This window comes from Streptomyces sp. NPDC040545 (assembly GCF_055595065.1).
Window position 1 is genome coordinate 224,196 of the sequence record NZ_JBVIWA010000002.1, and the last position, 115,343, is coordinate 339,538.

Here is a 115,343-nt window from a genome sequence, read left to right on the forward strand (position 1 = left end):
GAGCGAACCGGCACCGTCCAGCAGAAAGGTCACCTGGACGGTGAGCGCGCCGGGGAAGCCCTGGTCGCCGTCCGGGCTGTGCAGCGTGAAGCGGACACCGACGCGGCTCGGCTCGCGCACCTCTGTGGCGTCCCAGACGCGCGCGTCGAAGCCTTCGGGGCCGCCGTGCAGCGTGTGGCCGTTTCCCTGGGTCCGCAGCCGGTGGACGGCGCCCTCGACGGGCAGTTCGCCGCCTGCGATCCGGTTCGCGTAGCGGCCGACCGTTGCCCCGAAGTACTTCGCCTCGCCGAGCATGTCCGCCACGCTCGCGCCGCCCAGCACGATGTTGGCGCGGTGCCCGTCCCGGTCCGGTGCGTACAGCGCCTGGAGCCGGGCTCCGAGGCTGAGCACCTCCGCCATGACGGCGCCCTCGGAGCCGAAGGCCCAGCGGTCGACGACCCGCCCGTCCGGGAGGGTCGCGTACGGCTCGCGGCGGATCGTCAGGGAACCGTCGTCGAGGCGGGTGGGCGCGTCGGGCATGGCTGTTCGTCACTCCGGTTCGGGGGACGGGGGCGGGTTCGGGAGGACCGAGAGGGCGGCGGCGGCCCGGGAGGACCCCCGCCCGCCGTCTGCGTCAGAAGCCCTGGGCCAGGCGGTGGTAGGCCTGGTTCCAGCGGATCTCCTGGGTGAACCGGCGGATCGTGGTGTCCGCGTCGATGACCAGCAGCTCGGTGGCGAGGATGTCGGCGAGGTCGCCCAGCTCCTCGGTCCCGATCGCGCTGGACAGCACGGTGTGGTGGGGCGCACCGGCGGTCAGCCACGCCTCGGTCGAGGTGCGCAGGTTCGGGCGCGGCTGCCAGACGGCGCGCGCGACGGGAAGGTTCGGCAGCGGTTCGAGGGGCTCGACCACGTCGATCTCGTTGGCGACCAGGCGGAACCGGTCGCCCATGTCGGCCAGCCCGACCACGACGGCGGGACCGGTCCGGGCGTCGAAGACGAGGCGGACCGGGTCCTCGCGGCCCCCGATGCCCAGGGGGTGGATCTCGCAGGACGGCACGTCCGATGCGATGGTCGGGCAGACCTCCAGCATGTGCGCGCCGAGGATCAACTCCCTTCCCGGCTGCAGGTGGTAGGTGTAGTCCTCCATGAAGGAGGTGCCGCCCTGCAGCCCGGTGGACATCACCTTGAGCGTGCGCAGCAGGACGGAGGTCTTCCAGTCGCCCTCGCCGCCGAATCCGTAGCCGTCGGCCATCAGCCGCTGCACCGCCAGGCCGGGTAGCTGGCGCAGGCCGCCGAGGTCTTCGAAGTTGGTGGTGAAGGCGTGGAAGCCGCCGTCCGTCAGGAATCCGCGCAGGCCGAGTTCGATGCGGGCGGCGTAGCGCAGTGAGTCGTGCCGGTCCCCGTCCGCGCGGAGTTCGGGCGCGAGGCGGTAGGTGTCCTCGTACTCCTCGACCAGTTCGGTCACGCCGGCGTCGGTGGCCGCGTCGACGGCTGCGACCAGGTCGTTGACGCCGTAGGTGTTGACCGAGACGCCGAAGCGGAGTTGGGCTTCGACCTTGTCGCCCTCGGTCACGGCGACGTCGCGCATGTTGTCGCCGAATCGCGCCAGCTTGAGGCTCTGCAGCTCGGAGCGGCCTGCCGCGGCCCGGGCCCACGAGGCGATCCGGGCAGCGACCGAGGGGTCGCTGGCGTGTCCGGCGACGGTCTTGCGTGCGACGCCGAGCCGGGACTGGATGTAGCCGAACTCGCGGTCGCCGTGGGCCGCTTGGTTCAGGTTCATGAAGTCCATGTCGATCGACGCCCAGGGCAGTGCGGCATCGGCCTGGGTGTGCAGGTGGAGCAACGGCTTGCGCAGGGCGTCCAGGCCCGCGATCCACATCTTCGCCGGGGAGAAGGTGTGCATCCAGGCGATGAGGCCGATGCAGGTGTCGTCCGCGTTGGCGTCCAGGCAGACCCGCCGGATCGCGCCGGCATCGGTGAGTACGGGCTTCCAGACGATGTCCACCGGGATGCCGTGGTCGCCGAGTACGTCGGCGATCCGGCGGGACTGCGCGGCGACCTGACGCAAGGTGTCGTCGCCGTAAAGCCCTTGGCTGCCGGTCAGGAACCAGACTTCGCGGCCCTGGATTGCCTTCTGTGCCTTCATGGGGGCGCTGGTCTCCTTAGCGGGCAGCGGGCTGCTGGCCGTACACGTTCTGGTAGCGGTGGTTGAGACGGTCGATGTCGTCCTGCGCTATCGGCAGGGGTTCGCCGAGCTGGCGGGAGATGTGGACGGTGCGGGCGACGTCCTCGCACATCACGGCGGCCTTGACGGCGGCCTTGGCGTCCTTGCCGATGGTGAAGACGCCGTGGCTCTTCATCAGGACGGCCGGTGAGCGGTGGCCCCGGAGGGTCTCGACGATGCCCCGGCCGATGGAGTCGTCGCCGATGAGCGCGAAGGGGCCGACGGGGATCTCGGCGCCGAACTCGTCGGCCATGGCGGTCAGTACGCAGGGCACGGCCTCTCCGCGCGCGGCCCAGGCGCTCGCGTACGTCGAGTGGGTGTGCACCACTGCGCCGACCTCGGGCATGTGGCGGTAGACGTAGGCGTGCGCGGCGGTGTCCGAGGACGGGGACTGGTCGCCCTCGACGACCTTGCCGTCCAGGTCGCAGAGGATCATCTTCCGGGGCGTCAGCTCGTCGTACGAGACGCCGCTCGGCTTGATGACCATCAGGTCCTCGCCGGGGACGCGGGCGGAGACGTTGCCGGCCGTCCAGACGACGAGGTCGTAGCGGACCAGCTCCTGGTGGAGGTCGCTGACCTGGCGGCGCAGCAGATCGATCGGGGAAGTCATGGTCGGACCTCGCTCTTCTGGGCGGCCGGGGTGGCCTCGGGGTCGGTTCGCGGGGCGGTGAGCGCCGCGTTGCGGATGGCGCGGAGGCGGTGGAGGAGCTTGTCGGGGCCGGTGCCGAAGTGGTCGTGCAGGGTGCGGTACTCGGCGTAGAGGCGGTCGTAGGCGTCGGCGCGCGCGGTGTCCGGCTGGTGGACTCCGCGGCGTACGCGGCCCATGGCGGCGGCCGCGGTGCGTACGTCCGGGTGCGCGCCGGCGGCGACGGCGGCGTGGATGGCGGAGCCGAGGGCGGGGCCCTGGGCGGACTCGGCGAGGGAGACGGGCCGGCGCAGCACATCGGCGTAGATCCGCATGAGCAGGGGGTTCTTCTTCAGCCCGCCGGTCACGATGAACTCCGTGACGGGGACGCCGCCCTGCTCCAGGGCGTCGATGATGGTGCGGGTGCCGAAGGCGGTGGCCTCCAGCAGGGCGCGGTAGATCTCCTCGGGGCGGGTGGCCAGGGTGAGGCCGACGATGACTCCGGAGAGGTGGTGGTCGACGAGGGTGGAGCGGTTTCCGTTCATCCAGTCGAGGGCGACCAGGCCGTGGCCGCCGACGGGCTGGTCGGCGATCTTGCGGGACAGCAGTTGGTGCAGGTCCTCGCCGGTGGCTTCGGCCTCTGCGCGGTAGTGGGTCGGCACGCCTTGGCGCAGCCACCAGGCGAAGATGTCGCCGACCGCGCTCTGCCCGGCCTCGTAGCCGTAGGCGCCCTCCACGATGCCGCCGTCGACGACTCCGCAGATTCCGGGGACGTCGGCGAGGGCGGGGCCGTTGACGACGTGGCAGGTGGAGGTGCCCATGATGGCGAGCAGCCGGCCGTTCTCGACGGCCTGGGCGGCAGGGGCCGCGACATGGGCGTCGACGTTGCCGGTGGCGACGGCGATGCCCTCGGGCAGCCCGGTCCAGGAGGCCGCCTCGGCGGTGAGGAAGCCGGCCCGGGATCCCAGCGGCGACAGCGGATGCTCCAGCCGGGTGCGCGCGAAGTCGGCGAAATCGGGGTGCAGGGCGGCGAGGTAGTCCTCGCTGGGGTAGTGGCCGTCCTGGTGGATGCCCTTGTATCCCGCCGTGCAGGTGTTGCGGGTTTCGACGCCTGCGAGCTGCCAGACGATCCAGTCCGCGGCCTCGATCCAGCGCTCGGTGGCGGCGTAGGTGTCCGGGTCCTCCTCGAGTACCTGGAGCGCCTTGGCGTACTGCCATTCGGCGGAGATCTTGCCGCCGTAGCGGGAGATCCACTTCTCGGCGCGCAGGTGGGCGAGGTGGTTGATGCGGTCGGCCTGGCTCTGGGCCGCGTGGTGCTTCCAGAGCTTGGGCCAGGCGTGCGGGCGAACGCCCAGCTCGGTCTCGGCGAGGGGGGTGCCGTCGGCCCGTACGGGGAGGACGGTGCAGGCGGTGAAGTCGGTGGCGATGCCGATGACGGCGGCCGGGTCGATGCCACTCGCGGCCACTGCGGCGGGGACGGCGGTGCGCAGCACCTCGCGCCAGTCCTCGGGGTGCTGGAGGGCCCAGTCGGGCGGCAGGGGCTGACCGGTGGTGGGGAGTTCACGCTCGATGACGCCGTGCGGGTACACGTGGACGGCGGAGCCGACCTCCTCGCCGTCGCGGACGCGGACCACCACGGCCCGGCCGGAGAGAGTGCCGAAGTCGACACCCACGACATGGCTCTCCGCGGTCTGGGGGGGAGGGGGCACGGTCACTTCACATCCTTCGTAAGGAGCCCCCGAGAGGGCGCAGCGATGCCGGGGGGCATCGTCCGGGGAGAGTTAGCGCTAACAATCAGCCTGTCAAGGCCGGGCTCGCCTTGAGCCGGTCAGACCTTGCGACGGCCGGCGATCAGGCGCTGGAGCAGGATGAAGACGAACAGCAGGCCGCCGATCACGATCCTGGTCCACCAGGAGCTGAGCGTGCCCTGGAAGGTGATGACGGTCTGGATCAGGCCCAGCACGAGCACCCCCAGCGCGGTCCCGAGCAGGTATCCGGACCCTCCGGTCAGGAGCGTCCCGCCGATGACCACGGCGGCAATCGCGTCCAGCTCCAGGCCCACCGCGTGCAGCCCGTAGCCGGAGAGCGTGTAGAAGGTCAGCAGTACGCCCCCGAGCGCCGAGCAGAAGCCGCTGACGGCGTACACGGCCGTCTTCGTCCGCCCGGCCGGGAGCCCCATCAGCCGGGCCGACTGCTCGCTGCCGCCCAGCGCGTACACGTTCCGGCCCAGCCGTGTGTGGTGCAGGACCGCGAATGCGATCACCAGCACACCTACCGCGATCAGAACACTCGGCGAGACGAACAGGTCGCCGGGCAGGGGGATCCGGGTCTGGGCGAAGGCCGTATAGGCCGGGTCGGTGAGGGAGATCGAGTCGATGCTGATCGTGTAGCACAGGCCACGGGCCAGGAACATGCCAGCGAGCGTCACGATGAACGGTTGGATCTCGAAGGAGTGGATCACCCATCCCATCGCGAGCCCGGCGCCCGTCCCCACCGCCAGGACCAGCGGGATCACCAGCAACGGCGGCCAGCCGTGCTGTTCCACCAGCCAGGCGGAGATCATCGTCGACAGTGCGACCATCGCGCCGACCGACAGGTCGATCCCTCCGGCCAGCACCACGAAGGTCATCCCGATGGCGACCACCAGCAGGAAGGCGTTGTCGACGAGCAGGTTGAGCAGCACCTGCCCGGAGAAGAATCCGTCGTACTGGACGGATCCGGCACCGAACATCGATATCAGCAGGGCCGATGTGACCAGCAGCGGGATGTACGCGCGGCTCCGCGCTGCCGTGCTCGCGCTCATGCCCCCACCTCCGTGTTCTCTGTCGTCAGCGGACGCGGCGTCGGGCCGCGCCCGGTCCGGGCCCGTCGGCGCGCGGCCTTGGCCCGGAAGGCGGGTGACTGGATCAGGCAGACCGCGATCACCACGAAGGCTTTGAAGACCAGGGTGGTCTCCGGCGGGATGCCGATGGTGTAGACGGTGGTGGACAGGGTCTGGATGATCAGCGCACCGATCACCGTGCCGCCGAGCGAGAACCGCCCGCCGGTCAGCGCGGTGCCGCCGACCACCACGGCGAGGATGGCGTCCAGCTCGATCCAGAGCCCGGCGTTGTTGCCGTCCGCACTGGAGACGTTCGAGCTGATCATGAGCCCGGCGACCGCGGCGCACAGCGCGCTGAAGACGTACACCAGGCATAGCAGGCCCATCGCCCGGATGCCGACCAGGCGGCTGGCGACCGGGTTGCCGCCGACCGACTCCAGCAGCAGCCCGAGCGCCGTACGCCGGGTCAGCAGCGACGTCAGCAGCACCACCACGACCGCGAGCAGGATCGCGAACGGCATGGTGAGCCAGTAACCGCCGCCGATCAGCTTGTAGGGCTCGCTGGTGACGGTGACGATCTGGCCGTCCGTCACCAGCTGGGCGACACCGCGTCCGGCCACCATCAGGATGAGGGTGGCGATGATCGGCTGGACGCCGACCCCCGCCACCAGTACGCCGTTGATCAGCCCCAGGACGAGGGCCACCGCCAGGGCGATGGCGACGGCGCCGAACACCGTGCCCGGGCTTGCCGGATCGGCCGCGCCGCTGATGTGCAGGCAGGCCAGCGCGCCCGCGATGGCGACGGTGGAGCCGACCGAGAGGTCGATGCCGCTGGTCGCGATGACCAGCGTCATGCCCAGCGCCACCAGGATCAGCGGGGCGCCGAAGTGGAGGATGTCGATCAGGCTCCCGTACAGGTGCCCGTCCTTGACCCGGATCGCGAAGAAGTCCGGAGTGAACAGGACGTTGGCCAGCAGCAGGGCCGCGAGCACGGTGGCGGGCCAGAAGAGGCGGTGCTTGGTCATGACCGGGCTCCGCTCGCGATCGTCGCCATGATCCGCTCGGGAGTGAGCGATCCGTCGTTCGGCAGCTCGGCGACCAGCCGGCGGTCCCGCAGCACGCCCACCCGGTGGCTGAGCCGCAGAACTTCCTCCAGCTCGGCCGAGATGAACAGCACCGACATGCCGTCCCGGGCCAGCGCGGCCACCAACTTCTGGATTTCGGCCTTGGCGCCGATGTCGATGCCCCGGGTCGGCTCGTCGAGGATCAACAGCTTGGGGTCGGTGATCAGCCAGCGGGCCAGCAGCACCTTCTGCTGGTTGCCGCCGCTGAGATGGCGCACCAGCGCCTCGGGGTTGCCCGGGCGGATGTCCAGTGACCGGATCCAGCGCACCGCGATCTCGTCCTGCTTGGAGCGGGAGAGCGGACGCGTCCAGCCGCGGGCCGCCTGCAAGGCCAGGATGATGTTCTCGCGTACCGTCAACTCCGCCACCAGGCCCTCGTTCTTGCGGTCCTCCGAGCAGAAGGCGATCCCGTACGAGATCGCGGCGCGCGGCGTGCGAAGCGCGACGGGGGCGTCCTCGATCCGCACCGAGCCCTGGGAACTGCGGTCGGCACCGAACAGCAGGCGGGCCGCCTCCGTACGCCCCGACCCCAACAGCCCTGCCAGTCCAACGACTTCACCGGGCCGGATGGTGAGGTCGTACGGCTCGACCGCGCCGGTGCGACCCAGGCCGTCGGCGCTCAGGAACGGCGTGGTTCCGGCTTCGGCGGCGGGCTCGTGACGAGTGGTGTCCGACAGCTCCTCCAGGCTCCTCAGTTCGCCGCCGATCATGCGGGCGACCAGTTCGACCTGGCTCAACTCACCGATCGGGTACTCGCCCTCCAGCTTGCCGTTGCGCAGGACGGTCATCCGGTCGCAGATCTCGTAGATCTGGTCCAGGAAGTGCGAGACGAACAGGATCGCCACGCCCTGGTCGCGCAACCGGCTTATCACCGCGAACAGTTGCCGCACCTCGTCGCGGTCCAGGCTGGAGGTCGGCTCGTCCAGGATCAGCACCTTGGCCGAGACGTCCACCGCCCGGACGATCGCGACCAGTTGCTGGACCGCGATCGAGTAGCTGCCCAGTGGGGCGGTGACGTCGATGTCCAGGTCGAGGTCGGCGACCAGCTCCGCGGCGCGGCGACGGAGGGCCGACCAGTGGATGAGTCCGAGGCGGCGCGGTTCACGGCCGATGAAGATGTTCTCCGCGACCGACAGGTTCAGGCAGAGGTTGACCTCCTGGTACACCGTGCTGATCCCGGCCTGCTGCGCCTGCAGCGGGCCGGGGATGTGCACGGGCCGGCCGCTCAGCACGACCTCGCCGCCGTCCGACGCGTAGACGCCGGTGAGCACCTTGATCAGCGTGGACTTGCCGGCGCCGTTCTCACCCATCAGGGCGTGCACCTCGCCGGGAAAGAGCCGGAAGTCGACCCCGTCCAGCGCCACCACGCCCGGGAACTCCTTGCGGATCCCCCGTACTTCCAGGACCGGGTGCTGTGCACGGTGCGCAGGCATCCGCCCCCTCCTCTCGTGGTCGCGACCGGGGCCGGCCGGGTCGGATCCGGGCAGCCCCTGGTCGCCGGGCCGGTCAGTACTGGCGGGTCGGCAGGGCGGCCGCGGCCTGGTCCTGGGTGAAGACACCCTCTTCGGTCTTGATCCGGCGCGGCACCTGTTCGCCGGCCTTGACCTTCTTGATCAGGTCCATCAGCTGGTCGCCCAGGAGGGGGTTGCACTCGACGAGGACGTTGATCTTGCCCTGGCTCATCGCGGTGAAGGCGTCCTTGACACCGTCGACCGAGATGATCTTGATGTCGGTGCCGGGCTTCTTGCCGGCTTCCTCGATGGCCTGGATGGCGCCGAGTGCCATGTCGTCGTTGTGTGCGTAGAGCACGTCGATCTTCGGCTGGGACTTCAGGAAGGCCTGCATGACCTCCTTGCCCTTGGCGCGTGTGAAGTCACCGGTCTGGGAGGCCGTGATCTTGAGTTTGGGGTCCGTCTTGATGACGTCGGCGAAGCCCGATCTGCGGTCGTTGGCAGGGGCGGAGCCGGTGGTGCCCTGCAGCTCCACGATGTTCACCGGGTCGCTCTTGCCCTGGTACTCCTTCACCAGCCAGTCGCCGGCCTTCTTGCCCTCCTCGACGAAGTCCGAACCGAGGAAGGTGGCATAGAGCGACTCATCCTTGGAGTCCACCGCGCGGTCCGTCAGAACGACCGGGATGTGGGCGGCCTTGGCCTCCTTGAGCACGGTGTCCCAGCCCGATTCGACCACCGGCGAGAAGGCGATGACGTCCACCTTCTGCTGGATGAACGAGCGGATGGCCTTGATCTGGTTCTCCTGCTTCTGCTGGGCGTCGGAGAACTTCAGCGTGATCCCCGCCTTCTTGGCCGCATCCTGGACGGACTTGGTGTTGGCCGTGCGCCACCCGCTCTCCGCGCCGACCTGGGAGAAGCCCACGGTGAGCGCCCCTCCGGAATCCTTGCCGCCGGCCGAGCCTCTGCCGCCGGAACCGCAAGCGGACAGAACGGCGACCATCGTGCCGGCGACCAGGGCCGCCGCAGCTCTCTTGGACATCTTGGGATTCCTCTCGAGTGGGGAGGCCGCTCTCGGCGCGGACGGATCGACCGCGGGCCGATGGACCAGGCAAGGCCGACCGGCGCGGGAGGCGGTGGAAACACCGTCGGGGGCGAGGCGCCCGGTGCGGCGTTGGTGCAGGCGGCGGTGCGGTCCGCGCCGTCCATGTGAACGGGATGTAGCGGTGCCGTTTCGCTTGAGTGAGATTGTTAACGCTCACAATTCCATGGACAAGGGGGCCGCCGGGCCGTTACCCAATCTTGACCAGTCCTCCGCGGGCTACCGGCTATCGACGCGCCACCGGGCCGGCACTGCGCCGCAGCACCATCTCCGGCGAGATCAGCACGTGGCTGCGGGCGTGGCCGACGCCGGTCAGCTCCTCCACCAGCAGCTCAAGAGCGCGGCGTCCCAGCTCCCCGAAGTCCTGACGCATCGTGGTCAGCGGTGGGGCGAAGTAAGCGGCTTCGGGAATGTCATCGAACCCGACCACGCTGATGTCCCCCGGAATCGCCCGTCCCGCCTCATGGAACGCGCGGAGCAGGCCGAGGGCCATGTGGTCGTTGGCGCAGAAGACCGCCGTGACCCGAGGGTCCTCGGCGATCCGTAGTCCGGCCTCGTACCCGGACCTCGCGCTCCAGTCGCCGCTCTGTACCGGTGGCACCTCGGCGCCGGCGGCCTCGAGGGCCTTGCGCCAGCCGTCCTGTCGGGTCTTGGTCTCCAGCCAGCCGGACGGGCCGGCGACGTGGTGGACCGTGGCATGCCCGAGGTCGAGCAGGTGTCGGGTGGCTGCCAGCGCGCCCGACTCGTTGTCGACGGCGACCATCGGCACTCGGGACTGGCTGCCCGACCCGACCGCGACCACCGGCACCGCGCTGGACAGCTTCGCCACCGCGCTCACCGCCGAGATCTGCGGCGCGATGACGACGATGCCCTCCACGCCCTGGTCGCGGAGCCGGTCCACCGCCTCCTGGACAGAGCGGCTGTCCAACGAACGCAGGCTGGCGACGCTGACGAAGTACCCGGCACTGCGCGCGGCCTGCTCGATCCCGTCCAGCATCGAGGCGGGCCCGTAGAGTGCGCTGCCGAAACTGACCACTCCGAGGGTCTGGGAGCGGCGGGTGACCAGCGCGCGGGCTGCCGAGTTGGGACGGTAGTCCAGCTCCCGGATGGCGGCGAGTACCCGGTCCCGGGTGTCGGGCCGGACGTGCGGTGCACCGTTCAGTACCCGGGACACGGTCTGGTGGGACACGCCGGCGACCCGCGCCACATCCGCCATCACGGGCTGGCGGGACTCCGGCTCGGTGCTTGCAGTTCCCACTCAAGGCCCCCTCATCGGTCGTACCAGTGCGGATCGCAGCCGCTCAGTGCCTACGAGTGACGGCGCTCGGCGGTTGGACCGCTGTCGGGATCCGGCCGATGGCGCAGGGCTTCGCAGACCTTACGACTGTCTCATGAGTGCTCACGAGAGTGTATTTGTTCGCGATCACATGGCCTGTCGCAGCCTGCGACGTCCGCCCCCGGGGCGGTCCCGGAACGTGCGCCGGTGGTCACCCCGCCGATCAGCGGAAGCGCCCCCGCCGACAGGCGGAAATTCAGCGCGCGGGTGTGGCTCAGACAACGGCCAATCCAGCCTCCCAGGGTAGTCATGCGATGGCTTTGAGTGATTGCCGTCGTTCTTCAGGGAACCTCCTGGGGGCGGAGTGTGACGGGGCGGCCGAAAGTGCCTGGGCGGGGGTCTCAGTCGAGCCATGCGGGGGCCTGCAGTTCGCCCAAGAAGATGGAGCAACGGAGAGTGCCTGCCCAGCAACAGCCCGGCACGGCCGCGCGGGTCCTCTCGCCGAAGAGGTCGATCCAGGTGCGAGTGCGGCGAGGGCCGTCAAGCCCGCGTCGACGGCCGCGGGCGGAAGGACCGCCACAGCGGCGTGCCCATGCTCACGCGGTCGCCCCACACACATCCCCCGCACCCGAAGCCTGCCTCTCCGGGCGCCAAGCGCACCAAGATCCGGCCGTTTCCGGTCCGGCCATCGTGTTCACCGCGGCCTGGTCCCGATTCCTTCGGGGCGGGCCGCTGGAGCACCCCGATCTGACGCTGGAACGACGCGGTCTCAGTGGCCCGGTACCGGACTTCGGCGGGCGGCAACCTTTTCCGGAGCGGCGGCAACTGACGGGCACACCAGAAGGCGATCACACCCACGGGTCGCCCGATCTCCCGCCGCATGCCGCCGTGCACCGCTGACCTGAGCGGTTGTACGGGGCAGGGCCGAAGCAAGGAGTAGCCCCCATGAACGAGACGGATCCCACGGCGGACGGCCGCAGCCGGCGCAAGGCCGCGGCTGGTGGTGAGCGGCGTACGCGGGGGCGCCACCGCCGGCGCGGGATGACGATCGGCCTGATGCTGGGCGTGCCTGGAGTCCTAGGCCCCTACCTGCTGTTCGTGCAGGCCGATTCGAACGCCGCGACGGTGGATGCCGACGCCTACTACACGCTGACCTCTGTCCGCAGCGACAAGGTGCTCGACGTGCCGGGGGCGGACACGTCGGACGGCGTCTGGATACGGCAGGCGAGCCGCGTGGCAGGTGCCGCGAGTCAGCAGTGGCGGCTGAGGCAGGCGGGGGACGGCTACTACGAGGTGGAGAACCGCAGCAGCCACAAGGTCCTCGGAGTGCGCGGCGCTTCCAAGGAGTCCGCGGCGGCCGTCGAGCAGCAGACCGACCACGGATCCGCCACGCAGCAGTGGAAGATGCAGGACGTGGGCGATGGGTCGGTGAAGTTCGTCTCCCGGAGCAACGGCATGGTGCTGGACGTGTGGGGCGGCTCCACCGGCGAGGGGGCGCCGCTCATCCAGTACGCCGACCGGGGCAGCACCAACCAGCACTGGAAGCTGGTGACGGCGGCCGGCTCGGGCAGGTACACCTGGCACAACGCGCAGATCGTCGGTGGCGGGTTCGTCACCGGGCTGGTCTTCAACCCTGCCCGCAAGGACCTGCTGTACGCCCGGACCGACATCGGCGGTGCCTACCGCTGGGACGCGACCGCCGCCCAGTGGACCTCGTTGACCGACTGGATCGGTGGCTCCGACTGGAACCTGCTCGGGATCGAGAGCCTGGCGACCGACCCCGTCGACCCGAACCGCCTGTACCTCGCGAGCGGCACCTACACCAACGACTGGGCGGGCAACGGCGCGATCCTCCGCTCCACCGACCAGGGCAAGACGTTCCAGCGCACCGACCTGCCGTTCAAACTGGGCGGCAACGAGGACGGCCGGTCCATGGGCGAGCGGCTGGTGGTGGACCCCGCCAACCACGGGACGCTCTACCTGGGCACCCGTAAGAACGGGCTCTGGCGCAGCACCGACTACGGCGTGACCTGGAGCCAGGTCGCCGCCTTCCCCGTCAAGGACGGTGCGAGCAGCGGCGTCGGCCTGTCCTTCGTGACCTTCGGCCCGGCCGGCAGCCGGACGATCTACGTCGGGGTGGCCGACAAGACCACCTCGCTGTACCGCTCCACCGACGGCGGCACCAGCTGGCAGGCCGTGTCCGGCCAGCCCACAGGGCAGCTGCCGCAGCACGGTGTGCTGTCCGGTGACGGCTCGCTGTATCTGACGTACACCAACGCCCCGGGCCCGAACGGAGTGACGGCCGGTTCCGTGTGGAAGTACACGCCGTCCACCGGCGCCTGGAAGAACATTTCACCGTCCAGCGGTGGTTACGGCTTCGCCGGGCTGGCTGTCGATCCGCAGCGCCCGTCCACGGTGATGGTCACCACGCTGGACCGCTGGTGGCCCTCGGACGAGGTGTACCGGTCGACCGACGGCGGCGCCTCCTGGAAGGCGCTCGGCGCGACCTCGGTGCGGGACAACTCCGCGGCGCCGTACGTGGGGACGGGCATCGGGCACTGGATGGGCGCGCTGGCCATCAACCCCTTCGACTCCGGGCACGTGCTGTACGGCACCGGGTCGGGGATATGGGGCAGCAACGACGTGACCGCGGCGGACAAGGGGGGTGCCACGCACTGGACGGTCCCGGCCAAGGGGCTGGAGGAGACCGCGGTCCTCGGGCTGATCAAGCCCCCGGGGCTCCCGCTGATCAGTGCGCTCGGCGATGTCAGCGGATTCCGGCACGAGGACCTGACCAAGGTCCCCGCCAAAGCACTCTCCGGACCGCTGTTCTCCAACACCACAGGCATCGACTTCGCCCAGGCGAAGCCGGGGTTCGTGGTCCGGGTCGGTCTCGGTGGCGAGCAGCACGGCGCCTATTCGACCGACGGCGGGGCCGGCTGGACGCCGTTCGCCGGGGAACCCGTGCGCGGAGCGGGCGGCGGGGCCGTGGCGGTCTCGGCGGACGGCGCCACCGTCGTCTGGACGCCCGCGGGCCAGAGGCCGTTCCACTCGACGAACCGCGGTGCGACCTGGACGGCCGCCTCCGGTCTGCCCGCGGACTCGGCCGTGGTGGCCGACCGTTCGTCGGCGAACACGTTCTACGCCCTCAAGGGCGGCACCCTGTACGCCAGCGCCGACGGCGGCAAGAGCTTCACCGCCCGGGCCACCGGCCTGGGTGACGGACAGCTCAAGGCGGCCCCGGGCGTCGCCGGTGACCTGTGGATCACAGGCGGAAGCAACGGACTCCTGCACTCCACCAATGGCGGGGCGAGCTTCAACAAGCTCGCCGGCGTGCAGCAGGCGCACGGTGTCGGCTTCGGCAAGCCCGCCCCGGGCGCCACCTACCAGGCTCTCTACCTCAGCGGGACGCTGAAGGGCGTCACCGGGGTGTTCCGCTCCATCGACGGCGGTTCGACCTGGGTCCGGATCAACGACGACCAGCACCAGTTCGGCGGGAGCGTCATCTCCGTCATCATCGGCGACCCGGACGTGTACGGCCGGGTCTACCTGGGCGGCTACGGCCGTGGCGTGGTGTACGGCGACGTGTCCTGATCGCCCCGGACCGGGGCGGGCGGCCGTGCGCGGCGCCCGCCCCGGTCTCGGCGACATCGGCACCGGACCGGACCGGAGCGGCAACCTTTTCGCCTTCGGCGGCCACTGAGAAGTGCGACATCGACTCGATCTACAGAACGGATGGGCATGAGGACAACGAAACACGGCGGTCCGCGGCCGCGGCCGCGGCGCAGACGCGGGGCGGCCGTCGGCATTCCGTTGGCGGTGATGGCCGGCGGCGTGCTGGCCTGCCTGGCCCTCACGCTCCTCCCCGGGAGCCGGTCCGGGGCCGGGCTTCCCACCGGCGCATCCGTAGCGGCAGCCCCAACGAACGCACCGTCCAGTTCCAGGTCGCCGGCACCAGAGGCCGGCGCCGCGACCGCATCGACGCAGCCGACGGTCGCGAGCCCGCCCCCACCGTCAGCCGCCAGTGTCCCGACGCTCTCGGCCTCCAGCCCGGTACGCACAAAGTCGCCGGCCTCTTCGGCGGGACGGATCAAGCCCTCGGTCAGCTACCAGGGCGTCGCGACTTCCTATGCCGCGGGTGACGGCAATGGTGCCTGCCTGTACGGACCGTCCGGCGATCTCATGATCGCGGCGATGAACCACACCGACTACGAGTCGGCCAAAGCGTGCGGGGCGTACGTGCGGGTCCGCGCCGCCAACGGGAACTCCATCACGGTGCGGATCGTCAACGAGTGCCCCCTGCCCTGCGCACCGGGTCAACTCGACCTCAGCCAACAGGCCTTCGCCAAGCTCGCGGACCCCTCACTCGGCCGGATCCCGATCACCTGGACGCTGCTGAGCCCCGCCGCACCCGACACGCTCTCCATCCGGTACAAGACCGGGTCCAGCCGCTCTTGGTGCGGCGTCCAGGTGATCGGGCATCGGAACCCGGTGGCGGTGCTCGAACTCCGAACCGGCAGCGGCTGGCGGAAGCTGCCCCGCACCGACTACAACTACTTCCTCTCCGCCGACGGCAGCGGATGCGGCGGAGCGATCAGGGTCACCGACCTCTACGGAGAACAACTGACCGTCGAGGGGATCGCACTGAGACCGGACGTCGCGCAGCAGACCCGCGTCCAGTTCGGACGGCATTGACCGTGCCGTCCACCTACCGTCACGGCTCCGCCCCCGCGGTCGGCCACTGCCCGGCCGCGGTGAGGGGCACTGTTACGCTCGAGCCGATTGTTAACGCGCACATAGCAGGGAGAGGGCGACCGGGGGAGATGCTCCTTCATGACGCGTCCGCGGAGTTCCACGACTTCTTCGAACGCCACTACGCCGAACTGGCCCGTCTCGCCCATCTCCTGACCGGCGAGACGGACGCGGCCGACGACCTCGCCGCGGATGCCCTGGTCGCCCTGTGGCAGCGCTGGGACCGGCTTCGCAAGGCTGACCACCCGCTCGCCTACGCTCGCGGCGTTGTCGCCAACATGGCGCGGGAACGGATCCGCAGTGCGGTGCGCGAGCGGCGCCGGATCGCGCTGTTCTGGTCCCGCAGTCCGGAGCAGGTGGCGGGGCCGGACGTGGCGGCCGTGCTGGACGTACGTACGGCGCTCGCCCGGCTGCCGTTCCGCAAGCGGTCGTGTGTGGTGCTGCGCCACGCCTTCGACCTGTCGGAGCAGGACACCGCGGCGGTGCTGGGCATATCGGTCGGTACGGTCAAGAGCCAGACCTCGAAGGGAATGGCCGAGTTGGAACGGATACTTGGCAAAGGAGCGGTCGGCGACCTGGTGGCGGGGAGGAGGAACCGGTGAACGAGGACATCACCCGTCGGCTGCGCGACGCCGCCGAGGCCCACCAGCCCGATCGCGCCCGGATGCTGGCCCGCCTGGAACGCGGCGCGGCCGACGGCACCGTCCGTCAGCGCACACCGTCCATCGCGAGATCCTGGCCCAAGGCCGCCCTCGCAGGCCTCGCCATCACCGCCACCCTGGCCACGGGTGGTCTCGCGGTCGCGGGCATCGTCCGGACTCCGCCACCGTCGGACAGCGCCACCACCCCCGCGACCCCGTCCCCGACGTTTCCTTCCCGTCCGACGCCGTCGGCTCCCACCACCCCCACCACCCCCACGACCCCCGCCGCCCCGGCCCCGACTCCGCCCACCACGGCCCCGGTCGGCCCGCGCCCCACTCCGCTGCCCAGCAGCCGGGTCCAGAACGGGCCCCTGTCGTCGGACGGCTCGGTGGATCCGCACAGCACCGTCTACTGGGCCCAGAGCAACCTCACGCTCAAGACCACACAGCCGCTCACCTCGCTCACCGTGGAACTGCGCATCGCCCAAACCGGCGGCGTGCAGAACACCGGCAACTGGCGCACCCTGCCGAGTGAAGACTTCAACGTCACCGTTCAGGAGGCCGGCGGAGCGCTGGTCTACCGGTGGGTCCTCAAACCGGGCCGTACCGTGCCGACCGGGCAGCATGAATTCGCCGGCCAGTACAACCACGCCACCGGGGTGCGCAACGCCACGGACGACGGCTACCGCGTCGACACGCAGACCCCGGGCGGCTCCGTCGCGGTCTGGGGAAGGTTCACCCCGGCACGGTAAGGACCGGCCAGGTTCCGGCCGAGGAGTCAGCGGTCTCGCGGCGCAAGCCGATCGCCTCCTCCAGGAGCCTCTCGGCGCGATCCAAGACGGCGGCTTCCGGATACACCCGGAGCCGCACCAGCTGACGCCCTACGCGGCGAACATCCGGCCGCGGTCGAAGGAGGTGGGAATGAAACTCATGGATGCGGACCACGCGGGGCTGGTTGTCGCGGCGCAGGCCGGTGACGATCGGGCGCGCGAGGAGCTGATCGCCGCGTACCTGCCGTTGCTCTACAACATCGTCGGGCGAGCGCTGAGCGGACATGCCGACGTCGACGACGTCGTCCAGGAAACCCTGCTGCGCGTGGTGCGCGACCTGCCTGCCCTGCGTGCTCCGGAGAGCTTCCGGTCCTGGCTGGTCTCGATCACGCTCCGCCAGATCAGTAACCACCGGCACCGGCAACGCGCCTTCGCCGGCCGGAGCACGGTCATCGACGAGGCACACCAGATACCGGACGCCGGCGCCGAACCCGGGGACATGACGATTCTGCGTCTGCATGTGTCGGACGAGCGCCGTCAGGTCGTCGAAGCCGGCCGGTGGCTCGACCCGGAGCATCGAGTGCTGCTGTCGCTGTGGTGGCAGGAAGGCGCCGGCTCGCTGAGCCGTGACGACATCGCCGCCGCGACGGGGCTCACGGTCGCCCACGTCGGAGTGCGCCTGCAACGCATGCGCGAGCAGCTGGAACTGAGCCGGACGATCGTTGCCGCGCTGGAGGCCGACCCGCGCTGTCCGCAGTTGGACGAGGCCATCATGGGCTGGGACGGTCTGCGTACATCGGTGTGGCGCAAGCGGATCGCGCGGCACACCCGCGGATGCCCGGTCTGCGCGGCGACGACGACAGAGCGGGTTCCGGTCGAGCGACTGCTCCTCAGCCTCGCCCCACTGGCGGTCCCGGGCGGGCTCATCGCCGCCCTGGCTGCCAAGGGCCTGCTGTCGGGTACGGCGGCCGGCGCCGCCGGGCTGGCCACGGCACCCGTCGCCGTCGGCACGGCGACGGGGGGAGGTAGTCTGCACAGCTTGCTGATCGGCAAACTCCACGCGGTCACCGCTCATCCGCTGGTGGCCCTCGCCACCGGGGCGGTCCTCGTCACCGGGACCGCCACCTACATGACCTGGCCCGAACCGGCGCATCGGGTGCCGGGTGCCATCGCCGCTCCCACGGCCGGCGATCCCACGCCGATCCCGTCGCGCACCACCACGTCGGCCGGACCGTCCCCGGTGAGTCCGCCGGCCGTCGCGGGCACTGTTCCGCTGGGCGCACAGTCGCTGGAGTCCGTGGACGAGCCCTCCCTGTACCTCACGTATGCCGGCGACTTCGCGACGCTCGGCCGAGTCTCGGCGTCCAGCAGCGCGCAGACGCGGCAGCGGGTCACCTTCACGGTCGTCGGGGGGCTGGCCGACACACGGTGCGTCACCTTCCTCGCCGCGGACGGCCGCTATCTGCGCCATCGTGAGCTGCGGCTACGGCTGAGCACCAACGACGGCAGCGAACTGTTCCGTGAGGACGCCACCTTCTGTCCGCACCCCGGGGCGGGCGCCGGGTCGGTGACCTTGCACGCGCACAACTATCCCGGTTCCGTCCTCCGCCACCGAGACGGCGGCATCTGGCTCGACGGCCCCGACGGCACCCGGGCCTTCGCCGACCAGGCTTCCTTCATCACGCGAAGGCCCTGGGCTTGAGAACCGCTTCTTGAGCATGTGGCCCGACCCGCGCAGTGACAGCTGGTGATCCTGCACCACGATCCTGCACCACGCCGTTCTCGACCCGGCAGGAGCCGAGTGCTGCGCCGAAACCGGCTTCGGTCCGCGTTCGTCGACGGCTGACTCGGCGTACCGGCTTGAAGGCTGATCACCGCGACCGCCACCGATGACACCTCGCTGGTGATCAGGGCGGCGCCCTTTCCACAGGACGACCGGAACGCAGGGCTTGGCATAACGCTTTTCGCCCGAGCGATGCATCACCGGGCAATCATCCGGGCGGCGCCACTTTTCTGTTACGAGGCCATCAGTTCGGAGGCCTCCATTGTGTGGGGTGCTCTTCCCGCCGCTCACCTTGACGGGCCGGCGTGGCAGGTCCCCCGACTTTCCCCGTTGACGTATCCCCTGAAGAAAGCCGCTCCAATGACGCGACACACCCACGCCTCCCGGGCGATCGGCAGGCAGGAACGGGCCCACGCCCTGCCCCGCACCCGACCCGCGACGGATCAGGCCGTACCGGCCGATGCGCGCACGATCACGGCACCCAGGGCGACTCGCAGCCCCCGAGGAGAATCATGAAGGGCATGCACCGGCTCGGCCGGCGTCGCCGAACAGCGGTGATAGGACTGTCGGCCGCGGCGCTGGTGGCTGGTGCCCTGACGCTCCTGCCCAGCTCCGCCGGAGCCGCCGCCCTGGGTACGCAGGCGGCCCCCTCGGGCAGGTACTTCGGCACCGCCGTGGCCGCCGGCAGGCTCGGGGACTCGAAGTACGCCGCGATAGCGGACCGGGAGTTCAACATGATCACCCCGGAGAACGAGATGAAGTGGGACGCCATCGAACCGTCCCGCGGCAACTTCAACTTCGGCCCCGCCGACCAGATCGTCAACCGCGCCATGGCACACGGCCAGCGCATGCGCGGCCACACCACGGTCTGGCACTCGCAGCTCCCGTCCTGGGTCAGCTCCATCGGCGACGCGAACACGCTGCGCAGCGTGATGAACAACCACATCACCACCGAGATGACCCACTTCAAGGGCAAGATCTACGCCTGGGACGTGGTCAACGAGGCCTTCGCCGACGGAGGCAGCGGCCAGCACCGCAGCTCGGTGTTCCAGAACCTGCTGGGCAACGGCTTCATCGAGGAGGCGTTCCGCACCGCCCGGGCGGCCGACTCCTCGGCCAAGCTCTGCTACAACGACTACAACATCGAGAACTGGTCGGACGCCAAGACCCAGGGCGTCTACAGCATGGTCAGGGACTTCAAGTCCCGCGGCGTGCCGATCGACTGCGTCGGCTTCCAGAGCCACTTCGGGACCGGCGGCCCGCCGTCCAGCTTCCAGACCACCTTGTCCGCCTTCGCCGCCCTGGGCGTGGACGTCCAGATCACCGAGCTGGACATCGCCCAGGCGTCGTCCACCAACTACGCCAACGCGGTCAACGCCTGCCTGTCCGTGACCCGGTGCACCGGCATCACGGTGTGGGGCGTCCGTGACAGCGACTCCTGGCGCAGCCGCGAGAGCCCCCTGCTGTTCGACAACAACGGCAACCCCAAGGCCGCCTACACCACCGTCATGAACGCCCTCAAGTCCGCCTCCGGTACCGGCCAGGGCGGAACGACAGGCGGAACCGGTACCGGGCAGATCAAGGGCGTCCCCTCCGGTCGTTGTATCGACATCAACGGTTCCACCACGGTCAACGGCACCCAGGCGCAGCTGTCGGACTGCAACGGACAGACGAACCAGCGCTGGACCTACACTTCCGGCAAGCAGCTGATGATCTACGGAAACAAGTGCCTGGACGCCATGGCCAAGGGCACCGGCAACGGCACGATGGTGGTCATCTGGGACTGCAACGGCGGCGCCAACCAGCAGTGGAAAATCAACACCAACGGCACGATCACCGGCGTTCAGTCCGGGCTGTGCCTCGACGCCGTCGGCGCGGCCACCGCCAACGGCACCAAGATCCAGCTGTACTCCTGCGCGTCCGTCGACAACCAGAAGTGGACCGCCCCGTCCGGGACGGGCGGCGGCACGTGCGCTCTTCCCTCGACGTACAAGTGGAGTTCGACGGGTGCCCTCGCACAACCGTCGAACGGGTGGGCCGCGGTGAAGGACTTCACCCACGTGGTGCACAACGGCAAGCACGTGGTCTACGCGTCGAGCGCGGAGGGAACCTCGTACGGCTCGATGGCGTTCAGTCCCTTCACGAACTGGTCGGACATGGCGTCGGCCGGCCAGACCAAGATGAACCAGAACGCGGTGGCGCCCACGCTGTTCTACTTCGCGCCGAAGAAGATCTGGGTGCTGGCATACCAGTGGGGTGCGTCGCCCTTCAGCTACCGCTTGTCGAGCGACCCCACCAACCCCAACGGCTGGTCCGCGCCGCAGCCGCTGTTCACCGGGAGCCTCCCCGACTCCGGCACCGGCCCGATCGACCAGACCCTGATCGCCGACGACCAGAACATGTACCTGTTCTTCGCCGGTGACAACGGCAAGATCTACCGGGCGAGCATGCCGATCGGGAACTTCCCGGGCAGCTTCGGCTCGTCGTACACGACGGTCATGAGCGACACGGTGAAGAACCTGTTCGAGGCGCCGCAGGTCTACAAGGTCCAGGGCCAGAACCAGTACCTCATGATCGTCGAGGCCCGGGGTGCGAATGAGCAGCGCTACTTCCGCTCGTTCACGGCCTCCAGCCTGAGCGGTTCGTGGACCCCACAGGCCGCCAGCGAGAGCAACCCCTTCGCCGGCAAGGCCAACAGCGGAGCCACCTGGACCAACGACATCAGCCACGGCGACCTGGTCCGCAACAACCCCGACCAGACCATGACCATCGACCCCTGCAACCTGCAGTTCCTCTACCAAGGCAAGTCCCCCAACGCGGGCGGCCCCTACGACCGACTGCCGTACCGGCCGGGTGTCCTCACCCTGCAGCGCTGACCTGCCTGATCCACGGTGATGTGCAAGGAGAACACCTCCCGATGAAGAACGCCACAGCCTGCGGGCGCCGCGGGCGTCACCGCCGTCGCTGGAGCGCCACCGGTCTGCCGCTCGGTGTGCCCGCCGTCCTCGTGCCGTACTTCCTGTTCGTGTAGGAGGACTCGCGGGCCGAGACCAGCCGGTAGTGCCTACTACGGGCTGGTCTCGGTGCCCGCCGTGCGCCCTGAGATGGCGCTGTATATCCGGATTCTTCCTCCGACCCATAGATCTGGGGGTCAAGGGGTCGCAGGTTCAAATCCTGTCGTCCCGACCAGCGTTTACGCAGGTCGGAGGCCGTTCTCTCATCCGTGAGAGGGCGGCCTTTCGCGTGTCCGGGGCCGTGGTGGTCGCAGCGTGGTCGCATGTCCGGTCTGTGGCCGGTCGGCCGTGGCGTGAAGCCGGGTACTGCGGGGGAGCGGAGTCGTCGGAGGGCTTCGCGGATTCGGTGGAGGTGGTCGCGTGGTGGCCGCAGCCACGGCATACGGTCCGTTGCGTGGCCGGCCCTTTCGGCTCCGGTGAGAGTGTGGTCCGAGCGGTCGGCCGTCGGGTCGGCAGAAGACGAGTCCGGTGAACGGGGATCGCAGCGGCCGGAGTCCGGAGCTCGGGGCGCAGCAGGCCAGGTGCGTTTGGTCCCGAGGGAGGTCGACGAGCACCGTCTCCGGTCGTCTCGCCGGTACAGCGGCCAGGTCCGGTTCCGCCTACGCCGCGCAGCGGTACTCGCAGCGGGCCGGAGGCACCAGCTCAAGGCCTCGGGCCGTCGCCTCGGTCTGCGGACGGCCGTGGCGCTCGACGGGCTGCCCGGGCGGTGAGGCTGCGGAGCGGGTGCCCTGTCTTCGCCGCACAGGCTTTAGGTTGCGGGTGTGGCCGTCGTCTGTTCGTCGGTCAGGCGGGCCCGCCAGTCGCTGACGTAGTCGTCGGGCATGGACGCCAGGCGGGCGATTTCCCCGTCGCTGCGCCCATCGGACCAGGCCAGGATCCGTGTCACGGTGCGGTTCCGTGCCGCGCGGAAGTCCTTGAGCATGTTCTCGAGGCGTTCGGCTTCCTCGGCTTCGCGGACGAGCTGCTGGTCGACGGCGGAGCGTTCCTCAGCGCGCAACCGGCGCAGATGGGCGTCCAGGCCCGTCAGGACCAGACCCTCCTCGTGCGCGGAGTTCTGGAACCCTTCGGCCAAGGCCGCCAGCACGCAGTCGGGGACGTCGGCGAGGGTGGCCCCGGGGGGTTTGGCCGCCTCCCAGGTGCCCCGACCCGCCTCCGTCGTCTCCAGCCAGACGCGGGCGTCTGTCGGAACACGGTCGCCGCACGCCTGCGCGCGGTAGGCGTACAGGGCGGCACGGTGGCCGTAGAAAGTGAAACCGTCCTCGATCTGCCGGTCGGCGGCGCGGCACATCCGCCCCGGTACACCGCCATAGCCGCTCTCGGGACTGTAGTCGGCGTAGGCATCGAGTTCCGCGTCCGTGGCCAGGCCCCAGGAGGGATCGCACAGACCGGGGTTCATGACGAGGAACGCGCCGACCTCGACACGCCAGGCAGGGCTCGGTGTCGTGCGCAGCCTGGGCCAGCGGAGATCCCCGGAGGGGTCGAAGGTGTGGGTCGCGGCCTGCTCGATGTCGTCCCAGGCGGTGGCGGCCTCGGCCGACCACTCCAGTTCGCCGTCCGGTCCGATGCGGTGGATGGAGTCCACGAGCCGCTGCACGGCGGGGAGTATGCGCAGGGCGAGCGCGTGCAGTTCCTCAGCGGTGAAGAAGCGCCAGGAGCAGCCGCGCTGTTCGTCATGGGTCAGGTGGCCGAGCAGCTGCACCATGATTCCGGAGGCCGGGACGGCTCCGTCGCCGAGCGCCCTGCGGGGGAGGCCGGGGAGCTGGCTGCCGAGGTCTTCGGCCGGGGCCCGCCAGTCGATGTCGCCGAACCATACGGCGCCGTCGCGTGCGTCCACTGCCAGCCACTGGCGGTAGCCCGCGCCCGGGCCGTAGCGCTGCTCCTGCTGCTCGGCGTGCTCGTCGTGCCATACGTACTCGGCCGGAGGCGGGTCCAGCTCCACGGCCATGAAGCCGTCCTCGGGGCGGTAGCCGGTGAGGACGCGGGCCGTTCGCGGCGGACTGTCGGCGGCGGTCATGAGGGGTTTCCTCTCGCTGGAACGTCAACCACCGCAAACGTAGGGCGCCCGCCACGCAATAGTTTAACTTTCAGCCACCGTGTCCGATAGTCGGACAAGCCGGGAGACCTGGCGTCATCACCCGGTCTACGCGCGTGCGGCCGCCGTCAACTTGGCGCATTTCACGTGGGTTCACGCTCCGTTCGCCTCCGGTAGCCGCCCGCCGCAGCCTCATGCGAGCGCGGCCAGCGCTTGCGCGGCGAGCATCTGCTCCAGGTCCAGGACGGCGCGCGGGGCGTGCCGGGTGTCGATGCGGACGGCGTAGATGAAGCGCGTCAACTGCGGCTCGGCCAGGGGGCGGGCCACGACCTGGGTGTTGGCGCGGGGCAGGGCGAGTTGCGGCATGACGGCCACGCACAGGCCTGCGGCCACGAAGCCGAGCACGGTGTTGAAGTCGTCCCCCTCGTATTGCAGGCGGGCCTGGAAGCCGGGCGTCTTGGCCATCTGGGAAAGCAGTTCCAGGCGCAGTGCGGCCTCCGGAGCCGCGATCCAGGTCTCGGACGCGAGGCTGGCCAGGTCGATGACCTCCCTGTCGGCCAGGCGGTGGTGTGCCGGGACCACGGCCACCACCGGATCCCGTGCGACCAGCGTCCGGCGCAGCATCCGGGGTGGCGGGACGGGGATGAAGTCGTAGTCGTAGCCGAGGGCCAGGTCCATGTCCCCCCGCTTGAGCCGGTTGTAGCAGGCCTCGGGTTCCAGTTGGCCGAGGCTGACCTGCACGTGGGGGTAGGCCGCGTGGAGTCGGGCCAGCGCTTGCGGAACGATGCTGGTGGCGGCCGAGGCGAAGGCGCCGAGGCGGATCCGTCCGGCCGTGCCCGCGCGCATGGCGTCGAGTTCCACCGATGCCGTCGCCAACGCGTTGCGGACGCCCTGCTCGGCGTCGAGAAGGACTTCGCCGGCCGGTGTGGCGCGCACGGGCCGGCGCTCCAGCACTCTCAGGCCCGCGCGGCGTTCGAGTTCGGCGATCTGCTGGGAGACCGCGGGCGCGCTGTAGCCGAGCTCGCGTGCGGCGGCGCTGAAGGAGCCGTGCCGCACGACGGCTTCGAGGGTGGCGAGCAGGCGGGGGTCGAGTCCGTGCACGGAGTTAAGGCTCACTTATCTGTCGCGAAGATGTGTTTTCTTGTGATTGCGGATGAACGCCAGCAGGATTCTGCTCGCGGCAAGAAAATCGCAAGCCCGCGTTGCCGGGGCGTGACCGCCGCTCCCCTTGCCGTCGCGGTGCCCCTCCGCCAGTGCCCCGTCCGTCTTCTGCCGCAGTCCGCCGCGGCCGGGGACGTCTGCCGGAGCGGGTGTGGATCCGGCCGTCGACGATCACCTCGCATGTCCTGAAAGGAAGTGGTATGCCCCAGCCACCACTCATCGGACTCACCACCTACCTGGCCGACGCCCAGTGGGGCGAGTGGGACCTGCCCGCCGCGGTGCTGCCCGCGGCCTACGTCGGCTGTCTCCGGGCGGCGGGCGGCCGCGCCGTTCTGCTGCCGCCGGACGCGCCGGAGGCCGCGGCCGATGTGGTCGAGCGTCTGGACGCGGTCGTCCTGACGGGCGGTGAGGACCTGGATCCCGCCCTGTACGGTGCGCTGCCCCACCCGCGCACGGGGCCGCCGGTCCGCGAGCGCGACCGGTGGGAACACGCTGTGCTGGTCGCCTGCCTCGCCCGCGACATACCCGTGCTCGGAGTATGCCGGGGAATGCAGCTGATGAACGTGCACGCGGGCGGCACCCTCATCCAGCACCTGCCCGACAGCGTAGGCCACGACGGCCACAACCCCTACCGGGGCCACTTCTGCGCCCACGCCGTCACCACCGTGCCGGGGACCCGGATCGGCGCCCTCCTGCCGGGGACCCGCGAGGTTGCCACGCATCATCATCAGGCGGTGGATCGCCTGGGCGCCGGGTTCATCGTGGCCGCCCGTGCGGCGGACGGCACCGTCGAGGCGATCGAGAGCTCCCGGCACCGCTTCGCTGTGGGCGTCCAGTGGCACCCGGAGATGGGTGTCGATGCGCCGGTCGTGCACGCCTTGGTGGCGGCTGCGAGTTCCGCCGCGAGCGCCGAGCCTGCTCGGGTGGCCGGCCGGAAGGTGCGCCCGGTACGAAGCCCGCCGGGCCCGATTTTCCCGACACAGGTGTCTTGACACCCTCCTGGCGCAGCCCGCAAGATCGCAGCGTGAACCTGTCAGACAGCCAGACAGGTGGCGTACCGCGGCGCGTAAGCGCGATGGAAGCGGTCTTCGGCCACCTGCGCAGCGCCATCGAGCGCGGTCAGTACGTCGTGGGAGACAAGCTCCCCTCCGAAGCCGAGTTGTGCCGGACCCTCGAGGTCAGCCGGCCCGTGTTGCGGGAGGCGCTCCGAGCTCTCCAGGCCATGGGCCTGACCGTCTCCAGGAGCGGCAAGGGCACGTTCGTCCTGGCGAACACGGTCGAGGACCCCACCTTCGGCGACTACGCCGCAAGCGACCTGCTCGAGGTGCGCCGGCACGTCGAGATTCCGGTCGCCGGGTACGCCGCGCTGCGCCGCACCCCGGAGGACCTGGACCATCTGGGCCACCTGCTCGACCGGATGGAGCAGGAGACCGACACCACCGCGTGGGTGGCGATGGACACCGTCTTCCACCTGGCGGTGGCCGAGGCATCCCGCAACCCCGTCTTCCGCCGCGTCATCGAGGAGATCCGCGACGCGCTGGCGCGTCAGTCGACCTTCCTCAACGAACTCGGCGGCCGGCGCGAGCAGTCCAACTGCGAGCACCGGGCCATCCTCGAAGCGCTGGTCGACGGCTGCGAGCACGACGCGGTGGAGGCCATGTCCCACCACCTGCTGAGGGTCGAGACGACCCTCACCGACATCGTGCGCCCCCAGCGCACGGACACTTCCACGGAAGGCAGACCCGAGGCGTGAGCGAGCAGTTCCTCAAAGACGAGAAGCGCCCCACGGCCCGTCATGTCGACGCCGGGGACACCGGCTACAGCAAGTCCTTGAAACCCCGGCACGTCAACATGATCGCCATCGGGGGTGCGATCGGCACCGGGCTGTTCCTCGGCGCGGGCGGACGCCTCGCCGAGGCCGGGCCCTCCCTGTTCGTCGCCTACGCCGTCTGCGGCGTGTTCGCGTTCCTCGTCGTGCGCGCGCTCGGCGAGCTCGTCCTGTACCGGCCGTCCTCCGGCGCCTTCGTGTCGTACGCCCGGGAGTTCCTCGGGGAGAAGGGCGCGTACACCGCGGGCTGGATGTACTTCCTCAACTGGGCGACCACCGGCATCGCCGACATCACCGCCGTCGCCACGTACACCCACTACTGGCACCTGTTCTCCGATGTCCCCCAGTGGGTGATCGCCCTCATAGCCCTGGCCGTGGTCCTCACCGTGAACCTCATCTCGGTGCGGATCTTCGGCGAACTGGAGTTCTGGTTCGCCATCGTCAAAGTCGGCGCGCTGGTGCTCTTCATGGGGATCGGGATCTTCCTCCTGGTCACCCGGCATCCCGTCGACGGCGCCGTCCCCGGCCCTGCTCTGATCACCGGCAACGGCGGGATCTTCCCCAACGGCGTGCTGCCCATGCTGCTGATCGTCCAGGGCGTCGTCTTCGCCTACGCCTCCGTCGAGCTGGTCGGCGTCACGGCCGGTGAGACCGAGAACCCCGAGGAGATCATGCCGAAGGCGATCAACTCGATCATGTGGCGTGTGGGCCTCTTCTACGTCGGCTCGGTCGTCCTGCTGTCGATGCTGATGCCGTGGAGCAGCTACAGCGCCGGCCAGAGCCCGTTCGTGACCGTCCTCTCCCACATCGGCGTGCCGGCGGCCGGCGGCGTGATGAACCTGGTCGTCCTCACCGCCGCCATGTCCTCGCTCAACTCCGGCCTCTACTCCACGGGCCGCATCCTGCGCTCGATGGCCGTCAACGGCTCCGCCCCGCGCTTCACCGCCCGGCTCAGCCGCACCCAGGTGCCCTACGGCGGCATCCTGCTCACCAGCGGCATGTGCGTCCTCGGCGTCGGGCTCAACTTCGTGGTTCCGGCGGATGCGTTCGAGATCGTGCTCAACCTCGCGGCCATCGGCATCCTCGCCACCTGGGGCATGATCATGGTCTGCCACCTCTTCTTCTGGCGGAAGACCCGTGACGGCGAACTGACCCGTCCCTCCTACCGCCTGCCCGGGTCCCCGTGGACCGAACTCGTGACACTGGCCTTCCTCGCCTCCGTCCTGGTCCTCATGTACGCCGACGGAGGAGCGGCGCGCACCACCGTGCTGTGCGTGCCGCTGATCGCCGCGGCGCTGGTCGCCGGCTGGTACGCCGTCCGGGGCCGCGTGGCGCGCGCCGCCGCGAAGAGCGAGGGCTGAGCCGGGCGGCGGGCGCGGCCCGTCCCCCGGGCCGGGCCTGCCGCCGGCCACCCCGGTCAGCAGCAACCCACCACCGAACGAGGCAGTGATGCGCAGCAGTCTCCTCGCGGACGCGCCCGCGATGCGCGAGCCCCAGCATGCACCCGTCGCCCACGTCACCCGGGGCGGTGTGATCGAGGGAGTCCACTACGGATCCGTCGTCGTCCTCGGCGGTCATGGCGACGTCCGGTTGAGCATCGGAGACATCGAGGCCGCCTGCTACCCGCGCTCGGCCCTCAAGCCGGTCCAGGCCCTCGCCATGGTGCGGGCCGGGCTGCCGCTCGACGGCGCCCTGCTCTCCCTCTCGATGGGCAGCCACTCCGGCGAGGAGCACCACCTCGCAGGTACCCGGCTGATCCTCGAACTGGCCGGCCTCACCGAGGACGACCTGCGCAACGTCCCCGACGTGCCGTACGCCCCGGCGGTCCGGGATGCCTGGGTGCGCGAGGGCCGCGGGCCTTCCCGGCTCGCCCAGAACTGCTCCGGCAAGCACGCGGCGATGCTGTACCTGTGCAAGCTGGCCGGCTGGCCCCTGGAGAGCTACGTCGACCCGGGCCACCCGCTCCAGAGGGCGATCGCCGAGGTCGTCGAGGAACTCACCGGCCAGCACATCGCGAACGTCACCGTCGACGGCTGCGGAGCCCCGCTGTTCGCAGTGTCCCTGCACGGCCTGGCCCGCGCCGCCGCCCGCATCGCCACGGCCGGTCCGGACACCGCCGGGCGCCGGGTGGCGGACGCGCTGCGGGTCCACCCGGAGATGGCCTCCGGCACAGGGCGAGACACGGCCCGGCTGATGCGCGCGGTGCCCGGGCTGCTGGCCAAGGACGGTTTCGAGGGCGTCCAGGTGGCCGCGCTGCCCGACGGCCGGGCCGTCGCAGTGAAGATCGCCGACGGGGCGGACCGGGCGCGCGTCCCGGTGACGGCCGCAGCCCTCGCCCGGGCGGGAGTCGAGCCGCGGCTGCTCGCCGGGTTCGAGGGCGAGCCGATGACCGGCGGCGGCCGGCCCGTCGGCGGCATCCGGCCGGTGGCGGCGCTGAACCCGCCCAGCATCCCTGCCACCGCCTGACTCCATCCCCTTTCACCACCTTGACCCACCCACCTCAGGAAGAGGGCCGCACACCCATGACCGCCGCCACCCGCAGCGAACACGACCTGCTCGGAGACCGCGAAGTCCCCGCCGACGCCTACTGGGGCGTCCACACCCTGCGCGCCACCGAGAACTTCCCCATCACCGGGACGCCCATCTCCGCCTACCCGCACCTGATCGACGCCCTCGCCGCCGTCAAGGAGGCCGCAGCCCTCGCCAACGAGGAACTCGGCCTGCTGGAGCCCGCGAAGGCAGCCGTGATCGTCGCCGCCTGCCAGGAGATACGCGGCGGCAAGCTCCACGACCAGTTCGTCGTCGATGTCATCCAGGGCGGCGCCGGCACCTCGACCAACATGAACGCCAACGAGGTCATCGCCAACCGGGCGCTGGAGCTGCTGGGCCACGCCAGGGGCGACTACCGGCACCTGCACCCCAACGAGGACGTCAACCTCGGCCAGTCCACCAACGACGTCTACCCGACCGCCGTGCGGATCGCGACCGTCTCCGCGGTGCGCGGCCTGCTCGATGCCATGGCCGTCCTCCAGGCCGCCTTCGCCCGCAAGGCCGCCGAGTTCCACGACGTGCTGAAGATGGGCCGCACCCAGCTGCAGGACGCAGTGCCGATGACCCTCGGGCAGGAGTTCTCCGCCTTCGCCGTCATGCTCGACGAGGACCGCAGCCGGCTCGCTGAGGCCGTCGAGCTGATCCTTGAGATCAACCTCGGCGCGACCGCGATCGGCACGGGTCTCAACGCCCCCGCCGGATACGCCGAATCGGCCCGCCGCCACCTTGCCGACATCACCGGGCTGCCCCTGGTCACCGCGGCCGACCTGGTCGAAGCCACCCAGGACTGCGGCGCCTTCGTCCAGATGTCCGGCGTCCTCAAGCGCATCGCCGTCAAGTTGTCCAAGACCTGCAACGATCTGCGCCTGCTGTCCTCCGGGCCGCGCGCCGGGCTCGGCGAGATCAACCTGCCGCCGGTGCAGGCGGGCTCGAGCATCATGCCCGGCAAGGTCAACCCGGTGATCCCGGAGGTCGTCAACCAGGTCGCCTTCGAGGTGATCGGCAACGACATCACCATCACCATGGCCGCCGAAGCCGGACAGCTCCAGCTCAACGCCTTCGAGCCGGTCATCCTGCACTCGCTGTCGAAGTCCGTCATCCACCTGCGCGCGGCCTGCCTCACCCTCGCCGAGCGCTGCGTGGCCGGCATCACCGCCAACACCGAGAAGCTGCGGGCCACCGTTGAGAACTCCATCGGCCTGGTGACCGCCCTGAACCCGCACATCGGATACACCGCCGCCACCGACATCGCCAAAGAGGCCCTTGCCACCGGCCAGGGCGTGGCCGAGCTCGTCCTGGAGCGAGGTCTGCTGCCGGCCGAGCGCCTCACCGCCCTGCTGCGGCCCGAGGTGATCGCGGGAGCCAGAGCGGCCGGGGCCTGACGCGGGGCTGCGCCGCGGCTCACCGGCCGCGCACCTGGACCGTCCCGCGCCGCGGACGGCACGCTGTTGCACCGTTCGCCGTGCCGAGCGCCTCACCTGTGGCGACCTGTGGGAGCCGGTGGGGGTCAAGGGGTCGCAGGTTCACATCCTGTCGTCCCGACCATGCTTCATGCAGGTCGGAGGCCGTTCTCTCATCCATGAGAGGGCGGCCTTTTCCATGCCCGGAGTCCTGGTGGTCGCAGTGTGGTCGCACGCCCGGTTCGGGGCTTGTCCGCCATAGTGCTGAACGCGGGCGGGGCGGGACGAACGCGGCGAGGTGCCGGTGCCGAGCTCGTCCAGCTTCAGGGTCCCGAAGGCCGGGACGAGATCGTTGTGGACCTAGTCCCGGTAAGGGGCGATGGTGGTCGGCTTGAGCACGAGGGCCTGGGCGGCGAGCCAGACGGTCAGGTAGTCGGCGACGCTCTGGTTCGGGTCGGCGTTGAACCCGCCGGCCTCGCCCTCCAAGCACCTCCGCAGCGCCCCCTCGGCCGCGTCGTGACTGCCGCGCGGCCGCGATCGGCGGTGGTACGCAGCCCGTCGTTGGTCCGGGAATGGTCCGGAGCTTGGTCCGCCGGGCAGCAGCTGGGCGCCGTCGTGACCGACCATGGAGAAAGAGAGCCCAACCAGAACCAGACGTACTCACCGCGTGCCCTGCCGTGCTGCCTCTCACCGGGACAGTGCACAGGCTGCTCTGGTCGGCAATGGCCGCACCGCCGTCGATGGTGACCGCCGCGACTGCGCATCCGCCCCCCGCGGCGGACGCCGATACGCGGCCCTGAGGCGTGTCTCGGACGGGTGAATTAGGGCACCTGGCCGCTCCCGGATTCCGGTAGGGCAGTTGGGCTGGGCGGATAGCCGGATGATCCCTCTTCCGGTCGTCCCCTACTCATTCCTGTCCACGTGCTTGAGGAGACGTCCCCTTGGCTACCGCTGATCTTCCTGGTCCTGATTCGCTGCTGCGCCGCACGTTGGGGGAGTGGCGGATCGGGCTGGTGGCGTGGCGGCTGCTGGTTCTGCAGACCGCGGATCCGGCGGTCGCCGCCGGCATGACCAACTTCTCCACCTACCGCGCGCACCCGTGGCGGCGCATCGAGCACACCATGGACAGCGGGAAGCGGCTGTTCTTCTCCGACCGTGAAGGGCTGCGCCGTGAGGTCGCCCGTCTGGAGCGCGCGCACCGGCGTCTGGCGGGGACCGACGAGCAGGGCAGGCCGTTCACAGCGTTGGACCCGGCGGTGCGGGTGTGGGTGCTGGTCACCTTGTACGAGTGCATGACGGCGATGCGGGAACTGTCCGGACGCCCGCTGGCCCCGTCGGAACTGGACCAGATGTACGGAGAATTCCGTGCGGTGTGTTCCGAGTTCGGCCTGTCCGACGAGCTGTTCCCGGCCACGGCCGCAGACGTGCCCGCGTATGTGGACCGCACGATCCGCGAGCGCCTCGAATACGGCGAACCCGTGCGCTACCTGCTCTTCGACATGCTCCGTGAAGCTCCCGCGCCCCGCCGCCTGGGCCACCTGAAGCCGGCCTGGCCGCTTGTGCGCATGGTGGCCGCCCACGTGATCGGTACGCTGACCGTCGCGGACCTGCCGGAAGCCTTCCGCGAGCGCTTCGACCTGTCCCGCACCCGCCGCGCGGCCCTGCTGTCCTTCATCCTGCACCGCGGTATGCGCGTGCTGATGAACGCGCTGCCCGAGCACCGCCGCTACCGCACCCCACTGGCCGGCATCCCCTCGACTCCGCAGCCTCCCACCGCCTCCACCGGCCGTCCTTCCCCGCCGGAGGCAAGCCCCGTCCGGCTCCCCGCACCACGCCGCCGCAAGGGCGGCGATTCCCGCCCGGCGCGTCTGCGGACCTTCTTCCGCCAGGTCCTGGACCAGACCGGCGACGGCCACATCGGCTCGGCCGATCTGCAGGCCATGGCGCACAACGTGTGCTGGCCGCTCGAACTCGCCCCTGAACGCGAAGCTCCCGTCTACGCCGCCTTCGAGACCTGGTGGCAGCACCTGCGGACCGGCATGGACGCTGACGACGACGGACAGGTGACCTGCGAGGAGTTCGTCACCGCCATGCTCACCGGGATCGACGCCGGACCGGCCTATCTTGAGCAGGGTCTCCATGTCGCGGTGCGGGCGATCTTCCACGCAGCGGACACCGACGGCAGCGGACACCTGTGCGCCGATGAGTACCGAACGGTCTTCGGCGGCTCCCGGGTCCACCCCGCCGAACTCAACCACGGCTTCCGCCAGCTCGACCACGACGGAGACGGCCGCATCACCGAAGACGAATTCGTCCAGGCCTTCACCGACTACTTCACCGCCCGCACCGACAACACCGCCGGCAGCCAACTCCTCGGACGCCCATAGCAGCCGATCCGGGCGAAGCGCCGGGGCCGGGCTTGACAGAGACCCCAGAACCCCAGGTCAGAGCCTTCCTGCGGAAGCCGCCGAAAACGCTCCGCTCCCCTTCTCGGAACGCTCGGGGCATCGTTGCAGCTCAGAGGCGTGTCAACGGTGCCCTCCTGCGGGACGGCGTCCCCAGCCCAGCTACTCCCCCGTCGGCGGTGCCGATACGGCTGCCCGGGTGTACGCAACCACCGTTGGAGCAACCCCGGCAATGTCCTGATGGCCATGGAGCGGCAGGCTGGCTAGCGTCGGCAGTACCCGCGAGTCTCATCGATTCGCTCCGCCCCGGAATTCGGGAGGTAATCATGGAAGATGGCCCGCAAAAGTCCCAGCAGGCAGAGGTACGAGTCCCCATCAAGGACCTCGGTGCGCTCAGGGACGCCGTCGGGAGCCTCAACCCCATCCTTCGCGCGGCGCTCGAGGTGTCCGAAGGCGGGGAGCCACCGGTGACCGCCGGGTACAACCGCCTCACTTTCAGCAGGAGCTGGAACGAGATTCCGGAGATGTAGGGAACCGTGCCGCCCGCCGGGCGGCAGCGGGATCCGTCGGTCCGGAACCTGGAGCAAAATCGGCGAGGGGTTGTCCTTGATTTCATCTCGTATGCGAGATCGCCCGTTTCAGCGTTCCTCCGGTGAGGAGGATCCGTCTTTCGAACGGCGATCCACAGGAATCGCTCTTCCTGTTTCCTGCATTCTTAAGATCTCGTCGAGATGTAACCTGGACTGCACCTATTGCTACATCTACAACAAGGGTGACACGACGCATCTGAGCCGCCCCCGGGTGATGTCCTTGGAGGTCGCTCGAGCCGCCATTCGGGAAATCACGGAATACGCGTCGCGGAACGGCATCACCGAAGCGGTGGTCGCACTTCACGGAGGCGAGCCGCTCCTGGTCGGCAAGCCCTGGATGACGCGCTTTCTGGACGATGTCAGGGAAGCGGCACCGGCAGAAGTGCGGCTCTCTTTCACCCTGCAGTCCAATGGCGTTCTCCTGGATGCGGACTGGCTCTCGCTGTTCGCGAGCCATGGAGTCCAGGTCGGCGTGAGTCTCGACGGGCCGGCCGTCTGGAACGACCGTCAGCGGGTGAACCACCAGGGGAAGGGCAGCTACAGTCGCGTCCGCAAGGCGATCGACCTTCTGGTGGCCCAAGGCACCGAATCGCCTCCCTGGGGAGTCCTGGTCGTGGCCGACCCGCGATTCCCCGGGACGGAGGTGTTCCGTCACCTGCTCGACATCGGTGTCCGGAACATGGACTTCCTCTGGCCGGACTATCACCATGAGGAAGGTCCGCCCTGGCACGCCGACCTTCTCGGCAGATACTATATCGATCTGTTCGACGAATGGTACGGCAACGCGGATCCGGGCGTGCGGATCAGGTGGTTCGAATCCCTGCTGCAATTGATCCTGGGTGGTGAATCTCAGATCAGTGCATTGGGCTCCCAGCCGGTGACCGATGTGGTCGTGGAGACCGATGGCAGCCTGGAACCGCTGGACATGCTGCGGATCTGCGGTGACGGCATGACGCTCACCGGTCTTGATGTCCGCAGACACCCGATCGAGCGGCTGCGGGAGACCGAGCTCTACCGCATGGGGCTGAAGAACCAGGAACTCTTGCCGGACCAGTGCCTGCGATGCCCTGTCTACGGGCTGTGCGGTGGCGGCGAGATGCCGCACCGATGGTCGAAGAGGAACGCGTTCTCCAACCCGAGTGTGCACTGCGAGGCCCTGCTCGCGGTGATCCAGCACATCGTCGGCACCGTGCGGAAGGAGATTTCCTCCCACGCCCTCGGTTCCCGATCGAACGATGCCGTCCCGCAATCGATCTCGGGATGAAGGACGTGTCACCCATCAAGAGACTCCATGAGGCACTTCGCTGGTACGGCTCGGGTGAAGTCTGCGAGGAGATCCACCGTGGCTACTCCGATCTGGTGGGGCGGCACCTGGGGCGGCTCTTCACCGAGGTGAGGTCGACCTGCCCTGATGCCGAAGCGGAGATCGTCGCCCAGCTGACCCGACTGAGCGAGGAGTCGCTCACCAGGGTGTTGCTGGCGCCCGAGACGACGCGCCTGCTGATGTGGCCCGACCCTACGCGCGACGCTTCGGCGGCAGCCGAATTCCTCATCCGAGCCGTGCAGGCGGAGATGGCGCGCGAGGGCGCGCGCGAGGGCGGCGTCGCACAGCCCGTCGCGGAGCCGCTCTGGACGGCTCTGGGAGACGCCCTGATCCTTCCCGGTGGCCGGGTCGTCGAGGGGCCCTCCCTCAAGGGCGTGGCAGCTCTCGATCTCGACAGTCCCCATGCCCTCGGCATCGATGTCCAAGGGATCCACTTCACCCGGCGCGAGAGCAGAGCCCCGTTGGCGGGACGGGAGCGGGACGAAGCGCTGGCGAAGTTGTCGGCGGCCATCGAAGGAATCTCCGCGGTGAGCGGCGAGACGTCGGCGTTCGTCGCACGATTCACCAAGGCCCTGGTACTCGTCCGGGACGACCGGGAGCGAGTCTTCTCTTCGGGATCCTGCGCCCAGTACGTCGGACGCTCGGTACTGGGAAATCCGCAATTCGCGGCCGTGGATCACGCTCTCGTCGCCGAAGGCGTGGTCCACGAATCGATCCACGGATTTCTGTACATGCATGAAGTGCAGGAGAGTTGGGTCCTCGACGACGCCTTGTACAGCATGCGGCCGATGGTTCCCAGTCCGTGGACCGGCCGCCGACTGCCGGTCAGGCCTTTCCTGCAAGCCTGCTTCGTGTGGTACGGCCTGTTCAACTTCTGGTCGGCGGCCGCGGAAACCGGGGTGTTCGGGACCCCGCGAGCCCTCGAGAGACGACAGACGGCCCTGCGCGGCTTCTTGGAGGAGCCGCTCACCCAACTGATCAAGCCCTATGCCGAGCAGGTGAACGACGACCTGCTGGATGCGCTCGGAGACCTGCAGGAACACGTCGCGGCGAACCACTAGACGGTGTGCTGCATTGCTCGCAGGCCCCCGGACACCGGTCCGGGGGCCTGCTCGTGCTGTCCGGGCAATCTCCGTGCAGGCCCTCGACCGCCACCGTACGATGCAAGGTTTCCCAACTCCAGGAGGAAGTGGATGGACCCGAGCACGCTCGAGGAGCTGCGCGCCGTGGACGAACGCGGCCGTCGGCGCGTAGCGCGTACCGGACGGCGGAAAGACCGGGCACGGCAAGCTCCCTTGTGACGTTGAGCAGTTGAGCCGTTGACGATGCCGAGAGTGTGCAAGGCATGTGCGTCGGGGGGCGCCGGACGAAGATGAACAGCAGCGAACACACCAGGTCGCCAAGCCCAGGGGAGAGTCGTGCACGACGAGGAGACGGTGCGTGGGATGGCGCTCGCCGAGCTGCGCACGGGGTTGGCGGACGGCCTGGCCCGTCGCGGGCTGACGGTGACGCAGCTCGCCGCACAGGCGAGGCTGGGCCGCACGACCGTCCACGAGGCACTGCATCCCGACGCGGACGTTCCCTCGGCGAGGACGGTCGCGGCCCTGGCCCGCGTGCTGCGCCTGCCGGAGCAGGAGCTCCTGGACCTGCGGCGGACCGCTGCTGCCGCAGAGGCCGTACCCGCCCCGCAGGCGGAGCGGCGTCCTGGTCGGCCCATCGGCGAATGCAACCCGTACGACCTGGAGGTCCACTCCGCCGGACTGATCACCCGCCGGGACGACCCCGGGGGAGCACCGGAGCCGCCGCTCCCCGGCTACGTGCCACGCGCCCACGACGGCGTCCTCGCCGATGCCGTGCGCCACGCCGGTGACGGCCACAGCAGGATGGTCGTTCTGGTCGGGTCCTCCTCCACGGGCAAGACCCGCGCGTGCTGGGAAGCCGTCCGACCGCTCGCCGAACAGGGGTGGCGGCTGTGGCACCCCTTCGACCCCACCCGGGCCGAGGCGGCCCTCGGCGACATCGAGCGGGCCGGGCCGCACACGGTGGTCTGGCTGAACGAGGCCCAGCACTACGTCGGCGACCTCCGCCACGGCGAGACCATCGCCGCAGCCCTGAGGACACTGCTCACCGACCCCGCTCGCGGTCCGGTCCTGGTACTGGGCACCCTCTGGCCCGACTACGAGCGGACCTACAGCGCGCTCCCGCAGCCCGGGCAACCCGATGCGCACGCCCAGGTGCGTGAGCTGCTGGCCGGGCGGACCGTCGCGGTGCCGGAGTCCTTCGACCAGGCCGCGCTGGAAGCCGCCCGCGTGCTGGCCGAGCGCGGAGACGCGGTCCTGGCCGCCGCCCTGCCCCGCGCCGCCGACGGGCGTCTCACCCAGGATCTCGCCGGGGCGCCCGAGTTGCTGCGCCGCTACCGCACCGCCACGCCGCCCGCCCGCGCCCTCCTGCACGCAGCCATGGACGCGCGCCGCCTCGGCGCCGGCCTTCACCTGGCGCTCGCCTTCCTCACCGATGCCGCCACCGACTACCTCACCGACCACGAGTACGACGCCCTCACCCCCGACTGGGCCGAACGAGCCCTCGCCGAACTGGCCCAACCCGTCCACGGCCGGCTCGCACCCCTGCGCCGTACCCAGCCACGCCGTACGAGACGGACGCCCGGAAGCCCCACCGAGCCGGTCGACGCGCCGGCACCGGGCGTCGTCTACCGGCTCGCGGACTACCTCGAGCAGCACGGCCGCGACGAACGCCGTCCGCTGTGTCCGCCCGCTTCCTTCTGGCACGCAGCACACGATCACCTCGCGAGCCCCGACGACCTCGAGCGTCTCGCGGCCGCCGCCCGCGACAGACTGCGTCTTCGATGGGCCCACCATCTGTACCGGCGCGCCGGTACCCCCTTCGCCCGCACACAGCTCGCACTCATCAGGGACGAGATGGGAGACCGTGAGGGCGCCGAGCAACTCGCCGCACAAGCAGCCGAGACCGGCGACGGCTATTCCCTCATCGAGCTGGCGTTCATGCTGGAAAGAGCCGGCGATCCGGAAGGTTCCGAACGGCTCCTCACCCAGGTAGCGGACACCGGGGAACCCGGCACCGCGACCACCGTCGCCCTCACCGTCCTGGGCCGCCGGCGTGAGAAGGCCGGAGATCTCGACGGCGCCGAACAACTGCTCACCCGGGCCGCCCGGACCGGTCACCCCGGTGCGTTCACCTCCCTCGCCCGTATCCGTGAGAGAGCGGGTGACTTCCAAGGCGCCGAGCGGCTCATCTCACAGGCGGCCCGGTCCGGGCACCCCTCCCTCACACTCACGGCCCTCGCCCGTATCCGTGAGAGGGCCGGAGACCTCGAAGGCGTCGAACAACTCCTCGTCCAGGCCGTGCAGACCGGCCACACCAGTGCCCTGACGACCGTCGCCGAGATCCGCGAGAAGGCCGGAGACCTCGACGGTGCCGAACAACTGCTCATCCAGGCCGCCCGGTCCGGCGACGCCTACGCCATCGTGCAGCTCGCCCGCATCCGTGAGAAGGCCGGCGATGCCGAAGGCGCCGAACAACTCCTCGCCGACGCCGTCCGAAGCGGCGATCCGCACGCTCTCATAGCCGTCGCCGAGATCCGCGAGCGGGCGGGAGATCTGGAGAAGGCCGAACAACTCATCACGCAGGTGGCCCACACCGGCCATCCCGGCGCTGTCATCCAGCTCGCCGGTATCCGCGAGAAGGCCGGAGATCTCGAAAGCGCGGCACGATTCCTGACCCAGGCATCCGAAGCCGGTCACCCCTTCGCCTTCGACCAGCTCATCGACATGCTGGAGCGGTCGGGAGATCTCGCCGGCGCCGAACGGCTCCTCGCGCACGCCGCGGACTCCGCCAGACTGCGGCCCGTCACCCCCCAGCCGGCCGTGTACCGCTTCTGGCCCTACGGGCTGGAACCCGACGGTACGCCGACTCCGCCCTGGTGAGCGCCACGACATCGGCGTGTCCCCCTGGTTCCCGGTCGAGAGGACGGGTGAGGGTGCGCGAGCGGCAGGCCGCGCTGACCGAGCGGCGGCTCGACACCGAGGTCCGCGAGCCCGCCGATGCCCGCCGCTACCAGCGGAGCAGGAGGCCGAGGCGTTGCGGGTGGCCCGGCTCACGCAGGCCGACAAGACGATCGTCATCTCCACCGACGGCGCGAACAAGCTGTCCCGCACCCGTCGCCCAGAACGTCGCCCAGGGCATGGAGCTGCTCGGCTCCACCACGGGCGTCGACCTCGCCCGGCTCCTGGGGGGCCTCACAGCGGCCCGGTCGGCGAAGACCCCCGAAGCCGTCCCGGTCAACGGCAAGATCTCGATCACCGACTGACGTCCGGTGCCGTCGTCCCGGCAGGGGCAGCTTTCGATCACATTTCCGGTCAGGTCACGCACCCTCGATCAATCAAACCTACTCACTCCGTTAACATGTCCGGTCTGACAATGTTCATGTTGGACCACGATAAGCGGCCGGAAATTGACATCTTCGATATCGCGGGTTCTTTCTCGAATAGGCGACGGCGCCAGGTCCGCCGCGCGGCCCCGGCCCCGGGTCGTGCTGTGGGCTGCGGTGGGTGTGATCGGCCTCGGGTTCCTCGTCGCACTGGAGCTGGCCGCCCGCCGGTACGGCGTGCCGGGTCCGATCACCGTCCAGACCCGAGAGGTGATCTTCGCTCCCCAGTCGGGGACGGTGCTGTACGCCAGCATGGCCCTGATGATGGTGGTGCTCACCTGGCGGCAGCGCCTCATCGGGCTCGCCGCCGCGATCGGCATCGACCTCGTCTTCTGGCTCGTGCGCTGGCTGGTCGGCGCCCAGATGATGTTCGGCAACGGCGCGTTGCTGGTGACCTTGGCCTGGGCCGTCATCGCCGTCACGCGCCGCACCGGCCGTGAGCGTCTCCTGCTGCTGAAGGGCGTGGGGCTGGCCCTGCTCCTGGTGGCCGGCCGCAAGACCGGCTACACCTGGCTGCTGATCACCTCGAAGTCCCGCCCGATGGTGCTCGACCAGTACGTGGCGACCGCCGATCACGCGCTGGGCAACCCGTCGTGGGTGGCGGGCCGGATCGTCGAGGCCACCGGCACGGTCGGCTTCCGCGTCCTCGAATTCGTCTACATCCAGCTCGCGGTGGCCGCGGTCGCCGTCGCGCTGTACCAGCTGCGCCACGTGGCGGCCCTGCGCCGCTTCCCGAGCCACCACCTGGTGCGCACCTTCCTGGTCATCGGTCTGCTCGGACCGGGCATCTACATGATCTTCCCGGTGGTCGGGCCGATCTTCGCCTACGGCGCCGACGGCGCCCACTGGGCGGTGGCCGACCTGTGGCCGAACACGACGCCGCCGGTCGGTGCCCCCGGCCCGATGCCCTTCGACGAGTTCACCCCGCGCAACTGCATGCCCAGCCTGCACACGGCGTGGGCCACCGCGATCTTCATCCATTCCCGCAAGGCCCCGCGGGCGCTGCGCTACGCGGGCACGTTCTGGCTGATCGCCACGCTCGGGGCCACGCTCGGCTTCGGCTACCACTACGGCGCGGACATCATCGCCGGCGTGGTGTTCACGGTCACGATCGAGACCGGGCTGCGCTCGCTCGCCCGCGGCTGGGACCGGCCCGGGATCCTGCTGACCGCCTACGGCGCGACGGTGTTCGTCGCGTACCTGGCCTCGTACCGCTATCTGTCGATGCAGCTGGCGACGTACCCGTGGGTGTTCGGGCCGCTGCTCCTCCTCGCGATGGGCTCGGTGATCTACGGCTACGTACGGATCACCAGGATGTGGGAACGGGAGACCGCGGCGGCGGAGGCGGTGCGGGTGCCGCAGCCACGACGCGAACAGCAGCCCGAACTGGTGTGAGTGCGCGCGGTGCCGTGGCCGGGCGGACCGCCGGCCGGCCACGCCGTCCCACCAGGCGAATTCCGGTGGGGCCGGTGACCGGCGCCGCGTAGGGTCGCCCTGTCGTGATGGACACGGGGGACGGGCAGGTCAGGCATGGAACAGGCGAAGGCGCCGGCAGCGGTGGAGCCGGCGGTACTCGTGGGGGAGCGGGTCCGGCTGGAGCCGCTGGAGCAGCGGCACCACGACGGGCTGTGCGCGGCGGTTCGCGACGGCAGCCTGTGGGAGCTCGCCGTGACGCTCGTACCGCACCCGGACGACGTCCGCGGGTTCATCGAAGAGGCGGTGGCGGCCCGGGCCGAGGGCACGCAGATCCCGTACGCGACGGTGGACGCGGCGACCGGGCAGGTCCTCGGATCGACCCGGCTGATGGTGATCAACACCGCGCAGCGGCGGCTGGAGATCGGCTGGACCTTCCTCGCGGAGTCCCGTCAGCGGACCGGTGTGAACACCGAGGCGAAGCTGCTGATGCTGACGCACGCCTTCGAGGCGCTGGGGATGAACCGGGTCGAGCTGCTGACGGACGTACGGAACACGAAGTCACGGGCGGCGATCGCCGGGCTGGGCGCGACGCACGAGGGCGTGCTGCGGCACCACATGGTGATGCGGGACGGCTGGATCCGCGACACAGCGGTGTACAGCATCACCCGGCCGGAATGGCCGGAAGTCAAGCGCGCGCTGGAAGCACGCCGGGCCGGCCGCCCCTCGGCGCAATCCGGAGGATGAGCGCCGGAGAAGTGAGCCGCCGGGGGTGACCGCGCCGACCACCGTCCGGGACTTCGCGGACACGGCCTACGGCGCGTCCGTGGGCGCGGTGGCCGGGGGTTCGGCGTCCATCGTGGTGATGCGCTGGTGCGCCTTGAAGGTCAGGCCGCCCCGGGTGGCCGTCGAGGTCTGCACGGTCAGGTCCTCGGTGGGGGAGACCCCGTCGGCCTCGGCCAGGGCGCCCCGGGGGGTGACCGGGACGCGCAGGGTCATCTCGCGGCCCGCGGCCCGCGGGGCGTGCGCGGGAGGGATCAGGCGGCGGGCTTGCCGGGCTGGTCGTGGGTCGAGCAGTGGATGCCGCCGCCCGAGGCGATCGTGTCGATCTTCACCATGACGACGTCCCGCTCGGGGAAGTGCTCCCGCAGGATGCCGCGGGCGCGGTCGTCTGATGCGGGGCGCCATCGACGCCGAACTTTCGGGGCTCGGGCAGGGCTGACGTCCGCCGGCCGGGCCGTTCCGTCATCCCGTCCCGCCCTGTCCTCGGGCCCCGCGTGCCTCCCACAGGTCATCCGCCCGACTGCCACCCGACTCCCACGCGCGAGGCCTGCGGCTCACTACCTGTGCAACGGCGCCGTCATCAGCGCCCACTTCGGCGACACCCGCGCCGACACCGCGGCGAAGGCCACCCTGGCCCGGCTCTACCCCGGCCGCACCGTCGAGCAGCTCAACATCGACCGGCTCGGCACCGGCGGCGGCATCCACTGCGTCACCCAGCAGCAGCCCGTCCCGTAACCGACACCCACCCCCACCCCCACAGCAGAGCGTCAAGGACCACGGGGCCGTTCCGGGAGCCATCCGGAACGGCCCTCCATCGTGTCCGGGCACGAACAGGTACGAGATACCGCCATCCGGGAAAATCCTTGGACCGCACGGACGCCGCCGCGGGACACTTCGGTTCCTGCAAGCCACCCGCACACGACAGCACAGGGTTGCAATGGGAACGCTCGAATCGCCCGCAAGTCCACCGGGCAAAGGCCCGGTACTCCTCGCACTCCGCTACTACGGACGGGAGTTGGTCCGCCTCAAACGGCTGACCGCACCCGCGATGCTGCTCCCGGCGCTGGGCAACATCGGCATCAACTACATCGCGCCGCTGATCGTCGCCAAGCTCGTCGGCCGCATCGCCGGAGGCGCCAGCGCCACCGTCGACGCGATGCTGCCGTACGTCCTCTCCTTCGCCGGGGTCCTGCTCCTCGCCGAGGCGCTGTGGCGCCTCGGCCTGCACTGCCTCAACCGCCTCGACGCCCGCGGCATCGAGCACCTGTACGTGGTCGGCATGGACGAACTGTTCGCCAAGGACGCCGCGTTCTTCCACGACAACTTCGCCGGTTCGCTGACCAAGCGGGTGCTGAGCTTCGCCTCCCGCTTCGAGGAGTTCGTCGACACCCTGACCTTCTCGGTCATGGGCAGCTTCGTACCGCTGGTGTTCGCCTCCGTGGTGCTGTGGCAGTACGACCCGCTGCTCGTGGCTGGACTCCTGGTCCTGATCGCCGTGACGGCGCTGGGCGTGGCGCCGCTGATCCGGCGCCGCCAAGGACTCGTCGCCCAGCGCGAGGAGGCGATCGCCCGGGTGTCGGGCCACGTCGCCGACAGCCTGATGAACATGGACACCGTCCGGGCCTTCGCCGCCGAGGAGCGCGAGGCGGCCGAACACCGCTCGCGCGTCGCCGAGTCGCGCCGGCTCACCCTGCGCTCCTGGGACTACGGCAACCTGCGCATCGACACGCTGGTCGCACCGATGTCCGTCCTGACCAACGCGCTGGGCCTGCTGCTCGCCGTCACGCTCGGCGGGGGAGAGCACGGCGTGGAGGCGATCATCGTCGCCTTCACCTACTACGCCAGCGCGACGCGGATCATGTTCGAGTTCAACCAGATCTACCGCCGGCTGGAGAGCTCCATGACGGAGGCCGCCCAGTTCACCGAACTGCTGCTCACGCCGCCGACCGTCCTCGACCCGGCCGTCCCCGAGCCGCTGCGGCCCGGTTCCTCCGACGTCCGCTTCGAGCGGGTCACCTTCGCCCACGGCGGTGGCGAGCCGCTCTTCGACGGCCTCGACCTGAACGTGCCCGGCGGGACGAAGATCGGCCTCGTCGGCCGGTCCGGGGGCGGCAAGACCACGCTGACCCGGCTGCTGATGCGGATGACGGACATCGAATCCGGCCGGATCCTGATCGGCGGCCAGGACATCACCCGACTGCGCCAGGCCGACCTGCGCAGCCTGATCGCCTACGTCCCGCAGGACCCGGCGATGTTCCACCGCACCCTGCGGGAGAACATCGCCTTCGCCCGGCCGGACGCCACCGAGGCCGAGATCCGCCGTGCGGCCGAGGCGGCGCACGTCACGGAGTTCACCGACGCACTGCCCGACGGCTTCGACACGATGGTGGGCGAGCGCGGCGTCAAGCTGTCCGGCGGACAGCGCCAGCGCGTCGCGCTCGCCCGGGCGATCCTGCGCGACGCGCCGATCCTGCTCCTCGACGAGGCGACCAGCGCCCTGGACTCGGAGAGCGAGATCCTCGTCCAGGAGGCGCTGTGGCGGCTCATGGAGGGCCGGACGGCCCTCGTGGTGGCGCACAGGCTGAGTACGGTCGCGAACATGGACCGGCTCGTCGTCCTCGACCGCGGACGCATCGTCGAGCACGGCACGCACCAGGAACTGCTCGCCTCGGAGGGCGCCTACGCGAAGCTGTGGCAGCACCAGTCGGGGGGCTTCCTCGACGACACCTCGCCGGTGCGTTCCGACCTGCGCTGACCGCGGGCCCGGCCTGCCGGGCCCGCCCCGTGATGCGCCGTCCCCGTCGCGCGGCGCGCATCACGGGGCGGGCACGAACCCGTTCACCAGCCGCACGCATTCGTCCTCCTTCTCGAAGAACACGACGTGCCCGGCGCCGATCTCGGCGTAGCGGCTGTGCCCGATCGCCGCGAGCGGGGCGCGGCTGCTCTCCACCGGGACGGTGATGTCCTGGGCGGACACATGGCGGCCGCTCCTGCTGGTGCGGTTCGGCGCCGGCGCCCTTCGCTCGGCTCCGCCCACAGTGCCGCCGCCGTCCCCCGGGAGGGAGAGGGCGCTCGAACCCAGTGCTGTGACCGGAAAGGGTCACCGGGTCGCGAGGCCCGGCACGGCACCTCGCCGCGTTGCCGGACCGCGCAAGTACGTCCAGTACGAGCCGCGGCCCTCCGCCTCGCCCTCCTCCGCCCCCGCTGAGGCGTCCCACCCGAGAGCGGTAGCCACCCTTCGAGGGTGGATATGCGTATTTTGTTCTGATATGAGCATCCCTGCTGAAAGCCGCGGCGCCCCGGGGCGGCGCCGGCTGCTCCGGGTGGTACTGACCGGCACGGTGGCCCTGGGGGCCGGCCTGGTGGCCGGTTCCCCCCGCACCCCCGGGGCCCCCGTCACGCCGGGCCCCGGAAGGGTCCGGCCCGCCACCCCAGCGTCCGCGCTGCGGGAACTGGAGACGGGCAACGCGCGCTGGCGGACCCTGCACGAGCGGCACCCCGACGAGACGCGGACCGTCCGCCAGACGCTGGTCGGCGGCCAGCACCCCTTCGCCGTCGTCCTCGGCTGCGTCGACTCCCGCGTCCCCCCGGAGCTGGTCTTCGACCAGGGGCTGGGTGATCTGCTGACCGTTCGGTCGGCGGGCGAGGTCCTCGACGAGGCGGTGCTCGGCAGCATCGCCTACGGAGTCCTCGAACTGGGCATCCCGCTGGTCGTCGTCCTCGGCCACCAGTCGTGCGGGGCGGTCGCCGCGGCCGTCCGGGCCGACGAGGGCGGAGCCCCGCTGCCGGGCCACATGCAGTACCTGGTCGACCAGATCCACCCGGCGATCGACCGCACGCTGCGCGGGGCCGCGCGGATCGACGCGGCGATCACCGCGAACGTACGGCTGGTACGGGAGCGGCTCGCCGCGGTACCGGAGCTCGCCGCCAAGGCCGCGGCCGGGCACCTGGCCGTCATCGGAGCCCGGTACGAACTCACCAGCCAGCGGGTGCGCCGGATCGGCTGACCCGCCGGGCCGGCGGGCCGGCGGGACGGGTAGGTCCGGCCCGGTCGGCACGAATCCCAGTTCGTCAGCACCGGGAGGCCCGCACCGCACGTGCGGGTGATTGTTTCCCGTCCGGGTGCCTTTGGGCGCTCAAGACGCCCGGCGGCCGGGAGAGTTGATACATGATCATCGAACCCGTGCCCGCGCCCGACCCCACGCCCGGCCCCTCCGGCGAGCCCGCCCCGGCGCCCTCCCGCCGCCCCTCCCGCCGTACCGTCATCGGCGGTGCGGCCGCCGTCGCGGGAGTCGGCGCCCTGTCGGTCGCCGCCGCCTCCGCCGGGACCCCGCAGACACCGTCCGGCTCCGCGCGCCCCGACTGGGAGACCTGCCTCACCATCGCCCGGGCCGTCCTCGTACGCGACGAGGACGACGAGCCCCTGGTGCCCCGTTACTCCGACATCCTGCTGAAGAACGGCCTGCCCCGGTCCCGTACCCGCAAGAAGGTACTGATCGTCGGCGCCGGGCCCGCCGGGCTTACCGCCGCCCACCTGCTGCGCGAGGCCGGACATCAGGTCACCGTCATCGAGGCCAACGGCAACCGCGTGGGCGGCCGGATCAAGACCTTCCGTACCGGCGGCCACGAGAAGTCCGCGGCCCCCTTCGCCGACCCGAAGCAGTACGCCGAGGCCGGCGCGATGCGCATTCCCGACAGCCACCCCCTGGTCACCGGGCTGATCGACAGTCTCGGCCTGAAGCGCCGGCGCTTCCACCTGGTCGATGTCGACGGGTCCGGCCGCCCCGCCTACCGTACGTGGATCTTCGTCAACGGCATCCGCGTCCGCCGGGCCGACTACGCGCGCAGCCCGCAGGCCCTCAACAAGTCCTTCGGGGTGCCGGCGGCCTACGAGGCCCTGCCCGCCGCGCAGATCGTCCGCAACGCCTTCGCCCCCGTACGCAAGGAGATCGAGGGCAAGAAGGACAAGCAGCTCGTCGAGGGCTGGGCCCGCGTGATCCAGCGCTACGGCCACATGTCGATGTACCGCTACCTGACCGAGGAGGCGAAGCTCGACGAGCGGACGATCGACCTGATCGGCACCGTCGAGAACCTCACCTCCCGCCTGCACCTCGCCTTCGTGCACAGCTTCATCGGGGCCTCGCTGATCAGCCCGGACACCGCCTTCTTCGAACTGCCCGGCGGCACCGCCACCCTGGCCGACGCCCTCTACGCCCGCGTCGACGACCTCGTCCGGCTCGACCGCCGCGCCACCCGGATCACCCACGGGGAGGGCGGGGTCAGCATCGAGACCGTCTCCGAGGGCCGCGGCGGCAGCCCCGTGCGGCGCGAGACCTTCACCGGCGACACCGCGATCATCACCGTGCCCTTCTCCGGGCTGCGCCACATCCCGGTCGCGCCCGCGCTCTCGTACGGCAAGCGGCGCGCGATCACCGAGCTGCACTACGACGCGGCGACCAAGGTCCTGCTCGAATTCAGCCGCCGCTGGTGGGAGTTCGACGAGGCCGACTGGAAGCGGGAGCTGGAGGCGGTCCAGCCCGGCCTGTACCGCAAGTACCAGCTCGGGCAGACCCCGGCGGACGGCACCCTGCTCGGCGCGCACTCGTCCGTGTCCGACCGCGGCATCTCCAGCGGGCAGCGGGCGCACTACGCAGCCTGCCGGGCGGTCACCCGGGACCAGCCCGAGGCGGCCCACGTCATCGGCGGCGGCTCGGCCACCGACAACCCCAACCGCTTCATGTTCCAGCCCTCCTACCCCGTCGAGGGCAGCGCGGGCGGCGTCGTGCTCGCCTCCTACAGCTGGTCGGACGACGCCCTGAAGTGGGACTCCCTGGACGACGAGGAGCGCTACCCGCGCGCGCTGGCCGGGGTGCAGGAGGTGTTCGGGCAGCGGATCGAGGTGTTCTACACCGGCGTCGGGCGCACCCAGTCCTGGATGCGCGACCCGTACGCCTACGGCGAGGCCTCCGTGCTGCTGCCCGGCCAGCACACCGAACTCTTCCCCCACGTCCGCAAGGCCGAGGGCAACCTGCACTTCGCCGGGTGCCACACCTCCATCAAGCCGGCGTGGATCGAGGGAGCCCTGGAGTCCGCGGTGCGCACCGCCCTGGAGGTCCACTCGACCCTCTGACAGCCGCGGCCGGCGGGCGCCTCAGCTCTCGGCGAGCACGATCAGCCAGTCGTGCTCGCCGAAGCGGACCCGCTGCCCCTTGTCCGGATTGAGCCGCACCCCGTACGCGGGGCCCACGGCGGCCTCGGCGCGCAGCCGGTAGCCGACCGCGCATTCGCGGCGTCGGCGGGCGGACTCGACGAGGGTCGCGAACGCCACCTCGCGATCGGTGCGCACGTAGTCCGCGACCGGCTTCAGATGGAGCTCGTTCCCCTCCGCCTCGAACAACTCCTCGAAGACGCCGGCGAGATAGGGGCTCTCCGAGATCTGGGTCATGAGGAGGCTGATCAGCCGGCCGCTGACGATGAAATCGGCACCCTCCCGGGCGGGCGCCAGCAGCCGGTTGCCGTCGTCGGACATCTCCGTGGTGAGCGACAGCTCGCGCCCGGCCGCCTCCCCGATGGCCCGCAGGTGCAGCAGGGTGACCAGCGTCCGGTCGTCCGTCTCCGTCCCGGTCTCCGGAGCGAGGCCGAGGTCGATCGCGCGGGCGGGCGGCAGCACCGCCGCGTGGGGCACCGGCCCGTGGCCCGTCTCGCCGATGACGATCACGCTGTCGTAGGAGGGCACGTCCAGCTTGGCCAGCAGCCCGGGATCGGTGATGTCCCCGCTGCGGAAGGCCACTTCGAGGCGGCCGCGCGTCCCCGCGACGCCGGCGGCGGCACGCGTCCTCACCTCGTCGGCGAGCGATACGACGTCCAGCGTGGTCCCGGGGCCGACGAACTGGTCGAGCTGCTCCACGAGGAGTGGCGCGCGGCGGTTCCAGCCGAGGAGGAGCAGCCGAGCGGCCTCGGCCGTCCTGGGGCGGGCCGTGACGATCGCGTCCTCCTCGACCCACGGGGACGCGTCCGCCGGTACGGCCGTGTCGTCGTCCTCGGAGATGAGGACGATCCGGTCGCCCGCGCCGATCACCGTACCGGGGTCCGGATTGAGCGCGACGCCGCCGCCGGCGTACAGCACACCGACCACCGAGGACGTCGTGAACGCCAGCAGGGCCTCGCCGAAGGTGCGTCCGGCGAGGCCCTGGGCGGCGGCGGTGTAGAACTCGTCGCCCGCGAAGTCGAGGAGTTCCTGGTAGACGAGCGACAGACCGGGCTCGCGGGCGGTCTGGACGAGGAGCCGGGCGATGATGTCGTCGACGCACAGGACGTGCCCGCCGGGCCCGGCGGCCAGGCGGGCGGTGAGATGGTTGCGGGTGTCGCGCACGGCGGCGACCACCACCGCCCCGCCGGGCTCGGGGACCGCGGCGCCGAGGGCGAGCAGTGTCTTCACCACCTGGGCGTCACCGGTGTCCCCCTCGGGGGGCAGGACGAGCACGGCCTTCGCGGTCCGCGGACTCACCCGGGCCAGCTCCGCGGGGTCGGTGGTGCGGCCGTTGCGGCAGATGATCCGCGTCCTGCCGGTTCCGGTTCCGGTGGTGGTTCCGGTGCCGCTTCCCGCGACGGAGGTGGAGATCTCCTCCTCCATCTCCACCTTGTCCTTCGGGGCGAGGACGGCGATGGCCGACCTGCGCCGGTTGGCGTTCGCGGCCACCAGCTCGCCGACCACCGGGAAGATCTGGTCCGACCAGCCCAGCAGCACGGTGTGCCCGGATTCCAGCACGGTGGAGTGGCCGCGGCGCAGCTGCATGATGCGCCGGTTGATGCCGGTGGTGATCAGACCGACCAGCGTGGACACGAACAGCAGGGCGGTCAGGGCGAGGGCCACGGAGGCCAGTACGTAGAGGGGGGACCCGACCGCGCCCCCGATCTTGAGCGTCTGCCCGACACTGACCCAGACGGCGGTGAGCCGGCCGGAGAGGGTCGCCGGGGCGGCCCGGTCGGCCCAGACGAGCACCGTGCTCGCCGGGACCACGACGGCGAGACAGGCCAGGGCGAACCAGCCGATGAGCGCGGTGGTCCCCCCTGCGACCAGATGGTCGAACCGGTACCGAAGTCGCAGCCGTAAGGACGTCGTGTGCCGCTGCGCCATGAGACCTCCCTCGCCTTCCGCGCTGCTAACCCGCGGGCGCCCGCCCGGTTACGGGTGAACCGCCCCCGGAGCGTGCCCGGTCAGGAGTCCAGGGCCGCGATGACCTCGTCCGTGGTGCTGACCTTGCCGATGCGCGGGAAGATCTTGCCGAAGGTGTGGGCGTGCGAGTCGGGGTCGGTGTCGGCGGTCGCGTCCTCCGCGAAGACCAGGTCGTAGCTGAGCTCCCACGCCGTACGGGCGGTGGACTCGACGCCGACGCTGGTGGAGATCCCGGCCAGCACGATGCGGTGGATGCCGCGGCGGCGCAGCTGGAGGTCGAGTTCGGTACCGGTGAAGGCGCCCCAGTGGCGTTTGGTGACGACCACGTCCCCGAGGGCCGCCAGCTCGGCCGGGATCTCGGAGAAGGCGGCGGGCGGGGCGGCGGCCGGACCGGGGCGGTCCACGTTCGCGGTGGGCAGGTCACCGCCGTCCGGGGACCACGCCACCTTGACCAGGACCACGGGCAGCCGGTGGGCGCGGAACGCCTCGGCGAGCGCGATCCCCTTCCCCAGGATCTCGGGGGTGGGCTTCGCGGCGGGCCGCTCGAGGATGCCCGTCTGGAGGTCGATGAGCACGAGGGCGGTGTCCCCGCCGAGGGTGAGGGGGTGGGCTTCGGCGGTCATCTGTTCTCTCCTGGGAGGCGGTGGGGGAGCGCGGGCCGACAGGCCGGCGCCGCACATAGAATGGGAACGTGAGTACGAATATGGGGGAATCCCGGCCTGCCCTGACGGCCGACCTGACCGGGGCCGAGCTGCTGCGCTGGTACTGGACGCTGGCCGAACTGAGCACGCTCGCACGGGAGATGGGAATCCCGGCCGGCGGCGGCAAGGCGGCCGTCACCGCGCGGCTCGCCGCCGCCCTCGACGGACTTCCCGCGCCCGTCGCCCCGGCCGCCCCCGCACCCCACCGCGCCGGCCGCCAGCTGGCCGCCCCCGTCACCGGTGCGACCGTGATCCCGCCGGGCCAGCGCTGCAGTCAGGTGCTGCGCGCGTACTTCGTCCGCGAGATCGGACCCGGCTTCCACTTCGACGCCTTCATGCGGGACTACGTCGCCGGGCACGCGGGGCACACCCTCGCCGAGGCCGTCGCCCACTGGCACGCGACCCGCGCGCGGGCGGCCGAACCCCAGGAGGTGGGGGCGCAGTTCGAGTTCAACCGGTTCCTGCGCGCCTGGCACGCCCAGCACCCGGACGGGGCCCGCGCGCAGGCCCTGGCCGCGTGGCAGGCTCACCGGGCCCGCCCCCGCGACTGAGCCGGGACACACCCCGGCACGTCACGCGCGTTCGTAGCGCAGCAGGACGACACCGTTGCCGAAGGCGTGGGTGTCCGTGTGCCGCAGGGCCACCGGAGCGTAGTCGAGGGTGGGGAAGAGCGGCGTGCCACGCCCGATCCGCACCGGGTGCACGTAGATCCGGTACGCGTCCACGAGGTCCTGGCGCAGGAAGGAGGCGGCGAGATGAGCCCCGCTCAGCGTCAGGTCGCCGCCCGGGGCCGCCTTGAGCGCGGCGACCTCCTCGGGCACGACGTCCCGCACGACCGTGGTGTTCCACTCGGCCGACCGCAGGGTGCGCGAGTACACGTACTTGGGCATGGACCGCCAGATCTCGGCGAACTCGGCCACCGTGCCGGCGTTCGCGGGATCGGCGTCGGCGGTCGGCCAGTAGTCCGCCATCAGCTCGTGCGTGACGCGTCCGCTGAGGAAACCGCCCATCGGGCGGAGCACGTCGTTCATGTGCTGGTGCAGCTCTTCGTCGACCTGGTGCCAGCTGATGTCCCGGTCCGGCCCTTCGATGAACCCGTCGAGCGACACCCCCGCCATCAGCACGATCTTCCTCATGGCCGACCACGGTACGCCCCGGGAGCGCCCGGCGGCGGGAGCGGCGCGGGCCGCGGTGATACTGGCCGGTGTGAAGACCGAAGACGTGAAGCCGGAAGACGGGGACACCGTGCTGTTCCACACCGACGGCCGGACCGGGGTGGTCACCCTCAACCGCCCCAGGGCCCTCAACGCCCTCACCCACCCCATGGTGATCCGCATCGACGAAACCCTCGCCGCATGGGCGGCCGACCCGGCCGTCCAGCAGGTGCTGATCCGCGGCGCCGGTGAGCGCGGCCTGTGCGCGGGCGGGGACATCCGGGCCATCCACGACGACGCCAAGGCCGGGAACACCGCCTCCGCCGGCTTCTGGCGCGACGAGTACCGGCTCAACGCCCGCATCGCCCGCTATCCCAAGCCGTACGTCGCCCTCATGGACGGCATCACCATGGGCGGCGGCGTCGGCGTCTCCGCCCACGGCTCGGTCCGCATCGTCACCGAACGCTCCCGCGTCGCCATGCCCGAGACCGGCATCGGCTTCGTCCCCGACGTCGGCGGCACCTACCTGCTCGGCCGCGCGCCCGGCCACCTCGGCACCCACCTCGCCCTCACCGGCACCGCGGTCGGCGCCGCCGACGCTCTGCTGTGCGGGCTCGCCGACCACTTCGTACCGGCCGAGCGGCTCCCGGAGCTGACCGCCGCCCTCGCCGGCGCACCCGCCCACGAGGTGCTGCCGCGGTACGCCGAAACCCCCGGGCCCGGTGAACTCGCCGGCCGGCGCGGCTGGATCGACCGCTGCTACGCGGCCGACACGGTCGAGGAGATCGTGGAACGGCTGCTCGGCCAGGGGGAGCCCGCCGCCAAGGAGGCCGCCGAGACGATCCTGGCCAAGTCCCCGACCGCCCTCAAGGTCACCCTCGCCGCGCTGCGCCGGGCCGCGGAGCTCGGCCCGCTGGAGCGGGTGCTGGCCCAGGAGTTCCGGGTCTCCTGCAACGGGCTGACCGCGCCCGACCTGGTCGAAGGCATCCGGGCGCAGGTCGTCGACAAGGACCGCGCCCCGCGCTGGTCCCCGGCGACCCTGGCCGAGGTGACCGGGGCGGACGTGGAGCGTTTCTTCGCCCCGCTCGGGGAGGACCGCGAACTGCGCCTGCCGCCGCCGGACGGCCTCAGACGCGGCTGAGCCGCATCTCCAGGCCGTCCAGGACCCGCTGGAGTCCGTAGTCGAAGTTCTCCTCGCGCAGCTTCCGCGGGTCCCGGCCCTCCCCACACTCCTGCTCGCTCCGCCCGCCGCGGGCGAGCCGCGAGAGGTGGACGGCCTCGCCGGCCGTGGCGCCGACCACGTAGGCGATGACCGCCTTCATGGCCCGGTCCGCCTCGTCCGCCGGGAAGCCGGCCGTCCGGAAGAGCGCCAGCATCCGTTCCCCCACGCGCGTCAGGTTCGGCCCGAGCTGCGCCGGCCCGACCCGGCCGAGCACCGAGGCCACCCAGGGGTGGCGCAGGGCCATCGCGCGCAGGCCGTGGCCGCCGCGCGAGACGGCATCGCGCCACTCGGCGGGGCTCGCCGCGCCGGGCACCTCCAGCTCGCCGTAGACCTCGTCCACGACCAGCTCGATCAGCTCGTCCTTGCCGGTCACGTGCCGGTACAGGGAGGTGGCGGCGGCGCCCATCCCGGTACCGAGCCTGCGCATGCTCAGCGCGTCGATGCCCTCGGCGTCGAGCAGCCGGACGGCCGCCGCGACGATCTGGGCCCGGCTGAGGGCGGGCTGCTGCTCCTTGCGGCGCGGGCGCGTCCGCTCGTCTGCTGACATGCCGCCAGCCTAGCCGACGGTGCGAACGCCGTACGCAGCCTGTGTACGGCGTCCGGCGCCGTGCTACGCGCCCAGGTACTCCCGCAGATGACGGGCGGTCAGGGTGTCCGTCCCGGCCATCGGGTCCGCCGGAGTTCCCTCGAAGACGACCTCGCCGCCGGCGTGGCCGCCGCCCGGGCCGCTCAGCGGTAGCCCGTGGTGTTCGCGGGGCGGTCCGGGTCCTGCACCTCGACCATGTAGCGCCAGGCGTCCGGGCGGCTCCCGTCGACGTCCGTGAAGCCGTACTCCCGGGCCAGCTGCCCGCTGGAGAGGGACCGGCCGTTCCAGCGGGCCACCTCCGGGTCCGCGGCGAGGGCCGCGACCGCCCGGCCCACGTACGACGGGGTCTCGGAGATCCCGAAGTGCGGGACCTCGGCCAGCGCGTCCCGCCAGTTCGCCTCCGTCACCCCGAAGGTGTCGAGCATCATCTCCGAGCGCAGCCAGCCCGGCGTCAGCGCCACCGCCGTCGCCCCCCGCGGCCCCAGCTCGTGCCCCAGCGCGAACGCCATCCGCAGCACCGAGGACTTGGCGATGTCGTAGAAGAAGGAGACCCGGTAGCGGCTCGCGTTGTACTCGGCGGTTCCGTCCGTCATCTCCACCACCAGACCGCCCGGCTCGCGCAGCAGCAACGGCACCGCGAAATGGCTGGTGATGGCATGGGTCTCCACGGCCAGCCGCATCAGCCGCAACCCCTTGTCCAGGTCGTGCTCCCAGACCGTGCTGTCCCACTCGAAGAGCAGCTCCCCGCCCCAGATGTCGTTGACCAGGACGTCCAGGCGCCCCTGCTCCGCGTCGATCCGGCCGACCAGGGCCCCGACCTCCGCCGGCACCAGATGGTCGGCGACCACGGGGATGCCCCGCCCGCCCGCCGCGGTGACCAGCTCGGCCGTCTCCTCGATCGTCTCGGGCCGGTCGTACTCCGACCGCCGGCCCCGGGTGCTGCGCCCCGACACGTACACGGTCGCACCCTGCGCGCCCAACTGGACGGCGATGCCCCGGCCCGCGCCGCGCGTCGCCCCGGCCACCAGTGCCACCCTGCCCTCAAGAGTCCGCTGTGTCTCCGGCATGCCCCGACCCTACGACGGCGACCGCCACCAGAGACAGCGACAGCCCGGCCGCCGCCAGAGCCAGCGCCGGGCCCGGCCCCCACAGGGTCCAGGCCGACCCGAACAGCAGGGAACCCGCGAACCGGGCCAGCGCCTGGGCCGTCTGGAGCACCGCGAGCCCGGTCGTGCGCAGCTCCGCGGGCAGCAGCGGCCCGGCGGCCGCCATCAGCACCCCGTCGGTGGCCGCGTAGAACAGGCCGAGCGGCGCGAGCACGCCGGCGACCAGCAGCGCCCCGGCCGGCAGCGGGGACAGGAGCAGCAGGCAGGCACCGAGCAGCAGCACGTGCCCGCCGAGGAAGACCCGGCGCCGGCCCAGCCGGTCGGCGAGCCGGCCCACGGGCAGCGCGGCCAGCAGGAAGACGGCCGCCGTGCCGACGGGCAGCAGCGGGAAGTACGCGGCCGACAGGTCGAGCCGGTGCTGGAGCAGCAGGTAGAGGAAGGCGTCGCCGACGGTGAACAGGCCGAGCACGACGGCGGTCAGACAGAGCTCCCGCAGACCGGGCAGACGCAGCAGGGTGCGTACCGGGGGCAGGGCAGGACGGGCCCGGTCCGGGGCGGGAGTCCGCGCAGGGGCCTCCCGGACGAAGAGCGCGAGCAGCACCACGCCCAGGACGGCGACGCAGCAGCTCACGGTGAACACGGCCTCGTACCCGTCCACCGCCACCCACAGCACCCCGAACGCGGCCAGCGGCCCCAGCAGGGCGCCCGCCGTGTCCAGCGCGCGGTGCACCCCGAAGGCGCGGCCCTGCTCCCCGGGCGGGACGGACAGCGAGATCAGCGCATCGCGCGGCGCGGTGCGCAGGCCCTTGCCGGTCCGGTCGGCGGCGAGCACCGCCGCCACCGACCAGGGGGTGGCGACGGTGAGCAGGGCCGCCTTGCAGGCGGCGGAGAGCGCGTAGCCGGTGCCCGCGACGAGCTTGTGGCGCCGGGTGCGGTCGGCGATCCGGCCGCCCGCGAGGCGGAGCACCGCGGTGGCGCCCTGGTGCAGACCGTCCAGGGCGCCGAACGCGAGCGGGGACATGCCGAGTCCGGCCATCAGGTACAACGGCAGGACGGCGGTGACCATTTCCGCGGAGACGTCCGTGACCAGGCTGACCAGCCCGAGCGCGAACACCGTGCCGGGGACGGCCCGCAGGGGGCCCTTCGGGGCCGGGGTGTCCCCGGCGATGTCCGAGGCCCGGCTGGTCGACAGGTACACGGATGCCTCCAGAGCGGGCCGGGTCTAGAACCAGTTGACGGTGAGCGGGAACGCGGCGGTGACGGTGGTGCCCGTGGAGTCGGTGGCGGTCGCGGTGATCTGAACCGTGCCGCTGCCCCACGGCTTGCCGCTGATCCGGCCGGAGCCGGCGTCGACGGTCAGGCCCCAGGGCAGACCGGTGACCGCGTACCGGACCGGAGGTCTGCCGCCGGTGGCACTGAGCTGGATGGTGCAGGACTGGTTGAACTTGCAGGTCTGGGGTCCGGGGTCGGCCAGTTGCAGGCCGCCCGAGGTGGGCGTGGGCGTCGGGGTCGGGGTGGGAGTCGGAGTCGGAGTGGGGGTGGGGGTGGTCGGGTCCGTGTCGAACACCTCGGTGATCGGCTGGACGTCGGCCGCGTTGCCCGCGTGCGTCGCCGTGCCGAAGAGGTCCTCGAAGGTCCGCAGCAGATGGTGGTGGTTGAAGGCCGTGGCGTACTTGCCCGTCTTGACCTTCGCGCCGTAGAAGACGGTGGCGATCTGGTTCGAGCCCAGATAGTTGTCCTCGTCCCAGGTCAGGACCAGGAGGCTGTTGTTGGCCTTCGCCCACTGCGCGTAGGCGTCGATGTTGTTCCTGGTCCAGGTGTCTCCCGTGCCGACCGAGCACGAGTGCATGTCGTTGCACTGGTTGGGGACCACGAAGGACAGGCTCGGCAGCGCCGCGAAGTTGTCCCGGGGGAACTGCGCCCAGGTCTTGCCCGTGTTCAGCGGCACGTTCTTGAAGGCGAACCACGGGTTGTGCTTCTGCGCGTACTGGCCGTTCGTGCAGGCCGTGGATCCCTCGCCCGGCAGGTCCTCGTTGTACGTCGCGAAGGTCTTGCCGGCCGCGATCAGCTCCTGGCCGAGGTTGGCCGCCGTCATCGACTGCGGGGTGTAGCAGCCGTCGCCCGTGATGCCCTGCGTGGCGCCGGAGAAGAGGTTGAAGTAGTTCGGCTGGCTGGGGTGGGTCAGCGCCTTCATACCGGTCAGGCTCGCGCCGCCGTTCGCCAGCTGGTTGACGTACGGCGCGTTCGCGCTGCCGATGATCTCCCCGTACTGCTTGTTCTCGTACACGACGACCACCACGTGGTCGTACGCCGGCAGCCCGGCGGCCGCGGCCGCCGCGGAGACGGAGGCGGAACCGGGCACGGCCGCCTCGGAGTTGGCCACGGTGAACGCGCCCAGCAGGCCGAGCGCGCCGATCCCGGCCACGAGCGCCGGCCATCGGGACCCGCGTCTCGCGCGCGCCGTCGGTGAGGGTCGAAGGGTGGGCATGGGTGTTCTCCTCCTCGGTGTCGCCCGGGTCCGGCCCCGGGTCGTGGTCGTCGCGGTCATTCCTCGCGCCGGGCCGCACCGGCCACGGCGATGTTCAGGAACCGCGGTACGGGCCGCCCCCGGTCGCGGAAGTCCTCCGCCACCGCGGCCCGCACCGCCGCCAGCCGTGCCTGGGGCAGCAGCACCAGCACGCTCCGCCCCGGCTCCCGCCCCTGCCCGGGCGGCCAGGCGCTCAGCGCCCCGGCCCGGCGGGCGCAGGCCACGGCCCGCGCCAGCTCCCGCGGCCGGTCCCCGGCCTCCCCGCGGACGGCGACCAGCACCAGCCGCGCCCCCGACGCCGCCGGGTCGAAGGCGACGTAGCGCCGGCACCGCCGGGGTTCCGCGCTCAGCAGCAGGGCCCTGCCCGGCCGGGCGAAGAGCACCGCCCGGCGCAGTGGGGCGTCCCCGTCCGGCAGCGCCCCGGCCAGCAGCCGGGCCAGCTGCTCACGGTCCGGCCCCTCACCCGCCCCCGCGTGTACGTCGGCCACCGCCAGCGCCACCGCGCAGTCCGCGGGCTCCGCCGTGGCCAGCCCGGCGGCCCCCGTGAGCGAGCCCTGGACGTGCAGGTCGGTCCCGCCGGCGCCGTACCCGGCCCGGGCCAGCGCCCGCAGCACGGCGTACGGCCGGGCCGCCCAGGCGGGGGCGGCGGGCGGCGGCCCGGCCAGGGTCAGCGGCAGATCGCAGCTGTCCGCGGGATGACCGAGGGAGCTGAGCCGCACCAGGCCGTCCGTGCGCGGGGCCGCCGCGGCGGCCGTCGGCCAGCCGGCCGCCGCGACCAGCCCGGGGGAGCCCAGGTGGAAGGCGTACGGGGCGCTCCACACGGCGGCCGGGGGCCGCCCGTGCGCGGCCTCCAGCGCGTAGGCGACGAGCCGGAACAGCGGATCGGCCGTCGCCCGCCGGGCCAGGTCGCCTCCGGCGCGGTCAGCGGTCACCGTGGCGCCTGCCGGGGCCGCGGACCCCAGGGGCGGTACAGCGGCGGCGGACGCTCCTGCCGTGTCCCGGCGGGCCGCCGCGGAAGAGGGCTGCTTCCCCGCGTGCGGTCCGGCCTGGCCGGCCGCGCCCGTCACGGCGCGTCCTTGCGGGCCAGCATCCGGTAGGCGTTCCCGCCGTCCGTACGCCGGGCCGCCACCGTGCGCAGCGTGTCGAGCGCCGCCGCGGCGGCGAAGCACGGCAGCGCCATCCCCCGTACGGCGCGGGCGAGGAGCCGGGCGCGCGGCGTGGGCCCCGGACCCCACGGCCGGTCCGGATCCGGGGCCAGCCGCGTCGCCGCGAGGGCCACCGCGCCGAAGAAGTCGTTGCCCTGGTGGGCCGGTCCGTGCTCCTCGGCGACGACGGTGAACCCCCGGTCGGCCAGCGCCTCGCGCAGATTGGCGGCGGGCATCAGGTGCTGGTGCTGGGGCTGGAACCACGGCAGCCAGAACGGGCCGAGGAGCCGGGCCATCCGCGACTGCGGATCGGGCAGCTCGATGGTCAGGAACCCGCCGGGGGCGAGCACGGTGGCCGCCGCGTCCAGCTCGGCGAGCGGCTCCCGGGTGTGCTCCAGGTAGTGGTACATGCTCACCACCTCGTACTGGCCCGCCAGCTTCGAGGCGAACTCCGGGAACTGGCCCAGGTATCCCGTCTCCACCCAGCCGCGGCGCTCGGCCTCCCGCACCCCGTCACCCATGTCGAGCCCGTCGAACCGGGTCCGCGGCCAGACCTCCCGCGCCGCGTTGCAGAAGTGGCCGTGCCCGGTGCCGACATCGAGCCAGGACGCCGGGTCGGCGTGCGGGAGGAGCATTTCGGCGCGCCCCCGGTAGGCGGCGCCCAGCCTGCCGAAGACCGTGCCCGCGCCCTCGCCGCCCCGCCCGTCGTAGAAGTCCCGGTAGTAGAAGTCCAGCCCCTGCGTGGTCAGCCGGGGGTTCTGGAAGACGTGCCGGCACTCCCCGCACCGCTCCAGTGTGAAACGGCCCGGCTTGCCCTGGAGCAGATCGGGCACCCGGACCTGGACGGTGAGCCGGCCGGAGCCGCACCACGGGCAGGCCGTGCGGCGCGGTTCGAGGAAGCGCCCGGTCCCCGCCGCCAGGTCCTCCCGGTACGCGGCCGCCCGGGCGGCCTCCGCCGCGCCGTCCGCCGGGGTGTCCCGGCCGGCCGCCGCGGCCGTACGCAGGCCCGCGCCGAGGGAGCGCAGAGGCCGGGCCGCCGTGGCCCGGCCCAGACCGGCGGGGCGCAGCGCGGAGCCGGGCCCGCCGAGGACCAGGTACGGCTGGAGCCAGTACAGCCCCGCCGCGGCCGCGCCCCACCGGCCCTGGCGTACGGCGACCCCCGCGAGGAGCGCCAGCCCGCTGAGCTGTGCGGCGGCCAGCGCCCCCGGCGGCAGCCCCTGGGCCCTCAGCTCGGCGGTCCGCGCCGGCCCGCCGGGCTCCCCGGCCCCGCCGCAGCGCAGGCCGGGGGCGATGGCCAGCCCCGTGGCGTCGGCGGCGTACTCCTTCAACCGGCGGGCCAGCGCGAGCAGTTCCGCCGGATCCCGGCGCGGCCCGCCCGGATCCACCCCGGCCCGGGCCAGCACCTCCTCGGTGACGAGCACGGCGAACCCGGCCCCGCGCCCTTCGCCGAGCCGGTCCTGCCGGTACCGGACCGGGTCGACCAGGCGCAGCAGCCCCAGCGCCCGCTCGGCGGCCAGGTCCACGGGCAGCAGGTCCAGGACCCGCAGGCCCTCCCCTTCGGCGTACGCGCAGGCGGCGAGGAAGGTGGCCGGATCCGGCTCGACCCCCCGGGCGGTGAGCAGGCGCCACCCGGCGGCGCGCGGCACCCCGGCCGCCGCGGGCGGGGTCGCCGGCAGCACCGGGATCGCCCGCAGCCGGCGCCTGGCGCGTACGGTGCCCGCGCCGAGGGCGGCCAGCAGCAGGGCGGAGGTCCACGGGACCCGGGAGAGCGGGGGTGGCGTCATGGCAGTTTCTCCAACCGGTCGGCCGCGGCGGCGGCCCCGCCCGCCGCGGCGAATGAGGCCTGGATCCGCCGGGCGGCCCGGCGGGGGCCGGGGTCGTCCAGCACGGCGGTGAGCGCGTCGCGCAGTTCCTCGGCCCGGGTCCGGCCGAACCGCACCCGGACGCCGGCCCCGGCCAGGGCCACCTGCCGGGCCACGATCGGCTGGTCGTCCCGGATCGGGGCGACGACCAGCGGCAGCCCGTGCGCGAGGGTCTCGCACACGGTGTTGTGGCCCGCGTGGCAGACCACCGCGTCCAGGTGCGGCAGCAGCTCCAGCTGCGGGACGCTCTCCTGGACCAGCAGGTGGTCCGGCGCCGCCCCGATCAGGGCGGAGGGCGCCGCCAGGACGAACTGGACCTCACCGGCGAGCCGTTCGGCGGCGCCCAGCACCGCGCCGTAGAACCGGGCCCCGGCCGCCTGGTTGAGGGTGCCCAGGGACACCAGCACCCGCCGCCGCGCCGGGTCCAGCCGCTGCCAGGGGAATCCGGGCGCCGCCGGCCGGGCCCCGAAGGCCGGCCCCACGAAGGCGTAGTGGGGCGGGAAGTCCTGCCCCGTGCCGACGAGTTCGGGAGTGGAGAAGACCAGCACCAGCCGCTCGGAGAACCGCGGGTCCCAGTCCGCGCGGCCCCCCGCGTCCCGCGCCGCGCCGAACTCCGCGAGCAGGCCCGAGATCTGCCCGGACACCCACTCCCCGACCTTCGGGAAGTCCGCGAAGGGCCGGGTCAGCTCGGCCGAGGTACTGGCCGACGTCACCCACGGGACCCCGAGCCGCCGGGCCACCAGCGGCCCGGCCAGGGCCTGCTGGTCGGCGACCAGCACATCCGGCCCGAAGGCGCGCACGGCCCGGGCCACCCCCGGAACCATCGCCCGGGCCAGCGGCACCAGCGCCTCCTCCCACAGGAACCGCAGCGCACCGACCCCGCGCAGATCGCGCCAGCTCTCGTGCAGCGCCGCGTACCCGCCGGCGCCCAGTTCCTCCCCGGCGGGCAGGATCCGGGCCTGCGCGGGCAGCAGCCGGGCCAGTGCCGAGGCCGGTCCCGTCCAGGCGACCTCATGCCCCCGGGCGGCCAGTTCGGCCCCGACGGCCACGGTCGGATTGACGTGCCCCGCCAGCGGCGGCACGGTGAACAGCACCCTCACGGGACCAGAGCTCCCGCCCGCGGCCCCGCCGCCGTCGCCGCACCGGCCGTCGTCGCCGTACCGGCCGTCGCGTCGAGATGGGCGAGCACGGTCTCCCGCAGGACCCCGCTGCTCTCCTTCAGGACGTCGTGACCCAGGTCCGGCAGGATCCAGAGCGCCCCCTGCGGGGCGCGCTGCGCCAGCTCCCGCCCGCCCGCGAGCAGTTCGGAATGCTCGCCGCAGACCACCAGGACCGGGCAGCGCAGGCGGGCGTGGTCCGCCGGGGTGAACACGTGGCTCGCCGCGATGTCGTCGATGAGCGTGGTGCGGTTGAGGAGGGCGTCGGCGATGGCCGTCAGGTTGGCGGCCTTGCGCAGGCGCAGAGAGGCCAGCTCGGTGGGGACCGTGCTGTCCTCCAGGCTCAGCGCGGCGGCCGACAGGGTGTCCACCATGTTCTCCACCCAGGCGCCGCCGAGCGGCGGTTCGAGGAGGGTGAGCCCGGTGACCAGGTCCGGCCGGGCCAGGGCGGCGTGCAGGGCGAGGGTCCCGCCGTAGCTGTTGCCGACCAGGTGGACCGGGCGCTGCCCGAGGTCCAGCGCGCCGAGCAGGGCGAAAAGGTCCCGTACGGCGGTACGGCTGTCGTATCCGGACCCCGGACGCTCGGTGCGGCCGTGGCCGCGCAGGTCGTAGAGGACGGCCTCGTGGCCGGCCCGGGCCACGGGCAGGGCCAGGGGGCAGTAGAAGGAGGACAGGTTGTCGACGACCAGCCCGTGCAGGAACACCACGACGGGCCGGTCGGGGGCGTCGGCGCCGGCGGTGGCCGGGAGCCGCTGGACGTGGAAGCGCAGGGAGCCCGCGCGGACGAAGGCCATGGCCGGCTCAGCCGGCCGACGCGGGGGAGGCCCCCGCCGCGGCCCGGGCCAGGGAGGAGTGGGTGATCCGGCCGATGTGGGTGACGAGCTCGCCGACGGACATGGCCAGGATGGCGTCCATGTCCTTCTCGGCCAGGAAGCCCATCAGGTCCACGCCGGCGCCGTAGCGGTGGTGGAGCAGCTCGGCGAGGGCGACGAACTCGATGCTCTCCAGGGCGAGATCCTCGTTGAACGTCGTCTTCATCGTGACCTCCTCCGCGAGCAGGTACTCGTCGCCGACGATCTCCACGAGCATGCCGGTGATCTCGGCGAGGATGTCAGTTGCCATGACGTGCCTCCGTGAGGGGAAGGGGGACGGGGACGGGGGAGGGCGCCGCGAGGTGGGCGGTCCAGGCGACGACGTGGTCGGGCACGGTGTCGGTGAGCGGGGCGGTGAGCGCCGTGGCGGGCGGGGCGGTGAGCGCTGTGGTGCGGATCGGGTACGGGTCCCCCTCGGGGGAGGTCACGAGCAGCGCGCCGGAATCCGGGTCGTCGGCCACCCGCCAGTCCCGCGGGCGCCCGCCCAGTCCGGCCCCCGCCGCCTTGGCCGCGGCCTCCTTCGCGCACCACAGGGCGGTGAGCGCGGCGGGCAGGCCGGTGCCCTCGCGGGCGGCCAGCCCTTCGGCGAGGCGGAGTTCGGCCGGCCCGAGGGCGATCCGGATCAGCGCGTCCGGGTCCGCGGTCACCTGCTCCACATCGATGCCGACCGGCCGGGCCGGGTGGGCCAGGGCGACCGCGATCCGGTCCTTGTGGGCGATCGACAGCAGGAAGCCGCGGGTCAGCCGGGACCCGGGTACGGGCCGGCCCGCCGGGTCGTTGCCGATCGGCACCTCCGCGGGGAACACCGGCCCGGCCCCGCCGTCCCACAGAAGCTGCCGCAGCGCGTCCTTGGCCGCGATCCGGCCCAGCAGCCAGGGCGCCCGGGCGCGCGGCGACAGCCGCTCGTAGGCCTCCCGTTCGGCGGCGCCGAGGTAGCGGCGCATCACCAGTTCCTGCGAGGCGGGATCGTTCCAGCGGCGGCGGGCCAGGCACCAGCCCTCGGGCCGGGGTTCGCCGATCCCGCACACCTCCGGGGTGAACTTCATCGGCCAGACCCGCTCGTCGGCGCCGAACCGGCGGTACGTCCACCCCTCGATCCGGGCCCACACCCCGCCGCCCGCCGCGCGCAGCTCGATGTCACCGCGCACGGTGACGTCCTGCACCGCGCGGATCCGGGCCGTGGCGGTCACCAGCTCCAGGGGAGCGGGCGGGGGCCCGTAGAACCGGATGCGGTCCACGGTGGCCGGGAACACCAGCCGGTCGACCGGCAGGCGCAGCTGCATCCAGTGCCCGAAGAGCTGCCCGGCGGCGTCGAGCAGCGCGCCGGGGTCGGGCAGTGCCTGCAGGACCCCCTGGATGCCGTCCGAGCCGACCGACCGCACCTCGTGCACCCCGGCGAAGCGCGGGCCGTGGAACATCCACCGGTCCCGGTAGAGGGCCTCGGCGCTGACCGGGGCCGGTCCGGGGTCGCGCAGGGGCGTGCCGTCGGGCGCGGGCGGCTCCCCGTACCGCTCGCCGAGCAGCACGACCACCGAGGCGTACTCCCCGAGGCCGACCCGCATCCGGCCCGGCCCGTCACCGCGGACGGTGACCTCGACGTCGACGGCCGGCTCGACCGCCAGCCACCGCAGGGCCCGTACATCCTCGTAGCCGATGACGGCGAGGCCGGGCGGGGCGTGCCGCCGGGCGGCCCCGGCCGCCAGCTCCAGCATGGTGGTCATGGGGACGACGGGGAACCGGTCGGAGTCCTCCGGCCAGCCGTCGGGCTGGAGGTACACGCAGTGGTCCCGTACGTAGGGGAGCGCGGCGAGGGACAGCCGCAGGAGCTGCTTCCCCGTGGCGCTTCCCGAACACTTGGTGTCCTGGGCCGGCGGCGGTGCCGGTGCCGGCGTCGCAGCCTTCGGCGGTGCTACGGCCGACCAGGCCTCGGTGACGGCCCGGGCGGCCGAGCCGGCGTCGGCCAGCACCGCGTCCAGGGCGGACAGCAGCACGGGGCGGGCCGCTCCGGCCGCTGCGGACAAGGGCGCCGGGGCGGGGGCCGGGGCCGGGGCCGCGGTCGGGGTCGGAGCCGGGGCCGGGGCGGCGGCCGGGGCCGGGCCCGGGCTGAGAAGGCCGCTCAGGGAGGTGCGGGCCGTCTCGCTCAGGCGGACCAGCGGGGACCCCAGGCGCAGGGGCACGCGGAGCTCCGGTCCGGCGGATGCCGGCTGCGGCGCCGCCGGGCCGGGCCGCGGCGCCGAACCGGCCGCCGGGGCCGCCTCGGCGAGGAGCCCCCAGCGGGGCGCGTACCCCTCGGTCCAGAGCGCCGCGCAGGTGCGGCGGAGGGCCGCCAGGCCCGGCAGGCGCGGGGAGGAGGTGGAGACCGACAGATGCGGGCGCTCGCGCAGGGTGTCCTCCACGAAGCCCGGCAGGCTGCCCGGGCCCAGCGTGACGAAGCCGCGCACGCCCTCGTCCTCGTACAGCCGCAGGATCAGCTCGCGGAACCGGACCGGCTCCAGCAAGTGCCGTACGACCAGGTCGCGTACGCCCTGCGGTACGGACGGGAACGGCGCGCACGTGGTGGCCGACCACACCGGGACCCCCGCCGGCCGCAGCGGCAGCCGGTCGAAGGCGGCCCGGACCTGCCCGAGGTAGGGCTCCCACATCGGGGTGTGGAAACCCGAACGGAACGGCAGCTCCTGACCGAGCACCCCGTCACCGCGCAACCGCGCCACGGCGGCCGCCACCTGTGCCGGATCCCCGCAGATCACCGACTGGTGCGGGCAGTTGTCGTGGCTGACCACCACCCGGTCCAGGTCGTGGAGCGCGGCCCGGGCCCGCGCCGCACCGCAGCCCAGCGCCGCGTACACGAGGTCCGGGACCCGGAGATCACCCGGGCGCAGCGAGCCGAGGAAGGTGTCGGCGGCCTCCTGCGGGTACATGCCGGCGGCCACCATCGCCGCCCACTCGCCCAGGCTGTGACCCGCCAGCACATCGGCCTCGACGCCCAGTGCGGGCAGGACGCGGGCGAAGAACCGGCCCGTCGCGACCGCGTCGAGGGCCCGCTCCACCAGGGACTCGCCGCGGGACAGCCGGGGCGCCGGCAGCGCGAACCGCTCCGCCACGTCGTCCACCACCGGGGCGAACTCCGGCTCCAGGCCCGGGAACAGGAACGCCGTCCGGCCGCCCAGCGGCTCCGGGGCGAACCACACGTCCCCGCGCCCCCGCCACGGCCGGCCGCGCGCCACCACCTTGGCGGCCAGCGCGAGCCGCTGGGGCGTGGGCCCGACCACCGCGACCCGGCAGGGCCCGTCGCCGCCGGACACCGGGACGGCGGACGCAAGCCGGGCCGACAGCTGTGCCGGAGTGCCGGCGCCGATGAGGAGTACGCCGCCTTCCTCGGCCGGCCCCACCGGCGCGGCCGGGGCTCCCAGCGGCAGGAACCGGCGCACCGGAGCCACCCGGGCCGGGGCGGGGACCGCTGCGGGAGCCGGGCGCGAGGCCGTCGGAGCCTCCTCCAGCACCACATGGGCGTTGATCCCGCCGAAGCCGAACGCGTTGACCCCGGCCCGGCGCGGCTGCGGCCCGCGCTCCCACGGCTCGGCCGCGCCCACCGGCCGCATCCGCGTCCGGGCCAGGTCCGGGTGCGGCTCCTCGATGTGCAGCGTCGGCGGCAGCACCCCCTCGTACACGGCGAGCGCGGCCTTGATCAGCCCGGCCATGCCCGAGGCCTGCATGGTGTGCCCGAGCATCGACTTCACCGAGCCGAAGCCGATCCCGCGCCCGTTCCCCGGCTCCGGTGGGCCGAACACCTGCGCCAGGGTGTCCAGTTCGGCCGCGTCCCCGACCGGGGTGCCCGTGCCGTGCGCCTCCAGCAGACCCAGCGCGCCCGGCGCCCGCGGATCCAGCCCGGCCTCCCGCCAGGCCCGTTCCACGGCCTGCACCTGGCCCGCGACCAGCGGGCTCATCAGGCTCGCCGCACGGCCGTCCCCGGCCACGCCCGTGCCGCGGATCACCGCGTACACGCGGTCACCGTCGCGCTCCGCGTCCGCCAGCCGCTTCAGCAGCACCACCCCGGTGCCCTCGGACAGCAGGGTTCCGTCGGCGCGGCGGTCGAAGGGCCGGATCCGCTCGCTCGGGCTGAGCGCCCGCAGCTGCGTGAACACGCTCCACAGCGTCGCGATGTGACAGTGGTGGACCGCCCCCGCGACCACCGCGTCGCAGCGCCCGGCCGCCAGCAGCCCCACCGCCTGGTCCACCGCCAGCAGGGAGGAGGCGCAGGCCGCGTCCAGGGTGTAGGCGGGCCCGCGGAAGTCCAGCCGGTTCGCGGTCCGGGCGGCGGTGAAGCTCGGCACCAGCCCGATCGACGCGTCCGGCCGCTCCGGCCCCAGCGCGTCCTGGAACGCGGAGCGCACCGCCGCGATCCGCCGTTCACCCAGCTCCGGCGCCAGCTCCCGCAGGGTCTGCGCCAACTGGTGAGCGGTGCGCACCCGTTGGTCGAGCCGCGCGGTGGCCACCCCCATGAACCCGCCGCGCCCCAGCACCACCCCGATCCGCGACCGGTCGGCGGGCAGCCGGGCCTCGCCGCCCGCGTCGGCGATCGCCTCGGCCGTCGCGTGCAGGGCCAGCATCTGGTCCGGCTCGGCCCCCTCGACGGCGGCCGGCATGATCCCGAACCGGGTGGGGTCGAAGGCGGCGAGACCGTCGACGAAACCGCCCCGCCGGCAGTAGAACCGGTCGCCCGCCACCGGTCCGGTCGCGCCCCGCGGGTCGTAGTACACCTCGGGGTCCCAGCGCTCCGGCGGGACCTCGCCGATGCAGTCCGTACCGGCGAGCAGATTGCGCCGGTACGCGGCCAGATCGGCGGCCCCCGGGAACACCGCTCCCATCCCGACGATCGCGGCATCGGCCGGGCGCGGGCCGCGCCGCTCTCCGTCACGCATCGCCCCGGCCCTCCTCGGCCATCAGGACCACCTGTACGTCGTTCCCGTACGCCAGTTCGTCGAGGAAGGCGGCGGTCCCCGCCTCCGGTGCGATGAGCGGGATCCCGCGCCGGACGTACGCACGCTCCAGCTCGGGGCTGACCATCCCGCCCGCCTCCGCCGCCCAGGGGCCCCAGTCGACGGACAGCACCCGGCCCGGGAAGGACTCCGCCCAGGTGTGCGCGAGGCCGTCGAGCGCGTCGTTGGCGGCGGCGTAGTCGCACTGGCCGCGGTTGCCGTACACCCCGGCGACGCTCCCGAACAGCGCCAGGAACCGGGGCGCCGGCCAGGACCCGTGCTCGGCCGCCGCGGCGGCCAGGTGGCGGGCCCCGTCGACCTTGGTGGTGAACACGGCGGTGAAGTCGGCCGGCTGCTTGTCCCGCAGCAGCCCGTCCCGCAGCACGCCGGCGCCGTGCACGATGCCGTCCAGGCGGCCGTGGCGCTCCCGTACGCCGGCCACGACCGCCCGGACGGCCCGCTCGTCGGTGACGTCCGCGCAGTGGTAGCGGACGGAGGCGGCCGCTGCGCCCAGGGCGGCGAGGGTGGCCCGTACCTCGCGCTCGGCGAGGATCCGCGAGGCCGCCGCCTCGATCTCCGCGGGCGTACGCAGCCCTGCGGCGATCAGGGCCGCGCGCAGTGCGACCCGGTCCTGGGCCTGGGCGAATTCGTCGGTGGCGGTGGCGGTGGCGGGTTCGGGGGTGCGGCCGACCAGTTCCACGTGGCATCCGGTGGCGCGGGCCAGCGCGAGCGCGGTGCGGGCGGTGATCCCGCGGGCCCCGCCGGTGAGCAGGACCACCGAGTCGCGGTCCAGGAGCGGGGGGCCGTCGGGGCCGGCCGGCAGGGGGGCGGGGACCGGGAGACGGGCCACTCGGGCACCCTCGGCCGTGTAGCCGACGGAGGTGCCGCAGCCGCTGCCGCTGCCGTTTCCGCTGCCGTTGCCGTCGGCGCCGTCGGCCAGTTCCGCGATCAGTTGGGTCGCGATGCGTTCCGGGTCCTCCTTGGGGTGGATGTGCACGGCGCGTACCAGCGCATCGGGGTATTCCAGGGCCGCGCTGCGGGCGAAGCCGTGCAGACCGGCGCCGGAGGTGCCGGGCCCGGTGACGAGCAGCAGCCGAGGGGTTCCGGTCGTCAGGGCCTGCCGGAGCCCCGGGAAGGCTTCGGGCAGGACGGGGCCGGAGGTGGTGCGCAGCGCGGAGAGGTCGACGAGGCCGTCGAAGCCGGGCTCGGCCGCGGGGAGGACCGTCGGCATGGCGCCGTGCGCGTCCAGGGCGGCGACGAGGGCGGGTGCGATGGCCTGGCCGTCCTCGACGACGCCGATGCGCAGGCCGCGCAGAGTCTCCGGGTCGGTGTCGGGCGTCGGCACAGGGACGAGGTCCACCCGGAGCCGGCTGACGGATGGTGCCGCGGGTCCGCCGCCGGGCGTTGCGGGCGTTGCGGGTGTGCCGGGTGCGGCGGGTGTGCGGGAGGTGACCCAGTCGACGATGCCGCGGAGGGTCTTGATCCGGGACAGCTCCTCGATGGCGGACTCGGCGGAGCCGCCGCCCGGGTCCTGGGGGAGTCCGATCCGGTCGGCGAGGGCGCCGATGATCTCCACCCGCTTGATGGAGTCGATGGAGAGGTCCGCCTCCAGGTCCAGTTCGGGGTCGAGCATGTCCCGGGGATATCCGGTCCGGGTGTGGACGATCTCCAGGACGAGGTCCATGACCTCCTCGGCGGTGCGGGGACCCGGTTGTGCGGGGGCGGGGTCGGCGGGGTGGGCGGTTCCGGCGGGGCCGGGCGCGCCCCGGGGCGTCTCCTCGGGCGCCGAACGTGACGAGGGGTCGGAGTGCCGGGCGGCAGTGCGTTCGGCGCCCTGCGGGGATCGCCCCGACACACTCCCGGCCCCACCGGCCCCGCCCTGGGGATCCGCCGGCACGGAGCCGAGGTAGCCGAGGAGGACGTTCCGTTGGGCCTCGACCAGTTCGCGGGTGCCTCGGAGGTACTCCAGTACTGCCTCCTCCCGGCGGTCGGATCCGGAGACCGCTGCCCTGTCCGCGGGAGCCACCCGGCGGGCCGGGCGGAGGCCGCCCGGGACCGGTGCGCCGTCCGCGGTGCGGACCAGGTGGCCGTCCACCAGCCAGCCCGGTCGCCGCGGGGCGTGCTCCGGGAGGCGGGAGGTGCGGCCGCGGAAGAGGGCGTGTGGTGCCACCGCAACGCCTGCCGCCATGAGTTCGGCCACCGCCGTGACCAGCCTGCGCAGGCCGTGCTCGCCGGGGACGTCCAGTGGGACCACCGTGTGCGGCCGGCCGTGCAGGATCCGGCCGACCAGACCGGAGAGGACCCGGCCGGGCCCCGCTTCCACGAACGTCCGGACACCGGCCGCGTACATGGCCTCCACCTCTTCGACGAACCGGACCGGCTCCGCGACCTGGCGTGCGGCAAGGCTTCGTACGTCTTCGGGCGTTGTCGGATACCGGTCGGCCGTTGTGTTCGACCAGACCGGGGTGTGGGGAGTCGTTACCGGTGTTCTCGCCAGTTCCGATGCGAGGCTTCCGGCCGCCTCGGCCACCACGGCGCTGTGGAAGGCGCAGGCCACAGGGAGGGGTTCGGCCGGGAGGCCTGCCTCGCGCAGCGCCGTCAGCGCCCGGGACACGGCTGTGGTCGGACCCGAGATCACGCACTGCCGGGGCGCGTTGTGGTTCGCCACCACGCATCCGGCGCGGGCCGCGATCTCCCGTACCTCCTGCGGCGCGGCCGACACCGCCGCCATCGATCCCGGATCCGCGCCGGCGGCCGCCACGATCGCCTCGGCCCGGCGCGCGCTCAGCCGCAGCAGGCTCTCCGTGTCGTAGGCCCCGGCCGCCCACAGGGCGGTGAGCTCCCCGTACGAGTGCCCGGCCACGCAGTCCGGCCGTACGCCCAGCTCGCCGAGCAGCAGGTGCGCCGCCGCCCCCGCGAGGCCGAGGGCCGGCTGTGCGATGCGGGTGTCGGTGACCGCCGTCCGCTGCGCCGTTCGGACTTCCGCGGTGAATGCCGCCGGCGGGAACATCCTCGACACCACCGGGGGCGGGGCCGAGTCCAGCAGGGCGCGCAGGGCGGGGAACGCCGTGAAGAGGTCGGCGAGCATGCGCGGGCGCTGGCTGCCCTGGCCGGGGAAGAGGAATGCCACCTTGCCCGGCTCCGTTCCTTCCTCCCGTACGTGGACCCCCGCGCCCGGGGTGAAGGTGCGGGCCTGCGCCAGACGGGCCGCCAGCTCGTCCAGGTTGCCCGCCACCACCGACACCATGACCGGGCCGGGGGCTGCGGCGGCGGTCTCCGCCGCCAGGTCCCGCAGGGCCCAGGGGCGTCCGGCGGCGTCGTTCTCCTCCAGCCGCGCCGCGAGCCGGGCCATCGCCCGGCCCGCCGCCCGCCGGTCCTCGCCGCGGAAGCAGAACAGCTCCGCGGGCCACTCCTCCAGCCCGTGCCGGGGCTCCGCCGAGCCCCCGTGACCGGCCAGCACGGCGTGGTAGTTGGTGCCGCCGAAGCCGAAGGCGCTGACCCCGGCGAACCGCCGCTGCGCGGGCACCGGCCAGGGCCGGGTCTCACTGTCGAAGGAGAACGGGCTGGTCTCCGCCCGCCACGCCGGGTTGGGCGTGTCGATGTGCAGGGTCGGGGGCCGCACGCCCGTGTGGACCGCCCGGGCCGCCTTGATCAGCCCGGCCAGCCCGGCCGCGCACTTGGTGTGCCCGAGCTGCGATTTCACCGAACCCAGCGCGCAGGACCCGGGCTCGGCCCCGGAGGCGGTGAACAGCTCGCTCAGCACGGCGAGTTCCGTGCTGTCCCCGACGACCGTGCCCGTGCCGTGCGCCTCGATCAGGCCCACCTCGTCGGGGGTGATGCCGGCCCGGGCGTACGCCCGCTCCAGGGCCCGCCGCTGTCCTTCCGGCCGGGGCGCGGTCAGGCCGAGGGAGCGGCCGTCGCTGGCGGCGCCCACCGCCTTGATCACGGCGTACACGCGGTCGCCGTCGCGTTCCGCGTCCGCGAGGCGCTTCAGGACGAGCGCGCCGACGCCCTCGCCGAGCGCGATCCCGTCGGCGGCCGCGTCGAAGGGCCGGCAGCGGCCGCCGGGCGACAGGGCGCGGACGGAGGCGAACATCAGGTAGTCGTTGATGCCGTTGTGCACATCGGCGCCTCCGCACAGCACCATGTCGCTGTCGTGATCGCGTAGTTGGCGGCAGGCGAGGTCCAGCGCGGCGAGCGAGGAGGCGCAGGCGGCGTCGACCGTGCAGTTCGCGCCGCCCAGGTCGAGGCGGTTGGCGACCCGCCCGGCGATGACGTTGGCGAGGATCCCGGGGAAGGAGTCCTCGGTCAGGCGCGGCAGCTGCTCGTCGAGCTCGGCCGGGAGCTCCCCCAGGTAGGCGGGGTGCAGGGCGCGCAGCCCGTAGGCGCCGGCCAGTTCCGTGCCGGCTTCCGCGCCGAAGACCACCGAGGTCCGGGACCGGTCGAAGACGCGGTCCTTGCCGTAGCCGGCGTCCCCGAGGGCCCGCGCCGAGATCTCCAGGGCCAGCAGCTGCACCGGCTCGATCCCGGCGAGCGAGGCGGGCGGGATGCCGTGCGCGAGGGCGTCGAAGGGCACCGGGCCGAGGAATCCGCCCCAGCGGGAGGGGGTGCGCTCACCGGCCCGGGCCGGGTCGGCGTCGTAGTAGAGCGCCGGGTCCCAGCGTTCGGCCGGCACCTCGGTGACGGCGTCGGTCCCGGCGAGGACCATGGCCCAGTAGGCGGCGAGGTCGGGGGCGCCCGGGTAGGCGCAGGCCATTCCGACGATGGCGATGTCGAGCGGGTCGGCCGCCTGCGGCGCCCGCTCCGCGGACGGTCCGGCGGCGGCGAGTTCGCGGGCCCGCCGCTCCAGCAGGGCGGTGGCTCCGTCGGTGACCTGCGCGTGCAGCGCGGCGATCGTGGTGGTGCCCGTGCGCAGGGTGGCGGCCTGGCCCAGCATGAACAGCCCGTCGGTCTGCTGCTGTTCCTCGGTGACCGGTTCGAGGCCGGTCCCGTCGGGGTTGCGGCGCAGGCCCTTGCTGGCGATCCGCAGCCGTCCCAGGTTCAGCCGCTCCAGCTCCTCCCACATCGTGCGCGGCTCGATGCCGCTCTCCGCGAGCCGGTGGCGGGTCGCCTCGAAGGTCGCGGCGTACGGGGTGGCCGCGCACCGGGTGGCATGCCCCGGCGCGGTGCGCAGCAGGACGGTGTCCGCGCACTCCACCGCCGCCCGCTGGAAACCCGGCCGGATCGCGCCCGCCGCCACGGCCTCCTCTGTGAACAGGTAGGCGGTGCCCATGAGTACGCCGATCCGGGCGCCCCGGGCGGCCAGCGGGGCCGCGGCGGCCACCGCCATCGCGGCGGACCGTTCGTCGTGGATGCCGCCCGCGAACAGCACGTCCAGGGCTTCGGGTTCGGGGCAGGTGAGCAGGCGTTCGATCTGCTCCTCCCACAGCGGGAAGGAGGCGCGCGGCCCGACGTGTCCGCCGCACTCCAGCCCCTCGAAGACGAACCGCCGCGCCCCCTCGGCGAGGTACCGCTCCAGCAGGCCGGGGGAGGGCACGTGGAGGTGGGTGCGGATTCCGGCGGCCTCCAGCGGGGCCGCCTGCGCAGGGGTGCCGCCCGCGATGATCGCGTAGGGCGGGGCCGCCTCGTTCACGGCCGCCAGTTGCTCCCGGCGCAGCTCGGGCGGGGCGAAGCCGAGCAGGCCCACGCCCCAGGGGAGGTCCCCGAGCCGCTCGGCCGTCTCCGCCAGCAGCCGGCGTACGTCGGGGCCCTCCATCACCGCGAGCGCGAGGTGCGGGACCCCGCCCGCGGCGGCCACCGCCGCGGCGAAGGCCGCCTGGTCGCTCACCCGGGTCATCGGGCCCTGCGCGACGGGGAGCGGCCGCCCGAGCGGCCGGGCCCGTACGGCGGCCTCCAGATGCCCGGCGACGGCCGCCCGGACGGCCTGCAGGACGCCGCCCGTGGTCCGGTACCGCGCGGCCAGCCGGGCCGCCGAGGCGCCGTCCTGCCCGACCGGCAGCAGCTGGGTCCGCAGGTCGCGGGCGCCGAGCAGGGTGGGTACGGGCCCCTCGGGCGGGGTCAGGCCGGGCCGTGCGAACACCCGGTGCCCGTCCAGTAACCGGGTTTCGGAGCCGTCCATCGCCCGCAACGCGGCGGCGACTTCCTCCGGGAGCCCGGCCTCGCCCTCCGTGGTCAGGGCCAGTTGTACGTCGAGAAGCACCCCGGCGGCCCCGCCCGCGACGGCCGCGGCCGCCGTGTGCGGGCCGATCCCGCCGAAGGCCCGTACGGGTACCCGGACCGCGGGGTCGCCGAGGAGCTGCTGGAGCAGGACGAAGGTGGTGGCCGACCCCACCCGGCCGCCCCCCTCGTGGCCCTTGGCGACGAGCGCTCCCGCCCCGGCGGCCACGGCGGTCCCTGCCTCGGCCGCACTGGTGATCTCGGCCCAGACCCGGGGCCGCCCGGCCGCCGCGGCCCAGGCGGCGACCCGCTCGGGGGCGTGCGCGTCCGGGTCGGCGAGCAGCACGGTGTCCACCGCGGCGGGCAGCTCCCCGGGGCCGAGCGGGCAGCCGGCGGGCACCCGCACCCCGTACCGGGCACTGCTGCCGAGCCTTCGGTCCAGTTCTGCGAAGGCGTGCCGTGCGGCGCCGGGGCCCCGGCCGAGGTCGAGCAGTCCGAGGGCCCCGGCGCGTTCGGCGGCGGTGACGACGGCCGGGTGGGGTTCCTCGAAGGGGCTGACCGCGACGACCAGGTCACGGGTGACGGCGGGCTGCGGGTGGGGGGTCACGGACGCTCCTCTTCCAATGCGGTGTGACATGGCGGAGTGCAGGGCGGAAGAACGGACGAGCAGGCGAGCAGGCGAGCGGGCGAGCGGGCGAGCGGGCGAACCGACGAGCCGACGAGGCGACGAGCCGTGCAACGGCGGTGCGGGGCAGGGCGGAGGACGGGGGAGTGCGGTGGTCGTGCGCACCGGCCGGGGCACCCACCGCGGGTACGGCGGGCTTGAACCGTGGTCAAACACCCGCAATGCCGCGTTGCATCGTGCGGTGACCGCCGTGCACTGTCAACAGCCATGCGGAATACGGTGCTTCGCACCAGCGGCATACACGTGCCACCCGAAATCCCGCCCGGGCGGGCCCTCGGCACCCCCCGGCCGAAGCCGTGGCCTGCGGCGTTCTCCACCGGGCCGGACCGGCCCCGCCGCGCGGGCCGGCGTACCGCGCCCCTCGTGGGCATGCCGCACCGGCATGCCCACTCGCCGACCGGGCATGTCCGCCATCCGGGACTCGGGCAGTTGTTCACCCGACGGGCCCTTACAGGTACAGCCTCACGCGGTTACCGTCCGGTCATGACCCCCACCCTCGCGCAGCTCCGCTACCTCGTCGCCGTCGCCGACTGCCGGTCCATCACCGGGGCCGCCGCCTCGGTCTTCGTCGCCCAGTCCGCGCTCTCCCGGGCTGTGCAGGCCATGGAGCGCGATCTCGGCGTCGAGCTCCTGGCCCGCCGGGGGAGGGGGGTGGACCTCACACCGGAGGGGGCCCGGGTCGTCCGGCTGGCCCGGACCGTGCTCAACGCGGTGGAGGCCATCGACGACATCGGGACCCCGCACGGCGGGGGCGACCGGGCGGTCCTGTCCCTGGTCACCACCCCCACCCTCGCCCTCGACCTGGCCACCGACCTGATCACGGCCTTCACCGGACGGCACGCGGCCGTCGACGTCCGGCTCCAGCAGCACGACAGCAGGGAGGCCCTGGTCGAGGAGGTCACCCAGGGGCGCTCGGAACTGGCCCTGGTCGACCTGCCCGTCGACAAGGAGCTCTCCACGCACTTCATCCAGGAGCGGGAGGTGGTGCTGATATCGCCGCCGGGCTCCCGGCTGCCCCACCCGATGCCCCTGCGCATGCTCGACGGGCTGCCGATGGTGCTGCCCACCCCGGGGACCGGCCGGCGCACCGAGATGGAGGCCATGTTCAGCTGCCTCGGAGTGCGGCCCGTCCCCACCCTGGAGGTCGACGAACGCCTGGCCTGGGTGACGGGTGTGACGGACGGCCGGGGCTCCCTCATCTGGTACCGGGACGTGGTGCTCAGGGCCTTCGGGAGCCGGGCCGAGATCCGCTCCTTCACGCCCCCGCTGCTGCGCCCGGTGGGCATCGCCCATGCCCGGCGGCCCCTCAGCCGGGCGGCCCGCGCGTTCATCGCGCAGGCCGGGCACAAGGCACCCGTCCGGGAGCCGGTGCGCTGACCGTACATGCCGCCGCGGCATTGAACGATGCTCGAACGGGAGGGGGCGGGGGCTGGCACCGCGACCGATGGCCCCTCACATTGTGCGCATGTCCCGACTCCTGACACCCCCACGGGCCGCCGCCCTCGCGACCGCGGCCCTCGCCGCCGTCCTGCCCGCGCTCGCCTGGATGGCCACGGCCACCGCCTCCACCGCCTCCGCAGGCTCTACCGGCTCCACCGGCTCCACCGGCTCCGCCACCCCGTCGGCCGCCATCGTGGCCCTGGCGCCGGAGAAGAAGTGCACCCTCCCCGGCGGCCTCGCCGAGCTCAGCGGCCTCGCCATGAGCCGCAGACATCCCGGGGTCTTCTACGCCGTCAACGACAGCGGGAACACCAACCAGGTCTTCGCCGTCGACTGCAACAGCGCCACCGGCCGGCTGCTGGCCACCTTCACCGTCGCCGGCGTCGGCAACACCGACTGGGAGGCCCTGGCGCTCGGTACGGACGCGGGCGGCGGCCCGGCGATCCTGGTCGGCGACATCGGGGACAACCTCAGCGGGCGCGCGGAGATCACCGTGCACCGGTTCGCCGAGCCCGATCAGCTCACGAACGCCACGGTCACGCCCGTGACCTACCGCTTCGCCTACGCCGACGGAAAGCACGACGCCGAGTCCCTGCTCGCCGATCCCGTGACCGGCCGGCTCTACGTCGCCAGCAAGCTCATCGGTGCCGCCGGCCGGCTGTACCAGGCCCCGCTGCCGCCGGTGACCGGCCAGGTCAACACCCTCACCGCGGTCCGGCCCGCCCCCGTGTTCGCCACCGACGGCGCCTTCTCGCCGACGGGTGCCTCGTACACCCTGCGCAGTGGCGGGCCGCTGGGCGCCAACACGGCTTCCGTGTACGACACGGCCGGGGTCAAGCTCGCGGACATCGCCCTCCCGGCCCAGTCGCAGGGGGAGACGGTGACGTACGCCGACTGCGCGAACCTGCTGGTGGGTTCGGAGAACGACACGCAGATCTGGCGGGTCCCGCTGCCCCCGGAGGCCACCCCGGGCTGCGGGGCCACACCTACCCCGACGCCCACGCCCACCCCGACGCCCACCCCCACGCCCACCCCCACGCCCACCCCCACGCCCACCCCCACCCCCGGTGGGCTGAAGTTCACCGACCCCGGTCCGCAGACGTGCAAGTTCAACCAGTCCTGCACCGTCCAGCTCACCACCACCGGGGCGAAGCCCCCCGTCCGGTACGCCGCCAGCGGCCTGCCCTGGGGGCTCACGCTCGACAGCGCCTCCGGCCGGATCACCGGCAAACCCTGGGGCAGCGGCGTCTTCCAGGTCACCGCCACCGCGAGCGATGCCACCGGAGCCACCGCGGGCACCACCTTCACCCTGACCCTCAACTGGTTCTGAGGCGGGACGGACACGGGCTTGTCCAACCCGCCCCCGAGGCCGCACTGTTGACCGAGTTCCGTCCATCAGGTCAGGAGAACCGGCTTGTCGTCCCACATCTCACCCGTCCCGCAGGGCCCGGCCGCCCCGCACGTGATCGACCCCGCCGGCGGCTGCCCGCACGCCCTCAACGCCCGGCTGCGCGCCGAGCACGGCGCGGTGGCGGAGGTCGTGCTCCCCGGAGGGGTCCCCGGGGCGGTCGTCCTGGGGCACGACGCGCTGAAGGAGTTCCTCGCCCACCCCGACGTGGCCAAGGGCGCCCGGCACTTCCCCGCCCTGAACGACGGCACCATCCCCGCCGACTGGCCGCTGCGGGTCTTCGCCAACGCCCAGGGCATGCACACCGCGGACGACGCCGATCACCGCCGCCTGCGCGCGCTCGTCGGCAAGGCCTTCACCATCCGCCAGGTGGAACGGTTGCGGCCGCGCATCGAGGAGCTGACCGCCGGACTCCTCGACGACCTCGGCCGGGCCGCGGCCGGGTCCCCCGACGGGACCGCCGACCTGTACGAGCACTTCGCCCTCCCGCTCCCGATGAACGTCATCTGCGAGCTGCTCGGCGTGGACCCCGAGCACCGGGGCCGGCTGCACCACCTGACCAACCAGGTGATCATCGCCACCGACATCACCCCGGCCGAGAAGATGGCCGCGCTGCAGGAACTCATGGCCCTGACCGGCACCATCGCGGCCGCCCGCGCCGCGAACCCCGGCGAGGACCTCACCAGCGCCCTGATAGCCGCCCGCGAGGACGACGGGGACCGGCTCACCGAGGCCGAACTCATCGGCACCATGCGGCTGATGCTCGTCGCGGGCCACGAGACCACCCTCAACCTCGTCGTCAACGCGGTCCGCGCGCTGTGCGCCCACCGCGACCAGCTCGCGCTCGTCCTGGAGGCCAAGGCCACCTGGTCGGACGTGGTGGACGAGACCCTGCGCTGGGACACGCCGGTCAGCTGGTTCCCCTTCCGCTACCCCACCCGCGACCTGACCGTCGACGGGACCGTGATCCCGCAGGGCACCCCGGTGCTCGCCGGATACAGCGCGGCGGGCCGCGACGAGACCTTCCACGGTCCGGACGCCGGCCGCTTCGACATCACCCGCCCCACCGCCGCCCGCAGCCTCTCCTTCGGCCACGGCGCCCACTACTGCACCGGGGCCCCGCTCGCCCGCCTGGAGGCGACGATCGCCCTGGAGCGCCTCTTCACCCGCTTCCCCGACCTCGACCTCGCGGTCCCGGACGCCGAACTCCCGTACCAGAACAGCTTCATCAGCAACAACGTCCGCTCACTCCCCGTCCGCCCCGGCCGACAGGCCACTTCCTAGAGCCCGGACGCGTACGTTCACCGTGTGCCACCCCGTCGCCCCGTCCGGCACGGTCCCGGTGCGGACACCCGTCTGCACCGCGCCCGTGCCGTCCGTGGCGCGGACCTCCAGGGTGTGCGGCCCGGGGGTGGCATCCCACGGCCAGACCCACTGGCGCCAGGTGTCGACGCCGTCCGCCGTCCCGAGCCGCGCCTCCTGCCAGGGGCCGCCGTCCACCCGTACCTGGACCCGCTCGATCCCGCGGTGCTGGGCCCATGCGACCCCGGCGACCGGCACCCGGCCCGGTGCCAGGTCGGCGTACGGGCGCGGGGTGTCGATCCGCGACTGCGTCTTGACCGCGGCCTGCTGCGCCCAGGACCGGCGCACCCAGTAGGCGTCGTAGGCGGCGAAGGTGGTCAGCCGCAGCTCGGTGAGCCACTTGCACGCGGAGACGTACCCGTACAGGCCCGGCACGACCATCCGCACCGGGAACCCGTGGGCGAAGGGCAGCGGCCCGCCGTTCATGCCGACGGCCAGCAGCGCCGCCCGGCCGTCCATGACGGCCTCGACCGGCGTGCCGATGGTCATGCCGTCCACCGAACGCGCCACCAGCTGGTCGGCGGGACCGCCCTCGGACGGCGGCCGCACCCCCGCCTCCCGGAGCAGGTCCCCGAGACGTACGCCGAGCCAGCGGGCGTTGCCCGCGTACGGGCCGCCGACCTCGTTGGACACACAGGTGAGGGTGATGTCGTGCTCGGCCACCGGGCGGGCGAGGAGCCCGCGCAGATCCAGGGTCAGGGGCCGGGCCACCCCCTCCCCGTGGATGCGCAGCCGCCAGGTGTCCGCGTCCACGCGCGGGACGACCAGCGCGGTGTCCACCCGGTAGAAGTCCTGGTTCGGGGTGAGGAAGGGGCCGAGCCCGGGCACCCGCAGGTCCGCCCCGGCGGGCACCGGCGGCGCGGGCACGGTGGGCCGGGGGAGGACGAAGCGGGCCCGGGAGGCGGTGGCGTCGGCGCTGCCGTGCGCACCCAGACGCCGTGCCCCGAGGCCGACCCCGGCCGACGCCGCCAGGACGGCGACCACCAGCCGGCCGAAGCGACGCCGGTCCATCGACCCGGCCCCGCCCTGTGAGGCTCCGGCCGGGCGGGTCCGCCTCCCGGCCGTCACCAGCAGGTACAGCACCCCGGCCGAGACCAGTGCGCCCACCAGCGAGGGCAGCGCGTCCTGCCAGGAGGCGTCCGGCCGGCTGAGCGCGGCCAGTGCCCCCACCAGCCCGAAACCGCCCGTGACGGCCATCGCGGCCGGGAGGTGGCGTACGGCGAGCAGCCCGGTGCCGACGGCGACCGCGGCCAGCACGGCGAGGATGCCGAGACCCAGCACCAGCTTGTCGGAGGTGCCGAACAAGCGGATGGCCCATTCCCGGACGGCCACCGGCGTCAGGTCGACCACCGCCCCGCCGACGGCCGTGACCGGCGAGGCCTCGGGCCGGCCGGCTGCCGCGGCCAGCTGCGCGGACGCCAGTCCGGCCACGGCCGCGACGATCCCGCTGACGGCACCCGTCGTGCGCCGCGGCCGGCGCACGGAACGGCTCGGGTCTGACTCCACACGGCCAGTGTCCCGCGCCCGGGCACTTCTGTGCGGCCGCCGTGCCGCCGCCCTGCCGCCGCCGTGCCGCCGGGCCTGACCTTGCCGGGCCGGGCGGCGCCGGGGCGTTGCGCCCAGGGCGAAAGGACCATGCCCCGAGCGAACGGGCCGCGGCGACGGCCGGGCGCGCGGCAACGCTGACGACATGACCCCTCATCGTTCCCCGGAAGCGTGGACACCGTGCTCCTGAAACCCGACCGCACCATCCGTGCCTCGCCCTACCGGCCCGTACTCACCCACTCGACGCTGCGCCGCCTGTTACCGGGGTCCACCGTCTCCTCCCTCGGCGACGGCATGGCCGTGGTCGCCGTCAGCTGGCTGGCGATCGAGATCGCACCGGCGGCGGAACGCGGCATGTGGGTAGCCCTCGCGGCCGCGGCCTACACGCTCTCGGGCGCCGCGGGAGCCGTCCTCCTCGGCCGGTTCCTGCGGCACCGCTCCCCGGCCCGACTGGTCGCCTGCGACGCCCTGCTGCGCGCCACCGCCCTGGGCGCGATCCCCGTGTGCCATGCCCTCGGGACGCTGAGCGTCGAGCTGTACGTCGCCCTGCTCGCCCTGTCCTCCGTCCTCCACTCCTGGGGCCAGGCCGGCGTCCACACCTTGCTGGCCCGGCTGCTGCCGGAGCGCGACCACCTGGCCGGCAACGCCGTCCTGTCCGGCATCCGCTCGCTCTCCACCGTCTTCGGCCCGCCGCTCGCGGGCGCCCTGATCCTGTGGGGTGGCGCTGCGACGGTGATCGCCTTCGACGCGGCGACCTTCCTCGTCCTGGCCGCCACCTTCCTCTTCGGCGTGCCGCACGACGCCGCGCCCGCGCCCGAGGGGGGCACTTCCCGGACCGCGGGCTTCGCCGTCATCCGCCGCACCCCGGCCCTGCTGGGCCTGCTCGCCCTGAGCTTCGCCTTCTTCTGCCTCTTCGGTCCCGTGTACGTCGCCCTGCCGCTGTACGTGTCGGACGGGCTGGGCGCTCCGGCGGGCCTGCTGGCCGCCTTCTACACCGCGTTCGGTGTCGGCGCCGTCCTCGGCTCCGTCCTGACCGGCTACCTGAACCGCCTGCCGGTGTGGCCGACCACGACCGGCATCGTCGCCGCCGTCGGTGCCTTCATGCTGCCGACGGGGCTCGGAGCGCCGACGGCCGTCGCCGTCGCCGGGTTCGCGGCTGCTGGGCTGCTCTGGCCTCCGTACGCCTCGCTCTCCACCGCCCTCTTCCAGCGTTCCGCCCCGCCGGAGCTGCTTCCCCAGACGCTGGCCGCGAGCTCGGCGGTCGGGGTGCTCGCGGTGCCGCTCGGTACCGTGCTGGGCGGCCCGCTGGTGGCCGGGCTCGGAGCCCGGGAGACCCTGCTGCTCTCGGCCGCCTCGATCGCCGTCCTCGGCCTGGCGGCCGCCGGAGCCGCACGCGCGGGGCGGAAACGAAGCCCGTGAATCCGCGCCGCCGGCCTGCCCGGGGTCCGGGCAGGCCGACGGCCGGAATCAGCGGGCGGCGGCCGGTGGCAGGGCCGCGGCGATCTCTGCGGCCAGCCGGTACGGGTCACCGTTCGGCCGGTCCGGATGGTGGGTGGTGCGCTCCGCCCACTCCGCCTCGAAGGCGTGCCAGTCGATCTCCCGCGGGGCGGTCTTCTTCACCAGCGCCTCGTCCAGCGAAGCGAAGTAGCGCGCCCACCGGGGTGCGTACAACTCCGAGATCAGACCGCTCCATTCACGGTTCGCGTAGTCGTGCAGGAAACCGCCCTCGCTGGTGCTGCGGCGGCCCCACACGCTCAGCAGCGAGCGGGCGTCGTATTCGTACCGGTCCTGCTCGGCCCGGTCCGCGCCCCAGGAGCGCGCCGCGGAGAGCCGACTGCCGAGGAGGAAGGCCGGGTCGGATCCGGTCACCGCCTCCAGCTTCCGCTCCCCGTCCCGCCATTCGGCCGTCAGGGACCGGAAGCGGGCCAGGTCCTTGGCCTCGTAGGCCGCCCGGATCTTCGGCAGCAGCACCCGCGAGTGGTTGGCGAGGGCCTGCCGGGCGGTGTCCACCAGGTCGAAGCGGTAGGCGCTGGAGCCGCGCAGCGCCGGATCCACCTCCAGCAGGTGGTCCAGGGCCTTGCGCACCGAACCGGCCGGATAGCGCATGGACCTGGGACTCCAATAGGCCGCCCCCGCCGCGGTCAGGCTCGGCCGGGCGGTGAACAGGCTGTCCTGCGACTCCGACCACAGACCCGAGCTGGTGCTGTACGGGCCTTTGCGGAGCTCCTCCCAGGCGGCGGCGGCCTCGGCGTCGGGGCGGCCGTAGCGGCGGGCGGCGAAGCCGGCGAACCACGTGCGCTGGTCGATCGGCCCTCGCTCCCACGCCAGATCGGTGAAGAGGTCGAAGGCGGCCGGGTTGGTCCCCGTGGCCTCCGGCAGGTAGGCGATCCCGGCGAGCGCGCTGTTCGCCTTGTCCCGCCACGGGCCGAACCGCTCGATCCACACGGAGCTGTTCGCGCCGACCGTGGTGTGCCCGCCGAAGTTGTAGATGGTGCCCATCGCGTACGGGGCACCGCCCCAGCGGGACTCGCGGTCGAGCCGGTTGTACCGGTCGGACAGCCCGTCCAGGATCAGCAGCTTCGAGGTGTCCACCCCGGCCAGCAGCTCCGGGGTGGGGTCGTCCTGCCAGCCCAGCACCGCCCACAGCGCACCCGGGTGGGCGGCGTGCAGGGCGCCCTGGATGGCGCCGGCGGCGGCGCTGACGTCGACGGAGCCCGTCTGGCCGCCCTCGTGCAGCGGGCTCATCCGGTACATGGTGCTGTCCCCGAACACCTCGCGCTGCTCGGCGTAGTACGCGGCGGCCAGCCTCCCGAACACGGGCGAGGCGGGGTCCAGCCAGTCCGGGCGGTCGAAGCCCGCCCAGTCGCCCTGCGCCACCGTCGCCGCCCCCGGGTTGCGCGCGGCGAACCCGGGCGGCACGGTGCCGAAGTAGCCCGGCAGCACCGGGGTCATGCCGAGCCCGCGCAACTGCTCGGCGATCCGCCCGCCCAGCTCGGCACGCTCGCGCATCAGCCGATCGGTGACCGGGCCGCCGAATCCGCTCAGGTTCTGCAGCAGCCACCAGCTCTGGTGGCCGGGGCCGGGGATCCACTCGCGCAGCTCCCCGGCGGAGTAGCCGAACTGCTGGAGCGCCCGGTAGTACGGGTACTCGGCGCCGACCTGTACGAACACCTCGTTGATGCCGTGCAGGGCGAGCAGGTCGATCTGCCGCTGGTGCTCCTCGAAGGAGCGGTACGGGCCGGAGTACCCGTCGTCGGTGTCGTTCAGCGCGTACCGGTGCGGGACCTGTGCGCTGCGGGTGACCGGTGCGGGGACCGCCGGCAGCCGGCCGGGCAGCATGCCGATGCTGTCGCCGGGCCAGCCGATGTCGACCCCGGCGACATGCTGGAGGTACCAGCCGACGCCGGTGAGCAGGGTGGCTCCGGTGCTGGCGCGCACGGTGACCGCACCGTCGGTGCCCGACACGGTGAAGGTGTCGGAGGCGGCGGCGGTCGTGTCGGCGACCAGGGTGAACTGCCCCCAGTGGCGCGGCAGCAGCCGCCGCAGCGCGGCGCGCGCGGGCGCGACGTCGAAGGTGCGCACCCCGGTGCCGCCCGGACTCGGGGCGGCACCGGGGTGCGCGTCCGGGTGCGCGTCCGGGTGCGCGTCCGTCGTCACGCCGGCCCGCGCGGGCGCCCCAGCGCCCGGGGCGGTGGCCCCGGGCGCGGGGCCCGCGCAGATCAGCGCCAGCAGCGCCGCGGGAAGAGCGGCGAGGGCGAGCGGGCGCCGGGTCTTCGGCCTGCGCCCGCTGCGATGCGTCGGGTTCCTCATCCGTTCGCCCGGCCGTCAGACCGGCAGGGCCCAGGCCTGGTCGACCCGGTGGTCGCCGCAGTCGGTCAGCCGCAGCCGACCGGCCGGGGCGGCGGCCGCGGGAGCCGTCAGGCACATCCCGCTGACCTCCTCCACGAGGGCTCCGTCGCGGCGCTGCGACCAGCTCTGGCCGGGCTGCTCCTCCGGACGGTTCGAGCAGTCGGCCAGTTCGACGATGCGGTCCTCACCCGCCGACAGGCACTCGCCGGCCAGCCGCAGGGTCGCGTCCTTGCCCACGGTCCAGCGCTGGTCGGGGGCTCCGGTGCAGGCGGCCATCACCACGGCGCCGACGCCGGTGGTGTTGGCGCCGTCGGCGCAACGGGCGCCGTCACCGACGATCTGCCCGGTCGGCACGGCCTCGGCGCAGCCGCGCGGGCTGAGCCGCCAGACCCCGGTGTCGTGCCCGGCCACCTTGCCGGTCAGCGTCTCGGTGACGTCGCGGGTCGTGCCGGTCCACAGGTCCTGGGCACCGGCGGTGCAGTCGCTCAGGCCGATCTCGTCGAGCGGCACGTTGATGTCCCGGGTGGCGGCGGAGCGGTTGAGCACGGCCACCGCGCGGTCGCCGTTCGCGAGCGGCCGCACCAGGATCTCGAAGGTGGCGTTGGAGGAGACCACGGAGCCCTGACGGCCCATCGGGTCCTGGTCCAGTGCGATCATCCGCGTGTTGCCGAGGGCCGTGAGGCCCGCCGGGGTCAGCTTCGAGACGTCGGACGACAGGATGAAGGGGGACGCCATCATGGCCCACAGGGCGACCTGGCTGCGGCTCTCGGTGGCGGTGAGCCCAGGGGCGCCCGCGATCAGGAAGTCGGGGTCGTTCCAGTTGCCGGGGCCCGCGTACCGGCCGAGCCAGCGGTTGTAGCCGTAGTTGCCCAGCACCGCGCTCCACCGCGAGGTGGCGGGTGCGGCCGGGTTGTAGACCTTGATGTCCTTGCCCTCGCGCCACAGCTGGCCGGTCTCGCCGACCCAGCCGAGGACCTTGTGCCAGTCGGAGCCGCCCCACTCGCCCTGCTGGAAGTAGGCGGGCGCGGAGGCCGACAGGACCATGTCCCGGCCGCTCTCCCGCAGGGCCTTCGCGACGGCGTTGTACGCGTCGCGGTACGCCTCCTCCTTGGTCGCGCCCTCCGGGACCCAGAGGTTGCAGCCGTCCATCTTGACGTAGTCCACCTCCCAGGAGGCGAACTGCCGGGCGTCCTGCGCGTAGTGGTCCGCGCCGCCGCCCTGGGGGGCGCCGCTGCCCGGGTACTTCTCGCAGGTGAGGGAGCCCGCGTCCTGGTAGATGCCGAACTTCAGGCCCTTGGCGTGCAGATACTCGCCCAGCCAGGCCATGCCGTGCGGGAACTTCGCCGTGTCGACGACCAGACTGCCCTGCGCGTCACGGCTCTTGGTCATCCAGCAGTCGTCGACGGTCACCGTGTCGTAGCCCTTGGCGGCGAGCCCGGTGGACACGAGCGCGTCGGCGTTGGCCACCACCTTGGCCTCGTCGATGTCGCACATGTAGTGCGCCCAGTTGTTCCAGCCCATGGGAGGGGTGAGCGCGAGCGGGGTGTCCGAGGTCGCCCGGGGCTCGGCCGCCACCGGGGCGGGGGAGAGCGCGAGGGCGAACAGGGCGGCCGCGGTCAGGCAGGGGAGCGTTGCACGCAGGCGAGGCGGCACGGAGTCTCCTTGACGTGGGGGCAGTCGTGCGCCCAGTGCAGCGAGGCGATTACCCACTGTCAACACAAGTGGCCGATTGTCAGCCGATGACCAGCAATATGGCTGCAATCGGTGTCACACGAAAGTGAAGATACGTCGTATGTTACGGTGTATCTTATGCCGCGAAGATCAGCCGCCCTGGACCGTGCGACCCCGGAGGCCATCGCCGTCGCCGCCCTGCGGATCCTCGACGAGCAGGGGCCCGGCCATCTGAGCTTCCGCACCCTCGCCGACCGGCTGGAGGTCTCCCACGCCACCGTGCAGCGCCGCTGCACCGACCTCGCCGGCCTGCTCGACCTGTGCACCGAGCACCTCGCCGGGCAGCTCCCGGAGATTCCCGCCGGCACGGACTGGGCCCAGGCCACCGAACAGCGGTTCCGTGCCCTGTACCTGCTGCTCACCGCCCACCCCGGACTGCTGGTGCTGCGCGGCAGCCGGCCCTGGCTCGGGCGTCAGCTGCTGGCCCGGCTCGTCGAGCCGGCCCTCGCCGACAGCATGGCCGCCGGGATGACCGCCGCCGAGGCGATGACCGTCTACCGCCGCATGTACCTGCTCACCCTGGGCAGCGCGGCCTTCGTCGACCAGCGGGATCCGGCAGCGGCCACCGCCGCCTCGCGGGCGGCCCTGGCCGCGCTGGATCCCGGGGAGTTCCCGGTGCTCGCGGGCGGCCTGCCCGACGTACTGCCCGCCCTGACGGACCACGAGGTCTACTACGGGGCCCTGCGCCAGCTGATCGAAGCGGCGCGGCCCACCCGGCCTACCCGCTCCGCCCGCTCCGCCCGCTCCCCCCGGTCCGCCCGGTCCACCACCCGCACCTGATGGGGAGACAGCCCATGCACGCAGCACCGGCCCAGCAGCTCGACCACGCGGCCGTCCGCGCCGCCGCCGCCCGGATCGCGGGCGGAATTCGCCCCGTCACGGTGGCGCCCGCCGCCGAAGCGGGGGTCTGGTACGCGCTGGAGTACCTCCAGCACACCGGCTCCTTCAAGGCGCGCGGCGCCCGTAACTTCCTCGCCGCCCACCACGAGACCGGCGCCCTCCCGGCCGCCGGAGTCACCATCGCCTCCGGCGGCAACGCCGGGCTCGCCTGCGCCTGGGCGGCCCGCGCGCTGTCCGTGCCCGCGACCGTGTTCCTGCCCGCCAACGCCCCGCGGGTGAAGGTGGAACGGCTGCGCGGGTACGGGGCCGAGGTGCGGCTCGTCGGCGACCGGTACGCCCAGGCGCTGGCCGCCTGCGAGGAGTTCGCCGCCGAGAGCGGGGCGCTGAGCAGCCACGCCTACGACCACCCGCTCATCGCGGCGGGCGCCGGGACCCTGCTGGAGGAGATCCGGGCCGCCCTGCCCGGCCTGGACACGGTGGTCGTCGCGGTGGGCGGCGGCGGACTGTTCGCCGGGGTCGCCACGGCCGCGCGCGAACACGGCGTACGGGTGGTCGCGGTCGAGCCGGAGAACTGCCGGGCCCTGAACGCGGCACTGGAGGCGGGCCGGGTCGTGGACGTGGCCGTGGAATCCGTGGCCGCCGACTCCCTGGGAGCCACCCGGGTCTCGGCGGACGCGCTGGCCGCCGCACAGGAGAAGAACGTGACGTCGGTCCTCGTGTCCGACACGGAGATCACGGCCGCCCGGCGCGCGCTCTGGGAGGAGCACCGCATCGTGGTCGAGGCGGGCGCGGCCACCGCCGCGGCGGCCCTGCGCGCTGCGCCCCGGCCGCTGGGCGACCGCGTCGCCGTCATCCTCTGCGGCGCCAACACGGACCCCCGGGACCTGATGGAACAGCCGCCGACCTCGACTGTGTGATCGAATCGCAGGTATGACGACCACCCAGCTGATACCCGTCGCGGGCGGCCGCATCTGGGCCGAGAGGGCCGGGGACGGCACCCCGCTCGTCCTGCTCCACGGATCGGTCCACGACAGCCGCCTGTGGAACCGCGTTTTCGCCACGCTGGCACGGCATCACACCGTGGTTCGTTACGACGCCAGGGGTCATGGACGCTCGACGCCTGCGACCGCGCCGTTCCGCTACGAGGACGACCTGCTGGCGGTCCTGGACCGGTTCGGCTTCCGGTCCGCGGAGCTCGTCGGCTTGAGCATGGGAGGAGAGGTGGCGCTCGACTTCACCTTGGAACACCCGGAGCGGGTCAGCTCGCTGACGCTGATCGCGGCGTCCGCCGGCGGGCACGAGTGGCCCCGGAGCCCCGAGACGGACGCGTACACCGTGGCGCAACGCGGATCGGACGCAGGCCGCATCGCCGAGCTGGAACTCACGGTCTGGGCGAGCCTGGGCGACCGGGCCCCGGGTTTCGACGTCATCGAACCCATGGTGCGGGAGAACGCCGGAATCAGGGCCACCGCCGAGAAGGGACACGCGCTCGACCCCGACGAGGACGCCGTCGGCCGTCTGGACCGGATCGAGGCGACGACGGTGATCGTCGTCGGCGATCACGACCACCCGGAGATCGCCGTCATCGCCGGGCGGCTCGCCGACGGCATCCCCGGCGCGCGGCTGGAGGTGGTCGCCGACAGCGATCACTACCTCCCGCTACGGGCGCCGGGCCGACTTCTCGAACTCCTCCTCGGGTCCCGCGACGCCTCGTCCGCCGCCCGCCGCGGGAAGCGCCCGTCGGGGTGAGGGGAGCCCGACCCGCCGCCGCAGGGCGGGGCGGCGGGCCCGCGTGCGTGGCGGGTGCCTTGAAGAAGCAGGGAAACTCATGCCGCGTCAGGGCCTGTTGTGAAGGTGCCGACGGGCCGGACGAGGTGATCCCCAGGTCCGGCCCGTCCGCGCGTCTCTACAGGTCGAGCTGATACTGCAGTGTCGTGTGCGTGGGCAGGTAGCCGAGGCTGTCGCTGATGTGTCTCATGTGCGTGTTGCTGTCGGCGGTGTCGGTCAGGAGGCCGCCGAGGTCCGGGTAGTGCCCGTGGGCTTGTCGGATCGACTCGGCCTTCATCCAGCGGCCGAGGCCGTGTCCGCGGTGCTCGGGCAGCACGCCGGTGCCGTAGTGCTGGGCATCACCTGTGCCGCCGCCGGGCACGACGAGTTCGGTGAACCCGGCGATCGAGCCGTTGGAGGTGTCGATGGCGACGACGGTGTGCAGGTGGTCGCCGCGCCGTTCGACGGGCGATCCGGCCCCGGCCTGCGCCACGACGCAGCGCCGGGCGTTGTCCCGGGCGGCGGCCACGGCAGTGTCGAGGAGACGGGAGCCGACGCCCTTGCGGCGCTCCACGGGGTGGACGTGGAGGGTCAGTTCGGCCAGGTGCTCTTGTCCGCCATCGAACAGGCGCAGAAAGGCCGTCCCGACAGGGTTGGCATCGGCGTCGGACGCCAGCCATGCAAGGCGTCGGCTGTGCGCCCCGTGAGCGGGGTCGGTCAGTGGGGTGATGCGGAGCGACAAGGTGTCTCCGTCGTGAGGAGGTGGCAAAGGTCAGTACGCGGGCTCAACTGCTGGCCACTCCTGCGCATGTGCTCCACACCTCCCCGTCGACGTGCCGGTCCGGATCAACATGGACGGCTGGGAGAACGTAGCTGGTCTGTCGGCTCCTCGGCAAAGGGTTGACCGAAGGCTGCTGCGGCCGCGGGTCACAGCCACTGATCGATGGCCGCGATTGGCACGGTTGCTTCGAACTGAAACTCGACCTCGGCTTGGAAGAGCTCGACGAGCAGCACATCCATCCGGACGTGGCGCTCCTCCCGGTATGTGTGGGGCACGATGGCTCAGCGCCTCTGTGCCCTGTACCGCTTGAGAAGAGCGGTGATCTTCGCAGGGTCGGCAGCGCCGTTCAGCTCGACCAGGAGACCGTCGGGGCAGAGCTCGTAGTGGTCGCCCCACCATCGCCGCCCCTTGTTGTCCCAGATGCGGTAGCCCCCGGGTACGCCCCTGGCTACGTACCGCCTCCTGTTCACGCTGCTCCCCCTCCTGCTGCGATGGCCTCCGGCACGGTACATCGCCGGCGGCAACGAGAGGACGGAGGCCGTCAGTCGTGATCGTCCGCGCCCTCGCGGACGATCACGACCGTGCCGGCGGAGTACTGCACGACCTGCTGGCTCACCGACCCCAGCAGCGCGCCCTTGAAGCCCCCGTACCCGCGGGTGCCGACCACCGTCAGGTCCGCCTCCTTCGAGGCGTCGACCAGGACCTGCGCCGGGGACCCCTGCTCGACGCGCCGGAACACCGGTACGCCGGGCGAGGTGCCGACGGCCGCGGCGACCGTGTCCGCCAGCTTCCGGCGGGCGGTCTCCTCGGCCGTCACCGCCTGCGCGTCGGCGGTCTCGGAGGCCATCGGGTTGACGGCGAACGGATTGCGGTTCCACTCCCAGGCCATGACGGCGTGCACCCGGCCGCCCGTCATCGCGGCCTGCGCGACCGCCCAGCGCAGCGCCTCCTTGGAATGGTTCGACCCGTCCACGCCGACGACGATCAGCGGCTCGATGGTGGGCTCGCTCACGGTGGTTCCTCTGGGTTCGTCCGGATGGTCGATCTCCTCCCTGTATACACGCAGCGGTGGCTCCGACCTCGAACGACGATCGTTGCGAGCACCGACGACTTTCGAGGGCAGCCCGCGGCCCCGCCCCTTGCCAGGGTGTGAGTGTCCAGGCGATCGCCGCCGGACACGAACGGCATGGAGGAACGGGCGTGGCTCAGCGCAAGGGTTGTCTGATCGGGTGCGGGGTGGCGCTGGTACTCGGCGTGGGCCTCCTCGTGGCACTGGTCTTCGGGATGGGGAAGGTCCTCGAGATGGCCGACAAGACCCTGGTCGACCCCGCGGTCTACGAGGCCGTGAAGACCGGGGACGCGGAGAGCGAGGTCCGCGGCAAGCTCCCGTCCGGCGACAGCTTCGTCAAGAGCGCCCTCAAGGAGGGCGGACCGGCCGAGCCCGAGGGCAGCACCTGCTCCTGGTACATATCCAGCGGCGAGGCCAAGAACGGCGAAGAGACCGTGCTGCGCTTCTGCTTCAAGGACGGCAAGCTCGCGGAGAAGACCCAGTACCCCATGAAGTGACCGGCCCGGCGGTCGAGGCGGGCCGCCGGCCGCCGGGCACGGGTCAGTTGCCCGCGTCGGCGCCCATCGGCGTTGCCGCGACGCCCGCTTCGTTGCGGATGTCGCGCGGGGCCCGCCCCTCCCACCGGCGCACCGCCCGGCGCAGCGCGCGCATATCGCTGTACCCGACCCGTGCCGCGACCGAGCGGAGCGGCAGATCGGTGGCGCGCAGGAGGTGCACGCCGGCTGACTCACCACCCCCGTGCGGGTAGGCGGGCACGCCCACCGCCCCGAAGGCCGCATGGCGTCAGACCAGGGTCAGGCAGAACGGGTGCCCGGCCGGGTCGGTGAGGACCCGCCACCTGTCACCGCCCGGCTGGAACTCAGGCCGGCCCGCGCCCAGCTCCAGCAGCACGGCCTCGGCCTCGTCGAGGTCGTCGACCGTGAAGTCGAGGTGCGACTGCTGGGGCGGCGACCGGTCGGGCCACTGCGGGGGCCGGTAGCCGTCCACCCGCTGGAATCCGAGGAACAGCCCGTCCTCGCGGGTGAGTCCGGCGAAGTCGGTGTCCGACCCGGGGTGCGGCTCGAACCCGGTGGCCCGCGCGTAGAAGGCGGCCAGTGCCTGGGGATCGGCGCAGTCGAGGGTGATCGCGGCGAGCCTCATCAGAGGGGGCACGGCAACTCCTCACTTTCCCTTGAGGAGTTGGTCGACCCGTGGCACGGACAGGCCTATCAGTTCCGACACTTCCCGCAGGGTGCGCCCCTGACGCAGCTCGCCCACGGCCGTGGTGCGGATGTCCTTGACCGTCTTCGCCACGTGGGGCAGCAACTGATCGGTGAACAGCCGTGCGGCCCGTTCCCGCGCGACGGGAGTCTCGATACCGGCCAGGCGCGCCCGGACCGTGCTCAGGTACTCGACGGTCAAGATGCGCAGGTCATCGTGCACGTGCTGGTCGGCAGGGATGCTGTCGGTCATGGGGACAGCGTACGCAGACGTGGTAGGGATTTAAGATGACCTTCCCTGCCGGCGCGTGTCGCGGCAGGTGGGAGAAGGCCCAAGGGGGCGCCCAGGGCGAGGTGTTACGGGTGCTGCAGAGTGCTGCCGCGGTCAAGTGCCCCGGGTGGTCACACCGTTGCGAGGAGCGGGTCGAGGAGAACCGCCGCCGGCCCGCCGAACGGTGCCGGGTTCCTGCCGCCGGGCCGGCACACGCTGACCGATCCGGACGGCCGTACGGTCGTCCTCACCGTCGGGGAGGCCCGCCAGGGCCAGGTCCCGCCGGAGCCGCACACCGGCGAGCGGCCCCGGACGGCCGGCCCCGCCCCCGTACGCTGCAGGTCGGTGCTCTGGCTGCTGAGCTACACGCCGTTCGAGGCGAAATCTGGACGGGCGTCCGTCGCTCGCACAACCCGGCTCCGTGCGCGTCGCCGGGGGCGCCGGCTAAAGCGGTTTCGCGGCGTGCGGGTAAAGCGCATTAGTGGATACCCGTCGTGAACCATCGATAAGAAGTCAACCTTTGACGCACAAGCAGCTCCGTTATGGAATCGATACCAGCTCCAACTGTCTTTGCACTAAAGCGCATCAGTCCAGGTGGCGGTGGTAGTGATCGAGGCCTCCGCGACGTGTTCCGGACGGTCGTGCCATTCCGCACCAATGCGTCACCGGCCAGCCGTCCTCCTGCCTCATTGACGAGGTCTTGCTTTCGGACGACCGTGGGCACCGCCTCCGGCGACGAGGCCGGACTTCTGCAAAGGCGGCGACGATGACCCGTTCGAACCCGACCCGTATCGCTGTTGCCCTGCTCGCGACGGGAACCCTCCTCTCGACCGCCGCGTGCGGCCTCGACGGCGGAGCCGCCGACGCGAAGGAGGCGCAGCGGACGGGCAGGGTGGCCGGCGAGATCACCTTCCGGACCCTCCAGCTGAAGCCCACCTTCACGGCCTACGTACAGGGGGTCATCGACGCCTTCGAACAGCGCCACCCCGAGGTCAAGGTCACCTGGGAGGACGTCCCCGGCGACGGCTACAACGAGAAACTCGTCGCGGACGCGCAGGCCGGAGCCCTCCCCGACGTGGTCAACCTCTCCACCGACTCCTTCCAGCTCCTCGGCGACCGGGGCATGCTCGCCGACGTGGCCGCCCTCGACGGCGCGTCGGCCAAGGAGTACGTCCCCGGCGCCTGGGAGCAGTTCAAACTGCCCGGCAAGGGCGACAGCGTGTACGCGTACCCCTGGTACGTGACCCCGGAGATCCTCACCTACAACAGAGAGCTCTTCGAGAGGGCAGGCCTGGACCCGGCCGCGCCGCCGACCGGTGTGGAGCAGTTCTTCGACTACGCCGAGCGGATCGCCGCCTCGTCCGGCGGCCAGTACTCCGCCTTCATGGCCGACCCCAAGGGCCGGCTGCCCGGGGACTGGCAGAAGATGGGCATCCCGATCCTCAGCGAGAAGCGCGACCGCTTCACCTTCGACACGGACCGGGCCGTCCGGTGGGTGGAGCGGATGAAGGACCTCTACGCCAAGGGCGCCATGCCCAAGGAGTCCCTCCTCAAGTCCGACGACATCAACCAGCTCTACGGCAGCGGCAAGCTCGTCTTCGGTCCGGGATCCCCGGGCTTCGTCAAGGACATCAAGCAGAACGCCCCGCAGATCTACGCCAAGACCCAGGTCGCAGGAGCCGTCACCGGCGAGCTCGGCCACATCGGCATCTACGCCCAGTCGCTCGGCATCAGGAAGGACACCAAGCACGTCGACGCGGCGGCCGAGTTCGCCAAGTGGGTCACCAACGGCCCCAACCAGGTGGAGTTCTCCAGGAAGGCCACCATCTACCCGTCCAACGCCCAGGGCCTCGCCGACCCGTTCTTCTCCGACAAGGGCGACGGCAAGGACGCGGAGACCCTCGCCCGCGCGGTCGGCGCCGACCAGCTGCGGACCGCCGCGCTCGACGCCAACACCCCCGTCCAGTGGACCAATCAGGTCGGCGACGCCGTCGTACGGGAGATGCAGAAGGCCATCAAGGGCGAACAGGACCCCCGGACAGCCGTGCAGAAGGCGCAGGAAGCGGCGAACAAGCTCCTTGCCGCCGCGGCCCAGAAGTGACCGGCGGCGCCGCAGGCGAGCCGCGGGGCGGCGGCACGGCATACGAACGGCGTCGCGGAGCGGCCCGCAGGCGGCGTGCCCTGCGGGCCATGGAGACCGAGACCGGACTGCCCCACCGCAGGTGGTGGACCCCCTACCTGTTCCTCGCGCCCGGCCTGGCGATGGTGACGCTGTTCAGCCTCTGGCCGTTCGTCAACACCGTCGTCCTCTCCCTCACCGACGCCCAGATCCTGCGCGGCGGCAGCTTCGTCGGCCTCGACAACTACCGGCGCGCCTTCGCCGACCCCGACTTCTGGGTCGCGACCGGCAACAGCGTGCTGTACCTCGTGGTCGTCGTCCCCTGCCTGGTCCTCCTGCCGCTGGCCCTCGCGGTCCTCGTACAGGCGAAGATCCCCGGTATCGGCTTCTTCCGTTCCGCCTTCTACACCCCGGTGATCGCCTCCGCCGTCGTCGTCGGGCTGATCTGGCAGTGGGTGCTGCGCAGCGACGGTCTCGTCAACACCGTCTTCCAGCGGCTGCACCTGGTCTCCGAGCCGGTCCCGTTCCTCACGGACTCGGCGATGCTGCTGGTCTCCGCGATGATCGTGACCGTGTGGAAGGGCCTCGGCTACTACATGGTCTTCTACCTGGCGGCCCTCGGGAACGTTCCCGCCACCCTCCACGAGGCGGCCGCGATCGACGGCGCCGGCCCCGTCCGCCGTTTCTTCAGCATCACCGTGCCCCAGGTGAAGCCGATGATGCTGCTGGTCGGCACCCTCTCCGCCATCTCGGCGCTGCGCGTGTTCACCGAGATCTACATACTCGGCGGCGAGAGCGGCGGTCCCGGCGGCGGCGCCCGCACCCTGCCCTTCCTGATCCGGCAGGTCGGCCTCGGCTTCTCCGGCGAGACCGGCTACGCCTCCGCCATCTCCATCCTGCTGTTCCTCCTGACCCTGGTCTTCAGTCTGCTGGGCCGCCGTCTGTCGAAGGGGGACGAGCGATGAGCACACCCTCCTCCGCCGGGACCGGGCGACCGCCCCGGCGCACCGCCGCCGCCCGCAGACGCCACCGGATCGGCCTGGCCGGCCGGTACGCCACGCTCGTGCTGATGCTCGTGGTCATGCTGGGCCCGATCGTCTGGCAGTTCCTGACCTCGATACGCGGCCGCACCGAGAACGTGTACGACGGCGTGCTGCCCGCGCAGCCCACCCTCGACAACTACGTCCGGGTCGCCGAGTCCTTCCCGCTGCTGCAGTACGCCGGCAACACCCTCACCGTCGCCGCCCTCGCGATCACCTCGAACATGCTTTTCGCGGCGATGGGCGGCTACGCCCTCTCCCGGGCCGGCTGGAAGGGCCGGCAGGCCGTCTTCACCGTGCTGGTGGCGACCCTGATGTTCCCCTTCGAGTCCGTGATGATCTCGATGTTCCTCACCGTCCGCGAGATGGGCCTGGTCGACACCCTCATCGGCGTCTGGCTGCCCGGCGCGGTCTCCGTGCTCAACATCATGGTCATGCGGGCGGCCTTCCTCGCCGTGCCCCGGGAGGTCGAGGAGGCCGCGGTCCTGGACGGGGCGGGCGAATGGACGCGCTTCACCCGGGTCTTCCTCCCCGCCGCCAAGGGCGCCCTCGCCGTCGTCTGCATCACCAGCTTCATGGGCGCGTGGGACGACTTCCTGTGGCCCCTGCTGGTCCTCACGAACAGCGACCACTACACCCTCCAGCTCGGCCTGAAGACCCTGGCCGGCGCCACCACCGTCAACGACCAGCGGCTCGTCGCCGCCGGCGCGATGGCCGCGCTCCTCCCGATGATGCTGCTCTTCTTCGTCCTCCAGCGTTTCTTCTTCAAGGGCGTGGGCGAGGGAGCCGTCAAGACCTGAGCCGGCCCGCCCGCCCTCCGCACCGGGACACGTCCCTACCGATACGTCCGCACCGACCACCCTCCCTGGAGCAGCAGTCATGCATGACGACCGCAGCATCACCGAACACCGCCTCCGCCGGGTTCTCAAGGAGCGCGTCAAGCCCGCCGTCCACTCCCGCGCGGTCCCGCTGACCGTCGAGCGCTGGGAGGCTCCCGGCGAGCCCGTCCCCGTCGCCGAAGGGCTCGCGGCGGCCTACGAGCCCTGCGCGGTCGGCGACCCGTGGGGCCCGGCCTGGGGCACCACCTGGTTCAGGGTCACCGGCACCGTCCCGGAGGACTGGGCCGGCCGCACAGTGGAAGCCGTCCTCGACCTCGGCTTCGACCGGATGATGCCCGGGTTCCAGTGCGAGGGACTGGTCCACCGGGCCGACGGCGGCGAGGTCAAGGCCCTCAACCCGTACAACGACTGGGTACGCGTGGCCGACCGCGCCGAGGGCGGCGAGCAGGTCGAGTGGTACGTCGAGGCCGCCTCCAACCCGGTCCTGGTCGACCACGCGGCCACGTACGAGGGGGACCTGCCGACCAGCGGCGACCAGCCCCTGTACCGGCTCGCGCGGATGGAGCTCACCGTCTTCGAGACGGAGGTCTGGGAGCTGGTCCAGGACCTGGAGGTGCTCTACGACCTGATGACGCAGCTCGACACTGCCGACGCCCGCCGGGCCGGGATCCTGCGGGCCCTCGGCGCGGCGCTGGACGCCCTCGACCTCGACGACGTGCCCGGCACGGCGGCCGCCGCCCGCGGGTGTCTGGCCCGGGTGCTCGCCGCCCCGGCCAACGCCTCCGCGCACCGGATCAGCGCGGTCGGCCACGCCCACATCGACTCCGCGTGGCTGTGGCCGCTGCGCGAGACGGTCCGCAAGGTCTCGCGCACGGCCTCCAACATGGTCAACCTGATGGACCAGCACCCCGAGCTAGTCTTCGCGATGTCGCAGGCGCAGCAGCTCGACTGGATCAAGACGTACCGGCCCGAGCTCTTCGAGCGGGTCAAGAAGAAGATCGCGGACGGGCAGTTCGTGCCGGTCGGCGGCATGTGGGTGGAGTCCGACACCAACATGGTCGGCGGCGAGGCCATGGCCCGCCAGTTCCTCTACGGCAAGAAGTTCTTCCTCGACGAATTCGGCATCGAGACGCAGAACGTCTGGCTCCCCGACTCCTTCGGCTACACCGCCGCGATGCCGCAGATCGTCAAGCTCTCCGGCTCCAAGTGGTTCCTGACCCAGAAGATCTCCTGGTCCCAGACCAACAGGTTCCCGCACCACACCTTCTGGTGGGAGGGCATCGACGGCACCCGCGTCTTCACCCACTTCCCGCCCGCCGACACCTACAACTCCGACCTCGGCGGCGCCCAGCTGGCCCACGCCGCCCGCAACTACCGCGAGAAGGGCCACGGTTCGCGCTCGCTGGTCCCCTTCGGCTGGGGTGACGGCGGTGGTGGCCCCACCCGCGAACACCTCGCCCGCGCCCGCCGCCAGCGGGATCTCGAAGGCTCCCCGAGGGTCCGGATCGAGCGCCCGGACGCCTTCTTCGAGAAGGCTCACGCCGAGTACGCGGACGCGCCCGTCTGGGCCGGTGAGCTCTACCTGGAGCTGCACCGCGGCACCTACACCTCCCAGGCCAAGACCAAGCAGGGCAACCGGCGCAGCGAATCCCTGCTGCGCGAGGCCGAGCTGTGGGTGGCGACGGCCGCGGTGCGGGTCGCGGGGTACGCGTACCCGTACGAGGACCTGGAGCGGATCTGGAAGACGGTGCTGCTCCACCAGTTCCACGACATCCTGCCGGGCTCGTCCATCGCCTGGGTGCACCGCGAGGCGCGCGAGACGTACGCGGCCGTCCGTGAGGAGCTCCAGGGGATCACCCTCGCCGCGCAGCAGGCCCTGGCGGGCCAGGGCACGCAGGAGCTCGTCTTCAACTGCGCCCCGCACGCCCGCCGCGGCGTTCCGGCCGGCGGGGCCGGCCGCCCGGCCGGGGCGGGGGAGCCGGTCACGGTGGAGGAGCGGCACGGCGGCGGGCACATCCTGGCCAACGGCCGGCTGCTGGTGGAGATCGACCGCCGCGGCCTGATCGTCTCCGTCTACGACCTGGAGGCGCGCCGCGAGACGGTCGCGCCGGGCAGCGCGGCGAACCTGCTCCAGATCCACCCCGACTTCCCGAACATGTGGGACGCCTGGGACATCGACGCGTTCTACCGCAACCAGGTCACCGACCTCGTGGAGCTGGACCGGCTGGAGGTCACCGGAAGCGGCCCGCGGTCGGCGACCGTACGCGTGACCCGCTCCTTCGGCCGGTCGGAGGCGGTCCAGCAGATCACCCTGCGGGCCGGGGCCAAGACGGTCGACATCGTCACGGAGGTGGACTGGCACGAGACGGAGAAGTTCCTCAAGGCCGCCTTCCCGCTGGACGTGAAGGCCGAACGGACCGCCTCCGAGACCCAGTTCGGGCACGTCTACCGGGCCACCCACACCAACACCTCGTGGGAGGCGGCCAAGTTCGAGATCTGCGCCCACCGCTGGATCCACGCGGAGGAGCCCGGCTGGGGGGTGGCGCTGCTCAACGACTCCACGTACGGGCACGACGTGACCCGGGACGTACGGGCCGACGGCGGCCAGACCACCACGGTCCGGCTCTCCCTGCTGCGCGCCCCGCGCTACCCCGACCCGGAGACCGACCAGGGCTCCCACACCCTGCGCTTCTCGCTCGCGCCCGGCGCCGGGATCGGGGACGCGGTCCGCGAGGGCCACGCGCTGAACCTGCCCGAGCGGGTGGTCCGCGGCGCGGGCCCGGTCGCCCCGCTGGTCGCCGTCGACGAGGACGCGGTGGTGGTCGAGGCGGTCAAGCTGGCCGAGGACCGCAGCGGTGACGTGATCGTCCGCCTCTACGAGTCCCGCGGCGGCCGCGCCCGGGCCACCCTCACCGCGTACTTCCCCGTGGCGGCGGCGGTCGAGAGCGATCTGCTCGAACGGCCCCTGCCGGGCTTGGCGGTGGGGGTGCCCACCCCGGAGGGCCGGGTCCCGCTCACCCTGCGCCCGTTCCAGATCGTCACGGTCCGCCTGCACCGCGCCTGATCGCCCCGGCGGCGGACCCCCGGCCCCTCAGGACCGGGGTCCGCCGCCACGGGAGCGGCGTGAACTCCGCCACAGGGGCCGGGGCCGCCCGCGCCCCGGCCCCGGGATTTCGGGGGGCGGATGCTCCCGGCCGTCCCGTTTGGTTATGCACTTAGTTGCAAAACCTGTCTCCCCTCGCTAGAACAGGTTCATCACCCCCGCGCGAGGAGGCGCCCCTCATGAGTTCCCAGAGCCGGTACCCGCACCTGCTGAGCCCCCTGGACCTCGGCTTCACCACCCTGCCGAACCGCGTGATCATGGGCTCGATGCACACCGGCCTCGAAGAGCACCAGGGCGGCTTCGAGCGGCTCGCCGCCTTCTACGCCGAGCGCGCCCGCGGCGGCGCCGGCCTGATCGTCACCGGCGGCATCTCCCCGAACGACGCCGGCCGCCCCTTCGAGGGAGGCTCCCGCCTCACCACCGAGGACGAGGCCGCCGAGCACCGGGTGATCACCGAGGCCGTACACGCCGAAGGCGGGAAGATCGCGATGCAGATCCTCCACTTCGGCCGCTACGCCTACCACAAGGACCTGGTGGCCCCCAGCGCCATCCAGGCCCCCATCAGCCCCTTCGTCCCGAACGAGCTCACCGACATCGAGGTCGAGCGCACCGTCGAGGACTTCGTCCGCGCCGCCCGCCTCGCCAAGCTCGCGGGCTACGACGGCGTCGAGATCATGGGCTCCGAGGGCTACCTGGTCAACGAGTTCATCGCCGCCGCGACGAACAAGCGCACCGACCGCTGGGGCGGCGCGTACGAGAACCGCGTCCGCTTCCCGCTGGAGATCGTCCGGCGCACCCGGGCGGCCGTCGGCGAGGACTTCATCCTCATCTACCGCCTCTCCATGCTCGACCTCATCCCCGGCGGCTCCACCCTCGACGAGGTCGTCCACCTCGCCAAGGAGATCGAGGCGGCCGGCGCCACCATCATCAACACCGGCATCGGCTGGCACGAGGCCCGTATCCCCACCATCGCCACCTCCGTACCGCGCGGCGCCTACACCTGGGTCACCAAGCGGCTGATGGGCGCGGTGTCCGTCCCCCTCGTCACCAGCAACCGCATCAACACCCCGGAGATCGCCGAGGAGCTGCTCGCCGACGGCCGCGCCGACCTGGTCTCCCTGGCCCGCCCCTTCCTGGCGGACGCCGACTTCGTCGCCAAGGCCGCGGCCGGCCGTTCCGAGACCATCAACACTTGCATCGGCTGCAACCAGGCCTGCCTCGACCACACCTTCAGCGGCAAGATCACCAGCTGCCTGGTCAACCCGCGCGCCTGCCACGAGACCGAGCTCGTGCTCTCCCCGACGCGGACCAAGAAGCGCGTCGCCGTCGTCGGCGCCGGTCCCGCCGGTCTCGCCTGCTCGGTCTCCGCCGCCGGCCGCGGCCACGCCGTCACCCTCTTCGAGGCCTCCGGCCACATCGGCGGCCAGCTCGACATCGCCCGCCGCATCCCCGGCAAGGAGGAGTTCGAGGAGACCATCCGCTACTTCGGCACCCAGCTCGTGGAGTCCGGCGTCGAGGTCCGCCTGAACACCCGCGCCGACGTGGAGACCCTCCAGGGCTACGACGAGGTCGTCGTCGCCACCGGCGTCACCCCGCGCACCCCCGACATCGAGGGCGTCGACCACGCCAACGTCGTCAGCTACCTCGACGTGCTGCGCGACGGAGCCCCCGTCGGCGAGCGCGTCGCCGTCGTCGGGGCCGGCGGCATCGGCTTCGACGTCGCCGAGTTCCTCACCGACAGCGGCGAGGGTGCCTCCCAGGACCCCGAGGTCTACTTCCGCCACTGGGGCGTGGACACCACGTACGCCGGCCCCGGCGGTCTCACCGCCCCCGAGCGTCCCGCGACGCCGCGCCAGGTCCACCTCCTCCAGCGCAAGGCCACCAAGGTCGGCGCGGGCCTCGGCACCACCACCGGATGGATCCACCGCGCGGAGCTCAAGCACCGGGGCGTCGTCTCGGTCGCGGGGGCCACGTACGACCGCATCGACGACCAGGGCCTGCACATCACCGTCGGCGGCGAACAGCACCTCGTGCCCGCCGACACGGTGGTCCTGTGCACGGGCCAGGAGCCGCGCCGCGACCTGTACGAGGCCCTGCGCGCGGCCGGCGTGGAGGCCCACCTGATCGGCGGCGCCGATGTGGCCGCCGAGCTCGACGCCAAGCGGGCGATCCGGCAGGGCACGGAACTGGCCGCCGGCCTCTGACCGGAAGGGGATTGTGGCGGTCCGGCCGGACCGCCACAATCTCCCGGTGACGATCTCACCGGCAGACGCAGACAAGATCCTTACCGACAACTTCGCCCCCTGGGTGCTCGCCCTCGGACTGACCGTCCAGGAGACCGGGGAGCGGCACGCCGTGCTGCGGCTGCCCTGGTCCGACGAGCTGGCCCGGGACGGCGGTGGTCTCTCGGGCCAGGCCATGATGGCGGCCGCCGACACGGCCACCGTCATCGCGATCTCCGCCGCCCGCGGTTCCTACGGGCCGATGACCACCGTCCAGCAGTCGACCAGCTTCCAGCGGCCGGTGGTCGGGGCCGACGTACTGATCCACGTACGGGTGACCAAGCTCGGCAAGCGGATGGCCTTCGCGGACATCACCCTGACCCCCGAAGGTGCGGAGGACCCCGCGGCCACGGCCTCCACGGTGTACGCACTGCTCGGCTAGGGGGAAACGCGTTGGCGGTCGGCGGACCGGCTCGCCTACGCTCGCGCCATCGGCCGACCACCAAGGCGTCCGGCGGGAACGGGGAGCGGGACATCTCGGCAGAATCCAGGACCTACGATGCGGTACCGCCGCTGCGGCGGAACAGGGACTTCACCGTCTTCTGGCTCGGCCAGGCACTGTCGGTGCTCGGCGGGTCCGTCTCGATGCTCGCGCTGCCCCTGCTCGTCCTCGACGCCACCGGATCCATCGTCCAGATGGGCCTGGTGACGGTCGTCTCCGCCGCCACCGCCATCGGCACGGGGGTCTTCGCCGGGTATGTGGTGGACCGGGTGGACCGCCGCAGGCTCATGATCGTCTGTGATCTGGTGCGGGCCGTGCTGTTCGGCGCGGTCCCGCTCGTCTGGTGGGTCGCCGGGCCGCAGATCTGGCTGCTGTACGTGCTGACCGCGCTCACCGCCGTACTGAGGACGCTGTTCGACGTCGCGTACGTGACGGCCATCCCCAATCTGGTGCGTACGCAGGACCTCACGGCCGCGAACGGACGGCTGATGGGCACCTTCGCCCTCGGGAGCCTGCTCGGGCCGGTGGTCGCCGGTTTCCTCACGGCCGGAGTGGGAGCCGACTGGGCACTGGCCCTGGACGGGGCGACCTTCCTGGTCTCCGCCGCGAGCCTGGGGTGGGTGCGGTTCATCGCGCGCCCGCCCGGGGTAGGCGCGGACAGGGCGGGGGACAGGGCAACGGATGAGGCGGGGGCCGGGGCCGGGGTGTTCCGGGAGATGTTCGTGGTCGGCTTCCGCTTCCTGTGGAGCCACCCGCTGCTGCGCCCGCTCACCGTAGGGCTCACCCTGCTGACCTTCGTCACTATGGGCGCCACCGACCTGCTGATCTACCGGGTCCAGCACGATCTCGGCCGGGACGCGGCCACCCTCGGCTACGTGATCGCCGTCGGCGGAGCCGGGTCGGTCGCCGCGGCCCTGAGCGCGGGGCGACTGCGCGGGCTCCTCGGATTCGGCACGTGCTGGCTCGCCTCGGTCGCGATGATCGCCGTCGGGGTGACGGTGACGGGCGTCAGCCGCAGCGTGCCGGTGATCGCCGTACTGAGCGCCGTCTTCATGTTCGGGATGACCCTGGGCGGGATCTGCAGCATGACCCTGCGCCAGGAGGTGACCCCGGACCACCTGCTCGGCCGGGTCACGTCCGCCTTCTGGACCGTGCACAACGCCTCGGGCCCGGTGGGCGCTGCCGTGCTCACCCTGCTGGCCGCCCGGCACGGGGTCCCGGCGGTCAGCCTGGCGGGCGGGGCCCTGTGCCTGCTGATCCTCGGCGGCGGGCTGCTGACCCCGCTGCGCGGCAGCCGCGCGGGCGCCGCCGTGGCCGGGCCCGCCGCCCCGGACCAGGAGCCGGCCACCGGGCCGTCGGCGCGCGGGTAGGGTGCCCGTCTGGGATCGTGGATCACAGGTAGCCGCACCGAGGAGCCCACATGTCCGGACAGTTCGAGGCCAGTGTCGAGATCGACCGACCGGTGGAGGCGGTGTTCGCCTACCTCGCGGACGGGCGGCACGACCCCGAGTTCAGCCCGCGCGTCCAGGAGATCACCAAGACCCCGGACGGCCCCACGGCCCTCGGCACGATCTTCCGCAGCACGGTCAAGGACGCCGGGATGAAGACCGGCCGCGAGTTCCGCATCGTCGGCCTGGAACCCCCGCACCTGGTCCGCTGGACGGAGCAGAGCCGCAACCTCGTCACCGCGGAGGGCGGCTACGACCTCGAATCCCTTCCCGGCGGCCGCACCCGCGTCCGCATCTTCAACACGCTCGAAGGCCACGGCCTCGGCAAGCTGCTCGTCGGCCTCGCGGTCGGCGCGGCCCGCAAGGACGCCCCCGACTTCGGCCGCCGCATCAAGGCGGCGGCCGAAGCATCCATCGCTCCCTGAGGTCCGTGTCCGGGCGGTGTCAGAACCGGCCGGGGGAGGACGGGAACGGCAGCGGCTTCGCGGGCGCCGCCGATTCGCGCCGCTCGGCAGCGGCCGGCGGGTTCTGGCAGGTCACGTCCTGCGCGGGCAGCTTGCCCGTGACCAGGTACGCGCTCACCAGGGCGTTGGCGCATGAGGTGGGGTCGGACAGGTACACGCCGTGGCCCTCACCGCCCGCCGCCAGTACCATCCGCGAACCCTTGAGGGCCTTGTGCAGGCCCTGGCCGCTCACCAGCGGGGTCTGGGAGTCCCACTCGTTCTGCACCGTCAGCACGTTCGCCTTCTTGTGCATCGGCGTCGCCGCCTCGACCGGCCGGTCCCAGAAGGCGCACGGCTTGATGTTGGACGCGAAGTCCCCGTACAGGGGGTACTCGGCCTTGTCCTTCGCCGCGTCGCGCTCGTACTGCTCGGTGTAGCGCGGCCAGCTGCCGGTGTCCCCGCACGCCACGGCCCAGAACACGGCGGTGCCGTTGTCCGAGGCGGGCTCGGCCGCCGCTCCGCCCGTCAGCAGTCCCTTGAGCTCCGTCGCGGTCGTGCCGGCGGGCAGCGGCTTGCCCTCGGCCGCGGCCTTCAGGGCCACGACCATCGGGGTGGCCTGCGCCGGGTAGAAGAACACCCCGCGCGTGGAGCGGATCATGTCCCCGTCGACCTTCATGCCCTCGAACTCGAACGGCTCCTTGTCGGCGCGCGCCACCAGTTCCCAGAACGTGTCGGACACGGCCTTCGGGGTGTCGCCCAGCTTGTACTCCGCCGACCGCTGCGCCGCCCACTGCGTCCAGCGCGCGAAGGCGGGTTCGGCCTCGGTGGCCCAGACCTGGATCATGCCGCGCCAGATCCGCTGCGGGTCCACGCCGCTGTCGAGCACGAAGCGGTCCGTGCGGTCCGGGAACATCTGCGAGTAGACCGCGCCGAGGTAGGTCCCGTACGAGTAGCCCAGGTAGGAGAGCTTGCGCTCGCCGAGGACCGCACGGATCGTGTCCATGTCCCGTGCCGTGTTGCGGGTGGTGATGTACGGAAGGACCGAACCGGCCTTCTCGCGGCACTTGTCGGCGACGGTGCGCGCCCAGGCCACGTCGGAGCCGAAGGTCTCCGGACGGTAGGCGCGGTTGAAGTTCTGCTCGGCGTCGGTCAGTCCGCAGGTGATCGGGCTGCTGGCGCCCACCCCGCGCGGGTCGAAGCCGATGAGGTCGTAGCTCTCCCGTACCTCCTTCGGCATCGCCGGGCCCATCAGCAGGGGCAGGTCGAGGCCGGGACCGCCCGGGCCGCCGGGGTTCAGCAGCATGGCACCGTGCCGCTTGGCCGGGTTCTCGCTCTTGACCCGGGATATGGCGAGGTCGATCGTGCGCCCGTCGGGACGCCGGTAGTCGAGCGGGACCTGGAGCGTCGCGCACTCGTACGAGGCCGGCTGCTCGGGGCTGCAGCGGTGCCAGGCGGGTTTCTGGCGAAGGTGGTCCGCGGCCGGGGCGGCGGAGGCCTGGGTCGCGGACAGCAGGGGCACGGTGGTCGCGATGAGTCCGGCGGCGGCGAGCAGCGGAGCGAGGCGGTTCAGGCGCACTGACCCGTTCCTTTCGGTGAAGTCGCTTGTGCCTCCACCTTGTTGCACCCGGCGGCCGGCCGAATCATCCCGAAGGTCCGTGCCCTGTGCTCCTCGCGAACGAGCCGACAACAGGACAGATGGCCGACACGCCGCAGTCGGCCCCCGGTCGTGCGTGCCGGGGGCCGACGTGTGCGCGGTTCACAGGAGGGGCCTCAGTGGCCGCCGCCCTGGCCGCCGTCGTGCCCGCCCTCGTGGCTGCCGCCGTGTGTCTCGCCGGGCGTCGCGCCGGGTGTCTCGCCGGCTGCTGCTCCCGGCGTACCGCCGGGTGTTGTCCCCGGCGTCCCGCCGTGTGCGCCACCGTGCGTGTCGCCGGCCTCCAGGTTGCCGCCGAGACGTCCGCGCAGCGTGGTCAGGGCATCCTCCGTCGGCGCGGTGACGACCCATCGGTCGCCGACCAGATAGAGGCCGCCGTACATCCGGGCCTCGGTCAGCCAGGAGCGCAGTCCCTGCTCGGCGGTGAAGGTGACCATGCGGTAGACGACCGGCCCGGCCTGGCACCCGCCCTGCCGCAACTCCTCGGCCTCCACGTTCACTTCGGCGGTACAGCCGATAGCCGTGGCGATCTGCTCGAGGGAGGTCCCGGGCGCCGCCGCGGGCGCCGCGGGCGCCGAGGCCCCGGCCGAGGTGTGCTGCGCCGCCGCCTTCGAGGAGCAGCCCCCGCACAGCAGCGCGGCGACACACACCGCCGCGACGGCCGGAAGTGACGGGAGGATCCGCCGGATCCGGCGGGTGCTGCGGTCGGTGGACGGCATGGTGACCTCTCTGGCTGATCGGGGAGGGTCCGTGGCGCCCGGGCGGGGAGGTACCCGGGCACCACGCGTTTCAGGGGCGGATCGGCGGGCCGCGGACAGGTGCTAGCCGACGACCTTCGCTTTCTTGCCCTTGTCGGTGATGGCGAACCAGAGGCCCTTGTTGTTGTGCCCGGTGGTGTCCCCGGGTTCCTTGTCACCGGTGAAGGTGTAGACCGGCCAGCAGTCGATCGTCAATTGCTCGCTGCCGTCGGGCCGCTTCACCTTTCCAATCAATTCGGGGGCGATTCCGTTTACCTTTGCCTTGTCGACGGGCTTGGCCGGCTTCCAGGTGTCCGTGCAGGCGTCCACGCAGCCGATCTTCATCGGCCAGGCGCTGTCCTTGTCGAACCGGTAGAGCGTCTTGCCCTCCCCGTCCTCGACGAGGGTTCCGAGCTCGGGGTTCTGCACGGCGGTGAGTTCGCCGCTCTTCGCCGCCGTGTCCGCCTTCTCCTCCTTCTTCTCGTCCTTCTCCGCCCCGGCGCCCGCGCCCTTGCTCGCCCCGGCGGGCTTGCCGCCCGGGCCCAGTACGTGCCAGGTGCCGCCGACCCCCTCGCCGAGCGCGTCGCCCGCCTTGGCGTCCTTGGAGTAGCGGTACACGGGCCAGCCGGCGAGCGTGAGCTGCTTGGTTCCGTCGGCCCGTTCGACGGAGCCGAGGAGCGCCGCGTCGATTCCCGCGCTGACCGAGGCGTCGTCCGCGGACACCGCGGGCCAGGCCGCGGCGCAGTCCCCCTCGCAGTTGGACTTGGGCGGCTTCGGCGTGTCCTTGTCGAACCGGTAGAGCGTGAAGCCCTCACTGTCGGTGACCCCGGGTCCCAGGCCCTGGACCTCGCTCACCTTCAGCTGTCCGGCCGGGCCGCTCTTGCCGGCGGCGCCCGCCGGGGCGGCTCCCGAACCGCTTCCGTACGGGTCGCCGTAGCCGGATCCGGCCTGTTTGCTGTCACCCACCGGCTGGACTGCCGGCGCCTTTCCCCCGTAATTGTCGGAGCTTCCGCATGCGGCTGTCGTCATCATCAGTACCGCGACCGCTGACCCGGCGAATATCTCACGACGCTTAATCTTCACGATCTCTCCTTCAGGTTCGGTTCCGCGTTTCCTTGCCCCCGGTAATTGATACGGGGCCGGGAGGGTTGGAAGCGGATATCCCCGGGAATTTGTCAGATCGCGCCAACATTGAACCCGGGGCATTGGTTCAGTCCTGGATGCGCAGCGCGAGGGCCGGGCAGCGCCGCACCGCGCGCAGCGCCTTCTGCCGCTGCGCGCGGGGTACGACCATGGACGCCTCCGCGGGGAAGCCGTCCAGGTCCAGGCGGACCACATCGGGCAGGACGTCCACGCACAGCCCGTGGCCCCTGCAGAGGGTCCAGTCGACCAAGAGCCGCTCCGGACTCTCGTCGTCCTCGAGCAGCGGAAGGGCGCCCAGCACCCGTCTGCCGCAACCGCTGCCGAGCGCGTGGTCGCGGAATTCGTCCGGGAAGGTCCTGAGCGCCGAGGCGACGAAGTTCGAGGTGCCGTCCGGATGGCTGCACGCGCCGCGTTTCAGCACCGCCTTCATCCGGAGCTCCAGCATCTCCAGGGCGGGTTTGCCCCCACCCCGGATGGCGTCGTCCAGTACGTCGGCGATGGCGGGCAGCCCGCGTACGCAGGGGCCGCACTGGCCGGCCGACTCCTTGGCCAACCAACGGGTCACGCGTGCCACTTCGCCGGCCGGGCAGGTGTCCATGGGCAGCGGCAGCACCGCCCCCGCCCCCAGCCGTGCGCCGAGCCGGTCGAGGGACTCGCGTGATATCTCGGCCGCACGTGCGTTTGCCGGAGTGAGCCATTTGCCGTGATACCCGCCGACCAGGACGCCCTGGCCCGGATCGGTGCCGCACAGTTCCAGGATGTAGGAGAGCGCGGCTCCGCTCGGCGTCTCGACGACCGTGTTGCCCGCGACCGTCAGCATGATGGTGCCCGGCTCGCTGGGCAGGCCGATCGCACGGAAGTCCAGCGCGCCGAGCCGGGCGGCGACGGCCATCTGGGCGAAGGTCTCGGTGTTGGAGAACAGGGTGGGCACGCCGTTCAGGCCACGGTCACTGGTGCGCACCTTCTGGCCGGAGGGCAGCGTCGGCCCGCCGTTCAGACCGTTCACGTGCGCCGTGCTCTCGCCGGTCACGAAGCGCTCGGGGAGCAGCTTGATCTGCACCCGGCGCCCTGCCGGGCCGCGTTCCGCGACGGCCTCCCGCAGTGACTGCTCCACGTCCCTCCGGGTGACGCCCACCACGACGTCCTCGGAGTTCAGCGCGGCGGCGGCCAGCAGGGCCCCGTCGAGCACCAGATGAGGGGTGTGCAGCAGCAGCGCGGTGTCCTTGAGGCAACTCGGCTCGCCCTCACTGCCGTTGACGACGACGGCGGTCTGTCCGTCCCCGGCGCGGGCCGCCCGCATCACGGAGCGCAGTTTCTTGGCGAACGGGAAGCCCGCGCCGCCGCGCCCGCGGAGGTCGATGTTCTCGGCGAGGTCGACGAGTTCCTCCGGCCGGTAGCGGGGCATTTGGCCGTGTGTCGTCAGATGGGCCACGCGGTCGAGCCGCGCGGCCTGGTCGAGCCCGGCCAGCAGCCGGGGAGCGCCCACGCAGCCGAGGCTGGGGCGCGTCTCACCGCTCACAGCCACTGGTCCCGGCTGATGAGCGTCTCGGCGTCAGCTGCTGTGCCGGCGCGGCTCGGCGCGTAGACGGCGGTGCGCGGAGGTTCGTTGCTCAGGGGCGGTCGGTCGCTCAGGGCCGGTCGGTCGGGCCGGGGGGGCTGGGCCTGGTTCGCGGTCACGGCTGCCGCTGCAGGACGCGAGCCGCGCCTCTGTCGGGGCACGCCGCCCTTGACGGGCTCCTGCGCCACGGGCTGGGGGACGGGCGGCACGAAGACGGCCGCTTCGCGCATCCGGCTCCTGACCCGGAACACGAGCACACCCACGATGCCGAGCAGGGCCAGTGCGTACGCGGACGTGACCCAGGGGGCGGCCGCGCGGCCCGACTTCAGACCGTGCACCAATGAGGCGCCCCACGCCGGATAGGCGCCGAAGTGCAGGACCCGCCACCACGCCGAGCCGCTCCTGGTGTTGAACACGCTGCGCACCGCGCCGGAGATGGCCACCGCAATGAAGAGGTATCCGGCCAGACTGCCGAGCCCGACCAGGACGGGCCGGGTGGCGTCCGTGAACGGCACGGCCGCGGACGTCGCGGTCGTCCGCTGTCCCGCGACCTTGATCCAGATGTGCAGGGCGAGGAAAAGGAGCCCTGACACGGCGAGGCCGCGGTGCGCGCCCTGGGCGAGCAGCCGGTGCCCCGAACCGAGGATGACCCGGTCGGTCGCGGCCAGTCCCCAAAGGACGGTAGCGGTGAGCGAGACGAGCGAGAGCACGCCCGCTCCGAAGTCGAGGAAGGCCCATAGTTGGGTGAAGGCGCCCGCTCGGGCAGCCACGGTGACGAGCACGATGGCGGCGCCGACGGCGCAGAGCACGCCGGGGCTCAGCCTGCCGTCCTTGGGCAGGAGGGAGGGCCGTCGGACGGCCCTCCGTCCGGCAGCCACAGCCGCAGCCGAGGCATGGCGGTTTTTGCGGCGGGCCCTGTGTGAGCTGGGCATTTGAGGCTGGGGCAGGGGCATCCAGGTCTCCTGTGCGCCTGGGCATCCGAGCACTCCACCTGGCGCTCGGTACCCGGGGGTCGTTGTAGTCGTACCCGGCAGCGCTGTGAAACTCCGCGCCGGCCGAGGGAACTTGGGGCCGGAGTGCAGCAGCATCGTGGAGCTGCACAGCAGCTCCACAGGTTTTATCGAAACGTGATAATTTCTCGCACCGCGTCTCCGGCGCATCGAACAACACCGGAAGATTCCCCTCCAGCGGGGGTTGCGACAGGCCACCGCGCCGACCGTCACCTACGCGTTCCCGACGGTAAAAGAACGGCAAAACAACGGGACCGTAAGTGGTCGGACCTCTCCAGGAGGGAGTACGAGGGCCGCAACTCTCGCGTCAGACAAGGATGTTGACGTGAGGGGCAACCTCGGCGGGCTTGTCGCTCTTCCCCCTGACAAGCCTCACCCCGGCACGAACGAGGAAAACGATGTGTGAACTTCTGAACCGCATCTGGTCCCGCCCGCGTGGCGAGTGGACGCGCGTCCTGCGCAGGGAACTCCCCTCGCTGGCCGCCGAGATAGTGGAGGAGCTTCTGCATGGAATTCCGGAATTTTCCGCACTTATCGATGACAACGATGCCATCGATGACGAGTTGTTCCGGCAGCGGGTGGAAGAGGCACTCCTCACTGTCCTCGGCTACCAGGAACAGCCCCGGGAACAAGCACCGGACGAGCACGATGAACAGGCCGAGAGCGAGGACGAGATCGAGAACCAGATCGAGGTCGAGAGCCAGTTCGACAGCAAGGTCGAGCACGGGATCGAAGTCGGGATCGTGGCCAGGGCCGAGTACGAGGTCACACACGAGGGCCGGCACGAAGGTCTGCGCGAGGCCCGCCACGAGGCCCGCAACGAGGGACTTCGCGAGGGCCACCGCGAAGGGCTCCGCGAGGTCCGGAACGAAGGTCTGCGCGAGGTCCGAAATGAAGGACTGCGCGAGGCCCGGCACGGAAGCCGGCACGAGGCCCGGCACGAAGGCATCCGCGAGATGGACCGGGCGCGGCATGACCTCTTCAAGACGCTCACCGATGACAGGGACGCATCCGAGATGTCCCTCAGCGAGCTCGCGGAGGCGGCCGGCTGGCCCCTCCCGCTCGCCGTCCGGGCCATCGTGCCCGCCACGCCCGGCGAGACCCAGCAGCTCGCCGCCGTACTGGACCACTGCCTCGTCGGCATGTTCGCGGGCCGTCCGTGCCTGCTCGTCCCCAGCCCCGATCCGGACACCCGCGCCCCGCTGGAACACCTGCTGCGCGGCCGGTTCGCGGCCGTGGGCCACGCCGTCCCGCTCCGCGACACCGCATCCTCACTGCGCTGGGCGCTGCGCCTGGCCGCACTGACACCCGCCCGTCCGGGCGTGGAGGTCCGGCCCGTCTTCGTCGACGACCACCTCTCCACTTTGCTGCTCCTTCAGGACGAGCCCCTGGCCCACGCGCTGGCCGCCCGGTGGCTGCGTCCGCTGGCCGACTTGACCCCCCGCCAGAGCGAGCGGCTGGAGGTGACGCTGCTCGCCTGGCTGGAGGGCGGCGGAGCCCCCGAGGCCGCCAAGGCGCTGAGTGTGCACCCGCAGACCGTGCGCTACCGCATGCGTCAGCTGGAGAAGCTCTTCGGTACCGGCCTGCGGGACCCCCGTACCCGATTCGAACTGGAGATGGCCCTGCGCAGCCGCCGCTTGATGGCCCAGGTCCGGCGCCAGCACTCCCGGGTCGGCCGCCGTGCCGCCCGCGTGATCCAGGCGGACTTCACCCCCCTGGTCGTCGGACGGATGGCCCGCGTCAACGGCCTCTGAACCGCGAACAGCCCGGCTGAACCGCCAACAGCCCGGCCCGGCCCCGAATCACGGGGCCGGGCCGGGCTGTTTCGTGCGTACACCACCGGGCGGGGGTGCGTGTCCTGCGGTGTGCTCCGCCGGGCCGGGCTCCGCCGGGCCGGGCTCCGCCGGGCCGGGCTCCGCCGGGCCGGGCTGTGGCATGTCAAGCGGTGCGCGACCGGTGGGTGACCGGTGCGGACCGCGGAGGTGACGTGCGGTGCGAGCCGTCCGGGCCGGCCGGGTGTCGCGCGATGTGCGACCGGTGCGGGCCGGGCTCGTGCCATGGGGTGCTGGGGTGGGGCCGGGGCGGGGCTGGGGTGCTGGGGGTGCCGGGGTGCGTGACCGGTGCGGCCCGGCCCGTGACATGCGTACGCCGCCGGGACTCGGCGGCGGCGTACACATACGTGCGGTGTTGGCCCGAAGTCGGCTTCGGGCCAACACCTGTCCCGGGCCGGACGCCGGGGGTGGGGGTGAGGGGCGTCCGGCCCGGGAGCGGAGGGGAGCCTCCCGCTGCGGGGGTCAGCGGCAGTTCTGCCCGTTGTTGATGCAGTTCACGGCCTTGTTCATCAGGCCGTTCGACATCACGTTGATGAAGTCGTCGTGGTCGGTCGCCGGCTTGTGGAGCTGCTCGGGGAAGCTGTCCACGGCGAACCGGGCACCCGGCGCCACCCCGTAGGTGAGGCGCATCACCAGCTGCGGAATGGCCTTGAAGCCGTTCGGGCAGCGGCCGTTCTTGTCCGCGAACGCCACGTGCGTGCGGTGGTTGGCGCTGTCGACGTTCTTGCCGTCCCAGCAGCTCTGGAAGTTGAAGGTGCGCACCACGTCACTGCCCTTCGGGCAGACCGGGTACTTGTCCTTCAGCTGCCGGTTCTCGAATCCCGTGCAGCTCCAGGAGGCATTGGCGTTGCCGTTGCCGTTGGTGAAGGCCTTGGCGTCACCGGTGATGATGCGCATGAAGCGGGGCATCGCCGTGACCTTGCCCACCGGACTGCCCTTGAAGGTGATCGACACCTGCTTCGGCTTGAGGATGGTGCCGACATTGGCGTCCTGGCCGCCGCCGGGCGCCTTGGCGTCCTTCTCCACCTTGCCGTCGCGCAACCGCAGTACGGGCCAGTAGTACGCGGACTGGTCGCCGTTGCCGCAGGTGGTGCCCGACGCGGCGAGGCTGCCGTTCGTGGAGAAGGCGTCGGTGGTCAGGTTGCCCACGTAGTCGTGCATGTGGTGGGCGCCGTTGGAGACGCCGGGGGCGACGATCACGTTGTCGGGGTTGAAGTGGCCGTTCTCGTTGCGGCCGCACTGCGAGGTGAAGGAGCCCTTCGAGGCGTTTCCGGCCTGGGCGGGATTCTTTACGTTCGGCTTGATCTTGGTGATGTTGACGAAGTCGTTCTTCGCCGGACCGCCCTTCTGCGCGGCGGCCTGGGCGGCCGCGCCCTGCTCGCCCTTGCTCGCGGCCGCCGCCGCGCCGTCATCCGCGGCAGCGGCCTGCTTCATCGTGCACGCGCTCAAGGACTTGATGTCCTTGGGGTTTTCGCCGGCGCGGCCGATCGCGTCGGCTACGCCCGCGATGGTCTGGTCCCGCTTCTGCTTCAGGTCACCGAGGAGGGCGGCGTCGCCCTTCGCCTTCCCGGCGGCGAGCTGCTTGTAGGCGTCGGCGACCTGGTCGTCCAGTTTGGCGAGGTTCGCGTCGACCTCGGGCTTGGCCTTTTCGGGGACCGCGGTGAGCTTCTCTCCCACGTCGGGGCAGTCGATGGTGGACGTCATCCGGTTGTCCTGGCCGGCGGACGCGTTCCCGGCGACGACGGCGACCCCGCCACCGCCCAGTACGAGCGCGGCTGTCACGCCCAGGACCTTGTTCGACAGGCGTGAGCGTTTGTGGCCCTTTTTACTCATGCGATCACTTCACTTCGTCGGTTGGACATTGTCGGAAAGCGCGTCGAAGTCGACGAGTCCGGTGTCTTCGAGGACCGTGATGTGGTCCAGAACCGTGGCGTTGGCGGACGTGGCGAGGGCCCGGACCATCGAGTTCTTGGTCGTTGACCGGATTCCGGCCAGCAGGGCGAACACCTTTCCGTGAGCTCGGCGCAGCAGTTGGACGAAGAGTCGTTCGTACTCCTCTCCGCGTGCACGGTTCATCTGGCCCAGCCAGTCCTGCTGCTGGGCGGACGGCTGGTTGGGCAGGTCGACACCGAGGGCCTGGCCGACCTGGATGACCTGTCGGTCCAGCTCGGTGTGGCCGTCGATGAGGTGCTGGCCGGCCGTCTTGATCGCGGGTCGGGACCCGCGCTGCTGGGCCTGGCGGCCCGCGGGCAGCTCCCAGAGCCCGGCGAGCCGGACCTTGCGGACGAAGTCCCGGTCCGCGGCGGTCAGCGGTCCGTAGGCCGTGCTCAACGTTCCGCCGCCGTCGTCGTCGCCGCCCGCCGGACCCGTCGGACCCGCCACGGCGGCCGCGGGCCGGCTGCCGAAACTGTCCACGGGTATCAGAAGGGCGATCAGGGTGAGCGCAAGGGCGGTGATGACCAGGCCGCTTCCGATCGTGTATCGCGTGGCCAACGACAAGCTGCTGATGGATCTCCGCCGCAATGACGGCACTGTGCCTCCTCGCTCCAAGGGCCGGGAGGGGGTGGCGGGGCAGGAGAGGCCGCACATGCAGTGCGGAGCGCACCCGCATTCCCGGGGTGTCACGGGACGCTAGTACCGGGCGCGCCGCCGGGGCCGGAGGACATCACCATCGGACAAACATCCTGGCGTCTCCGCGGAAGGCTGATATCTTGCGGCGCGCCCGGAGATTCGGCTGGGTGGCGCCGCCGTGCCCTGTCATGCCCGGGCGCCGTCCGGCCGTGCCCGCGTGCAGCGGGCCCGGCTCGGGACCCGGATCAGGCCTCGGACGTGTTCACGAGGCGGTCGAAGGCGAGGCCGCTCGCGGCCGCCCCGCGCCCCGCGCCCCGGCGCGCGGGGCGGGGGCCAGACGACCACCTGGCCGTCCCGGCCCCGGATGCGGTTGTACGCCACCGTCAGCCGGGAGCCGGCCTGCGGGACCTCCTCCTCGTTCACGTAGGCAGGCCTGCCGCCGTTCCGGTGCCACCGGGTCCCGGCCCGGCCGCAACAGCTCCGTCAGGGGCTCCACCGCCCGGCCGTCGGCGGGATGCGGCACGGCCGCGCGCCGCAACCGCACCGACCGCCCGCGCTCGCCGGAGTGGACCGCGATGAAGGGGATCCAGTGCTCGGGCACGGAGCCCATCGCCGCGTACGCGACCGCCGCGCGCGGATCCGTCCGTGCGGGCTGCGGATCCAGGCGCAACCGGTGCGCCAGGCTCTCCGTGGAGAGCCCGCTGCCGCGCCGCGACTCACCGGCCGCCGTACGGGCCGTCCGCTCCAGGATCACCGTGCTCTCCCACAGCCGCGGCTTCTCGCGGACCCGCACGATCCCGTGCAGCCAGTCCTCCACGGGGGAAGGTGCGGGGTGCGGGCGCACGGGTGCGCAGGTGGGCAATCAGCCGGTCGCTGTCGCACAGTGCGGCCCTCAGTCCCGGGCGCACAGGCCGCCCGCGGCCCTCCCGCCGGCCCGCCCGAAGGATCAGGCGAGCGCCGCGGCCGCCGTGAGCATCCGCTCCCCGGCCCGGTCGGGCCGCGGCGCCGGGGGCTCCGGCGCCGGCTCGGCCGCACGGGTGTCCGTCAGGAGCGCGATCAGAGAGGTACGGGCGCGGGCGACGCGGGAGCGGACCGTACCGATCGGGCAGCCGACGGCAGTCGCCGCCTCGGCGTAGGACAGACCCAGCAACTGGGTCAGGACCAGGGCCTCCCGGCGCTCGGACGGGATCACGGCGAGCAGTTCCGCCAGGGCGATGCCGTCCTCGAAGCCCGGCACGTCGTACGGCTGGGCCTGCTCGGCGGCCGTCTGCCAGTCGCAGCGGTCCGAGAGTCTCGGCCGGGCGGCCGCGTGGCGCAGGCTGTCCACGACCGTGCGGCGGGCTATGGACAGCAGCCAGGTCCGCGCGGAGGAACGGCCCTCGAACCGGTGCAGGCTCGCCAGCGCGCGGAGGAAGACGTCCTGCGTGAGGTCGTCGGCCGCCTGGGTGTCGGCGCTGAGGTAGGCCACATAGCGCCAGACGTCGCGGTGGAGGGCGCGCACGAAGCGGTCGGTCTTCACGGGATCGCCGTCGCGGGCGTCCAGCGCCAGCCGGGTCACCGCCGCGTCGGAGTCGGGGGTGCGCCGGGCCGGCCGGTCGCCGGCGGTACAGGAAGGGGTCGTCAGGGCAGCAGTCATCGCCACAAGGTCCTTACGGGCAAAGGGAGTCCGGCGCCGCGAGCGGCGGGGCCGGTGAGGGGTACGGCCTGCCGGAAGGCATGGCCGAGGCCCGAGGCGCGGGGTGCGGGTGCGAGAGCGGTCGCGGACGCGGCTCGGGGAACCAGCTGTCAGAGGACAGCGGTTCCCGGCGGCGGACCCCGTGAGGTGATGGCGTGGACGAGGAAGAGCCGGCGCGGCGCGCGGTGCCGGTGCCGGCGGCGGACCCGGACGGGCAGCCGGTGCGCGGGTACCGCCGTACGGAGCAGCAGGCGCAGCGGAGTCCACAGGCGCCCGGCGACGGCGCGCACCACGCGGAAGACGGCCCGCTCGCCATGGGCGAGCCACAGCCCGCACAGCACGGCGGCCAGCAG

Annotated in this window: 88 protein-coding genes and 2 pseudogenes (2 of these 90 cut by a window edge); 42 read left to right on the forward strand and 48 right to left on the reverse strand. The window is 72.3% G+C overall.

Annotation, left to right across the window (positions count from 1 at the left end; genetic code table 11):
• From ACZ573_RS06010 to ACZ573_RS06050, 9 genes are all read right to left on the reverse strand, one after another.
• On the reverse strand, positions 1–519 hold the start of the coding sequence (locus ACZ573_RS06010) for an aldose epimerase family protein (RefSeq protein ID WP_471299621.1). Its footprint begins 588 nt before the window's first position; the window shows 519 of its 1,107 coding nt (coding positions 1–519); its start codon is at positions 517–519; its stop codon lies beyond the left edge, outside the window.
• A 94-nt stretch (positions 520–613) separates the two neighbouring features.
• Positions 614–2,125, reverse strand: coding sequence for an L-arabinose isomerase (gene araA / locus ACZ573_RS06015; RefSeq protein WP_471299624.1), 1,512 nt, complete (start codon positions 2,123–2,125; stop codon positions 614–616).
• Between the two features lie 16 nt (positions 2,126–2,141).
• Positions 2,142–2,813 carry an L-ribulose-5-phosphate 4-epimerase gene (locus ACZ573_RS06020; RefSeq protein ID WP_471299627.1) on the reverse strand — a complete coding sequence of 224 codons (672 nt, stop codon included), beginning with the start codon at positions 2,811–2,813 and terminating at the stop codon, positions 2,142–2,144.
• A complete protein-coding gene (locus ACZ573_RS06025) occupies positions 2,810–4,543 on the reverse strand; it encodes a ribulokinase (RefSeq protein WP_471299629.1) in 1,734 nt (577 codons plus the stop codon). The genes ACZ573_RS06020 and ACZ573_RS06025 overlap by 4 nt, the downstream gene beginning before the upstream one ends.
• 113 nt (positions 4,544–4,656) lie before the next feature.
• On the reverse strand, positions 4,657–5,631 hold the full coding sequence (yjfF, locus tag ACZ573_RS06030) for a galactofuranose ABC transporter, permease protein YjfF (RefSeq protein ID WP_471299632.1): 975 nt from the start codon (positions 5,629–5,631) through the stop codon (positions 4,657–4,659).
• Positions 5,628–6,674, reverse strand: a complete 1,047-nt coding sequence (locus ACZ573_RS06035) for an ABC transporter permease (RefSeq protein ID WP_471299635.1) — start codon at positions 6,672–6,674, stop codon at positions 5,628–5,630. The genes yjfF and ACZ573_RS06035 overlap by 4 nt, the downstream gene beginning before the upstream one ends.
• A complete protein-coding gene (locus tag ACZ573_RS06040) occupies positions 6,671–8,206 on the reverse strand; it encodes a sugar ABC transporter ATP-binding protein (protein ID WP_471299638.1) in 1,536 nt (511 codons plus the stop codon). Before ACZ573_RS06040 ends, ACZ573_RS06035 begins: the two co-directional genes overlap by 4 nt.
• Positions 8,207–8,279: 73 nt before the next feature.
• The gene (locus tag ACZ573_RS06045; protein ID WP_471299640.1) at positions 8,280–9,263 is read right to left on the reverse strand and encodes an ABC transporter substrate-binding protein; all 984 of its coding nucleotides are present in this window, start codon (positions 9,261–9,263) and stop codon (positions 8,280–8,282) included.
• Positions 9,264–9,549: 286 nt separating this feature from the next.
• Positions 9,550–10,539, reverse strand: a complete 990-nt coding sequence (locus ACZ573_RS06050; RefSeq protein ID WP_471300618.1) for a LacI family DNA-binding transcriptional regulator — start codon at positions 10,537–10,539, stop codon at positions 9,550–9,552.
• Positions 10,540–11,640: 1,101 nt separating this feature from the next.
• On the opposite strand from ACZ573_RS06050, the gene ACZ573_RS06055 reads away from it, so the two are divergent.
• From ACZ573_RS06055 to ACZ573_RS06080, 6 genes are all read left to right on the forward strand, one after another.
• Entirely contained in the window at positions 11,641–14,193 is a 2,553-nt protein-coding gene (locus tag ACZ573_RS06055; RefSeq protein ID WP_471300621.1) for an RICIN domain-containing protein, read from the forward strand.
• 228 nt (positions 14,194–14,421) lie between these two features.
• Positions 14,422–15,294, forward strand: a complete 873-nt coding sequence (locus ACZ573_RS06060) for an expansin EXLX1 family cellulose-binding protein (RefSeq protein ID WP_471300624.1) — start codon at positions 14,422–14,424, stop codon at positions 15,292–15,294.
• 128 nt (positions 15,295–15,422) lie between these two features.
• On the forward strand, positions 15,423–15,953 hold the full coding sequence (locus ACZ573_RS06065) for a SigE family RNA polymerase sigma factor (RefSeq protein ID WP_471299644.1): 531 nt from the start codon (positions 15,423–15,425) through the stop codon (positions 15,951–15,953).
• On the forward strand, positions 15,950–16,744 hold the full coding sequence (locus tag ACZ573_RS06070) for a hypothetical protein (protein WP_471299647.1): 795 nt from the start codon (positions 15,950–15,952) through the stop codon (positions 16,742–16,744). The genes ACZ573_RS06065 and ACZ573_RS06070 overlap by 4 nt, the downstream gene beginning before the upstream one ends.
• Positions 16,745–16,913: 169 nt before the next feature.
• Positions 16,914–18,464, forward strand: a complete 1,551-nt coding sequence (locus ACZ573_RS06075; protein WP_471299649.1) for a sigma-70 family RNA polymerase sigma factor — start codon at positions 16,914–16,916, stop codon at positions 18,462–18,464.
• A 593-nt stretch (positions 18,465–19,057) separates the two neighbouring features.
• A complete protein-coding gene (locus ACZ573_RS06080; protein WP_471299652.1) occupies positions 19,058–21,421 on the forward strand; it encodes a non-reducing end alpha-L-arabinofuranosidase family hydrolase in 2,364 nt (787 codons plus the stop codon).
• Between the two features lie 886 nt (positions 21,422–22,307).
• Here ACZ573_RS06080 and ACZ573_RS06085 read toward each other — a convergent pair.
• Both ACZ573_RS06085 and ACZ573_RS06090 read right to left on the reverse strand, forming a co-directional pair.
• Complete coding sequence (locus ACZ573_RS06085) at positions 22,308–23,573, reverse strand: hypothetical protein (RefSeq protein ID WP_471299655.1); 1,266 nt, start codon at positions 23,571–23,573, stop codon at positions 22,308–22,310.
• A gap of 210 nt (positions 23,574–23,783) precedes the next feature.
• The gene (locus ACZ573_RS06090; RefSeq protein WP_471299658.1) at positions 23,784–24,692 is read right to left on the reverse strand and encodes a LysR family transcriptional regulator; all 909 of its coding nucleotides are present in this window, start codon (positions 24,690–24,692) and stop codon (positions 23,784–23,786) included.
• A 260-nt stretch (positions 24,693–24,952) separates the two neighbouring features.
• On the opposite strand from ACZ573_RS06090, the gene ACZ573_RS06095 reads away from it, so the two are divergent.
• The 5 genes from ACZ573_RS06095 (at position 24,953) to aspA (ending at position 30,512) form a co-directional block, all read left to right on the forward strand.
• Positions 24,953–25,744, forward strand: a complete 792-nt coding sequence (locus ACZ573_RS06095; RefSeq protein WP_471299661.1) for a gamma-glutamyl-gamma-aminobutyrate hydrolase family protein — start codon at positions 24,953–24,955, stop codon at positions 25,742–25,744.
• A 32-nt stretch (positions 25,745–25,776) separates the two neighbouring features.
• The gene (locus ACZ573_RS06100) at positions 25,777–26,505 is read left to right on the forward strand and encodes a FadR/GntR family transcriptional regulator (RefSeq protein ID WP_471299664.1); all 729 of its coding nucleotides are present in this window, start codon (positions 25,777–25,779) and stop codon (positions 26,503–26,505) included.
• Positions 26,502–27,941, forward strand: a complete 1,440-nt coding sequence (locus tag ACZ573_RS06105) for an amino acid permease (protein WP_471299667.1) — start codon at positions 26,502–26,504, stop codon at positions 27,939–27,941. The genes ACZ573_RS06100 and ACZ573_RS06105 overlap by 4 nt, the downstream gene beginning before the upstream one ends.
• A gap of 88 nt (positions 27,942–28,029) precedes the next feature.
• Positions 28,030–29,046 carry an asparaginase gene (locus ACZ573_RS06110; RefSeq protein WP_471299670.1) on the forward strand — a complete coding sequence of 339 codons (1,017 nt, stop codon included), beginning with the start codon at positions 28,030–28,032 and terminating at the stop codon, positions 29,044–29,046.
• A 56-nt stretch (positions 29,047–29,102) separates the two neighbouring features.
• The gene (gene aspA, locus ACZ573_RS06115) at positions 29,103–30,512 is read left to right on the forward strand and encodes an aspartate ammonia-lyase (protein ID WP_471299673.1); all 1,410 of its coding nucleotides are present in this window, start codon (positions 29,103–29,105) and stop codon (positions 30,510–30,512) included.
• 378 nt (positions 30,513–30,890) lie between these two features.
• On the opposite strand, the gene ACZ573_RS06120 is transcribed toward aspA, so the two are convergent.
• On the reverse strand, positions 30,891–31,016 hold the full coding sequence (locus tag ACZ573_RS06120) for a hypothetical protein (RefSeq protein WP_471299675.1): 126 nt from the start codon (positions 31,014–31,016) through the stop codon (positions 30,891–30,893).
• A gap of 455 nt (positions 31,017–31,471) precedes the next feature.
• Between ACZ573_RS06120 and ACZ573_RS06125 the strand changes: the two genes are divergently transcribed.
• The 8 genes and pseudogenes from ACZ573_RS06125 to ACZ573_RS06160 all read left to right on the forward strand — a co-directional run bounded on the left by ACZ573_RS06125 (position 31,472) and on the right by ACZ573_RS06160 (position 41,474).
• The gene (locus ACZ573_RS06125; RefSeq protein WP_471299678.1) at positions 31,472–32,917 is read left to right on the forward strand and encodes an oxygenase MpaB family protein; all 1,446 of its coding nucleotides are present in this window, start codon (positions 31,472–31,474) and stop codon (positions 32,915–32,917) included.
• A 344-nt stretch (positions 32,918–33,261) separates the two neighbouring features.
• Entirely contained in the window at positions 33,262–33,465 is a 204-nt protein-coding gene (locus tag ACZ573_RS06130) for a hypothetical protein (RefSeq protein WP_471299681.1), read from the forward strand.
• Between the two features lie 76 nt (positions 33,466–33,541).
• A complete protein-coding gene (locus ACZ573_RS06135) occupies positions 33,542–34,789 on the forward strand; it encodes a radical SAM protein (protein WP_471299684.1) in 1,248 nt (415 codons plus the stop codon).
• Positions 34,790–34,794: 5 nt separating this feature from the next.
• Positions 34,795–35,910 carry a hypothetical protein gene (locus tag ACZ573_RS06140; protein WP_471299687.1) on the forward strand — a complete coding sequence of 372 codons (1,116 nt, stop codon included), beginning with the start codon at positions 34,795–34,797 and terminating at the stop codon, positions 35,908–35,910.
• A gap of 357 nt (positions 35,911–36,267) precedes the next feature.
• Entirely contained in the window at positions 36,268–38,811 is a 2,544-nt protein-coding gene (locus tag ACZ573_RS06145) for a hypothetical protein (RefSeq protein WP_471299689.1), read from the forward strand.
• 50 nt (positions 38,812–38,861) lie between these two features.
• Positions 38,862–39,194, forward strand: a pseudogene (locus ACZ573_RS06150) (flotillin family protein); the annotation flags it as partial.
• Between the two features lie 144 nt (positions 39,195–39,338).
• Complete coding sequence (locus ACZ573_RS06155) at positions 39,339–40,709, forward strand: phosphatase PAP2 family protein (RefSeq protein WP_471299692.1); 1,371 nt, start codon at positions 39,339–39,341, stop codon at positions 40,707–40,709.
• 135 nt (positions 40,710–40,844) lie between these two features.
• Entirely contained in the window at positions 40,845–41,474 is a 630-nt protein-coding gene (locus ACZ573_RS06160; protein WP_471299693.1) for a GNAT family N-acetyltransferase, read from the forward strand.
• 66 nt (positions 41,475–41,540) lie between these two features.
• Here the strand turns inward: ACZ573_RS06160 and ACZ573_RS06165 are convergent, their stop codons facing one another.
• Both ACZ573_RS06165 and ACZ573_RS06170 read right to left on the reverse strand, forming a co-directional pair.
• Positions 41,541–41,804: a DUF4436 family protein gene (locus ACZ573_RS06165; protein ID WP_471300627.1), complete on the reverse strand. Its 264-nt coding sequence runs from the start codon at positions 41,802–41,804 to the stop codon at positions 41,541–41,543.
• A pseudogene (locus tag ACZ573_RS06170) lies at positions 41,765–41,902 on the reverse strand (agmatine deiminase family protein); the annotation flags it as partial. The gene ACZ573_RS06165 and the pseudogene ACZ573_RS06170, both read right to left, overlap by 40 nt.
• Between ACZ573_RS06170 and ACZ573_RS06175 the strand changes: the two are divergent.
• Positions 41,880–42,245, forward strand: coding sequence for an agmatine deiminase family protein (locus tag ACZ573_RS06175; protein WP_471299696.1), 366 nt, complete (start codon positions 41,880–41,882; stop codon positions 42,243–42,245). The pseudogene ACZ573_RS06170 and the gene ACZ573_RS06175 overlap by 23 nt on opposite strands.
• Positions 42,246–42,447: 202 nt before the next feature.
• Positions 42,448–44,265, forward strand: coding sequence for an ABC transporter ATP-binding protein (locus ACZ573_RS06180; protein ID WP_471299698.1), 1,818 nt, complete (start codon positions 42,448–42,450; stop codon positions 44,263–44,265).
• A gap of 60 nt (positions 44,266–44,325) precedes the next feature.
• On the opposite strand, the gene ACZ573_RS06185 is transcribed toward ACZ573_RS06180, so the two are convergent.
• Entirely contained in the window at positions 44,326–44,487 is a 162-nt protein-coding gene (locus tag ACZ573_RS06185; RefSeq protein ID WP_471299701.1) for an alpha/beta fold hydrolase, read from the reverse strand.
• A 292-nt stretch (positions 44,488–44,779) separates the two neighbouring features.
• Between ACZ573_RS06185 and ACZ573_RS06190 the strand changes: the two genes are divergently transcribed.
• Together ACZ573_RS06190 and ACZ573_RS06195 are read left to right on the forward strand one after the other, a co-directional pair.
• Entirely contained in the window at positions 44,780–45,517 is a 738-nt protein-coding gene (locus ACZ573_RS06190; protein WP_471299704.1) for a carbonic anhydrase, read from the forward strand.
• Between the two features lie 161 nt (positions 45,518–45,678).
• On the forward strand, positions 45,679–47,640 hold the full coding sequence (locus ACZ573_RS06195; protein ID WP_471299709.1) for a flavin monoamine oxidase family protein: 1,962 nt from the start codon (positions 45,679–45,681) through the stop codon (positions 47,638–47,640).
• A gap of 21 nt (positions 47,641–47,661) precedes the next feature.
• On the opposite strand, the gene ACZ573_RS06200 is transcribed toward ACZ573_RS06195, so the two are convergent.
• Positions 47,662–49,647 carry a CASTOR/POLLUX-related putative ion channel gene (locus ACZ573_RS06200; RefSeq protein WP_471299711.1) on the reverse strand — a complete coding sequence of 662 codons (1,986 nt, stop codon included), beginning with the start codon at positions 49,645–49,647 and terminating at the stop codon, positions 47,662–47,664.
• 80 nt (positions 49,648–49,727) lie between these two features.
• The gene (locus tag ACZ573_RS06205; protein WP_471299714.1) at positions 49,728–50,309 is read right to left on the reverse strand and encodes an isochorismatase family protein; all 582 of its coding nucleotides are present in this window, start codon (positions 50,307–50,309) and stop codon (positions 49,728–49,730) included.
• A gap of 68 nt (positions 50,310–50,377) precedes the next feature.
• On the opposite strand from ACZ573_RS06205, the gene ACZ573_RS06210 reads away from it, so the two are divergent.
• The gene (locus ACZ573_RS06210; protein ID WP_471299717.1) at positions 50,378–50,938 is read left to right on the forward strand and encodes a DUF6434 domain-containing protein; all 561 of its coding nucleotides are present in this window, start codon (positions 50,378–50,380) and stop codon (positions 50,936–50,938) included.
• Between the two features lie 21 nt (positions 50,939–50,959).
• On the opposite strand, the gene ACZ573_RS06215 is transcribed toward ACZ573_RS06210, so the two are convergent.
• On the reverse strand, positions 50,960–51,523 hold the full coding sequence (locus ACZ573_RS06215) for a dihydrofolate reductase family protein (protein WP_471299720.1): 564 nt from the start codon (positions 51,521–51,523) through the stop codon (positions 50,960–50,962).
• Between ACZ573_RS06215 and ACZ573_RS06220 the strand changes: the two genes are divergently transcribed.
• Positions 51,522–52,682 carry an enoyl-CoA hydratase/isomerase family protein gene (locus ACZ573_RS06220; RefSeq protein ID WP_471299723.1) on the forward strand — a complete coding sequence of 387 codons (1,161 nt, stop codon included), beginning with the start codon at positions 51,522–51,524 and terminating at the stop codon, positions 52,680–52,682. The genes ACZ573_RS06215 and ACZ573_RS06220 overlap by 2 nt on opposite strands.
• Here ACZ573_RS06220 and ACZ573_RS06225 read toward each other — a convergent pair.
• The 11 genes from ACZ573_RS06225 to ACZ573_RS06275 form a co-directional block, all read right to left on the reverse strand.
• Positions 52,669–53,310: a TetR/AcrR family transcriptional regulator gene (locus ACZ573_RS06225; protein ID WP_471299724.1), complete on the reverse strand. Its 642-nt coding sequence runs from the start codon at positions 53,308–53,310 to the stop codon at positions 52,669–52,671. The two genes, ACZ573_RS06220 and ACZ573_RS06225, sit on opposite strands and share 14 nt — an antisense overlap.
• A gap of 182 nt (positions 53,311–53,492) precedes the next feature.
• The gene (locus ACZ573_RS06230) at positions 53,493–54,416 is read right to left on the reverse strand and encodes an SDR family oxidoreductase (protein WP_471299726.1); all 924 of its coding nucleotides are present in this window, start codon (positions 54,414–54,416) and stop codon (positions 53,493–53,495) included.
• On the reverse strand, positions 54,391–55,653 hold the full coding sequence (locus ACZ573_RS06235; RefSeq protein WP_471299728.1) for an MFS transporter: 1,263 nt from the start codon (positions 55,651–55,653) through the stop codon (positions 54,391–54,393). The genes ACZ573_RS06230 and ACZ573_RS06235 overlap by 26 nt, the downstream gene beginning before the upstream one ends.
• 24 nt (positions 55,654–55,677) lie before the next feature.
• On the reverse strand, positions 55,678–56,943 hold the full coding sequence (locus ACZ573_RS06240; protein ID WP_471299729.1) for an alkaline phosphatase family protein: 1,266 nt from the start codon (positions 56,941–56,943) through the stop codon (positions 55,678–55,680).
• 56 nt (positions 56,944–56,999) lie between these two features.
• A complete protein-coding gene (locus ACZ573_RS06245; RefSeq protein WP_471299731.1) occupies positions 57,000–57,914 on the reverse strand; it encodes a galactokinase in 915 nt (304 codons plus the stop codon).
• A 131-nt stretch (positions 57,915–58,045) separates the two neighbouring features.
• Complete coding sequence (locus ACZ573_RS06250; protein WP_471299733.1) at positions 58,046–59,911, reverse strand: methyltransferase domain-containing protein; 1,866 nt, start codon at positions 59,909–59,911, stop codon at positions 58,046–58,048.
• Positions 59,908–61,083 carry a glycosyltransferase gene (locus ACZ573_RS06255; RefSeq protein ID WP_471300630.1) on the reverse strand — a complete coding sequence of 392 codons (1,176 nt, stop codon included), beginning with the start codon at positions 61,081–61,083 and terminating at the stop codon, positions 59,908–59,910. Before ACZ573_RS06255 ends, ACZ573_RS06250 begins: the two co-directional genes overlap by 4 nt.
• A 2-nt stretch (positions 61,084–61,085) precedes the next feature.
• Entirely contained in the window at positions 61,086–61,940 is an 855-nt protein-coding gene (locus tag ACZ573_RS06260) for an alpha/beta fold hydrolase (RefSeq protein ID WP_471299735.1), read from the reverse strand.
• A 7-nt stretch (positions 61,941–61,947) separates the two neighbouring features.
• Entirely contained in the window at positions 61,948–62,268 is a 321-nt protein-coding gene (locus tag ACZ573_RS06265) for an acyl carrier protein (RefSeq protein ID WP_471299737.1), read from the reverse strand.
• Positions 62,258–66,937, reverse strand: a complete 4,680-nt coding sequence (locus ACZ573_RS06270) for a beta-ketoacyl synthase N-terminal-like domain-containing protein (protein ID WP_471299739.1) — start codon at positions 66,935–66,937, stop codon at positions 62,258–62,260. The genes ACZ573_RS06265 and ACZ573_RS06270 overlap by 11 nt, the downstream gene beginning before the upstream one ends.
• Positions 66,930–73,757: an SDR family NAD(P)-dependent oxidoreductase gene (locus ACZ573_RS06275; RefSeq protein ID WP_471299740.1), complete on the reverse strand. Its 6,828-nt coding sequence runs from the start codon at positions 73,755–73,757 to the stop codon at positions 66,930–66,932. The genes ACZ573_RS06270 and ACZ573_RS06275 overlap by 8 nt, the downstream gene beginning before the upstream one ends.
• 561 nt (positions 73,758–74,318) lie before the next feature.
• Between ACZ573_RS06275 and ACZ573_RS06280 the strand changes: the two genes are divergently transcribed.
• From ACZ573_RS06280 to ACZ573_RS06290, 3 genes are all read left to right on the forward strand, one after another.
• Positions 74,319–75,212 carry a LysR family transcriptional regulator gene (locus ACZ573_RS06280; RefSeq protein WP_471299742.1) on the forward strand — a complete coding sequence of 298 codons (894 nt, stop codon included), beginning with the start codon at positions 74,319–74,321 and terminating at the stop codon, positions 75,210–75,212.
• Positions 75,213–75,300: 88 nt separating this feature from the next.
• Positions 75,301–76,605: a putative Ig domain-containing protein gene (locus ACZ573_RS06285; RefSeq protein ID WP_471299744.1), complete on the forward strand. Its 1,305-nt coding sequence runs from the start codon at positions 75,301–75,303 to the stop codon at positions 76,603–76,605.
• A gap of 84 nt (positions 76,606–76,689) precedes the next feature.
• Positions 76,690–77,967 carry a cytochrome P450 family protein gene (locus tag ACZ573_RS06290; protein ID WP_471299747.1) on the forward strand — a complete coding sequence of 426 codons (1,278 nt, stop codon included), beginning with the start codon at positions 76,690–76,692 and terminating at the stop codon, positions 77,965–77,967.
• Here ACZ573_RS06290 and ACZ573_RS06295 read toward each other — a convergent pair.
• Positions 77,929–79,551, reverse strand: a complete 1,623-nt coding sequence (locus tag ACZ573_RS06295) for a molybdopterin-dependent oxidoreductase (RefSeq protein ID WP_471299749.1) — start codon at positions 79,549–79,551, stop codon at positions 77,929–77,931. The genes ACZ573_RS06290 and ACZ573_RS06295 overlap by 39 nt on opposite strands.
• Positions 79,552–79,770: 219 nt before the next feature.
• Here ACZ573_RS06295 and ACZ573_RS06300 point away from each other — a divergent pair, with 219 nt between their 5' ends.
• Positions 79,771–81,009, forward strand: a complete 1,239-nt coding sequence (locus ACZ573_RS06300) for an MFS transporter (RefSeq protein WP_471299751.1) — start codon at positions 79,771–79,773, stop codon at positions 81,007–81,009.
• Between the two features lie 48 nt (positions 81,010–81,057).
• Here the strand turns inward: ACZ573_RS06300 and ACZ573_RS06305 are convergent, their stop codons facing one another.
• Positions 81,058–83,400: an alpha-N-acetylglucosaminidase gene (locus tag ACZ573_RS06305; RefSeq protein WP_471299754.1), complete on the reverse strand. Its 2,343-nt coding sequence runs from the start codon at positions 83,398–83,400 to the stop codon at positions 81,058–81,060.
• A 15-nt stretch (positions 83,401–83,415) separates the two neighbouring features.
• Positions 83,416–85,092, reverse strand: coding sequence for a ricin-type beta-trefoil lectin domain protein (locus ACZ573_RS06310; protein ID WP_471299756.1), 1,677 nt, complete (start codon positions 85,090–85,092; stop codon positions 83,416–83,418).
• A 156-nt stretch (positions 85,093–85,248) separates the two neighbouring features.
• Here ACZ573_RS06310 and ACZ573_RS06315 point away from each other — a divergent pair, with 156 nt between their 5' ends.
• Genes ACZ573_RS06315 through ACZ573_RS06325 form a run of 3 tightly spaced genes read left to right on the forward strand, consistent with a single transcriptional unit; the run spans position 85,249 to position 87,759 of the window.
• Positions 85,249–85,950 (forward strand): TetR/AcrR family transcriptional regulator, encoded by a 702-nt coding sequence (locus ACZ573_RS06315; RefSeq protein WP_471299759.1) that lies wholly within the window; start codon positions 85,249–85,251, stop codon positions 85,948–85,950.
• Positions 85,951–85,964: 14 nt separating this feature from the next.
• The gene (locus ACZ573_RS06320) at positions 85,965–86,927 is read left to right on the forward strand and encodes a serine/threonine dehydratase (RefSeq protein WP_471299762.1); all 963 of its coding nucleotides are present in this window, start codon (positions 85,965–85,967) and stop codon (positions 86,925–86,927) included.
• 13 nt (positions 86,928–86,940) lie between these two features.
• Positions 86,941–87,759: an alpha/beta fold hydrolase gene (locus ACZ573_RS06325; protein ID WP_471299765.1), complete on the forward strand. Its 819-nt coding sequence runs from the start codon at positions 86,941–86,943 to the stop codon at positions 87,757–87,759.
• A 157-nt stretch (positions 87,760–87,916) separates the two neighbouring features.
• Here ACZ573_RS06325 and ACZ573_RS06330 read toward each other — a convergent pair whose 3' ends face one another.
• From ACZ573_RS06330 to ACZ573_RS06340, 3 genes are all read right to left on the reverse strand, one after another.
• Positions 87,917–88,519: a GNAT family N-acetyltransferase gene (locus tag ACZ573_RS06330; RefSeq protein ID WP_471299768.1), complete on the reverse strand. Its 603-nt coding sequence runs from the start codon at positions 88,517–88,519 to the stop codon at positions 87,917–87,919.
• Positions 88,520–88,839: 320 nt separating this feature from the next.
• On the reverse strand, positions 88,840–89,028 hold the full coding sequence (locus ACZ573_RS06335; protein WP_471299770.1) for a hypothetical protein: 189 nt from the start codon (positions 89,026–89,028) through the stop codon (positions 88,840–88,842).
• A gap of 71 nt (positions 89,029–89,099) precedes the next feature.
• Positions 89,100–89,570, reverse strand: a complete 471-nt coding sequence (locus ACZ573_RS06340) for a universal stress protein (RefSeq protein ID WP_471299773.1) — start codon at positions 89,568–89,570, stop codon at positions 89,100–89,102.
• 188 nt (positions 89,571–89,758) lie between these two features.
• Between ACZ573_RS06340 and ACZ573_RS06345 the strand changes: the two genes are divergently transcribed.
• Positions 89,759–90,124 carry a hypothetical protein gene (locus ACZ573_RS06345; protein WP_471299776.1) on the forward strand — a complete coding sequence of 122 codons (366 nt, stop codon included), beginning with the start codon at positions 89,759–89,761 and terminating at the stop codon, positions 90,122–90,124.
• 43 nt (positions 90,125–90,167) lie between these two features.
• Here the strand turns inward: ACZ573_RS06345 and ACZ573_RS06350 are convergent, their stop codons facing one another.
• The 3 genes from ACZ573_RS06350 to ACZ573_RS06360 form a co-directional block, all read right to left on the reverse strand.
• On the reverse strand, positions 90,168–90,344 hold the full coding sequence (locus tag ACZ573_RS06350; RefSeq protein WP_471299777.1) for a helix-turn-helix domain-containing protein: 177 nt from the start codon (positions 90,342–90,344) through the stop codon (positions 90,168–90,170).
• Positions 90,345–90,410: 66 nt separating this feature from the next.
• Positions 90,411–90,779, reverse strand: coding sequence for a VOC family protein (locus ACZ573_RS06355; protein WP_471299780.1), 369 nt, complete (start codon positions 90,777–90,779; stop codon positions 90,411–90,413).
• A 9-nt stretch (positions 90,780–90,788) separates the two neighbouring features.
• Positions 90,789–91,079: a hypothetical protein gene (locus tag ACZ573_RS06360; RefSeq protein WP_471299783.1), complete on the reverse strand. Its 291-nt coding sequence runs from the start codon at positions 91,077–91,079 to the stop codon at positions 90,789–90,791.
• A 784-nt stretch (positions 91,080–91,863) separates the two neighbouring features.
• Between ACZ573_RS06360 and ACZ573_RS06365 the strand changes: the two genes are divergently transcribed.
• The 8 genes from ACZ573_RS06365 (at position 91,864) to ACZ573_RS06400 (ending at position 102,795) form a co-directional block, all read left to right on the forward strand.
• Positions 91,864–93,198: an ABC transporter substrate-binding protein gene (locus ACZ573_RS06365; protein WP_471299784.1), complete on the forward strand. Its 1,335-nt coding sequence runs from the start codon at positions 91,864–91,866 to the stop codon at positions 93,196–93,198.
• 89 nt (positions 93,199–93,287) lie between these two features.
• Complete coding sequence (locus tag ACZ573_RS06370) at positions 93,288–94,181, forward strand: carbohydrate ABC transporter permease (protein ID WP_471299787.1); 894 nt, start codon at positions 93,288–93,290, stop codon at positions 94,179–94,181.
• A complete protein-coding gene (locus tag ACZ573_RS06375; protein ID WP_471299789.1) occupies positions 94,178–95,056 on the forward strand; it encodes a carbohydrate ABC transporter permease in 879 nt (292 codons plus the stop codon). Before ACZ573_RS06370 ends, ACZ573_RS06375 begins: the two co-directional genes overlap by 4 nt.
• Positions 95,057–95,135: 79 nt before the next feature.
• Complete coding sequence (locus ACZ573_RS06380; RefSeq protein WP_471299792.1) at positions 95,136–98,159, forward strand: alpha-mannosidase; 3,024 nt, start codon at positions 95,136–95,138, stop codon at positions 98,157–98,159.
• 218 nt (positions 98,160–98,377) lie between these two features.
• Positions 98,378–100,402 carry an oxidoreductase gene (locus ACZ573_RS06385; RefSeq protein ID WP_471299795.1) on the forward strand — a complete coding sequence of 675 codons (2,025 nt, stop codon included), beginning with the start codon at positions 98,378–98,380 and terminating at the stop codon, positions 100,400–100,402.
• 46 nt (positions 100,403–100,448) lie between these two features.
• Positions 100,449–100,862: a PaaI family thioesterase gene (locus tag ACZ573_RS06390; protein ID WP_471299798.1), complete on the forward strand. Its 414-nt coding sequence runs from the start codon at positions 100,449–100,451 to the stop codon at positions 100,860–100,862.
• Positions 100,863–100,873: 11 nt separating this feature from the next.
• The gene (locus ACZ573_RS06395) at positions 100,874–102,292 is read left to right on the forward strand and encodes an MFS transporter (protein ID WP_471299801.1); all 1,419 of its coding nucleotides are present in this window, start codon (positions 100,874–100,876) and stop codon (positions 102,290–102,292) included.
• A 50-nt stretch (positions 102,293–102,342) separates the two neighbouring features.
• Complete coding sequence (locus tag ACZ573_RS06400) at positions 102,343–102,795, forward strand: SRPBCC family protein (protein ID WP_471299803.1); 453 nt, start codon at positions 102,343–102,345, stop codon at positions 102,793–102,795.
• Positions 102,796–102,814: 19 nt separating this feature from the next.
• On the opposite strand, the gene ACZ573_RS06405 is transcribed toward ACZ573_RS06400, so the two are convergent.
• From ACZ573_RS06405 to ACZ573_RS06425, 5 genes are all read right to left on the reverse strand, one after another.
• On the reverse strand, positions 102,815–104,389 hold the full coding sequence (locus ACZ573_RS06405) for an alpha/beta hydrolase (protein ID WP_471299806.1): 1,575 nt from the start codon (positions 104,387–104,389) through the stop codon (positions 102,815–102,817).
• A gap of 194 nt (positions 104,390–104,583) precedes the next feature.
• Positions 104,584–105,183 carry a hypothetical protein gene (locus ACZ573_RS06410; RefSeq protein ID WP_471299809.1) on the reverse strand — a complete coding sequence of 200 codons (600 nt, stop codon included), beginning with the start codon at positions 105,181–105,183 and terminating at the stop codon, positions 104,584–104,586.
• A 102-nt stretch (positions 105,184–105,285) separates the two neighbouring features.
• Positions 105,286–106,407: an SCO0930 family lipoprotein gene (locus tag ACZ573_RS06415; protein WP_471299812.1), complete on the reverse strand. Its 1,122-nt coding sequence runs from the start codon at positions 106,405–106,407 to the stop codon at positions 105,286–105,288.
• Between the two features lie 4 nt (positions 106,408–106,411).
• Positions 106,412–107,863, reverse strand: a complete 1,452-nt coding sequence (locus tag ACZ573_RS06420; protein ID WP_471299815.1) for an NADH-ubiquinone oxidoreductase-F iron-sulfur binding region domain-containing protein — start codon at positions 107,861–107,863, stop codon at positions 106,412–106,414.
• Positions 107,860–108,780, reverse strand: coding sequence for a hypothetical protein (locus ACZ573_RS06425; protein ID WP_471299819.1), 921 nt, complete (start codon positions 108,778–108,780; stop codon positions 107,860–107,862). The genes ACZ573_RS06420 and ACZ573_RS06425 overlap by 4 nt, the downstream gene beginning before the upstream one ends.
• 530 nt (positions 108,781–109,310) lie before the next feature.
• Between ACZ573_RS06425 and ACZ573_RS06430 the strand changes: the two genes are divergently transcribed.
• A complete protein-coding gene (locus tag ACZ573_RS06430) occupies positions 109,311–110,666 on the forward strand; it encodes a PucR family transcriptional regulator (RefSeq protein WP_471299822.1) in 1,356 nt (451 codons plus the stop codon).
• A gap of 540 nt (positions 110,667–111,206) precedes the next feature.
• Here the strand turns inward: ACZ573_RS06430 and ACZ573_RS06435 are convergent.
• From ACZ573_RS06435 to ACZ573_RS06455, 5 genes are all read right to left on the reverse strand, one after another.
• Positions 111,207–112,577, reverse strand: a complete 1,371-nt coding sequence (locus ACZ573_RS06435) for a DUF1996 domain-containing protein (protein ID WP_471299825.1) — start codon at positions 112,575–112,577, stop codon at positions 111,207–111,209.
• A gap of 9 nt (positions 112,578–112,586) precedes the next feature.
• Entirely contained in the window at positions 112,587–113,237 is a 651-nt protein-coding gene (locus ACZ573_RS06440; RefSeq protein ID WP_471299828.1) for a DUF4142 domain-containing protein, read from the reverse strand.
• 340 nt (positions 113,238–113,577) lie between these two features.
• A complete protein-coding gene (locus ACZ573_RS06445) occupies positions 113,578–114,132 on the reverse strand; it encodes a hypothetical protein (RefSeq protein ID WP_471299831.1) in 555 nt (184 codons plus the stop codon).
• A 129-nt stretch (positions 114,133–114,261) separates the two neighbouring features.
• The gene (locus tag ACZ573_RS06450) at positions 114,262–114,951 is read right to left on the reverse strand and encodes a sigma-70 family RNA polymerase sigma factor (RefSeq protein WP_471299833.1); all 690 of its coding nucleotides are present in this window, start codon (positions 114,949–114,951) and stop codon (positions 114,262–114,264) included.
• Positions 114,952–115,100: 149 nt separating this feature from the next.
• Positions 115,101–115,343: the 3' portion of a hypothetical protein gene (locus tag ACZ573_RS06455; RefSeq protein ID WP_471299836.1), read on the reverse strand. Its footprint extends 516 nt past the window's final position; the window shows 243 of its 759 coding nt (coding positions 517–759); its start codon lies beyond the right edge, outside the window; it ends in the stop codon at positions 115,101–115,103.

Excerpts from the sequence above, each read along its gene's own strand:
- araA (WP_471299624.1), bottom strand. The coding sequence starts at position 2,125 with ATGAAGGCACAGAAGGCAATCCAGGGCCGCGAAGTCTGGTTCCTGACC.
- ACZ573_RS06020 (WP_471299627.1), bottom strand. The coding sequence starts at position 2,813 with ATGACTTCCCCGATCGATCTGCTGCGCCGCCAGGTCAGCGACCTCCAC.
- yjfF (WP_471299632.1), bottom strand. The coding sequence starts at position 5,631 with ATGAGCGCGAGCACGGCAGCGCGGAGCCGCGCGTACATCCCGCTGCTG.
- ACZ573_RS06035 (WP_471299635.1), bottom strand. The coding sequence starts at position 6,674 with ATGACCAAGCACCGCCTCTTCTGGCCCGCCACCGTGCTCGCGGCCCTG.
- ACZ573_RS06040 (WP_471299638.1), bottom strand. The coding sequence starts at position 8,206 with ATGCCTGCGCACCGTGCACAGCACCCGGTCCTGGAAGTACGGGGGATC.
- ACZ573_RS06045 (WP_471299640.1), bottom strand. The coding sequence starts at position 9,263 with ATGTCCAAGAGAGCTGCGGCGGCCCTGGTCGCCGGCACGATGGTCGCC.
- ACZ573_RS06050 (WP_471300618.1), bottom strand. The coding sequence starts at position 10,539 with ATGGCGGATGTGGCGCGGGTCGCCGGCGTGTCCCACCAGACCGTGTCC.
- ACZ573_RS06055 (WP_471300621.1), top strand. The coding sequence starts at position 11,641 with ATGACGATCGGCCTGATGCTGGGCGTGCCTGGAGTCCTAGGCCCCTAC.
- ACZ573_RS06060 (WP_471300624.1), top strand. The coding sequence starts at position 14,422 with ATGGCCGGCGGCGTGCTGGCCTGCCTGGCCCTCACGCTCCTCCCCGGG.
- ACZ573_RS06065 (WP_471299644.1), top strand. The coding sequence starts at position 15,423 with ATGCTCCTTCATGACGCGTCCGCGGAGTTCCACGACTTCTTCGAACGC.
- ACZ573_RS06075 (WP_471299649.1), top strand. The coding sequence starts at position 16,914 with ATGAAACTCATGGATGCGGACCACGCGGGGCTGGTTGTCGCGGCGCAG.
- ACZ573_RS06080 (WP_471299652.1), top strand. The coding sequence starts at position 19,058 with ATGAAGGGCATGCACCGGCTCGGCCGGCGTCGCCGAACAGCGGTGATA.
- ACZ573_RS06085 (WP_471299655.1), bottom strand. The coding sequence starts at position 23,573 with ATGACCGCCGCCGACAGTCCGCCGCGAACGGCCCGCGTCCTCACCGGC.
- ACZ573_RS06095 (WP_471299661.1), top strand. The coding sequence starts at position 24,953 with ATGCCCCAGCCACCACTCATCGGACTCACCACCTACCTGGCCGACGCC.
- ACZ573_RS06110 (WP_471299670.1), top strand. The coding sequence starts at position 28,030 with ATGCGCAGCAGTCTCCTCGCGGACGCGCCCGCGATGCGCGAGCCCCAG.
- aspA (WP_471299673.1), top strand. The coding sequence starts at position 29,103 with ATGACCGCCGCCACCCGCAGCGAACACGACCTGCTCGGAGACCGCGAA.
- ACZ573_RS06130 (WP_471299681.1), top strand. The coding sequence starts at position 33,262 with ATGGAAGATGGCCCGCAAAAGTCCCAGCAGGCAGAGGTACGAGTCCCC.
- ACZ573_RS06160 (WP_471299693.1), top strand. The coding sequence starts at position 40,845 with ATGGAACAGGCGAAGGCGCCGGCAGCGGTGGAGCCGGCGGTACTCGTG.
- ACZ573_RS06175 (WP_471299696.1), top strand. The coding sequence starts at position 41,880 with ATGCCGCGGGCGCGGTCGTCTGATGCGGGGCGCCATCGACGCCGAACT.
- ACZ573_RS06180 (WP_471299698.1), top strand. The coding sequence starts at position 42,448 with ATGGGAACGCTCGAATCGCCCGCAAGTCCACCGGGCAAAGGCCCGGTA.
- ACZ573_RS06190 (WP_471299704.1), top strand. The coding sequence starts at position 44,780 with ATGAGCATCCCTGCTGAAAGCCGCGGCGCCCCGGGGCGGCGCCGGCTG.
- ACZ573_RS06195 (WP_471299709.1), top strand. The coding sequence starts at position 45,679 with ATGATCATCGAACCCGTGCCCGCGCCCGACCCCACGCCCGGCCCCTCC.
- ACZ573_RS06200 (WP_471299711.1), bottom strand. The coding sequence starts at position 49,647 with ATGGCGCAGCGGCACACGACGTCCTTACGGCTGCGACTTCGGTACCGG.
- ACZ573_RS06205 (WP_471299714.1), bottom strand. The coding sequence starts at position 50,309 with ATGACCGCCGAAGCCCACCCCCTCACCCTCGGCGGGGACACCGCCCTC.
- ACZ573_RS06220 (WP_471299723.1), top strand. The coding sequence starts at position 51,522 with ATGGCCGACCACGGTACGCCCCGGGAGCGCCCGGCGGCGGGAGCGGCG.
- ACZ573_RS06215 (WP_471299720.1), bottom strand. The coding sequence starts at position 51,523 with ATGAGGAAGATCGTGCTGATGGCGGGGGTGTCGCTCGACGGGTTCATC.
- ACZ573_RS06225 (WP_471299724.1), bottom strand. The coding sequence starts at position 53,310 with ATGTCAGCAGACGAGCGGACGCGCCCGCGCCGCAAGGAGCAGCAGCCC.
- ACZ573_RS06230 (WP_471299726.1), bottom strand. The coding sequence starts at position 54,416 with ATGCCGGAGACACAGCGGACTCTTGAGGGCAGGGTGGCACTGGTGGCC.
- ACZ573_RS06240 (WP_471299729.1), bottom strand. The coding sequence starts at position 56,943 with ATGCCCACCCTTCGACCCTCACCGACGGCGCGCGCGAGACGCGGGTCC.
- ACZ573_RS06250 (WP_471299733.1), bottom strand. The coding sequence starts at position 59,911 with ATGACGCCACCCCCGCTCTCCCGGGTCCCGTGGACCTCCGCCCTGCTG.
- ACZ573_RS06260 (WP_471299735.1), bottom strand. The coding sequence starts at position 61,940 with ATGGCCTTCGTCCGCGCGGGCTCCCTGCGCTTCCACGTCCAGCGGCTC.
- ACZ573_RS06265 (WP_471299737.1), bottom strand. The coding sequence starts at position 62,268 with ATGGCAACTGACATCCTCGCCGAGATCACCGGCATGCTCGTGGAGATC.
- ACZ573_RS06270 (WP_471299739.1), bottom strand. The coding sequence starts at position 66,937 with ATGCGTGACGGAGAGCGGCGCGGCCCGCGCCCGGCCGATGCCGCGATC.
- ACZ573_RS06280 (WP_471299742.1), top strand. The coding sequence starts at position 74,319 with ATGACCCCCACCCTCGCGCAGCTCCGCTACCTCGTCGCCGTCGCCGAC.
- ACZ573_RS06285 (WP_471299744.1), top strand. The coding sequence starts at position 75,301 with ATGTCCCGACTCCTGACACCCCCACGGGCCGCCGCCCTCGCGACCGCG.
- ACZ573_RS06305 (WP_471299754.1), bottom strand. The coding sequence starts at position 83,400 with ATGAGGAACCCGACGCATCGCAGCGGGCGCAGGCCGAAGACCCGGCGC.
- ACZ573_RS06315 (WP_471299759.1), top strand. The coding sequence starts at position 85,249 with ATGCCGCGAAGATCAGCCGCCCTGGACCGTGCGACCCCGGAGGCCATC.
- ACZ573_RS06320 (WP_471299762.1), top strand. The coding sequence starts at position 85,965 with ATGCACGCAGCACCGGCCCAGCAGCTCGACCACGCGGCCGTCCGCGCC.
- ACZ573_RS06325 (WP_471299765.1), top strand. The coding sequence starts at position 86,941 with ATGACGACCACCCAGCTGATACCCGTCGCGGGCGGCCGCATCTGGGCC.
- ACZ573_RS06360 (WP_471299783.1), bottom strand. The coding sequence starts at position 91,079 with ATGACCGACAGCATCCCTGCCGACCAGCACGTGCACGATGACCTGCGC.
- ACZ573_RS06365 (WP_471299784.1), top strand. The coding sequence starts at position 91,864 with ATGACCCGTTCGAACCCGACCCGTATCGCTGTTGCCCTGCTCGCGACG.
- ACZ573_RS06370 (WP_471299787.1), top strand. The coding sequence starts at position 93,288 with ATGGAGACCGAGACCGGACTGCCCCACCGCAGGTGGTGGACCCCCTAC.
- ACZ573_RS06375 (WP_471299789.1), top strand. The coding sequence starts at position 94,178 with ATGAGCACACCCTCCTCCGCCGGGACCGGGCGACCGCCCCGGCGCACC.
- ACZ573_RS06380 (WP_471299792.1), top strand. The coding sequence starts at position 95,136 with ATGCATGACGACCGCAGCATCACCGAACACCGCCTCCGCCGGGTTCTC.
- ACZ573_RS06385 (WP_471299795.1), top strand. The coding sequence starts at position 98,378 with ATGAGTTCCCAGAGCCGGTACCCGCACCTGCTGAGCCCCCTGGACCTC.
- ACZ573_RS06400 (WP_471299803.1), top strand. The coding sequence starts at position 102,343 with ATGTCCGGACAGTTCGAGGCCAGTGTCGAGATCGACCGACCGGTGGAG.
- ACZ573_RS06410 (WP_471299809.1), bottom strand. The coding sequence starts at position 105,183 with ATGCCGTCCACCGACCGCAGCACCCGCCGGATCCGGCGGATCCTCCCG.
- ACZ573_RS06415 (WP_471299812.1), bottom strand. The coding sequence starts at position 106,407 with ATGCCCCGGGTTCAATGTTGGCGCGATCTGACAAATTCCCGGGGATAT.
- ACZ573_RS06430 (WP_471299822.1), top strand. The coding sequence starts at position 109,311 with ATGTGTGAACTTCTGAACCGCATCTGGTCCCGCCCGCGTGGCGAGTGG.
- ACZ573_RS06435 (WP_471299825.1), bottom strand. The coding sequence starts at position 112,577 with ATGAGTAAAAAGGGCCACAAACGCTCACGCCTGTCGAACAAGGTCCTG.
- ACZ573_RS06450 (WP_471299833.1), bottom strand. The coding sequence starts at position 114,951 with ATGACTGCTGCCCTGACGACCCCTTCCTGTACCGCCGGCGACCGGCCG.